Below are 109,316 nucleotides of genomic sequence, written 5' to 3'. Positions count from 1 at the left end.
AGCCCAGGGTGTGCCGCCCGGAGGTGACCGTCTTCAGCAGCCGGTAGAACGCCGTGCGCGACGGCAGCGGCACGACTCCGGGTCCGTGTTCGGCCTCCAGGAGGCGTTCCATCCGGCGCCGCAGTACCTGTGCGGAGACCGTGGACCGGCTCGTCTGCTCGTCCACGACCCTGCGCAGGGCCTCGACCACCCGCCGGTCGGCGCGGCCCGTACCGTCCGAGACAGCCCGCAGCCGCGGGTCGACCAGACCCAGAACTCCTTCGTCCTCGAAACGGCGCCGCATCCTCTGGATCAGCGCCAGCGATGTCGTGTGCCCGGTCGCGGCCAGTTCGGCGGTCTTGGCCAGCTCCCGCTGCCGCAACGACCTCACAGCAGGGTCGTACTCGGCCCGCACCGGGACCTGCGGATCATCCAGCGGACGGCCCGTGAGCATCTCCACCAGGTGCCGTTGCCACCACTCGGCTCGCTCGACTGCCTTGACCGGAAGCCCCTCCAGCACCCCGGCCGCCGGGACCACCGCCCGCACCGAGGCCGGGGTGACCACCTCGAAGTCGGCGGAGGACAACAGATGGGCTAGCATCACCACGCTCGCTGACTGGGTCTCGTCGACCAGCCGGACCGCGGTCCCCTCCAGCGCGGCCACCGTGTGCAGTCGCCCGTCGAACCGGACCCCATCACCCGCTCGCAGCAACCGCGGACGCGATGGCATCCCCGCTCCCTTCCTGCACCGTGCTGAGCCGGACCCGCGAGCCCGCTGACAACAGCCCGGCCTCCAGATCCACGGCTAGGACCCGGCGCCAGAGCAGGTGGAACAGCACGGGCAGCACCGCGATCTGATCCCCCACCCGCAGGGCCCCGGCCAGCAACCCGCCGCCGTCGGCGAACACCTCCACCAAGCGGGCAGCGACCTCCTGGTGGTGCACTCGCGGATGCCGGTAGCCGGCCAGCCACCGCACGTTCGCCATCAACACTCCATCCGGCGTCCCCACCCGCACGAAGTCCCAGCCCACCGACCGGCAGGCCGCCGCTGTCACAGCGAACTTCGCCGCGTCATCCGGCTCGATCCGCTCGTCCGGACGCACGTCCACCACCAAGCCCGTGCCGTCGGCGCGGCGGACGAAGAAATCCGGCGTATGCCGCACCCGCTTCCCGTCCGCCCTGGCCCACGACAGCCGGAACGGCTGCGAAGCCATGCCCGTCACCAGCGGATCGAAGTCGAGCAACATCAGATGGTCGCGCTCCAGCCACGACTCATAGCCCACATGCCCGCCGCAGGTCGCCGACCAGTACCAGCCGCACCAGTTCCCCTGACCACGAAACGCCGGGAACCGGCGCTCAGGCCGCACCGACTCGAACCGCACCGCCCACAGACGCCCCAAAGATCCCCGCTCACGGATACCGGCCGTGCTGACGTACTCCAGCTCAACGTCCTCCGCTGACACCTCGCGCACATCCATCCGGGCCTCCGGTACGACGATGACCAGCCGCTTTGACCGTAGAAGCGCCGTGACCGCCGTACCTACACAAGACCGGAACACTCCGGAACTTGCCCACACATGACCGGGACCCAGCCGCACATGCCTACAGAAGAGCGGGACTGCCTACACATCGCAGAGACAGGACACCTGCCGCGGGCCGGTCCATGCCCCGGACCGCGCGGCACACTTTTGCAAGCGGGTGCTTGCAAAAGTTAGCGTGGGTGGGGCAAGGTGGAGGCATGGCAACACTGAACGTCGGCAATCTCGGTGAGTACCTGCGCGAGCAGCGGCGGAACGCCCAGCTGTCGCTGCGGCAGCTCGCCGATGCCGCCGGGGTGTCCAATCCCTACCTGAGCCAGATCGAGCGCGGGCTGCGCAAGCCCAGCGCGGAGGTGCTCCAGCAGGTCGCCAAGGCTCTGCGCATCTCCGCCGAGACGCTGTATGTCCGCGCCGGGATCCTCGACGCCGAGCGGGACCGGGACGAGGTGGAGACGCGCGCCGTCATCCTCGCCGATCCCTCGCTGAACGAGCGGCAGAAGCAGGTGCTGCTCCAGATCTACGAGTCCTTCCGGAAAGAGAACGGATTCGGGGTCGGCGAGCCCGCCGCGGACGGGGAGGCCGGGGACCCGGCCCAGGGTTTGGACGCGGACTCCGGCGCGGCCGGCGGACACGCCGCCGACGCGGACCCGCGGCGTACGGCCGGATAACCGGACCAGGGCGCCGGCCGTACCACCGCGGACCACACCACCTCAGCCGAACGCGAATCCGGGAGGACCTGATCACCATGGCCATCACCGACGACCTGCGCAAGACCCTCAGCGACCCGACTCCGCTCTACTTCGCCGCCGGCACCGCCGACCTCGCCCTCCAGCAGGCCAAGAAGGTGCCCGCCCTGGTCGAGCAGCTGCGCGCCGAGGCGCCGGCCCGCATCGATGCCGTGCGCAACACCGACCCGAAGGCCGTGCAGGAGAAGGCCACCGCCCGGGCCAAGGAGGCGCAGGAGAGCTTCCAGAGCAAGATCAACGAGTTTCTCGGCACCCTCGACGTCGACCTGAAGAAGCTCGGCGAGCAGGCCCAGGACCTCGCGCTGCGCGGTGTCGGCGCAGCGGCCGAGTACGCCGTCAAGGCCAGGGAGACCTACGAGAAGGTCGCCGAGCACGGCGAGCAGGCCGTGAAGCACTGGCGCGGTGAGGCCGCCGAGGAGATCGAGGACATCGCGATCGCCGTCGAGGGCAAGCCCGAGCCGGCCGAGGCCGCCGGGGAGCCCGGGCCGGCCGAGGCCGACGCCGCCGGGAAGAAGCCGGCGGCGAAGAAGGCTCCGGCCGTGCGCAAGACCACCACCGCGAAGAAGACCACGCCGCCGGCCAAGTGACCGGGCGCCGTACGCCCCGATGAAGCGGGCCGGGCACCTTGGGGGTGTCCGGCCCGTTGTACGGGTACGGTGGCTCTACGGACGACTCGACTCGGGTGGTGGGCATTGTGCTGATGACGGCGGTCGGCGGAGTGATGTGGCTGATCTTCACCGCCATGCTGGCGCTCGCCATCGTGGCGTTCGTGATGGCGGCCATCTTCCGCGAGGACGCGTACCGTGCCGCGGACAAGCAGAACAAGGGCTTCTGGCTGATCATCCTGGGCATCGCGGTCGCCGTGAACCTCTTCGTCCCGATGCTGTTCCTGCAGCTCGCGGGCCTGGTCGCCACGATCGTCTTCTTCGTGGACGTCCGCCCGGCGCTCCAGCAGGTGTCCGGCGGCAAGGGGTTCCGCCGCCGGGGCCGGGGCAGCAGCAGTGACGGTCCCTACGGGCCGTACAACGGCGGCCGCTGAGGCCGCTCGTCGATCGCCGTGTGCGGCCACGGACTGCGCACCCGGCGTAGGCGACGGATCCCCGGAAATCCGGTCTACGGCGTCCTGTCCAGCAGCACCACGGCGACATCGTCGGTCAGTTCCCCGCCGTTGAGGTCCCGCACCTCGCTCACCGCGGCCCGCAGCAGCTCCTCCCCGCGCAGCCCCTCGGCCAGCTGCCGGCGGATCATCGATACCATCCCGTCCTGACCCAGCCGCTCCCCTCCCTCGCCGACCCGGCCCTCGATCAGGCCGTCGGTGTAGAGCATCAGGCTCCACTCGGAACCCAGCTCCACCTGCATCCGCGGCCAGCGTGCGCCGGACAGCAGGCCGAGGGCGGGGCCGTTGTTGTCGTACGGCAGCAGGCGGGCCTGCCGTCCGGGGCGGGCGAGCAGGGGGGCCGGATGCCCGGCCAGGCACAGGCCCGCGCGGCGCCCGTCGGGCGCGATGTCCACCGTGCACAGGGTCGCGAAGATCTCCTCGTCGGCCCGCTCGTGCTCCAGCACCTGCTGCAGGGTGCCGAGCAGTTCGTCGCCGCACAGGCCCGCCAGGGTCAGCGCCCGCCAGGCGATGCGCAGCTCCACGCCGAGCGCGGCCTCGTCGGGGCCGTGGCCGCAGACGTCGCCGATCATGGCGTGCACGGTGCCGTCGGGGGTGCGTACGGCGTCGTAGAAGTCGCCGCCGAGCAGCGCCCGCGAGCGGCCGGGGCGGTAGCGGGCGGCGAAGCGCAGCGAGGAGCCCTCCAGGAGGGGCGTGGGCAGCAGCCCGCGCTCCAGCCGGCGGTTCTCCTGCGCGCGCAGCCGGCCCTCCGCCAGCCGCCGCTCGGCCGTGTCGGAACGTTTCCGCTCCACCGCGTACCGGATGGCGCGGCTGAGCAGCCGGCCGTCCAGCTCGTCCCGGAAGAGGTAGTCCTGCGCGCCGACGCGTACGGCCTCGGTGCCGCGCTCGGCGTCGCCGGAGGCGGTCAGGGCGAGCACCGCATGGCGGGGCGCGAGCCGGAGCACGTGCTTGAGCACGGCCAGCTCGTCGTCGCTGTCGCTGCGGCCCGGCGCCGGGAGCGCCAGGTCGAGCAGGATGCAGTGGACGTCGTCGGTCAGCAGGCGCTCGGCCTCGGTGAGGTTGCGGGCGGTGCGCACGCGGATCGGCTTCCCGGCCGAGTCCAGCAGGTCGGGAACGATCGGGGAGCCGGCCGGATCGTCCTCGATCAGCAGCAGGGTGAGAGTGGCGCCGCTGCCACTCGTGGGCGCGGCGTCGCGGTGGGCCTCTTCCTTGAGGGGGCCGCCGACTGCGGAGGCGGCCTCAGCCTGACCACTCTCCACGGCCGGGATCGCTCTCTGCCGCGGTACGGGTACGGGCATCGTCTTGGGTTCCTTCCCTCCCCCCGAGGGCACGGTGGCGCCGAGGGTCTCGATGCCACCGACGGGGACCATAGCGGGTGGTCGCGCCCCGATGGAATGGTGTGAGCCGCGTCGCTCCCGCGCAGGCCGTTGTCATATGCCGCGTTCTATAACGCAGTTGGACAGGCCGCCGGACGAGCGGGAATGACGAAGCTCACGTCCGGCCGAGGTTTGGGCTGGGGTTGGGCGTGCGGTGCGTCACATGAGCTGGGTCACGGGGATTCCCGGGGGCCCCGGAATGCGCGAGCGACCCTGCCTCACCGTCACTCGCCGGCCTCCATGGCCGACGGCCCCGCGCACCCGCCGCAGGCCTACGCGTCCGGCCGTACGACCCCCAGGATCGGCATCGAGCCGGCGCCCGCGATCGTCACGTCGCGCCCCGGGCGCGGGGCCTGGATGATCGCGCCGTCGCCGATGTAGATGGCGACATGGCTGGCGTCGTCGAAGTAGAGGACCAGGTCTCCGGGGCGCATGTCCTTGATGCCGACGTGCTTGAGCTGCTTCCACTGCTCCTGCGAGGTGCGCGGGATGGGATGGCCGGCCGCCGCCCAGGCCTGGGAGGTCAGGCCGGAGCAGTCGTAGGATTTCGGGCCCTCGGCGCCCCAGACGTACGGTTTGCCGAGCTGGGCGGTGGCGAACGCGACGGCCTTCTCGCCCTGCGCGGACGCCTTGCCGTGGATCCGCTTGAGGATGCCGGTGTCCAGCCACTGCGTCTGCGCCTTCAGTGCCGCCTGGTCCTCCAGTTGGGCGAGCCGCTCCCGGTCCTTCTTCTCGAGCTGGGACTCGAGCTTCTCGGCGGCGGAGATCTGCCGCTGGATCCGCTTCTTCGCGGTGGCCTCGGCCCGGCGCTCGGCGTCGAGTTGCTCCCACTGCTCAGCGGCGTCGGCGGCGTACGAACGCAACTGCTTCTGCGTGCCGGCCAGTTCGCTCATCAGCGCCTTCGTCGCCCGCTGGCCCTGCAGGACCAGTCCGGCGCCGTCCAGGACCTGCCCGGGGTCGTCGCTGAGCAGGAACTGGGCGGTGGGCGGGATGCCCCCCGTGCGGTACTGCTCGCGTGCGGCGGCGCCCGCCTGGTCCGTGAGGCCGGCGAGCCGCCGCCGGCCCGCGTCGATCTTCCTGGCCAGCGCGACGATGCGGGCGGACTGCTGCTTGGCCTTCTCCTCGGCCGCGTTGTAGGCGTCGGTGGCGACGGCCGCGTCGTGGTAGAGCCGGTCGAGCTCCTCGCGGACCTTCTCCAGGTCCTTGCCAGGCGGGGGAGTCGGTGAGGTGCTGGGGCGAGGTGCCGGTCCGGCGAAGGCCGTGCCGGGCGCCGCCAGCACGGTCACGGCGCAGACCACCGTCACGGCGGCCGAGAGGATGCTGCGCTTGCCCCAGCCCATCACACGTGCCCCCAAAGCTGATTTACCGTCAGTAACTTACGACTCCGGGGGGATGGTGTCACGTTGCGCCACAAAACGACAGTGTTCAGAGGTGCTCGTTCCCCCGGGTGGCCGCCCCGACGCGACGATCTCCCCGCCGATGTGACGAACGGCGCGACAGGTTCGTTCCGTACCGCCTCCCCGAACGGGTGATTCAGCCCCGGGGTGCCAAGGCCGTCCAGGCCACGGTCACTTCGCCCTGCCGCCAGCGGGCGGGGGCGTCCGTCACCGGCCAGTCGGCCGTCAGGTCCCGTACCGCGCGCAGCCAGCGCTGGCGGGCGCCGTAGGCGGCGAAGGGCGCGGCGGCGGCCCAGGCGCGGTCGAAGTCGCGCAGGAAGGCGTGCACCGGCTCGCCGGGGACGTTGCGGTGGATCAGTGCCTTCGGCAGCCGCTCGGCGAGGTCCGAGGGCCGGTCCAGGGAACCCAGCCGGGTGGCGAACGTGACGGTCCGCGGGCCCTCCGGGCCGAGCGCCACCCACACGTGCCGCCGCCCGATCTCGTCGCACGTGCCCTCGACCAGCAGCCCGCCGCGCGAGCCGGCGCCGGCCGGGGCGAGCCGGGCGCACAGCCGCGCCCACACGGCGGCGACCTCGGTCTCGTCGTACTGGCGCAGCACGTTGGCCGCCCGGATGAGCACCGGCCGTCCCGGCACCGGCACCTCGAAGCCGCCGTGCCGGAAGGTCAGCCCCTCCCGTTCGTACGGCTTCGCCGCCGCGACCCGCGCCGGTTCGATCTCGATGCCGGTCACACACGTACGGGGCGCGGCCGTCCGCAGCCGGCCGAGCAGTTCCACGGCGGTCCAGGGGGCGGCGCCGTAGCCGAGGTCGACGGCCACGGGGGCCGCGGCGCGGCGCAGCTCCGCGCCGTGGGTCGCCGCTATCCAGCGGTCCATGCGGCGGAGCCGGTTGGGGTTGGTCGTCCCGCGCGTCACCGTTCCCACGACCGGTGTCCCCCCGCTCGAGCGAGGCCGGGAGCGGGGGAGGGACGCTGGGCGGGCTGTCATGCGTACGAGAGTAGGCGGCGCGACATGTCGAACGGTTGCTCGAGCGATGGTAATGATTGGGCAAAGCGCCGTGATCGGGAAATGGCGAGGCCCCCCGGCACTGTTGGACCTGTGCGGAGGGCGAGCTCGGTCCTCCGTCCGGCATGCTCGCAGCAAGGAGAGGACCGCCACGTGAGCCAGTACGTGAGCAGGCTCGGGCGACGCTCCCCGTCGGCCGCGTCACGGCTACGACTGCACCGCAGGCCCCGCAGGGTGGCCATGCTCTCCGTGCACACCTCCCCGCTCCACCAGCCCGGTACCGGCGACGCCGGCGGCATGAACGTCTACATCGTGGAGCTGGCCCAGCGGCTGGCCGCCCACGGCATCGAGGTGGAGATCTTCACCCGCTCCACGGCCGGCGGACTGCCCGCAGCCGTCGACCTGGCCCCCGGGGTCCTGGTCCGGCACGTCGACGCCGGCCCCTACGAGGGCCTCGCCAAGGAGGACCTCCCGGCCCAGCTGTGCGCCTTCACCCATGGCGTGATGCAGGCCTGGGCCGGCCACCGCCCCGGCTACTACGATCTCGTCCACTCCCACTACTGGCTCTCCGGACACGTCGGCTGGCTCGCCGCCCAGCGCTGGGGCGTGCCTCTGGTGCACGCCATGCACACCATGGCCAAGGTCAAGAACGCCAACCTGGCCGACGGCGACACCCCCGAGCCCCCCGCCCGGGTCATCGGCGAGACCCAGATCGTGGCCGCCGCCGACCGGCTCGTCGCCAACACGACGGAGGAGGCCGGCGAACTGGTACGGCACTACTCCGCCGACCCCGCGAAGGTCGCCGTCGTCCATCCGGGCGTCAATCTCGACCGTTTCCGGCCCGCCGACGGCCGTGCCGCCGCCCGCGCCCGTCTCGGCCTCCCGCAGGACGCCCTGATCCCGCTCTTCGCCGGCCGCATCCAGCCGCTGAAGGCCCCGGACGTGCTGCTGCGCGCGGTCGCCGTCCTCCTCGACGAGTGCCCGGAGCTTCGCTCGCGCATCCTCGTCCCGGTCGTCGGCGGCCCGAGCGGCAGCGGGCTGGCCAAGCCGGAGGGGCTGCAGAAGCTCGCCGCCCGGCTCGGCATCGCGGACGTCGTGCGGTTCTGCCCGCCGGTCGGCCAGGAGCGGCTCGCGGACTGGTTCCGGGCCGCTTCCGTGCTGGTCATGCCGTCCTACAGCGAGTCCTTCGGGCTGGTGGCGATAGAGGCGCAGGCGGCCGGCACGCCGGTGCTCGCGGCCTCGGTCGGCGGCCTGCCGGTGGCCGTGCGCGACGGCGACACCGGATTCCTGGTCCAGGGTCACGACCCCGCCGACTACGCCCGCGTACTGCGCCGTTTCGCCGACGAGCCGGACCTGGCCGCCCGGACGGGCCGCGCCGCCGCCCGGCACGCGCAGTCCTTCGGTTGGGACCGGGCGGCCGCCGAGACCGCGGACGTCTACACGGCCGCGACCCTGGCGCACCGCCGTCGCGTACCCTCCCACCATGGGTGATGTCGAGAAGGCCGGACAGGTCCTGGAAGGCGTCCTGAAGGACGCCGAGCTGGAGTGGGAGAGCCCCGAGCCCGGGAATTACGTGGTCAGGCTCCCGGGCACACGCAAGCTGTCCACGACGGTCTCCTTCCTCGTCGGCCGTCACTCGCTGTCGCTGAACGCCTTCGTCATCCGGCACCCCGACGAGAACGAGGCCGGTGTCCACCGCTGGCTCCTGGAACGCAACCTCAAGCTGTACGGCGTCAGTTACGCCGTCGACCGCCTCGGCGACATCTACGTCGCCGCGCGCCTGCCGCTCGCCTCCGTCACCCCCGACGAGATCGACCGCCTCCTCGGCCAGGTCCTCGAAGCGGCCGACGGCGCCTTCAACACCCTTCTGGAGTTGGGCTTCGCCTCCTCCATCCGCAAGGAGTACGCCTGGCGGGTGTCCCGGGGCGAGTCCACCCGGAATCTGGACGCGTTCAGGCATCTGATCGAAAACCCGACGGACTGACGTACCGCACCGCCCCTTCCCCCCCACCCGAGCCACAGCGGCATGCTCACGCCTGACGCATGGCCGCGGCCACGTACTCCGGCTCCCGCAGCAGGGACTGCGAGCTGCCCGACGGTCCGCGACGATCTGATCGGTCCCGCCGTCCGCCCGCGAGGAGTTCGTCGTCGTACAGCGGGTGCGGGAAGTCGGCCGGCACGTACGCGCCCGTGTGGTCGTAGTGCCACACCAGATGGGACTGCTGTGCCGTGGACTCGAACATCTCCAGCAACTGCTCGTAGCCAGCCCAGTTCGTCCACCGGCACCACGGACGCCGTACGCCCGCGCAATCCGTACGAGGCTCAGCGTGAACTGACGCGGTAGCGCCCCGGCGTCACCCCGACCAGCTTCCTGAAGTGCCGGGTGAGATGGGCCTGGTCGTAGAACCCGCTGGCCGGGGCCACCTCGCCCGGCGCCAGCCCGTCCAGCAGCAGGCGCCGGGCGCGCCCGATCCTGCGGGACATCAGGTACTGGTGCGGGGCGATGCCGTAGGCGCCGCTGAACGCCCGCACCAGGTGGGCGGGGTGGGCGTGCAGCAGACGCGCCGCCTCCTGGAGCGACACGCCCTCGACGACCCGGGCGTCGAGCAGCTCCCGCAGCCGCCGGCCGAGAACCGTGTCCCGGCGGTCCCGCGGCGGGTCCGTGCGGCGCCGCAGACGGTCCCGCAGCCGCTCCCCGACGAGGGTCAGCCGGCTCTCCGCCTCCAGCTCGTCACCGGGCCGGGCCAGGGCCGCGTGCAGCTGCCCGACGCGGAGCCGCAGCGCCGGATCCCGCAGATCCGGCGTGTCGACGGCGGGACCGATCAGATCGTCGCCGAGCCGGCTGCCGTCCAGATACACCACCCGCTTGCGGAAGCCCTCCGGGGTGGCCGGGGAGCCGTTGTGCGGCACGTGCGGCGGCAGCAGCGTGACGGTGTCGTGCGGAGTGCCGTGCTCGTGCCGGTCGAGGTCGTACCGTACGGCCCCGTCGTCCACGATCAGCAGCGTCCAGGCGTCGTGGACGTGCATCGGGTAGGCGTACTCCGTGAAGTGGGCGTGGAAGACCTCGGTGACGCCCGGGACACGGGGGCGCCACGCGCTGACTTCCTGCCGGGCGGCCACGCAAAGAACGTACAAGACCACGCCGTACGACGCCCGGCAGTCTCGTTCCATGAGCGCTGAACCCATCCGTTTCGACACGAAGATCGCCGTGCTGCTGCGCGAGGACCTGGAACCCTGGCAGCGGCTCAACGTCACCGCGTTCCTGGTCAGCGGCCTCGGCAGCCAGGTCCCCGAGGTGATCGGCGAGCCCTACGAGGACGCGGACGGCGTCGGCTACCTGCCCATGTTCCGCCAGCCGGTGCTGGTCCTCGAGGGCTCCAAGGAGACCCTGAAGGCCGCCCACGAGCGCGTGCTGCGCCGCGCCCTGCCCCGGGCGGTGTTCACGGCCGACCTGTTCGCCACGGGCCACGACGGCGACAACCGCGCGGCGGTGCGAGCCGTACCGACCGCGGAGCTGGACCTGGTGGGTCTCGCGGTGTACGGCCCGCGGGGCGGGGTGGACAAGGCCCTGAAGGGGGCGCGGATGCACCCATGACGCCGGCGGCCCGGCTCTTCCGGGTCAGTCGAACATGCCGGGCCGGTAGTCGCCGGCGGGCTGCTGGACGATGACGTTGACGCGGTTGTACGTGTTGATCAGGGCGATCAGCCCGACCAGCGCGGCGAGCTGCTCCTCGTCGTAGTGCTTGGCGGCGTTCGCCCAGACCTCGTCCGGGACGCCGCCGGCCGCGTCGGCGATCCGGGTGCCCTGCTCCGTCAGCTCCAGCGCGGCCCGCTCGGCGTCGCTGAACACCGTGGCCTCCCGCCAGGCGGCGACCAGGTGCAGCCGCTGGGCCGTCTCGCCGGCGGCCGCCGCGTCCTTGGTGTGCATGTCGGTGCAGAACCCGCAGCCGTTGATCTGGCTGGCCCGGATCTTCACCAGTTCCTGCGTCGCGGCCGGCAGGGTGGAGTCCGAGACGACCTTGCCCGCCGAGTTGATGTACTTGAGGAACTTGCCGGCGACAGGGGTGCCGTAGAGGTTCAGCCGAGCGTCCATGGTGTGCTCCCTGCGTGCTTTCCGATGGCTACACCTCCCTGACGGATCGGTCCGGGCGGATGTGACAGGCGTGGGTGTGGCCTGCGTCACTGGGATGTCGGCGGCGGGCGGGAGGCTCTGCGTGTCGGGCGCCGCCGGAGCGCGGACCCCCCTTCCGGTGGCCTTCTCCGGTGCCCTTCGGTCCTGTCGGATCCCCCTGTGAACCGAATCTGCACAGCGCGTACGCAACCCCGGCGCGTACGGGGCCGGTTGGTGGGGAGTTGTCCGGGTCGACGCGGCGGGAGGCAAGAGCTGTGGGACGCCTGTGCGCCGCCGCGTGTGGAGGATCTGGCCCCAACGCGTGACCGTACGTGCACGGATGCGTCGTCCCGGGCCCCAACCGGGCCCGTGGCAGCGGTGGTCGGCTGGATGCCCGGCACGCTCCGTGGTTTGATCGCTCGCACCGCCGGGATCGCGCCAGGTGTCCTGAAAGGACGGCGCACGCCCGCGGTCGCGGCCCATCGTCTGTCCCCCAGCGGGCCGCTTCCCCTCGGACCATGTGGACCATCCATGCGAAGGGCAGTTTCCTCATGAACGCCGCTCACCAGATCCAGACCGCCGAGATCACCGACGCCGAGCTCGACACCGTCTCCGGCGGCCTGGCCCCCCAGGCCAGCCTCACCGCCGACTCCACGACCCTGAGCACCGCCGACGCCCTGTCGCAGCTCGGTGCCGTCCAGGGCGAGGTCATGGGCGCCCTCGGCCAGCCCCACCAGATCGGTATCGACCTCGCGTTCTGATCCCGGCACTGCTGCCCCCCGCCGGGTGGACCGGTGGGGGGCGGTCGTGTGTGCGGTGTGTCCCGGGTGGCCCGGTGGGTGGCTGCTCAGGTGTCCTGGCCGGCGAGGTGGCGAGAGACCCACACGGTCCGCAGCCCCTTACGCCCGAGCCGTCCCCGCCACGCCACGGCCGCCACGCGCCGCGACGGGACCCGCCCCGGCCTCCCGGACGGGGCCGGCTCTTGAAGGGTCAGGTCGCGCGAGCCCTCAGGCGTTCCCCTCCTTCCGCCCCCGGCCCTCGCAGTGCTTCCCGCGCCCGGGCCCTCACGCACCCGAGCGCGCACCCCGGCCCTTCACGCACCCGAGCCACACGCCCCGACGCCGGCCGCACCCGAGCCCCGCACCCCGGCCCTCAGGTGCCGGCGATCCTTCACGCCGCGCTGACCTCGGCCTCGGAGTCCGTTCGCGGGGGCGCCACGGCCGGGCCCGCCTTCGGCAGTCCGCGCATGAGCAGCCCGTACCCCAGCCCGGCGACCGTCCCGATGACCGCGCACGTGCCCCACAGCCACTGCGCGCCCCAGTTGTCGATGACCGCGCCGGACATCAGCGGGGCGACCAGCGCGGCGACGGACCAGGACAGCGTGTACACGCCCTGGTAGCGGCCGCGCCCGTGGACCGGGGAGAGCCGGACCACGAGGCCGGTCTGGGTCGGGGCGTTGACGATCTCGGCGAGGGTCCACACGCACACGGTGACCATGAAGACGCCGACCGAGCCGGCGAACGCGGTGAGCCCGAAGCCGTACCCGGCGAGCAGCGAGGAGGCGACCAGCAGGGTGCGCGGGTCGCGGTGCTCGATGAACCGGGTGACCGGGATCTGCAGGGCGACGATCAGGATGCCGTTGACGGCGACGGCGAGGCCGTAGTCGGCGGGCGAGAACCCGGCCCGGCCCATGGCCACCGGAAGTCCCACGGACCCCTGCTGGAAGACCAGCGCGACCAGGAAGGACAGCCCGACGACGGCCATGTACCGCCCGTCGCGCAGCACGGTACCGAGCCCGATCCCGGCCTCCGCCTGCCTGGCCGTGGCCGTGGGCCGGGACTCGGGCAGCCTGAGGAAGACGACGAGGGCGCAGACGGCGGTCATCCCGGCCTCGATCAGGAACCCGGCGAGATAGCTGAACTCGGCGATGAACCCGGCGGCCGTGGAGGAGACGGCGAAGCCGAGGTTGATGGCCCAGTAGTTGAGGGAGAAGGCGCGGACGCGGTCCTCGGGCCGGACCATGTCGGCCATCATCGCCTGTACGGCGGGCCGGGAGGCGTTGGAGGCCATGCCGACGAGGAAGGCGACGGCGGCGATGGCGACGGGATCGGTCATGAACCCGAGCAGCGCGACGGACGCGGCGGTGGCCGACTGGGCGACGAGCAGCGTCGGCCGCCGTCCCAGCCGGTCGGCCATCACCCCGCCGGCGAGGGAGGAGACGACCCCGCCGAGGCCGTGCAGCGAGGCGACGAGACCGGCGTACGACGCCGAATACCCACGGTCGAGGGTGAGGTAGAGGGCCATGAAGGTGGCCACGAAGGCGCCGAGCCGGTTGATCAGGGTGCTGGTCCACAACCACCAGAACTCGCGGGGGAGGCCGGAGACGGTCTCCCGTGCGGCACGTCTGAGACTGGCGGCGGACATGGCAGGACCCCCCATGGATCGGCGGACGCCCGGTCGGGCGGCGTGAGCAGATCGGTCAGTAAGCGGCTCAAGCGGTATGCACAACTTACATACCGGGTCCGTCGGTGGCCACTCGATTAACAGACGACGCCGACGGTCCACCCATCGGTCGGCCGGGGCGACGCCCCGAACGGGTGGATTACGCTCTGACCCATGGCCGACGCACCGTACAAGCTGATCCTCCTCCGCCACGGCGAGAGCGAGTGGAACGCGAAGAACCTGTTCACCGGCTGGGTGGACGTCAACCTGAACGAGAAGGGCGAGAAGGAGGCAGTCCGCGGTGGCGAGCTCCTGAAGGACGCCGACCTTCTCCCGGACGTGGTCCACACGTCTCTCCAGAAGCGCGCGATCCGCACGGCCCAGCTGGCCCTCGAGGCCGCGGACCGCCACTGGATCCCGGTCCACCGCAGCTGGCGCCTGAACGAGCGCCACTACGGCGCCCTCCAGGGCAAGGACAAGGCGGCCACGCTGGCCGAGTTCGGCGAGGAGCAGTTCATGCTCTGGCGCCGCTCCTACGACACCCCGCCGCCGCCGCTCGCGGACGACTCGGAGTTCTCCCAGTTCGACGACCCGCGCTACGCGACGCTCCCGCCGGAGCTGCGCCCGAGGACGGAGTGCCTGAAGGACGTCGTCCACCGGATGCTTCCGTACTGGTTCGACGCCATCGTCCCCGACCTCCTGACCGGCCGCACGGTCCTGGTCGCGGCCCACGGCAACTCGCTGCGCGCCCTGGTCAAGCACCTGGACGGCATCTCCGACGCCGACATCGCGGGCCTGAACATCCCGACCGGCATCCCGCTCTGCTACGAGCTCGACGCCGGCTTCAAGCCGGTCACCCCCGGCGGCAGGTACCTCGACCCCGAGGCGGCCGCGGCGGCGATCGAGGCGGTCAAGAACCAGGGCAAGAAGAAGTAACCCAGACCGAAGAAGCCCCCTACCTGCGGTTTTGCTGTCAGGAGGGGGCTCTTCTGCGTGCTGGGGCCGTGTCTGGGCCGTTGGGCTCAGAAGCGATGCTCACGCGGACCGCGACGAGGAACGCCGCCAAGGCGACGACGGCTACGTCAGCGCCGGACCGGACCCAAGATCTTGGTCCGGGGCCTTTGGCATCCACTTCTGACGTCAACGTGGGTGGTCACTGACACCCAGGCCGCTTCCGCAACAGCCGATCCATGTGACTCATGGCCTCGCGCTGCGTGTCCTGAACGACGTGGGTGCACACGTCATCGTGATGTTGATCCGGGAGTGGCCCAGGATCTCCTGCTTGCCGCCGCGGTCGCGGCTTTGTTCGCGTCAGGCCGTGGCGCCGCCCGACTTGCGGCGACGCACGACGAACATCGCGCCGGCGCCGACTACGACGGCCGCACCGCCGATACCGGCGATCAGCGGGGTCGCGGAGGAGGCACCGGTGTGGGCCAGCGAGCCGTTGCTCGCCGCGGTCGTGTCGGAGACCGGGACGACGTGGGAGTCACCGTTCTTGGCCGGGGCCTTGGACGGCAGCGGGGCCTCGCCGCCGGTCTGCGGGAGCGGGGTGGAGCCGGTGGTCTTCGTACCCGGCTTGACGATGTCGATCTTGTAGGCGGCGGAACCCGTGGCCTCACAGTTGTTCGTCGTGTCCGGGTAGACGCCAAGTCCGATGGTGAGGGCCTTGCCCACCGGAGCGTTGTTCGTGACGTTCAGCCGGAAGCTGAGGTCGACCGAGGTCTTGCCGGGCAGGTCTCCGGGGCCCAGGGAGCCGAGGGCGTACTTGCCGTCGTCCGTGACGTCGAACCACTGCTTGGCATCCGGGTCGTACGCCTGGAGTGCGACCTGCTTGAGGGTGAACGGGTTGTCGCTGTTCAGCGGACCGACGCCTGCGGCGAGCGTGATGTCCTTGATGGCGTCCTTGGACGGGTTGGTCACCGCCATCTTGAACGGGTGCCAGCCGCTGCCCTTCGCTATCTTGCCGGGCAGGCCGCTCAGCGCTATCCGGAGGGTGGCCTTGTAGTTCGGGTTCTGGTCCTCGCAGAACGCGAGGTCGGTGGGCTCCACGGTCGGCGTGCCGGTCGGCACGGCCGAGGCGGAGTCAACCGGAACCGGGGACCCGGCGGAAGCGGACCCGCTCGCCGTGACGGAGGCCGCCGCGCTCGCGGTCGCGGAGGCCGTGGCACCGGTGGAGGAGGTGTCCGTGGCCCCCTCGGACGAGGAGGCGGTGGGGGCGTCGGCCGAGGCGCTGGCGCTCGCGGTGGGAGCGGCCGAGGTCGAGCCGTCATCGGCGTAGGCTGCGGTTGCCATGGTCAACGCAGCGGGGGCGACGGCAGCGGTCGTCGCGACCGCCACAAGGGCACGGCGAAGCTTCATGAGACCTCTTCTACGCAAGGAAAGAGAACAGAGAGGCCGTAGCGGTGGTGGGGGCACGCGGTTCGGCAGGCGTTGATCCTACGACCGCTGGATGACAATGAACGGGCGCTCTGCCAGCGGCTGGATCCGGCCACGACCAGACCGACGGCCGCGGATCAGGACGAAAGGTGCAGTTGCTCTCGGTGCGCCGAATTTCTCCGTGAAGAACATCACGCATCTGGTGCAACTTTTGCATGACGCAAAAAGGGATCCCCCGTACTTCGCTCACGTCTGCGGTCGGGTTCCGGCTGTGACTGACGGACCGGTCACCTCGACCGGGAGCGGCTGTGGGAGTCCAGTCGTACGAAGGGAATGACCCTGCCCGCGTCCCGGAACCCGGCTTCACTGCCGCCCGTTGGCAAACCCATGAAACCGCACAAGCGGCAAGCCGTCCGAGCGTGCCGGCGGGCGTAGCGCCCCATGATCTCGACGCCGTCGTCCGGGGTGAGGAAGTGTGCCGTGACGGCGTGGTGGCGGTTGCGCACCTGGACGACGGTCTTCGGTTGTGCCCGCAAGTTGCGGTACCAGGCCGTCCCGGCGCCGAAGCCGGAGGCGACCGTCCAACTGCCGGCATCCGGCTCATGCTCCACCACTTCCAGCACCACCCACCGGTCCAGTCCGGTTACACGGCCTGTGTGCTGCAGCAGCAAGAGGTGCCGACCGAAGATCCATCCCAGTCCCGCGCGGAACGCGACGATCGGCAGCCGCGCCACGAAGTGCTGCCAGCCCACGGAAAGTCGAGGCCGGGCGGGTGCGGTCTGTCTGCGGGACATCCTTCGCCTTCTGGAGTTTCGGGCATGTCGGCTCCTGGCCTCTCCTGGGTATGGGGGCCGAGGCGGGAACCGCTGACCGGGAGAACCATTGCATAGTCTAAAGGTGGCGGTGCCTCTGTGACAGAGGTGGTCGGGCGGCTCTTGATCGCTGTGGGGGCACTCCCCGACGACGATCACGGCACGCCAGTCCATCTTGACGGTCCGGTAACGACTGGTATCCGTTGTGGTCGCTGATGGCGAGCTGGGCAAGTTCGGCGACGAACTTCAACGGGCGGTCGTCGTGGCCGTCTCGGTGCCCGTAGCGGCGTACTTGGCGATGTACGCCGCTACGGCCCGCTCGGTCAGCTCCTGGCCGTCGTCGAAGTCGGCCGTGCGGATGGTGCGGACGTCGAGCCGGCGGCCGAAGGCGAAGGTTGGGCTCGGCCGTCGATGACCGGGCCGTCGACGTGGCGTGCGTTCACCGGAGCAGAAGAACGAACTCGACCGACCGGCCGCTGGTTCGGCTGTGCGTCCGAAGTGCTCGGCCCTCCGCATCTGCACAAGTCGAGGATCTCGCATCGTCTGACGATCATGCGTCAGGCCGGGCTTTCACACCCCAGGCCGAGGGCCGCAACCGCTAGGTACAGCTGCGCCTCGACGACTGGACAGGACGATCTTGATGTCGTACAGCGTCCGAAACAACATCACCCAGGTGGACATCGGCCGCATGGCCCACGCCCAAGTCTTCGGGGTCAAGGCCCATCCGAACCCAGGCCCGCCAGGGCTCGGACCGATGGACGCTCACGCCTCCCCGACAGCGGACTCGAATTCTCCCGGCGAAAGTTGTCCGCTCAGGCGCCTGTCCCCACCGCACAAGGATAGGCAAACGGATAGATCCCGGTGAGAAAGGCCGCTTGAACTACGACGGGGCGCAGCTCTATCCACGGCCCTGACCTGTACGTTCACCGGAACTGAACTGCACGGACGACCGAGAGACATGTCATATGCACCTACCGGGCGCCGAGGTGACCTGCTAACGTCCGCACGCCGCCCCCTCGGTTGGCCGAAATGTGGCCAAAAACAGGATGGGACGATCTTTTGAATCGCAAGCAGCGAAAACACCGCCGGCCCGGGGTGCGGGTGGGGCTGGCGGCCGGGGGCGTGCTCGCGCTGGTCGCGGTGGGAATCTCGGCCGTGGCGCAGGCGAGCCAGTCGGGTGGCTCGCGGCCGACCGCGGTTGCTCCCACTGCCCTGCAGCATGAGTTCGCCTCTGCAGCACGGGAGTTCCACGTGCCGCAGAGCGTGCTGATGGCGGTGGCCTACCAAGAGAGTCGCTGGGACACCCACGCCGGCCGGCCGAGTATGACCGGCAACTACAACGTGATGGGGCTCACGCAGGTGACCTCGGCGATGGTGCACAAGCCGTCGGTGAGTGAGCGCAGGCGGGAGTTGGACCTGCGGGGTGAGGACCGCCCGGGATCCTTCCATCCGTCGAAGCACGTGCTTGCTGACGTGGGCAGCGTGCAGACCGGCGCACCCGCACTGCACACGCTGGACCGGGCGGCGAAGCTCGTGGGCGCACCGGCTGCGTCGCTGCGGAGCGACATGAGACAGAGCGTGCGCGGAGGCGCGGCGCTGCTGGCCGAGTACGAGCGCGCCGCGACCGGCGGACTACCGGCCGACGAGTCGCGGTGGTACGCGGCGGTGGAACGTTACAGCCAGTCGCCGGACAGCCGTGGCGCGGCGCAGTTCGCGCAACGGGTCTACGCCCACATACGTTCGGGGATCAGCCGTGTGACGGCCGACGGCCAGCAGGTGACGCTCGATGCGCGGCCAGGGCTGAAGCCGCAGACGAGCACGGCTGCCTACTCGACCACCGACAGCACGCACACCGGCTACGCCACCGCCGCGGAGGCAAGCTACACCAGCACCACGGCAACCACGGCGACCAGCACCCCGGCCCCGGAGTGCCCGTCCGGTCTGGCGTGCGACTTCGTGCCCGCGGCGTACCAGCAGACCAGTTCCACGGACACGACGCAGTACGGCAACTACGACGTCGCGAACCGACCCTCGGACGGTGACGCGATCAAGTACATCGTCATCCACGACACCGAGAGCGATTACTCCTCGGCGGTCGGCCAGTTCCAGGATCCGACCGCCGGCGCCAGCGCCCACTACGTGATCCGCTCCTCCGACGGGCTGGTCACGCAGATGGTGCCCAACGCGGACGTCGCCTGGCATGCGGGCAACTGGTACATGAACCAGCACGCCGTAGGCATCGAACACGAGGGTTACGCGCTCCAGGGCGCGAGCTGGTACACGGAGTCGGAGTACGAGTCGTCCGCCGCGCTGGTGAAGTACCTCGCGGGCAGGTACGGTATCCCACTCGACCGCGAGCACATCATCGGCCACGACGACGTCACCGGCCCGCTCGACGCGTACGTCTCCGGCATGCACTGGGACCCGGGCACGTACTGGGACTGGAACCACTACATGTCCCTCCTCGGTGCGCCGGCGAACAGCAACCCGGCCGGCTCGCCCCTCGTCGTCGGTGAAGTGGTGCGGATCGCACCGCCGTTCAGCACGTCGTACGAACCGCCCGTCAACGGCCAGTCGGCGCAGCCCGCCAACTTCGTCTACCTGCGTACCTCGCCGTCGAGCAGTGCATCACTGATCACGGATCCGTACTTCTCCTCCGGCTCGACCGACGCCTCCGACTGGAGCGACAAGGCGGTCACCGGCGAGGACTTCGTGGTTGCCGCACAGCAGGGCGACTGGACCGCGATCTGGTACGCCGGCATGGAGGCGTGGTTCTACAACCCGCACGGCTCGTACACGGTTCCGGTCTCCGACACCTCCGCGTTCACGGTGGTCACCGCCCGCGACGGTGTCAGCTCCATCCCGGTCTACGGTCGCGCCTACCCCGAGGCGAGCGCGTACCCGAGCGACCTCACCCCGCAGCCGGTGACGCCGCTCACCAAGTACTCGATCCCCTCCGGGCAGTCGTACGTCTCCATCACGAAGGAGACGTCGGACTACTACCGTTCGACGACGTACGACGGCAGTGCCCCGCACGACCGGACAGTGATCGCCGGCACCACCACCTACTACCCGATCCGCTACAACCACCGGTTGGCATACCTGAGTTCGGCAGATGTGAAGGCGGTCTCGGCCGTGCCTGGTCCGGCCGCCTCACCGCGACAGGACGTCATCGCCCGCGACACCTCGGGCGACCTGTGGCAGTACCAGGGCACGGGCGTGGCGTCGGCGCCGTTCCTGTCGCGGTACAAGATCGGCTACGGATGGGGCGGCTACAACGCCATGACGGCGATGTCGGCCTTCCACGCCGACGGCACGGGCGACATGGTCGCCCGCGACGGCTCGGGCAACCTCTGGTATTACCAGGGCAGCGCCAACCCGTCGGCCCCCTTCAAAGCGCGGGTGAAGGCCGGCTACGGCTGGGGCGGCTACACCATGGTCGGCATGGGAGACCTGACCGGTGACGGCAAGCCGGACCTGCTGGCCCGCGACTCCTCCGGGAACCTGTACGTCTACCCCGGAACCGGCAGCACGACTTCGCCCTTCGGGTCGCGCATCAAGGCCGGCTACGGCTGGGGCGGCTACACCATGGTCAACTGCGGCGACCTCACGGGTGACGGCAAGCCGGACCTGCTGGCCCGCGACTCCTCCGGGAACCTGTACGTCTACCCCGGAACCGGCAGCACGACTTCGCCCTTCGGGTCGCGCATCAAGGTCGGCTACGGCTGGGGCGGCTACACCATGGTCGGCCCCGGTGACCTGACCGGTGACGGCAAGCCGGACCTGCTGGCCCGCGACTCCTCCGGGAACGTGTACGTCTACCCCGGCACCGGCAGCCCGACGGCGCCGTACGGCTCCCGGAACAAGATCGACACCGGCTGGAACATCTACAACACCGTCGTCTGATCGGAAACACCTCGTCATCCAAGGCCGAACCCGGCCCTGTCCAGGGGCTTCACGCCGCCACCGGCGTCCCTGGCAGGGACGGGGAGACCGATCCGATGCGTACCGTCCGGCCAACCGGCCCCATCCGATCCGTGCGGCGTACCCCCGGAGCGGGCCGGCCCAGCAGTGCGGTGTCGACGAGCGAGCCCGCCGAAGCGGCGAGGGTGGTCATGTACAGCGGCGCGGCCGCCCTGGCGATGGTCAGGAATGCGCTGCGGTCGCCCACACGTCCTCATCCTGCCCCAACGTCACTGCTGTGCCCAGCAGTTGAAGGACTCCGGGCGCGGGAACCGCATCTCGCCCCGGGCCCCGCGCACGGGTGCGACCAGCACGCCCTCCGTCACGGGAGCGGCGACACCGTCACCCACGCTGCCACCGGCCCATCGCCGTCAAGAGCGGGAAACACTGCGAGAGGCCGCACAGGCCGGAGAAGCCGCGCAGGCCGGGGAGGCCGCAGCACCACCGACGGCGGAAGAGACGCCCCTGCCCGCGTGGCATCTCCGTCGGGGAGCCGGTTTTTTCCGTGGCGGTGACCCCCCTCCATCCCGCTACGCTCCCTCCGGAGGTCGCCCGTGGGAATGTCGTGGTTGTACGAAGTTCTGGAACCGATGCCCGATGCGGCGACCGGTCTGCGGCGTGCCCGGGAGCTGTTGCGGGAGCTTGCCGACTGGGCGGAGGAGCCGGAGCCGCCCGAGGTCGGGCCGGTGGTCACGGCGGAGCAGTTCGCTCACGCGTGCCGGTTCTTCCGCAAGGGGCGGTTCACGACACGGACGGGGCGGCGGTTCCCGGAGACGGGTCTGGAGGACTTCTGGACGCGGCTGACGGCGCTGGGGGTGCCGAGGGGCGTCTCTCCCTACGAGGTCGAGGTGGAGCTGACGCCCGACCTCGAGGTGCTTTGGCCGCTTCCGCAGGAGGTGTGGCTGGAACTGTGGTGGGAACAGCGACCGCCGTTCGCGCATTCCGATCCCGAGTCGTGCACGGAAGCCGAAGTCGACGCCATGGTCGCGGACCTCGGCCCGCTGTCCCTCGACGTCCACTGGTACGCCTCGTTGCGTGGGCTGCCGTCCAGCAAGCTGTGCGGTGTCCAGTTGTGCCTCAACGGCGTCTGGACCTCGCAGTGCTCCGAACCGGCGCAGGGCACGCACGGCGTCTATCTCTCCATCGGGACCAGGAACCGGGACGTGCAGGACGAGTGGCTCGCGGCCACGGGCCTGCCGCTGGGCGAACCGATGACCGGCTGGTAGACCGCGTTCGGTTCCGGGCTTCACCCGCTTCCGGCCCGACGCGCTCAACAGCAGGAACCAGGCGGCCGTCCACCACGACCGTCGCTCTGGGCATGGCAGCGCGACGGTACGGACGACGACATGGTGCAGCAGCTGCCCGACGGCCTTGAAGTCGGTCGGGCCTGGTACACCACCGACGACGGCACGACCTGGCACGGCGCCACGGCCAAGCTGCCCGGCGGCAAGTGGACCACGGCCGTCCACAACCCGGCCCCCGGCCGCGTCGGCCTGCGCTCCACGGTCACGGACACCCACGGCGACAGTGCGACGACCACGGTGTGCGACGCCTACGCCGTGAGCCGACGCCGTACACGCGAAGAGCCGGTGCGAAGCCGCTTCACACCGGCTCTGCGGTGGCAATCGGCGGGGGCGGCTGGGTCCTCAGCCGCACTGGCAGGGGCCGCCCGACTGGCATCCGCATCCGCAGCCCGAGCCGCAGCCGCACGCGGCGATCAGCGGAAGGCTTCTGGTCTCGGCGGGCTGGTCGGTCTCGCGCTCACGCGTGGGGTCGGGCGTGGTGCTGGGGGATTCGGCCATGGGACCCTCCTGGACGCTGGGGCGGGGATGCCCTCGCCCATTGGATGCCCGTTTCCCTGGGCGCATCAACGGCGCACGGAGGCGCTCGCACGCCCCCGTGCTCCGCACCCGCCGGGTTATGCGCCCTCGACGCCCGTCACCGGCTGGATGTCCGCCTGGAGCTCGTCCGCGTGCTCGCCCGTGACCAGGTAGACGACCCGCTTGGCGACGGCCACGGCGTGGTCGGCGTACCGCTCGTAGTAGCGGCCGAGCAGGGTGACGTCGACGGCCGTCTCGATGCCGTGCTTCCAGCGATCGTCGATCAGGTGCTGGAACAGCGTGCGGTGCAGCAGGTCCATCTCGTCGTCGTCCTGTTCCAGCTGCAGCGCGAGGTCGACGTCCTTGGTGATGATCACCTCGGCGGCCTTGGCCATCAGGCGCTGCGCGAGCTGGCCCATCTCCAGGATCGTGGCGTGCAGGTCCTGCGGCACGGCGCGCTCGGGGAAGCGCAGCCGGGCCAGCTTCGCCACGTGCTGGGCGAGGTCGCCGGACCGCTCCAGGTCGGCGGACATGCGCAGCGAGGTGACGACGATCCGCAGGTCGGTCGCCACCGGCTGCTGCCGGGCGAGCAGGGCTATGGCCCGCGCCTCCAGATCGTGCTGGAGTTCGTCGACCTTCTGGTCCGCCTCGATCACGCTCTCGGCCAGCTTCAGGTCGGCGTCCAGGATGGCGGTCGTGGCGCGCCCGATCGCCGACCCGACCAGCCGGGCCATCTCCACCAGACCGTCGCCGATCGAGTCCAGTTCCTCGTGGTACGCGTCCCGCATCAGGGTTCCCTCTCATAGGTGTGCTTGGTCCCCACGCTCCCACGTTCTGCCCCGCACGCGTCCGTTTCCGCCACCCCAAATGAACCATTACTGGCCCCAAGGTGAACTCTGGGCGACGAGTGTCCGAGGTCCCACCCTCGAGGCTGGGGGGATGTCGTACGCCCTGCTTAACCTGGAGGCATGGACGTGAACGCGGCGGTCGCCGCAGCGGCAGCGATCGCCGGGGTGCTCACCGGTGTCATCGCCATGCTGGCGTTCCGTTGGAGCGAACGCGACCAGAAGCGACCGACCAGGACTTCCTTGCACATCGATCCCGTACTCCCGCCGGGCGTGGACACCGTGCTGTCCGTGCTCCGTTCCTCGGCCGTCGTCCTCGACGAGGCCGACACCGTCGTCAAGGCCAGCTCCGCCGCCTACGCCCTCGGGCTGGTTCGCGGCGGCAAGCTCGCCGTGGAGCCCATGCTCCAGATGGCCAGGGACACCAGACGCGACGGCGAGATACGGCAGGTCGAACTGGACCTGCCCCGGCGCGGCACCGGGCGGGGAGAGGCCCTCGCCGTCTCCGCGCGCGTGGCTCCGCTCGGCTCCCGCCTGGTCCTGCTGCTCGTCGAGGACCTGACCGAGGCGCGCAGGATCGAGGCCGTACGACGGGACTTCGTGGCCAATGTCAGCCACGAGCTGAAGACTCCCGTCGGTGCGCTCTCCCTGCTGTCCGAGGCGGTCATGGACGCCTCCGACGACCCCGAGGCCGTGCAGCGGTTCGCGGGTCGCATGCAGATCGAGGCGACCCGCCTGACCAACCTGGTCCAGGAGCTGATCGACCTCTCCCGGGTGCAGAACGACGACCCGCTGGAGGACGCCGAGCCCGTCCGCGTGGACGAGCTGGTCGCCGAGGCCATCGACCGCTGCCGCCACCAGGCGGGCACCAAGCAGATCACCATCGCCACGAACGTGTCCGCGCCGGAAGGCCCCGATCCGGGTGCTGGGCGACGGGCGGGCGGCGCGGTCGACCTGCACGTCTGGGGCAACCGCGGGCAGCTGGCCGCCGCCCTCGGCAACCTCGTCGAGAACGCCGTGAACTACTCCCCGGCCCGCACCCGCGTCGGCATAGCCGCCCGCCGGGTCGGCGCACCCGGCGGCGACATGATCGAACTCGCCGTGACGGACCAGGGCATCGGCATCTCCGACAAGGACAAGGAGCGCATCTTCGAGCGCTTCTACCGCGTCGACCCGGCCCGCTCACGGGCGACCGGCGGCACCGGTCTGGGTCTCGCGATCGTCAAGCACGTGGTCGCCTCGCACGGCGGGGAGGTCACGGTATGGAGCGCCGAAGGCCAGGGCTCCACGTTCACCCTGAGGCTGCCGGAGGCGGGTGCGGCCCGCGACCGGGCAATGCAGCACCCCGACCCCGACCTCGACGACGAGGCCGGCACCACCGAGTCATCCCCGTACGAACCGCTTCCCGCCCCGGAGGTCCTTCCGTGACCCGAGTGCTCGTCGTCGAGGACGAGGAGTCCTTCTCCGACGCCCTGTCGTACATGCTCCGCAAGGAGGGCTTCGAGGTCGCCGTCGCGGCCACGGGCCCCGACGGACTCGACGAGTTCGAGCGCAACGGCGCCGACCTCGTCCTCCTCGACCTGATGCTGCCGGGTCTGCCCGGCACGGAGGTGTGCCGCCAGCTGCGCGGCCGCTCCAGCGTCCCCGTGATCATGGTGACGGCCAAGGACAGCGAGATCGACAAGGTCGTCGGCCTCGAGATAGGGGCCGACGACTACGTCACCAAGCCTTTCTCCTCCCGTGAGCTGGTCGCCCGCATCCGTGCCGTGCTGCGCCGCCGCGGCGAGCCGGAGGAGGTCGCCCCGGCCGCGCTCGAGGCGGGCCCGGTCCGCATGGACGTCGACCGCCACGTGGTCACGGTCGCCGGCTCCAAGGTCGACCTCCCGCTGAAGGAGTTCGACCTGCTGGAGATGCTCCTGCGCAACGCGGGCCGCGTCCTGACCCGCATGCAGCTGATCGACCGCGTCTGGGGCGCCGACTACGTGGGCGACACCAAGACCCTCGACGTGCACGTCAAGCGCCTCCGCGCCAAGATCGAGCCCGACCCGGGCGCGCCGCGTTACCTGGTGACGGTGCGCGGGCTGGGGTACAAGTTCGAGCCGTAGGCCGTATCCGCAGGCCGCACCGGCTGGACGGCGAAGGGCGGCACCCCCGTGGTGGGGGTGCCGCCCTCGTGCGTACGACGGGTACGGCGGCTCAGTGGCCCGTACCGCCGCTCACTGGCCGGTGGCCGACTGGGACGCGGAGTCGCTCGGGGTCGCGCCGGTGCCCGTCGTCGCGGTGGTGCTCGCGATCGCCGACGGGGTGGCCCTGCCCTTGCCGTGCTTCGCCGGCTTGGTGCTGCCGGAGGCGGTGGCGCCCGGGGCCGGGGAGACCGTCGCCGGGGTGGACGGGATCTGGCTCGGACCCCACTTGTCGAAGTAACTGGTGGCCGGCACCACGAAGGCACGCAGGCTCACCGCACCGGTCTTGCTGAAGGTGAAGGTGATCTGCTGGGCGTTGCCGTCCTGGACCGACTCACGGCCGCTGGGCAGTTCGGCGGAGGCGTTGCCCTTGCCGCCGAGGATCAGCGAGCCGTGCGCCGGGACGGTCAGGCTGCCGCCCTTGGCCGGGGTCAGCTTGACGGTGTCGCTGCTGCCGGCGACGGAGACGGACTGCAGGGTCTCGTTCGTGCTGCCCTGGTTGAAGAGGGTCGCGGAGATCACCGCCGGACCCGTCGCCTTCAGGTCGGGCTGGGTGATGACCAGGGCGTTCTGGATCTTGATGTTGCCGACCGTGGTCGCGGCGTTGTCCGGCTTGATCTCCAGGGTCTGCGAGTTGTTGCCGGCGCCGCAGGCGGCGAGCGAGGCGATCGAGAAGACGATGGCGGAGGCGGCGAGGGCGCCGCGTCGAAGGCTGCTGCTCACGGCGGCGGCAACTCCTTGAACGCGCGGGCGGCTCCCCTTATAAAGCCGCCCTAAGGATCTGTCAGCGGCCTTAGGTTACCGAGCCGTTCCAGGGCCGCCGCACCCGACCCTCCCCAAGCGCCCCGCATGCCTCCGGCTGGGGTAGCGCGGACCTGTGGTCACAGCTGTCCCATGTGGCTCTCCCGTCACTTTGCCGAGCGCTCGTCCGGCATTCACATAACCGCGCGCAAAATTTCCGTGAAGGAATGCGCGATCGCTCGCCGAGCACCCCCGGAATTGATCACGCGCGACCCTCGGGACAGCCGTTGATCAATTCCGGAAACGGCCCGGATCCGCCTCCCGGCACCGAACGGAGTAGCGGAAGTCGTACGCTTGGAAGCGGACAAAACGGGGCGTTCGTCCACTTGGAGACGGCTCCGGGAGTGTGTAACCTACGCGTTTCACCTCGCCCGGAGAGCCCCTCCGACCTGCGAATTCCCGGTTCGCGAGGCCCCTCGCAGCACGTTCCTGTCGCAGTTGTCAAGCCCCGAGATATGCCCTGACCTGCGAAAACGCCATTCAGAAGACGGCGTATCCGTGTTACCCTGGATAGCCACGGAAGGGGTACCTGTCACATGACGTTCAAGGTTGGCGACACCGTGGTCTATCCCCATCACGGGGCCGCGCTGATCGAGGCCATCGAAACTCGCCAGATCAAAGGCGTGGACAAGACCTACTTGGTGCTGAAGGTCGCCCAGGGTGACCTGACGGTACGTGTGCCAGCGGACAATGCTGAGTTCGTGGGCGTGCGTGATGTGGTCGGTCAGGACGGGCTGGACCGGGTCTTCGAGGTGCTGCGCGCGCCGTACGCCGAGGAGCCCACGAACTGGTCCCGTCGCTACAAGGCAAACCTGGAGAAGCTCGCCTCCGGCGATGTCATCAAGGTCGCGGAGGTCGTGCGCGACCTGTGGCGCCGCGAGCGCGAGCGAGGGCTCTCCGCCGGTGAGAAGCGCATGCTCGCCAAGGCCCGCCAGATCCTGGTGAGCGAGCTCGCCCTCGCGGAGAACACCAACGAGGACAAGGCCGAGGCCCTGCTCGACGAGGTGCTCGCCTCCTGACGCGTCACGGTGGCGAATCCTCGCCTCCGTCCGGCTCAGTACGTACAGCACAGTGAGATGCCGCGGTGCCCGCTGACACTGACCGTGTCGCCGGGCGCTGCGGCATCTCCATGTCCGCGCGCGGTGTTCCTCGTGAAACCAGTGGACCAGCCCCCCGATACTTGAGGTGCCGGGCCCGGGCGGATGGCTCGACCAGGGTCACGGAAAGGGTCCGGTCAAGGCGTCGCGCCCGGCACTCCTCCAGGCCATACCCACCTAGGTCGAGCACACAAACCTGACAGGAACCGATGTCTGACGAATCGCGCCCTTCGCCCGCGCAGACCCCCGTCGCCGCCGTGATTCCCGCCGCCGGCCGGGGCGTTCGCCTCGGTCCGGGCGCCCCCAAGGCGCTGCGCACGCTGAACGGCACCCCCATGCTCATCCACGCGGCCCGCGCGCTCGCCGCGTCCCGGCACGTCTCCCTGGTGATCGTCGTGGCCCCGCCGGACGGCGCGGCCGAGGTCAAGTCCCTGCTCGACGCGCACGCCCTGCCCGGCAGCGCCCCCAGTGGCAGCCTGGGCAGGACCGACTTCCTGGTCGTGGCCGGCGGGGACAGCCGCCAGGAGTCGGTCCGGCTCGGCCTGGACGTCCTGCCGCCCGAGTACGGCATCGTCCTCGTCCATGACGCGGCCCGCCCGCTGGTCCCGGTCGACACGGTCGACGCGGTCATCGAGGCCGTACGCGACGGCGCCCCCGCGGTGGTCCCGGCGCTGCCCCTCGCCGACACCGTCAAGGAAGTGGAGCCGGCCACCGGGGCGGGCGCCCCCGAACCGGTCGTCGCCACCCCGGAACGCGCCCGCCTGCGCGCCGTCCAGACACCGCAGGGCTTCGACCGGGCGACCCTCGTCCGCGCCCACGAGACGGTCACCGACGACGTCACGGACGACGCGAGCATGGTCGAGCAGTTGGGGCTGACCGTCGTGGCCGTACCCGGACACGAGGAGGCCTTCAAGGTCACCCGCCCCCTCGACCTGGTCCTCGCCGAGGCGGTCCTGGCCCGCAGGAGGCTGAACGATGGCTTCTGAGCACCTGTTGCCGCAGGTGGGCATCGGCACCGACATCCACGCCTTCGAGGAGGGCCGCGAGCTGTGGTGCGCCGGCCTGAAGTGGGAGGGCGAGGGGCCCGGCCTGTCCGGGCACTCCGACGCGGACGTCGTCGCCCACGCCGCCTGCAACGCCCTCTTCTCCGCCGCCGGGCTCGGTGACCTCGGGCAGCACTTCGGCACCGGCCGCCCCGAGTGGTCCGGCGCCTCCGGGGTGACCCTGCTGACCGAGGCCGCGCGGATCGTCCGCGAGGCCGGCTTCACCGTGGGCAACATCGCCGTCCAGGTCGTCGGCCCCCGCCCGAAGATCGGCAAGCGCCGGGAGGAGGCCCAGAAGATCCTCTCCGAGGCCGCCGGCGCACCCGTCTCCGTCTCCGGCGCCACGACGGACGGCCTCGGCTTCCCGGGCCGCGAGGAGGGGCTGATGGCGGTCGCGACGGCGCTGGTGGTCCGTACGGGCTGACGGACGGCCGCCGCGGTGCGGGTGAGCCCAGCGCGTGCGAGGGTACCCACACGACCACCAGTGAACCCAGGACTCCGGAGGGTGCCCATGTCCGCCATGTCCGCCGTACTGTCCGACCAGCTGAAGGCCGTGCTCGACGGCAAGGTGTTCATCGTCGTCGGCACCGTCCAGCCGGACGGCAGCCCGCAGCTGTCCCCGGTCTGGGTGAAGCGCGACGGCGACGACCTCCTGTTCTCCACGACGGTCGACCGCCGCAAGTACCTCAACCTGGACCGCGACCCCCGCGTCACCGTCGCCGTCCTCAACCCCGACCAGCCCTACGAGTACGCGGAGATCCGCGGCACCGCCGAGCTGACGACCGACGGCGGCCCGCAGCTCATCGACGAACTGAGCGAGAAGTACACCGGCAAGAAGTACGCGGAGTTCAACCCCGAGGCGGCCAAGGACGCCCGGCGGGTGGTCGTCCGCGTCAGGCCGCGGAAGGTCGTCGGGCGGCTCTGAGCCCGACATTGCGGGGAAGGGGCGTGAGGCACCCTGTCGCGCCCACTACCCTGGAGTGGTGACCATTCGCCTGTACGACACCAGCGCCCGGCAGATCCGTGACTTCACCCCGCTCAAGCCGGGCTGTGTCTCGATCTACCTGTGTGGTGCCACCGTGCAGGCGGCACCGCACATCGGGCACATCCGGTCGGGGCTCAACTTCGACATCATGCGCCGGTGGTTCGAGTACCGCGGCTTCACGGTGACGTTCGTCAGGAACGTCACCGACATCGACGACAAGATCATCGCCAAGGCCCACGAGCAGGGCCGCCCGTGGTGGTCGATCGGGTACGAGAACGAACGCGCCTTCAACGAGGGCTACACCGCCCTGGGCTGCCTGCCGCCGACCTACGAGCCGCGTGCCACCGGCCACATCACCGAGATGGTCGAGATGATGCAGCGCCTCATCGACCGCGGGCACGCCTATGCGGCCGACGGCAACGTCTACTTCGACGTCCGCTCCTTCCCGCAGTACCTCGGGCTGTCCCGGCAGGAGCTGGACAACCTGCTCCAGCCCTCCGGAGAGGGCGAGACCGGCAAGCGCGACCAGCGCGACTTCGCGATGTGGAAGGCGGCCAAGCCCGGCGAGCCGACCTGGCCGACCCCGTGGGGGGAAGGCCGGCCCGGCTGGCACCTGGAGTGCTCGGCGATGGCGCACAAGTACCTGGGCAGCGCCTTCGACATCCACGGCGGCGGCCTGGACCTGATCTTCCCGCACCACGAGAACGAGATCGCCCAGGCCAAGGCCTACGGCGACGAGTTCGCCCGGTACTGGGTGCACAACGCCTGGGTCACCATGGCCGGCGACAAGATGTCCAAGTCGCTCGGCAACAGCGTGCTGGTGAGCGAGATGGTCAAGCAGTGGCGCCCCGTCGTGCTGCGCTACTACCTGGGCACCCCGCACTACCGCTCGATGATCGAGTACAGCGAGGAGTCGCTGCGCGAGGCCGAGTCGGCGTTCGCCCGCATCGAGGGATTCGTACAGCGCGTCACCGAACTGGCCGGCAAGAGCGTCGAGCCGGCCGCCGAGGTGCCGCCCGCCTTCGCCGAGGCGATGGACGACGACCTGGGCGTCCCGCAGGCCCTCGCCGTCGTGCACACCACCGTCCGGCAGGGCAACAGCGCGCTGGCCGCCGACGACAAGGAGAGCGCCGTGGCCCGCCTGGCCGAGGTACGGGCCATGCTCGGCGTCCTCGGCCTCGACCCGCTCGACGAGCACTGGGCGGGGGAGTCCGCCCAGGGCGAGGACCTGCACGGCGTGGTCGACAGCCTGGTCCGGCTCGTCCTCGACCAGCGCGAGTCCGCCCGCGCCCGCAAGGACTGGGCCACCGCCGACGCCATCCGCGACCAGTTGGGCCAGGCAGGCCTGGTCGTCGAGGACAGCCCGCAGGGCCCGCGCTGGACCCTGGGGTCCCGGTAGCGCCATCCTTGATCGATTGTGCCGCCCGGCCCCCCGGGCGGCACACTGCATAGACGTACGCACACTCATTCCGTAGAGAACAGGTAGGTCATGGCCGCGAACAACCGCCGCATGTCCGGCAAGAAGGGCGCGCAGGTCGGCAGCGGCGGCAAGCGGCGCCGGGGCCTCGAGGGCAAGGGCCCGACCCCGCCCGCCGAGATGCGCAAGGGCCACGCCAAGCAGCGTGCCGCCGCGGCCCAGGCGCGCCGCGCCCAGGGCCGCGCGCCGCAGCGCCGCGGCGGTGGCAGGTCGACGTCCGAGCTGGTCGTCGGCCGCAACCCGGTCGTCGAGGCGCTGCGCGAGGGCGTCCCCGCCTCCACGCTCTACGTCCAGCAGTTCATCGACAACGACGAGCGGGTGCGCGAGGCTCTCCAGCTCGCGGCCGAGCGCGGCGGCATCAACCTCATGGAGGCTCCCCGCCCCGAGCTGGACCGCATGACCAACGGCCTCAACCACCAGGGCCTGGTCCTGCAGGTCCCGCCGTACGAGTACGCGCACCCCGAGGACCTGCTCGACGCGGCGGCCGACGAGGGCGAGGACCCGTTGATCGTCGCCCTCGACGGCGTCACCGACCCGCGGAACCTCGGCGCGGTCGTACGCTCCGTCTCCGCCTTCGGCGGTCACGGCGTCGTCGTGCCCGAGCGCCGCGCGGCCGGTATGACTGCCGGCGCCTGGAAGACCTCCGCCGGCACGGCCGCCCGTACCCCGGTCGCCCGCGCCACCAATCTGACCCGCGCCCTGGAGTCGTACCAGAAGGCCGGGCTCACGGTCGTCGGTCTCGCCGCCGACGGCGAGGTCGAACTCGGCGACCTGGAAGCCCTCGACGGCCCGGTCGTCGTCGTGGTCGGCAGCGAGGGCAAGGGCCTGTCCCGCCTGGTCGGCGAGACCTGCGACTTCCGTGTGCGCATTCCGATGCCGGGCGGCGCCGAGTCCCTCAACGCCGGTGTCGCGGCGGGCATCGTGCTCTACGAAGCGGCACGCCGCCGGAGCTGAACACCTGTCCGACACCTCACCCGTGCGGGGTAATTCAGGCGCCCATATGGCGCTGCGGCCGACTTTGACGGGGTCCGGACACATCCGCCCGGTCAGAACAGTGTCCTAACTCCACGTCACTCGGTTAGATGAGTGTGGACACCAGAACACCCCGCACACCTACGGGGGAACGCTCGTCGGGATTCCAGTCCGGACTCGACGACGCTCCCGCGCTGAGCATGGTGAAGGTGCCGAGCGATCCGGCGCAGGTGATCGTCAATCACGCCAGCTTCCGCGTGCAGCTGGGCGCGTCGGCCACGCGCACCCGATCCCCGCGGATCGCCCGGTATCCGAGCGCCGTCCAGGACTCCGGCCGGATGCCCGCCGTGGGCCGGGCGGGCCGGGCGGGCGCTGCCGTCGGCCGCCGCCGCCCCGTCGTGTGGAGCGGCAAGTCCGCCCCCGACGACACCGGCGCCCACCGGCTCCTCCAGGCCGTGCGGGGCAGCAGCGTCCGCCACACAGAGGAGCCCGTGGCCGGCGCCACCCGAGTCGTCCCGCGCGTCGAGACCGGCTACGCCGACACCTACGACCGCACCTACGACGACCTGGAACAGACCGTCGAGTCCCCGGTCGTCGGCCACCAGCGCACCGCTCCCGACGACACCGACGGCACCCGGCTCCTGCCTTCCATGCGCCCGGCCGGCGGTGCCTACGACGAACCCCTTTACAGGGACACCGGCTTCGACTCCTACGACGGAGACGGCGGTTACGACCCGTACGCGGACTTCCCCGGCCCCGACACCCCGCGCCGCAGCCGCCGCCACGGAGACGATCCGGGCCGGCACGCCTACTACCCGGGCCGCCGGATGAACCTCGGCGTCGTCCTCCTCCCGCTGCGCATTCTCCTCGGCTTCATCTCCGTCTACGCCGGCATGGGCAAACTCTGCGACCCCGTCTACTTCGACGGCGGCAAGCGCGGCTCCATGGTCAAGTGGCTCGACACCCTGCACCCCTGGGACGCCGCCGAGCCGCTGCGCCAGTTCGCCCTGCACCACCCGGTCGGCTCCGGCCTCGTCATCGCCTTCCTCCAGGTGGCCGTCGGCGTGCTGACCGTCCTCGGCTGCTGGCAGCGTGTGGCCGCGGTCGTGGGCGCGCTCCTCTCCGCGGCCCTGATCGTCACCGTCAGCTGGAAGACGGTCCCCGCCTACGACGCCCCCGACATCATCTACCTGGCCGCCTGGTCCCCGTTGGTCATCGCGGGTGCCCCCGTCTACTCCGTGGACGGCCGCCTCGCCGCCGGCGCCTGGCGCCGCCTCGGCCCCCGCGCCGCCATCTGGGACCTGCGCCGCTACGTCCTCCGCCGCGGCGCGCTCATCACCGCCGTCACCGTCGGCGTCACCCTGCTCGTCGGTTCGCTGCTCGGCGGCGCCGTACGCGACTCCAGTCGGGTCGTGGTCCCCGGCCCCGGGGAGGCCCCCCGGAACAACCTGCCGGGCTCCCCGCTTCCGCAGGAACCCGGCAAGCGGCACAAGAGGACCCCGGCGGCCTCCACCTCGCCCTCGGGCGGCGCCACCGCCGGCCCCTCCGGCGCGGCGACGACCCCGGGCGCCATGCACAGTGCCGGCGGTACGACCACGACGCCCAGCCAGACCCAGGGCACCACCGGCCAGGTTCCGCCCCGCCAATCCTCCCCGACGGGCGGCGCCCCCAGCACGACGGCCGGTCCGACCAGCACCGGAGGCACATCCGGCGGCGGCTCGTCCTCGGGTGGCGCGAGCGGCTCCGGCGGCTCCTCGTCCTCGGGCCAGCCCGGCCTGGTCGGCGGCCTGCTCGGCTAGCCCCCCGCGACCGGTCAGGAGGCCCCTTACCTGAGGCTTGGGTTCTAGGAGCCGTTGCAACACCCCGGTTCAAGGGGTGCGATGGACTTCAAGATCCGGGAGGACCGGGGCAAGGCTCAGGGCCGCACCCTGGTCCGTGAGCGGGAGCAATACTTCCGGCTCATGGACCAGGGCCTGAGCAGCGCCGAACCCACCCAGGGGCAAGTGACCCGCACGCGCTCGTGACCGAGTACCCCTAGGGCGTGTTTCGAAAGTCCCGTCTGGTCCGCGGCGCCTGGCACGGCACCTCGCCGCGTTGTCGGGGTCGTCCACGTACGCCCGGTACGAGGACGACCCTCCGCCTTGCGATGCACCGCACCAGACGCCGCGGACCCCGCCCTCCGGGCGGACGACGCCACTTTCGAAACACGCCCTAGCGCCCCAGCGCGGCGAGTTCCTTGGCCGCCTCCGTCAGATCCTTCGCGGTGTCGATGGCGCGCCAATACGCGCCCTGCGGAATCGGGAACCCGAACAGCCTCCGCTCCCGGGCCAGTCCGGGAAACGTGGTCCGCTCGTGGTCCCCCCGCTCCGGCAGCAGCGAGGCGAACGCGGGAGCGAAGACGTACACGCCCGCGTTGATCTCGAACGTGGACGGCGGCGCCTCGATGAAGTCGGTGATGTGCCCGAACCCGTCGGTCTTCACCGCACCCCAGGGGATGCGCGGCCGGGCGAGCGCCAGGGTCGCCGTGGCATCCCGCTCGGTGTGGAAGTCGGCCATGTCCCGCAGGGAGAAGCGGGTCCAGATGTCGCCGTTGGTGGCGTACCACGGCCGGTCGGGGCGGGGGAGATGCGCGGCGGCGTACTTGAGGCCGCCGCCACGGCCGAGGGGCTCGGTCTCCACGACGGTGGTGACGGAGACGGGCAGGTCGGCGGAGTCCAGCCACTTCTGCAGGACCTCGGCGAGGTGGCCGCAGGAGACCACCACGTCGGTCACGCCTTCCTCGGCGAGCCAGGCCAGCTGGTGGCCGATGATCGGGGTGCCCGTGCCGGGGATCTCGACCATCGGCTTGGGCCGGTCGTCGGTGTAGGGACGCAACCGGGAGCCCTGGCCACCGGCCAGGATCACGGCCTGGGTGGGGCGCGACGCGGCGTTGGGATGGGTCATGCCCGCACTGTACGCGGCACCCCACCGGGCCCGGCCGACAACGGCGCGCTCCTTGGGCAGCCGTTATCCGAGGGAGCGCCGTCGACGGCCGTCAGCTGTGCGCCGCGAGCACACCGGAGGCGAACGCCGTGTCGCACACCGGGCGGGCGTACGACTGGGCACGGGAGGCGCCGTAGATGCGCACCGCGGCCTGGCCCAGGGCTCGGGCGATGGCGGAGCAGTGCCGGGCCAGCGAGGGGTGTCCGTCGACCGCCTGCTGGAGGTGGGTGAGGACGACGCCCGGGTTCTGGTTCTGCAGCTCGGTCATCAGCCGGTCCCGGAGCACGTCCTGCGGGGCCTGGGAGACCGTCCGGGTGGAGACCTCCGCCGAGGAGACGTCGGAGGCGGCCAGCACCGAGCCGGAGGGGCTGCCGGTCCAGTTGACCCGGGTGACCGCGAGGGTCCCGGAGAGCACCAGGACGACGGGCAGGACGAGGGCGAGAGTGCGGCCGATCCGGCGGGCAGGGCCGCCCCGGTGGCCGCGGCGCGTCTGAGGGGTGGTGGAGTGCTTCACGCGTGTGAGGGTAGCGCGGGGTAATGATTTGGCGACATTGCGTCACCCCTTCGGGGGATGAAGGGGCGCCGATTTCTGAGTATGGGGTTGACGCGCCTGCCCGAAACGATCGCTGTGCCGGGGTATTTCCACACGTGCGTACGACGTGAAAGGGGGCCCCGCGGCACCGCGGGACCCCCTTTCGTCAACCTCGCCGCGAATCCGCAGCTCAGTCGCGTGAACGCGCTCAGTCGGACAGACGCTCGCCCGTGGACGTCGAGAACACGTGGGTCTCGCCCGGCCGCGGCACCACGTGCAGCGTGGAGCCCTTCTCCGGCACGGACCGGCTGCTCACGCGGACCACGAGGTCCTTCTTCTCGCCGCCGACCTCGACGGTGCCGTACACGTAGCCGTCGGCGCCGGTCTCCTCGACCACGTTCACCGAGACGGCGAGACCTGCCGGGGCGTCCGCGCTGTCCTTCGTCAGGGACGCCGCGGTGTCGCCGTTGTGCTCGACGACGGCGAAGTGCTCGGGACGCACGCCCACGGTCACCGTCTTGTCACCCTTGTCGGCGGCGGCCTTCAGGGCCTCCCGGTTGACCGGGACGACGCTGTTGCCGAACTTCACGCCGCCGTCGGTGATCGGAACCTCGATCAGGTTCATCGCCGGGGAGCCGATGAAGCCGGCGACGAACAGGTTCGCGGGCTTGTCGTACATGTTCCGCGGCGAGTCGACCTGCTGGAGGACGCCGTCCTTGAGCACGGCCACCCGGTCGCCCATCGTCATGGCCTCGACCTGGTCGTGGGTGACGTAGACGGTGGTGATGCCGAGACGGCGCTGGAGCGAGGCGATCTGCGTACGGGTGGACACGCGGAGCTTGGCGTCCAGGTTGGACAGCGGCTCGTCCATGAGGAACACCTGCGGCTCACGCACGATGGCGCGGCCCATGGCGACGCGCTGGCGCTGACCGCCGGACAGGGCCTTCGGCTTGCGGTCCAGGTACTCGGTGAGGTCGAGGATCTTCGCGGCCTCCTCGACCTTCTGCCGGATCTCCGCCTTGTTGACGCCGGCGATCTTGAGCGCGAAGCCCATGTTGTCGGCGACCGTCATGTGCGGGTAGAGGGCGTAGTTCTGGAACACCATGGCGATGTCCCGGTCCTTGGGCGGCAGGTGCGTGACGTCGCGGTCACCGATGCGGATGGCGCCGCCGTTGACGTCCTCCAGGCCCGCGAGCATCCGCAGCGAGGTGGACTTTCCGCAACCCGACGGGCCGACCAGGACGAGGAACTCGCCGTCCTCGATCGCGATGTCGAGCGAGTCGACGGCGGGCTTGGTGGAACCCGGGTAGATCCGGGTCGCCTTGTCGAACGTGACTGTGGCCATGGTGAATGGGCCCCCTTCTACCGGCAGGAACGTGCCGGACGATCCGTTGTAGGAAGGTGGTTGGTGTAGTCCACACGAGTGAACTGGGTCAGGACGGTACCTGGCGTTCACGCGATCTGTCAGTACCTGGGCCACTGTGAACTTCGCGGAAATTTTCGACGGGACCCGCCGCGGACCTGGGTACACTGCACGAGCACCTCGGTGCACGCCTCCTTAGCTCAGCTGGTCAGAGCACCGCTCTTGTAAAGCGAAGGTCGTCGGTTCGAATCCGACAGGGGGCTCACTTCCGAGCAGCGCGAACGCCCCGGCCGGTGATCGGTCCGGGGCGTTCGGCATCCATGGGTGACATCGACCGGGGAGGTCGCTCCCGGTGGACACGGCGCCCGAGCAGGCGGTCCGTGTGGCTGGTGGCCTCCCGCTGTGTGTCCGAGGTCACGTGCGCGCAGGCGTCCGTCGTGATGCCGATCCGGCGGTGATCCAGGATCTCCGTCACGAACGCGGGGCGCGACACCGGCCGTGGTGAGGAGCGTGGCGCAGCCGTGCCGGGCCTCGCGCAGACGGATGCGCCGAAACCCGGCGGCGGTGATGCGGAAGAACGACCGGTTGACGTTCCGCGGGTGTGCCGGCGCCCACCGGCCATCAGGCGGCCTTCTCGGTCCGGCCGGGGACGAAGTCCTGAACGGCCTCGTCGCGTCGAGTGGGGGTTCCTACCCGACGAGGCCTTCGGCCACGAGCTGCTTCGCGGCGGCCAGCATGCAGTCGCGCGGCACGGTGACGGCCAGCTCGTCGGTACCGATGGAAGCACCGAGCCGGCGCAGTTCCTCGGCGTCCGGCGCCTGGTCCGCCATGACGGCCTTGCCGATGACGAAGAAGTTGCCGTCCTCCATCTCGAAGACGTCGGGGCAGTTGTTCGCTCCGACCGACCCGCGCTCGGCGGGCGTGGATCCGATGCGGCGCATGAGGCTCCTTGCGGTGACAGGATCGGTGTTATGAACACCAATACGGACTGGGCGTACCGGGTGTTCGAGCCGCACGGCTCCGAGGGCTGGCGGCCCTACGGCAGCCACCCCGATCGGTGGCAGGGCGCGATCACGGCCCCCGACTCGGCCGAGGGAGCCAAGCACGTCATCGGCCGCATCGTCGCCGACCTGATGGCCGAGTGGGAGAGGACCGGCCTCCACCACGCGATGCACGTGCGGGTCTTCCTCTGGCACGACGAGGAGGGCGACATCAAGGATGCGGATTTCGTCGTGGAGGTTCGGCCCCGGTCCGACTTCGACGCGGTGTGACGGTTCGGGCGGTTCGGCGGCTCGAGTCCCCGGCGGGGGCGTCACCCGCCGGTGGGCACCCGGGACCCGCGCCCGCGCACGGCGGGGGCGCGGGCCGCCGCGCCTGCCTCCCGTCTCCGGCTCGGTCGGCCGCGCCCGGCGTGCTGCGTGCATGCGGTTGTGAAGATCGGACTGGACGAGTGGGACCGGTTCGAGTGGTGCAGGGGTGCCCGAGGGCACTCGGCAGCGACCGACAGTGACAGACCAGCCACAGCCGCGCCGAGGGAACACGTCCGGTGGAAGTGGGTCGACCGGTCAGGCGAGTCCTTGCAGGCCTGCCGGGTGCCAGGGTGCCAGGGTGCCGACGCCGTCCGGGGTCGTCGGCCCCGGGCGGCGCGTCCGGGGCCGTATCCGTGAGCGGCCGTCTCGCCGTGCCTCGTGTGGTGATCACTCCCGCATGGTGGGACACCGGAAGGGGGGCCACCGCTCCAGGGACGGGAGAGCGCTTGTGACCACGCTGCCGATCGACTACCGCGCGCTGTTCGCCGCCACGCCCAGCCCCTACCTGGTCCTGGGTCCCGACCTCGTCATCCTCGACGTGAACGCGGCCTACTGCCGGGCGACCGGCTGCACGATCGAGGACCTGATCGGGCGCTATCTCTTCGAGGCGTTCCCGGACAATCCGGCCGATCCGCATGCCGACGGGGTACAGAACCTCGGTGCCTCGCTGCACCGGGTGCTGCGCTCGAAGGAGCCGGACACCATGGCGGTGCAGAAGTACGACATTCCCGTGCCCGGCCGCCCCGGGGACTTCGAGGAGCACTGGTGGTCCCCGATCAACACCCCCGTGCTCGGGCCCGACGGCGAGGTGGCCTGGATCATCCACCGGGTCGAGGACGTCACCGACTTCGTGCTGTCCCACGCCGCCCACGCGCGCCGGGGACAGGCGCTCAGCGAGCGCGAGGCCATGGAGGCCGAGCTGTACGCGCGGGCCCGGGAACTGCAGATCGTGAACGAGCAGCTGCGGCAGGCCCACGCCCGGGAACGGAAGGTGGCCGTCACCCTCCAGGAGGCGATGATGCAGTCGCCGGACCTGGCCCAGCACCCGAACATCGCGGTGCGCTACCTGCCCGCGGCCAAGGGGCTCAACGTCTGCGGCGACTGGTACGACGTGGTGAACCTGCCCGACGAGGCCTACGGGGTCGCGGTGGGCGACGTGGTCGGCCACGGCTTGGAGGCAGCCGCGGTGATGGGCATGCTGCGCAGTGCCCTGTCCTCCGCCGTCCGGGCCCTGCACGAGCCGGCCAGGGCCATGGAGGTGCTGGGCCTGTACGCCCGCTCGGTCGAAGGAGCCCTGGCCACCACCGCCGTCAAGGCGGTCGTCTCCCTGCGCGGCCGGCACATCACCTACAGCAGCGCCGGCCACCTGCCGCCCGTCCTGGCGCGCCCCGACGGCACCTTCGTCCTGCTCGACCAGGCCACCGACCCGCCGCTGGGAGCCCGTCCGCACCACGTCCCGCGCCCCCAGGCCGCCATCGCCTACGCGCCCGGCGACACCCTCGTCCTCTACACCGACGGGCTCGTCGAACGCCGTGACGAGGACATCGACGCCGGCCTGAACCGGCTCACCGGCACCCTCTCCGACATCTCGCGGCTCAGCCCCGACCACCTGGCCGACGTGCTGCTCTCCCGTCTCGGCGTCAGTGGCGGCGGGCACGACGACATCGCCCTGGTCGTCGTCCGCCTGTAGCGTCCGCGTACGGGCGCCGAGGGTTGTGAGAACGCCGCTGACCCGGGCGTCTGCCCGGGCCAGCGAGGTGCTTCAGGGTGGGCAGGTCAGGGTACGTACGACCGGGTGTTGCTCGCCCACAGGGCGCCGCCCCTGCCAGGGCCGCCGGAGGACGTGTAGACGACGAAGTTGCCGTCACTCTGGAGCAGGGCGTACGCGCCGGTGTGGCCGTAGGTGTGGGTGGACCACAGGGCGGTGCCGCCGCTCGTGTAGACCACCAGGTTGCCGTCGGACTGCATGAACGCGTAGGCGCCGGAGTGGCCCGAGGTGCCGGTCGACCAGATGGCCTTGCCGTCGCGCTTGCGGTACATCACGAGGTTGCCGTCGGGCTGCATCGCCAGGCGGGTGTACTGGGTCTGCGCCCACCAGCCGCCCTTGAGCTTCTGGCCGGAGCCGATGGTCGCCGAGTGCGCGTTGGTGCCGTCCGCCCACAGCGCGCCGCCGGTGCCCGGGCCGCCACCGGCGCCGTAGACCACCAGGTTGCCGTCGTCCTGCACCAGGAAGTACGCGCCGGTGTGGCCGTTGGTGTGGGTGGACCACAGGGCGGTGCCGCCGCTGGTGTAGACGACGAGGTTGCCGTCGGTCTGCATCACCGCGTACGCGCCCGAGTGACCGGACGTGTGGCTGGACCAGATCGCCGGGCCGCTGCCGCTCGTGCCGTTGGTCTTGAGGTAGGCGACCAGATTGCCGTCGCTGCCCATGGTCAGGGTGATGTTCGCGCTGCTCAGCCGGTGGCCGGAGGTCAGCTTCTGGCCGGGCTGGAGCGAGTTGACGGTGTTCGCGCCGGCGGTGAAGGCGGCGGTGCCGTTCGGGGTGCCGAGTCCGGTGGGGCCGTCGTAGCCGGTGCCCGCGGTGCACAGGTAGCCCGGGGAGCAGGTGCCGTCGCTGCCCGCGGTGACGTCGTTCAGCGCCGACCTGTGGCCGTAGGGGTAGGACGATGGGTAGCTGTTGGCGGCCGGGGCGCCCGCGAGGGCGTAGGTGGCCGCGACGATCGGCGAGGAGGCGCTGGTGCCGCCGTAGACGTCCCAGCCGGAGGCGCCGTAGGTGTCGTAGACGGCGACGCCGGTGTTCGGGTCGGCGACGGCGGAGACGTCCGCGACGGTACGGCGGGAGCAGCCGGAGTCGGTCTGCCAGGTGGGCTTGGCCTCGTCGGCGGAGCAGCCGGATCCCGTGCCTTCGGTCGAGCCGTCGGACCACACCGACTCGCTCCAGCCGCGCGTGTTGCTCGCGCGGCTGAGGGAGGTGCCGCCGACCGCGGTGACGTACGGGGAGGAGGCCGGGTACTGCACGCCGTACCCGTTGTCGCCCGCGCTGACCGTGATGGCGACGCCGGGGTGGTTGAAGTACTGGACGTCGGCCGTGGTCTCGGACGGGTCCTCGGGGCCGCCGAAGGAGTTGGAGACGTACTTCGCCCCGAGCCGGACGGCCTCGTTCTCGGCGGTGCCCAGGTCGGCCATGCTCGTGGAGGAGGCCTCGACGAGCGTGATGCGGCACTGCGGGCAGACGGCGCTGACCATGTCGAGGTCGAGGGAGATCTCCCCGGCCCAGCCCGGGTCGGCGCTCGGGTAGGTGGTGCCGCCGGTCTGGTTCACCTTGTGGAAGCACCCGTTGGCGGTGGTGCAGGCGGGCAGGCCGTACTGGGACCGGTAGGCGGCGAGGTCGGACTCGGCGTTGGGATCGTCCATGGCGTCGACGACGGCGACGGTCCGGCCCGAACCGGCGCTGGCGGACGGCAGGTTGTAGGCGCTCTGCAGGTCCGAGGGGCCGTAGCCGGCCGGGGTGGTGTCCGGGGCGACGGTCAGGTGCTGGACGACGTCGGTGCGGGCCTCCGCGAGGCACGCCATCCGGCCCGGGGTGGTGGGGTGGGCGCACAGGTGCTTGATGTGGGCGGCCGTGTGGGCCGGCGGTGCGGCGTAGGCGCTCGCGGTGAGCCATCCGGTGGACAGGCCGGTGGATATGAGTGCCGTGGTGGACAGCAGGGCGGCGGTGGACGCCGCCCGATGTCTCCCTGGGAGCAAGGAATTGTCCTTCTGGTGTGTGGTGTTGGCGACCTGATGGGTCTGCGACCCGAGAGGTCTGCCATGACAGTCGAATGCTGCCGACGCGCGCCGACCAGGGACAATGAGAAGTGGGTAAGGGATTGATCAGAATCCGGTGCGGAGCCGGTGGGCCGGCTCCAGACGGCGTTCCTTGATCGTCGCCCGTCCGTCACGTCCCACAGGGCGTTCTGCAGCAGCCGGCCCAAGCGTCCAGGCCGGCGCCCGGTCCCGGTCGAGGACGTCCCGCCGGCCGCAGTTCGAAGCCGGGGTCGCCCGCGAGCGGCTCGGGGGCGACGGCCGGCCAGTCGGCGCGGTCGGCGGCCAGTGCGTTCTCGAAGTGCAGGTCCCAGTGGAGCAGTCGGTCGCCGGGCTCGCCGGCGACCTCGCGCATCGCGGCCGCGCAGTCGGCGACCGTGCGGCGGGCCGCCGGGTCGGGAATGCGCTCCAGCGCCCACGGAGTCCGCTCCGGCACGGCCCCGGCGAGGTCACCGAGCCGGCGCCTTCCCAGCGGCGCCGGGAAGGACGTCAGGTGGGCCGGCAGTCGTGCGACGACCGCCACCGCCCCGCGGGTGTCGTCCACGGTGGACCACATCCGCGACGCGTCCAGACGCTCCAGCAGCATGGTGCCGGTCGCCGGATCGTGGTCGAGGAGCCGTACCGCGCCGTCGCCGTCCCGGACCCGCAGCGCGACCGGCTCGCCCTCGCTCTCCTCGTCCGGGAGTTGCAGCTTGAGGACGGCGGGTGCGCCGTCGGCGCGGACGACCGGCAGGACCAGCGCGCTCACGCCGTTCACCGACGGCCCGTCGAGCCGCAGCCGCCGACGGTCCAGGAAGGCGGCCGCCAGGCCGGGCAGACCCGCGATGAACGCTCGTCCCGCCGCTCTCTTGTACGTCTCCCGGGCTTCGGCCAGATCGCCGGGGATGTCAATCACGGAGCGGACCATACTGGCGTGCGTGAATCGGCTCATGCGAATCAACCGGGACATCGGCGGCGCATGGGCATACATCCGCAGTGCCCCGGGCACCTATGTGTGGCTTTTGGTGCTGTTCGTCACGACCGTCGCGCTGCACCAGATGTCACCGGAGTTCGAGCAGCACTTCCTGCGGCAGCGGTCCACCAACATCCACGAGTTGTCCCGCAACCCCGTGCGGGTGCTGGTCGCCAGCGCGATGTGGATCGACAGTGGGCGCTGGCTTCCCTACGTCCTGCTCTACTCGGTGTTCCATGCGCCCGCCGAACGCTGGCTGGGCACCGCCCGCTGGCTCGGCGTGTGCGCCAGCGCGCACGTCCTCGCCACGCTGATCAGCGAGGGCGCCCTGCTGAAGGCGATCCGGGACGGCATGGCCCCGCACTCGGCGGTCAACACCCTCGACATCGGGGTCAGTTACGCCCTGGCGGGTGTCGTCGGCGTCCTCACCTACCGGATCGCACCGCCTTGGCGCTACGGGTATCTGCTGGTGATCCTCGTCGTCTTCGGGCTGCCGCTGGCCGAGGGCCGTACCTTCACCGAACTCGGCCATTTCGTGTCGGTACTGATCGGCCTCGCCTGCTATCCACTGACCAGAGGCCGCGGAAAAGCATGGAATCCGAAGGAGACACTGGACGCTCTGAGGGGTTAACGTCCCGGCCATGAGCAGCTCGGCAAGCACTGCTGTCAACGGCGGGATCTCCTTCTGGTACGCGGACGACGGCCTTCCGGCGGTGCGGGAGCCGCTGAACGGGGACGCGACCGCCGACGTCGTGATCGTCGGCGGCGGCTACACCGGTCTGTGGACGGCCTACTACCTGAAGAAGGCCGCCCCGTTCCTCCGCATCGTCGTCCTGGAGCAGAAGTTCTGCGGCTACGGCGCCTCCGGCCGCAACGGCGGCTGGCTCTACAACGGCATCGCGGGTCGTGACCGCTACGCCCGTCTGCACGGCCACGAGGCCGCCGTACGGCTCCAGAGGGCCATGAACGACACCGTCGCCGAGGTCGTCGCGGTCACCGAGGCCGAGGGCATCGACGCCGACGTGCACAAGGGGGGCGTCCTCGAAGTGGCCACCTCCCCGGCCCAGCTGGCCCGGCTGAAGGCGTTCCACGAGCACGAGTCGTCGTACGGCGAGAAGGACCGGGAGCTGTACGGCGCCCGGGAGACCGCCGAGCGGATCCGGATCGCGGACGCGGTCGGCTCCACCTGGACCCCGCACGGCGCCCGCCTCCACCCGGTCAAGCTGGTCAAGGGTCTGGCGGCGGCCGTGGAGGCGCTCGGCGTCACCGTCCACGAGTCGACCCCGGTGACCGAGATCCGCCCCAAGCACGCCGTCACGCCCTACGGCACCGTCCGCGCCCCGTACGTCCTGCGCTGCACCGAGGGCTTCACCGCCTCCCTGAAGGGCCAGAAGCGGACCTGGCTCCCGATGAACTCCTCCGTGATCGCCACCGAGCCGCTGACCGGGGAGCAGTGGGCGTCCATCGGCTGGGACGGCCGCGAGACCCTCGGCGACATGGCGCACGCCTACATGTACGCCCAGCGCACCGCCGACGGCCGGATCGCGCTCGGCGGCCGGGGCGTGCCGTACCGCTTCGGATCCCGCACCGACAACGACGGCCGCACCCAGCGGGCGACGATCGAAGCCCTGCACGAGATCCTGACCCGTTTCTTCCCCTCGCTGGCCGGGGTCCGGGTGGCGCACGCCTGGTCGGGCGTGCTGGGTGTGCCGCGGGACTGGTGCGCCACGGTGACCCTCGACAGCTCCACCGGGCTCGGCTGGGCCGGCGGCTACGTCGGCTCCGGCGTCGCCACCGCCAACCTGGCCGCCCGTACCCTGCGCGACCTGGTCCAGCGGGACTCCGGTCAGGGCGGCTCTACCGAGCTGACCGACCTGCCCTGGGTGAACCACAAGGTGCGCAAGTGGGAGCCGGAACCCTTCCGCTGGCTGGGCGTGCACGGCCTTTACGCCACCTATCGCGCGGCCGACCAGCGGGAACGGCTCCGGCCGGGGACGGAGTCGTCCCGGCTGGCGAAGGTGGCCGACCGGGTGGCGGGACGGCACTGACGGGCCGCGACGGGCCGGGTTAGCCTCGCCGCATGATTCGTGCCGCGACCGTCGACGACGTCCCCGCCATCCATGCCATGATCCGTGAGCTGGCCGAGTACGAGAAGGCCCCCGGGGAGGCGAAGGCGAGCGAGGGGCAGCTCGCCGAGGCGCTGTTCGGTCGGCGGTCGGCGGCGTTCGCGCACATGGCGGTGGACGACGCGAGCGGTGAGCCGGTCGGGTTCGCGCTGTGGTTCCTGAACTTCTCGACCTGGCGGGGCGTGCACGGCATCCACCTGGAGGATCTGTACGTCCGCCCGGCCGCGCGCGGTGGCGGGCACGGGCGGGCGCTGCTGACCGAGCTGGCGCGGATCTGCGTGGAGCGCGGGTACGGGCGGCTGGAGTGGTCGGTGCTGGACTGGAACCGGCCCGCGATCGGGTTCTACGAGGCGCTGGGCGCCCGTCCGCAGGACGAGTGGACGGTGTACCGCCTGACGGACGAGGCGCTCACCGCGCTGGGCTCAGCCCACTGACTCCACGACCGGCGTCCTCGCGGCCGTCCCGTGCTTCGGCGCCCTGGCCGTCACCATGAACCCGGCGACCAGGCCGGCCACCAGCATCACGGCGGCCGCCCAGCCGATCGCGACCGTGTAGCCGTGCACCACGCCCGCCGGGATCACCGTGGCCTTCCGGGCGGCGCTGTGCAGATGGGCGGTGATGTAGGCGGTGCTGCTGGTGGTGGCGATGGTGTTGAGCAGCGCCGTACCGATGGAACCGCCCACCTGCTGCGAGGTGTTGACGGTCGCGGAGGTGACGCCGGAGTCGCGCGCGGCGACGCCCGCCGTGGCGGTGGCGAACACCGGCATGAAGGTCAGGCCCATGCCGAGGCCCATCAGGACGAGGGCGGGCAGGATCTCGGTGGGGTAGGAGGAGTGGACCGTCATGCGGGTGAGGAGCAGCATGCCGCCCGCGGCGAGGACCATGCCGGGCGCCATGAGCATGCGCGGAGCCACGTGGTGCAGCAGCCGGGCGGAGATCTGCGTGGAGCCGGTGATGATCGCGGCGGTCAGCGGCAGGTAGGCGAGACCGGTCCTGACCGGGGAGTAGCCGAGGATGACCTGCAGGTAGTAGGTCATGAACAGGAACAGGCCGAACATGCCGATCGTCGCGAGCATCATGGTCAGGAAACAGCCTGCGCGGTTGCGGTCGCTGAGGATGTGAAGCGGCAGCAGGGGGCTCGGGGTGCGGTTCTGCCACCACACGAAGGCGGTCAGCAGGGCGACGCCGGCCGCGAAGAGCGCGAGCACCAGGGGGTCGCTCCAGCCGCGCGGTTCGGCCTCGCTGAAGCCGTAGACGATGGCCACCAGACCGCCGCAGCCGAGCACCACGCCGGGGACGTCGAGCCGGGCCTCGTGGTGGCCGGGGCGGTCGTGGAGCAGGGCGAAGGCGCCGACGACGGCGAGGACTGCGATGGGCACGTTGACGTAGAGGCACCAGCGCCAGTTCAGGTATTCGGTGAGCAGTCCGCCGACGATGAAGCCGATCGCCGAGCCGCTGCCGGCGAGGGCACCGTAGATGCCGAAGGCCTTGCCGCGTTCGCGCGGGTCGGTGAAGGTCGTGGTCAGCAGGGAGAGCGCGGAGGGCGCGAGGACGGCGGCGAAGACGCCCTGGAGGGCGCGGGCGCCGAAGAGCATGGCGGAGCCGGTGGCGGCGCCTCCGACGGCGGAGGCGGCGGCGAAGCCGACGAGCCCGAGGACGAAGGTGCGTTTGCGGCCGACGAGGTCGGCGATGCGGCCGCCGAGCAGCAGCAGGCCGCCGAAGGCGAGGGTGTAGGCGGTGATCACCCACTGCCGGTTGCCGTCGGACATGTGCAGGGCGTGCTGGGCGGAGGGGAGCGCGATGTTCACGATGGTCGCGTCGAGGACGACCATCAGCTGGGCGAGGGCGATGACGACCAGGGCCCACCAGCGGTGCTGATCCGTTCCCTCGGGGGTGTGTCCGGCGGTGTTTCCGGGGACGCCGGCCTCACCCGTTCGGCCGGTACTCATCTGGCCAGAAGACCACGAATCAGGGCGTATTGCATCCTGATTGGTGAGATTGTCACGTTTATCTGGAACCGATTGTCCCCAGTTGTCGGTCATCGGCTTGGTCGTCATGGTTCCAACACCACCTTTCCGATCGTGCCGCGGTTCTCGAGCGCGCGGTGCGCGGCGGCCGCCTCCGCGAGCGGGAAACGGGTCACGGCCGGGCGCAGCCGGCCGTGGGCGGCCTCGGCGAGCGCGCGCAGTTCCAGCGCGCGCAGACCGCCGGCCCTGCGGAGCATCTCCGGGCCGAGCGGCGGTGGCGGACGACGGCTCATCGCGCCCACCCTCCGGCCTCAAGCACGCTTGTGGTCAAGCGCGGGCCGGCGGCGCGGTACGTGCCTTCGGCGGCGGTTGGTCCGGCTGAGCCGCGGGCGTCGGCGGTGCTGCGGTGCATGGGGCGGGCTCCCCCCTCGGGTGGTTCACCTTGTCCGTGCATACGACGTTTCGCCCGGCCGGAATGTGACATGGTCCGGGTCTGCGCAGGTCAGCCGGATTGTCAGTGGCGGGGTGCAGCATGGGGGCATGGCGAGGAGAGCGACGGAGGGCCGGGCGGCGGGCCGGGCAGGAGTGAAGGGCGCGCGACGGCCGGAGCTGCGGCTGCCGCCGCTGGAGCCCTGGCCGGACGGCGAGTTGACGCCGGACGGGGACTACGACGGGCTGGAGTTCCGGGACGCCGACCTGACGGGGCAGGACGGCGTGGGCGCCCGGTTCATGGACTGCGCGCTGACGGGCTGTGCGGTGGACGGGACGGCGCTGGGCCGGGCGAGAGTGCTGGACTCGGTGCTGAGCGGGCTGCGCGGGGTGGGCACACATCTCGCCGAGTCCACGTTCCGGGACGTCGAGCTGATCGACGCCCGTCTCGGCGGCACCCAGCTGCACGGCGCGGTCCTGGAGCGGGTCCTGGTCCGCGGCGGCAAGATCGACTACCTGAACCTGCGCGAGGCCCGCCTCAAGGACGTCGTCTTCGAGTCATGCGTGCTGGTCGAGCCGGACTTCGCGGGCGCGGTCCTGGAGCGGGTGGAGTTCGTCGACTGCGCGCTGAGAGAGGCCGACTTCGGCAGCGCGACACTGAAGGACGTGGACCTGCGCGGTGCCGCACCGCTGGAGATCGTGCGGGGCCTGGACCGGCTGTCGGGGGCGGTGATCAGCACCGGGCAACTGCTGGACCTGGCACCGGTGCTGGCGGCGGAGATGGGGATCCGGGTGGAGTAGCGGGGCGGCCGGGACTCAGGGCATCCGGGGAAAGCGGGCCTGCAGGGTCCAGATCGCCGGGTTCTCCGCCAGGTCCTCGTGGAGGTCGGTCAGGTCGGCGACCAGGTCATGCAGGAAGTCGCGGCCCTCGCGGCGCAGTTCGGCGTGGGAGACGGAGAGCGGGGACTCCTCCGCCGGCACCCAGTCGGCGCTGATGTCCACCCAGCCGAAGCGGCGCTCGAACAGCATCCGGTCGGTGGACTCGGTGAAGTCCAGCTCCGCCCTTTGCGGCCGGGCGGCGCGGGAGCCCATCGGATCCCGGTCCAGCCGCTCCACGATGTCGCACAGCGCCCACGCGAAGTCCAGCACCGGCACCCATCCCCAGGCTGTGGACAGCTCCCTGTCCGTCTCGGTGTCCGCGAGGTAGACGTCACCGCAGAACAGGTCGTGCCGCAGCGCGTGGACGTCCGCGCGGCGGTAGTCGGTCTGCGGGGGATCCGGGAACCGGTTGGAGAGGGCGTAGCCGATGTCGAGCACGGGAGAGATGGTGTCACGCGCGAGCGGCGGCCCCGGACCCGAGGCCCGACGGACCAGCCGCACTTAAGATCACTGACATGTCCAGATCCGTACGTCTTTTCCTGGCCGTCGCGGCGCTCCTCTCCCTCACCGCCACCGCGTGCGACGGCGGCGTGCACGGCACCCCGGGCGGATCCGGCGTACGCGACCCCTACTTCCCGAAGGCCGGCAACGGCGGCTACGACGTCGGGCACTACGACCTCACCCTGGACTACACCCCCGCCGGCCGCCGGCTCACCGGCACTGCCGTCATCATCGCCCGCGCCACCCAGGACCTGTCCGCCTTCGACCTGGACCTCAGCGGGCTGCACGTCGACTCGGTCACCGTGGAGGGCAAGAAGGCCCGCTTCGACCGGGCAGGCCAGGAACTCACCGTCCGCCCGCACGACGACCTCAGCAAGGGCGAGACCTTCCGCACGGCCGTCCGCTATGCGGGCATCCCGCACACCCTGACCGACCCCGACGGCTCCGAGGAGGGCTGGCTGCCCACCGCCGACGGCGCCCTCGGCCTCGGTGAACCCGTCGGCTCCATGACGTGGTTCCCGAGTGACGACCACCCCTCCGACAAGGCGTCCTACGACATCACGGTCACCGTCCCCGCGGGCCTCCAGGCCGTCTCCAACGGCGAGCTGGCCGACCAGTCCACCAAGGGTGGACGTACGACGTTCCACTGGCACGTCGCCGAGCCCATGGCGACCTACCTCGCCACCGTCGCCGTCGGCCACTTCGACCTCACCCGCGGTACCGGCCCGCACGGGCTGCCGATTCTCACCGCCGTCGACCCCACCCAGGCGAAGGCGAGCGAGAAGGTGCTCGCGCAGCTCCCCGCGATCATCAAGTGGGAGGAGATCAACTTCGGCCCGTACCCCTTCTCCTCCACCGGCGCGATCGTCGACCGCCCCGGCGACGCCGGCTACGCCCTGGAGACCCAGAACCGGCCCGTCTTCCCCGGCGCCCCGGACACCGGCGCCCTCGTGCACGAACTCGCCCACCAGTGGTACGGCGACTCGGTCACCCCGAAGTCCTGGCGGGACATGTGGCTCAACGAGGGCTTCGCCACCTACGCGGAGTGGCTGTGGCGGGAGGACCACGGCGGCGAGAGCTGCCGGCAGACCTTCATGGACTACTACGACGGGAACGACAAGGCCATCTGGGCCTTCCCGCCCGCGAAGCCGTCGAGCGCCGCGCACATCTCCGACAGCCCCGTCTACCAGCGTGGCGCGATGGTCCTGCAGAAGATCCGGCAGAAGGTCGGCGACGACACCTTCTACGCCATCATCGAGGGCTGGGCCGCCGCCCACCGCCACGGCAGCGCGAGCACCGCGGACTTCACCGCGTACGTGGAGAAGAAGGCCCCGCACCAGGACTTCACCGAGATCTGGAAGGACTGGCTGTACGGAGACGGCAAGCCCGGCCGTCCGTGACGGACGCGGTGCCTGGACGTCCCGCCACCACGGCGGTCCGGGCGCCCCTCCTCGGCGTGCGCGGCGCGTCGCCCAGCACCTTGCGCAGCACGGCACAGGGTCGGCCGAGGGCGCGGTCGGGGCGGTGGCCGATGACCTCGTAGCCGAGGGCGGTCCAGAAGGCGAGGGCCTTGGGGTTGTTCTCGAGCACGGCGAGCCGTACGGCACTGCGGCGGCACCGGGCGCGGAAGCGGTCCTCGACGAGTTGCGCGACGGTCCGGCCGTGGCCCTTGCCGTGCTCGGCCGCGTGCACCATCAGCAGTCCGATCCACGGATCCGGGTCGGCGGGGTCGGGGTGGTGGGCGAGCGTGCCGGCGAGACCGACGAGGCGTCCCTCCTCCGTGCGGGCGAGCAGCACCTCGGCACCCGGCACGGCCAAGTCCTCGGCCAGCGTGGCCGCGACCTGCTCGGGGCGTATGTCGTCCGGGTCGGGAAAATCGCCGCTGAGCCGGTGGAACTCGCGGTTGGACGCGTAGAGCGCGGTGAGCTCCGCCAGGAGCGGGGGCGGCACGTCCCGGTCGGGAGGCAGGGGTTCCAGGATCACGCGGGCACGCTATCTCCGAGCGCCTCCGGCCACCCCCGGTTTTCTGCCGCCGCGGTCCACGAAAGCCCCGGCCTGACCGCGGGTTCATGCAGGGGCCGCCCGGAGCCTCCGGTCGCGCCGACGGCAACCGGAGGCCGCCGCTCTCCACGACCGGAGGCGCCACGGCACAGGCGCCCACCGCAGGCGCCGCGACGGAGGCCCCCCGGACGACCCGCGCGATTCCGGCGCGGCGTCCGTCAGACGTTGACGCCGAAGTCCTGGGCGATGCCCACCAGGCCCGAGACGTAACCCTGGCCCACCGCGCGGAACTTCCACTCCGCGCCGTTGCGGTACAGCTCGCCGAAGACCATGGCCGTCTCGGTGGCGGCGTCCTCGGAGAGGTCGTAGCGGGCGATCTCGGCACCGCCGGCCTGGTTGACGATACGGATGTAGGCGTTGCGGACCTGGCCGAAGTTCTGGCCGCGGTTCTCGGCGTCGTAGATGGAGACCGGGAAGACGACCTTGTCGATGTCGGCGGGGAGCGCGGCCAGGTTGACGTTGATCGCCTCGTCGTCGCCCGCGCCCTCGCCCGTGCGGTTGTCACCGGTGTGGACGATGGAGTTGTCCGGGGTCTGCTTGTTGTTGAAGAAGACGAAGTGCGCGTCCGAGTAGACCTTGCCCTGGCCGTTGACCGCGATGGCGGAGGCGTCCAGGTCGAAGTCCGTGCCGGTGGTGGTGCGGACGTCCCAGCCGAGGCCCACGGTGACGGCGGTCAGGCCCGGAGCCTCCTTGGTGAGCGAGACGTTGCCGCCCTTGGACAGGCTTACAGCCATGTTGGGAGTCCCTTCCCTTGGATACGTGTGGTGCAGTGCCGTTGAAGCTACCGTCACCCGGAAGAACGTCGAGGGGGTCCTGGCGGTTCCGGATCCCTTTACCTTTTTTACCGAGCGCCTTTCTCGCCGGGCGGCAGGACGGGGCCCGGAAATGCAGGTGACGCGGACCGGACGGGACCGGGAACATGTGACGCATGTCCGGTCCTTACGTCGTCCGCGGTTCCGTCTCGCTCCCCGAGGCCGAGCTGATGTGGCGTTTCTCCAGGTCGTCCGGGCCCGGTGGACAGCACGTCAACACCAGTGACTCGGCCGTGGAGCTGCGCTTCGACCTCGCCCGCACCGAGGCGCTGCCTCCGGTGTGGAAGGAGCGGGCGCTGCGGCGGCTCGCGGGCCGGCTCGTCGACGGCGTGGTGTCCGTACGGGCCTCCGAGCACCGCTCGCAGTGGCGCAACCGCGAGGCCGCCGCCGTGCGCCTCGCGGCCCTTCTCGCGGAGGCCAGCGCGCCCCCGCCCAAGCCGCGCCGGGCGACCCGGATCCCGCGCGGCATCAACGAACGCCGGCTGCGGGAGAAGAAGCAGCGCTCGCAGACGAAGCGGGGCCGCTCCGGCCGGGACTGGGGGTGAACCCTGCGACGGTGCGTCCGTCGCACCCGAAGGCACCTCCGGCGTCACATCCGCGCCCCGCGGTTCGTCAGTGAGGTGGTAGACCCACGACGGCGGACGAAAGAGGCCGGGCAGCGCGATGACTGACAACGAGCAGCAGCACCGTGACGACGCGTTTCTCGCCGAGCGGTTCGAGGCGTACCGGGGGCATCTGCGGGGTGTCGCCTACCGGATGCTGGGCTCGGCCGCGGAGGCCGAGGACGCGGTGCAGGAGGCGTGGTTCCGGCTGAGCCGGACCGACACGCGCGATGTCGGCAACCTCGGGGGCTGGCTGACGACCGTCGTGGGACGGGTCTGCCTCGACATGCTCCGCTCCCGCCGCTCACGGGGCGAGCAGCCCCTGGACACCTGGCGTCCGGGCGCCTCCGCCGAGCCGGACCCGGCGCAGGACGCCCTGCTCGCGGACTCGGTCGGGCTGGCGCTCCTGGTCGTCCTCGACACGCTCTCGCCGGCCGAGCGGCTGGCGTTCGTGCTGCACGATCTGTTCGGGGTGCCGTTCGAGGAGATCGGCGGCGTGCTCGGGCGCAGCCCGGCCGCGACGCGGCAGCTGGCCAGCCGGGCGCGGCGGCGGGTGCGGGGCGCGGACGCGCCGGAGACCGATCTGGTACGGCAGCGGGAGGTGGTCGACGCCTTCCTGGCGGCCGCGCGCGAGGGCGACTTCGACGGGTTGCTGGCGGTGCTCGACCCGGACGTGGTGGCGCGCGGCGACACCGGGGTGACCGTCGGTGCGGTGCAGGTCGCCTCCGGTGCGAAGCGCTACGCGCACGTGACGCGGGTGGCGCAGCCGGCCCTGATCGACGGGGTGACAGGACTCGTGGTGTACGCGGAGGGCCGCCTGGAGCGGGTGCTGACGTTCACCTTCGTCGCCGACCGCATCGCGTCCATCGAGGCCGTGACGGAGCCGGAGGAGCTCTCGGCGCTGACCGTCGAGCCGGTGTAGCGGCCGGCCGGGTGCGGTGCTCAGCCCAACTGCCGGTAGCGGCCCCGGAAATACAGCAGCGGGCCGCCCTCCGCGCTCGGTACCCGCGCCGTCAGCACGCGGCCGATGACCAGGGTGTGGTCGCCGGCCGCCACCCGCTGCTCGGTGCGGCACTCCAGCGTGGCCAGCGCCCCGCCCACCAGCGGGGCGCCGGTGGCCTCGCCGCGGACGTAGGGGATGTCCTCGAAGAGCAGACGGTCGCTGATGCGGCCCTTCATGGCGAAGCGGCCCGCGACGTGCCGCTGGCTCTCGGCGAGGACCGACACCGCCCACAGGGGCTGTTCGTCGAGCAGGTCGTCCATGCGGGCGCCCGTGCGCAGGCTCACCAGGACGAGCGGCGGGTCGAGGGAGACGGACACGAAGGCGGTGGCGGTCATGCCGACGTCCTCCATGCCCGGCGCGTCCGGGTCGTCCGGGTCCAGCGGCGGCTCCTGGGCGGTCACCAGGACCACCCCGGCGGCCAGTCGGGACATCGCGGCCCGGAACTCGTCGTTGCTCACCCCCTCAGCATGCCCGGAAGCGGCGAGAGCGGTGGGGGAGGGAGTCTTCAGCACACCGGAAACGCTAGTCTCCGCCCCACGCGGGCCGCATCGGGCCTCCGCCCGAGCCCGGTCCTAGGACCAGCGGACGACGAGTGTGTGCATGATGTGTGCGCACGCACAAAGCATGCGTTCAGGAAACGCACGGGTAAAACGCGGAAACTCCACTCAATTGTTCACGTTCATCTGTGACTTGAGTCACAAGGGGCGGGAATTGTTGACCCTGTGTACCGAGTGGGCAGCGCGCTGTGATTCAGTGGCGGGGAACTGAAACGCACCGTAAGAGGCACCCTTAAGAAGCGCCGAAGACAACCCTTGATTCGCTGCGAGGTCTCGGGGGGAGGGCGAGCATGGAGACCGAGTCGGAGCCGTATGTCCGTCTTGCGTCCCTGCGGCAGCTGCACCAGGTCATGGCCGACATGAACACGGCACGCAGCCTGGCGGACACACTGCAGACCGTCGCCGACGGCGCCGTGCACGCCCTCGGGTACGAGATGGCCTGCGTGAACCTGGTGCGGCCCGACGGCGACCTCGTCGTCGCCGCGTTCGCGGGGAACTCCGCCGCCGAGGCCCTGATCACCGGCCGGGTCGGCTCCCGCGAGTCCTGGGACCGGCGGCTGGCCATGGGCGAGCGCTGGGGTGACCTGGTCTTCATACCGCACACCGAGGGCTGGGTGCTGGACGACGACGACGTACCGCAGTGGTTCACGGACGGACCCGCGCCGCGTTTCGAGGACGAGTGGCACCCCTCCGACCGCCTCTTCGCGCCCATGTACACGCCGGGCGTGCAGGGCGGCTCCTCCGGTGAGCTGCTGGGCGTCATATCCGTCGACCGGCCGCGCAACGGCCGCCGGCCCGGGGCCTGGGGCCGTGAGGCCCTGCAGATGTACGCCTTCCAGGCCGCCATCGCGATCAGCAACGCGCGTCTGCGCGCCAACATGCAGCGCGCCCTCGTCCGCCTGGAGCGCGAGCAGCAGGCCCTGCGGGCGAGCGAGGAGAGCTTCAGGCAGGCCTTCGAGTACGCCCCCTCCGGCATGGCGATCGCCGAGATGGGCGGCGACCAGCACGGCCGCATCCTGCGCACCAACGACGCCCTGTGCCGCCTGCTGGGGCGCCCCGCCTCCGCGATGCGCCGCTACTCCTTCTCCGACCTGGTCCACCCCGAGGACATCGGCACGCTGCTGCGCACCTCGGCGGAGGGTGGCCGCGCGGAACTGCGCCTGGGCCGCCGGGACGGCACGTACGTCTGGGTGTCGCTGCGCAACTCCGTCGTCGCGGACGCCGCCGACGGCCCCCGCTTCCTGCTGACCCACGTCGAGGACATAGAGGAGCGCAAGCGCCGCGAGCTGCAGCTCGCCCACCGCGCCTCGCACGACTCCCTCACCGGTCTGCCGAACTCCGCCGAGCTGCGCTCTCGCCTCGCGGCCCGGCTGTGCCGGCGCCCGGCCCACGCCGAGCTGGAGTCCCTGGACGCGGCCTACGGTCATCCCGCCTTCGACCCGCCCACGGGCCACGGCTTCGACTTCCGGCCGGGCACGGACGGCTACGACGCGTACGACCACCATGTGCACACGGTCGCCCCCGAGGACGGCAGCGACGACGGCACCAAGGGGCTCGCGGTGCTCTTCTGCGACCTCGACGGCTTCAAGTCGATCAACGACCGGTTCGGGCACAACGCGGGCGACGCGGTCCTCATCGAGGTCGCGCGCAGGCTGTCGCGCGGGGTCCGGGACGGCGACACGGTCGCCCGGCTCGGCGGCGACGAGTTCGTGATCCTCGCCGACGGTCTCGGCCGGGCCGACGCCCAGGACCTCGCCGTACGGCTGCGCAACGAGATCATCCAGCCGATCCGGGCCGAGGGCCGGGCCGTCCGGGTGGGCGCCAGCTTCGGCATCGGATGGGCACACTGCGGCATGACGGCGGACGAAGTGTTGAAGTCCGCCGACGAGCGGATGTACGTAGAGAAACGATCTCGTCCCAAACAGCACCGACGCGCCGGATGATCCCCAGGTCAGGCGACTGATGCGGTGGGAGTCACCCGTTTGGGCCAGCCGGAGCGGGTAGGCTCGCACTTCCAGACCTGTACCGCATCCGCCGCACCTGCTGAGGAGACCAAGGGATGACGCCCGGCGAAAACAGCCCGAGCACGCCCGAGGACGACGACCCGTTCGGCTATCTGTACGCCGACGGTCAGGCCAGAGGGGCTCAGCCGCCGTCCGGCGGTTACGGCTACCCGAACTCGGTCAGCAGGGTGCGTACGGTCGGCGAGCGCCAGTACGGCCAGCAGCAGGCGCCGTACGGCCAGCCGACGATGCCGCAGCAGCAGGCCGGCTACGGCCAGCCGAACGCCCACTACCAGGCCCCCGAGACCCTCCCCGGCGGCGCCCCGCCGAGCAGCCCCCGCTCCGCACCGCACGCGCCGGGCCGCCGCGGCCCGAACACCAAGGGTCTGCTGATCGGCGCGATCGCGGTGGTCGCCGCGGTGGTCATCGGTATCAGCGTCGCCATGCTCAACGGCAACCCGGACGACAAGAAGACCGACAACCAGGCGGGCAGCACGCCCACCCAGTCCCAGAGCCAGAACCCGAGCCCGTCCGGCAGCAGCTCGGCGGCGTCGGGGGACATGCCGAAGACCGACGCGAAGGACCTCCAGCTGAGCGGTGGCGCGACCACTGCCTCGGACGTCAAGGGCGCGAAGGCGAACGGCGGGGTCTATGTGACGGGGTTCAACGCTGTCGGCGCGTCGGTCACCTGGACCGTCAACGACGTCCAGAAAGCCGGCTCGTACCGCCTGTACGTGCGGTACGCCATTCCCGGTGAGGACGCCAACGCGACGCTGTCGGTCAACGGCAAGGCCAACCCGCAGCCGCTGGGCATGAAGAACTTCATCGGCTCGCCGAAGGGCGACTTCGAGAAGGGCTGGCAGTCCACCTGGGCTCCGGTGACGTTGACCAAGGGCACCAACACGTTCACGATCACCTGCGGTCAGGGGAACCAGTGCAACGCCCTGATCGACCAACTGTGGGTGCAGTAGGCCCCGGACGGCGCAACGGTCCGCCGGCAGGCCCGGCGGACCGTCATGAAGCCGGGCCACGGACCTTCGCGGCACCGACATGCCGTGCCGCGAACCGCTTTCACGCCGCCGTCACCGACACGCGTCTCAGGAGTTTCTCGTAGGCCGCGCGGTCGAAGTCGCCCGCTGTCGCGGACCGTACGGTGGCCGCGGACAGGGCGACCGCGCGGGTGAGGCGGTCGGGCCAGGGGAGTCGGTCCAGCAGCCCGGAGAGGAGGCCGGCGACGGCCGAGTCGCCGGCGCCGGTGGGGTTGCCGTGCTCGGGGGCGGGCGGAACCGCGCGCCAGCGGCCCTCCGGGGTGAGCGCCAGCAGCCCCTGCGCGCCCAGGGAGGCGACGACGGCACGGGCGCCGCGCCGCCGGGCGTCCTGGGTGGCGCGTGACGGCTCGTGGGAGCCGGTGAGTTCGGCCAGTTCGTCGGCGTTGGGCTTGACCAGGTCGGGGCGGGCGGCAACCCCACGACGCAGGGGCTCGCCGCTGGTGTCGAGCAGGACGGGAAGGCCGGCCGCCTTCGCCGCGCGGACCAGATGCGCGTACGCCCCCACCGGCACCCCCGGCGGCAGGCTGCCGCACAGGGCCACCGCCGAGGCCGACGGCAGGAGTTCGTCGTATCGGTCGAGGAAGGCGCCCCACTCGGTGGGCGCTACCTGCGGGCCGGGCTCGTTCAACTGGGTGGTGTCACCGGAGAGTTCGTCGACGATCGCGATCGTGCGCCGGGTCGGCCCGGAGACGGGGACGAGGGCGTCCGTCAGGCCGGGGATGCCGGCCAGCCGGTCGCGCATCTCCCGTCCGGTCCCGCCGCCCGCGAACCCCGTGACCGTCACCTCGTGCCCGAGCGCCGCGAGCACCCGGGCCACGTTCACTCCCTTGCCGCCGGGCCGCTCCACGACCTCCGACACCCGGTGCGAGGCGTGCGGCCGCAGCGACCGCACGCGATAGGTGAGGTCGAGAGCGGTGTTCAGCGTGACCGTGAGGATCACCCGGGCCGACCTCCCTCGAAGTCCTGCGGCACGTCAACGCGCCTGCCATCGGTTTCCGGCGCCACGATCATGCCAAAGAGACGGCGGCCCGCCCAGTCACGAGTCGGCCGCCGGCCCGGGGAAGACGGGCGGATCAGACCGGTTGGGGCGGGGCCACCACCCACTCGCCCCGCCGCATCACGCCTTTCAGGTCGAAGTCCGCGTCCACAAGGAGCAGGTCGGCGTCCTTGCCGGGCTCCAGGGAGCCGATGCGGTCGAAGAGGCCCAGCAGGCGGGCCGGGTTGACGGACAGGGCCTTGACGGCGTCCTCCACCGGCAGCCCGTCGACGGTCACGGCCCGCTTGAACGCGCGGTCCAGGGTGAGCGTGGAACCCGCGATCGAACCGCCCTCCACCAGCCGGGCCACCCCCGCGCTGACCTCGACCTGGAGCGGGCCGAGCATGTAGCGGCCGTCGCCGGTGCCGGCCGCGTCCATGGCGTCCGTGATGAACGCCACCCGGTCCGCGCCCGCGTGATGGAACGCCAGCTCCAGCGCGGCCGGGTGCAGGTGCGTGCCGTCGTTGATCAGCTCGACCGTGACCCGCTCGTCCTCCAGCAGTGCCGCTACGGGGCCGGGAGCGCGGTGGCCCAGCGCGGGCATCGCGTTGAACAGGTGGGTGGCGACCGTGGCGCCCGCGTCGACCGCCTCGACCGTCTGCTCGTACGTGGCGTCCGTGTGCCCGACCGCCGCGATGACACCGTGCTCGGCGAGCAGCCGTACGGAGTCGATGCCGCCCGGCAGCTCGGTCGCCAGGGTGACCATCCTCGCCCTGCCGCGCGCCGCCTCGATCAGCTTGCGGACCTCGGCCGGATCCGGGTCCCGCAGCAGCGCCTCGGAGTGCGCGCCCTTGCGGCACGGCGAGATGAACGGGCCCTCGAAGTGGATGCCGGCGATCTCGCCCTGCTCGGCCAGTTCGCTCAGCAGTCCCGCCTGCCGGACCAGCAGGTCCATCTCGTCGGTGACGGTGGAGGCGACCAGGGTGGTGGTGCCGTGCGCGCGGTGCGTCCGGACGGCCGTCAGGACGTCGTCGGCGGTGCCGGAGAAGGAGGCTCCGCCGCCGCCGTGGTTGTGGATGTCCACGAAGCCGGGGATCAGCCAGTGGCCGGTCACGTCGATCACCGGGGCGCTTTCGGCGGCCCGGTCCACGATCCGCGCGCCCTCGACGGACACGCGTCCGTCGTCCACCACTCCGCTGGGCAGCACCACCCGAGCACCTGCGAGAACCAAGCTGGGAGCCATCAGGCGGTTACCTCCGAGGGGTCGGTGGGTTCGAGGAGATCGCGGGCCAGCAGACCCGCGCCGAGGCAGCCGGCCGTGTCGCCCAGTGCGGCGGGGACGACGGCCGGGAGTTTCTGGAAGGTGACCCGCCGCCGGACGGCGTCCCGCAGGGGCCCGAACAGCACGTCCCCCGCCTCGGCGAGCCCGCCGCCGATGATCAGGACGCGCGGGTCCAGCAGGGTGAGCGCGGTGACCAGGCCGTCGGCGAGCGCGTCGACCGCCTCCTGCCAGACCCGGACGGCGTTCGGGTCACCGGACGCGACGGCCTTGGCGCAGTCGGCGGCGTCCGCGTCCGGGTCCCCGCAGGCCGCCGCCCAGGCCTCGCTCAGGGCGGACGCGGAGGCGTACCGCTCCAGGCATCCGTGCTGCCCGCAGGGGCAGGGGGCCCCGCCGGGCCGTACGACGACATGGCCGATCTCGCCCGCGAAGCCGTGCGCGCCCGCCTCCACTCGCCCGTCGATGCCGATGGCGCCGGCGATCCCGGTGCCGAGCGGCACGAAAAGGAACCGGTCGGCACCCTTGCCCGCGCCGATCCGGCCCTCGGCGAGCCCGCCGGCGCGCACGTCGTGGCCGAGGGCGACCGGGATGCCGAGCCGTGCGTCGAGCAGCGTGCGCAGTGGTACGTCCCGCCAGCCGAGGTTGGCGGCGTAGGAGGCGATGCCCCGCTCCTCGTCCACGATGCCGGGGACCGCGATGCCGGCAGCGGCGGCGGCCTCGCCGTGGTGCCGAAGGCCGTACGCGTGCAGCTCGGCGGCGAAGTCGAGGATCGCCGCGACCACCGCGTCCGGCCCGCGCTCGCGTCCGGTGGCGCGGCGGGCGCGGTGGAGCAGCTCGCCGTCGTCGCCGACGAGAGCGGCCTTCATCCCGGTACCGCCCACGTCCAGGGCGATGACATGTCTCACCACGGTCCCTAGTGTGGCCCTCCCACCCAGGAGAGGTCTAGTCCACTCACGTGGTGTAGACCTTACGTGTCCATATGTTGAACGGTCAGACAGCAGGGTTGGGGCTTTGAGGGTGCGTCGGCGTACGGCAGGAACGATCGCGGTGGTGTCCGCGCTGGGCATGACGGCGGTCCTCGGCGGCTGCGGGAGTACGGGCTCCTCCGACGTCACCCTCAGACTCGTCGCCGCCGACTACGGCGATTCCCCGGCGAACAGCTCCCAGAAGTACTGGGACGCCCTGGCGAAGGAGTACGAGTCCAAGCACCCCGGGGTGAAGATCGACGTCAGCGTCTACTCCTGGAACGACGTCGACGCGAAGGTCAAGGCCATGGTCGCCGCCGGCCATCCCCCCGACCTGGCCCAAATAGGCGCCTACGCCGACTACGCGGCCGCCGGCAAGCTCTACCCGGCCTCCGACCTCCTCTCCATCAGGACCCAGGCCGACTTCCTCTCCCAGCTCTCCGAGGCCGGGCAGTGGAACCACACGCAGTACGGCATCCCGTTCGCGGCCTCCACGCGCGTGCTCTTCTACAACAAGACCCTGTTCGCCGAGGCCGGCATCACCCCGCCCGCCACCTGGGACGAGCTGGCCGCCGACGCCAGGGCGCTCAAGGCCAAGGGCGTGAAGTACCCCTTCGCGCTCCCCCTCGGCCCCGAGGAGGCCCAGGCGGAGACGATGCAGTGGCTGCTCAGCGGCGCGAGCGGCCAGAACGATGCCAACGGCTACACCGACGACGTCGGCACCTACACCATCGACTCCGCGCAGAACGTCCAGACCTTCACCTGGCTCAAGGACGACCTGGTCGACAAGGGCCTGACCGGGCCGGTCGCACCCGGCCGACTGAACCGCGCGGACGCCTTCGCCGCGTTCGCCGACGGACAGGTCGGCATGCTCAACGGGCACCCCACGCTGATCCAGCAGGCCGAGAAGAAGGGCGTGAAGTTCGGCATGGTGCCGACGCCGGGACGCACCGGCCCTGCCAGGGCCTCGATGGGCGTGACCGACTGGATGACGGCCTTCAGGCAGAACGGCCACGGCGACCGGATAGGCGACTTCCTCGACTTCGTCTACAGCGAGAAGAACGTCCTGGCCTTCTCCCGCGAGTACGGGCTGCTGCCGGTCACCGGCTCCGCCTCGACGGTGATGAGCGAGTCGGACGCCGCCTCCGACAAGGCCCTGCACCCCTTCCTCGACCAGCTGCCCACCTCCGAGCTGTACCCCGTCGGCAAGACCTCCTGGGCGACGGTCAGCGCGGCCGTGAAGCAGAACGTCGGCCAGGCCGTCGCCCCCGGCGGCGACCCCGCCGGCGTCCTGAGCCGCCTCCAGGCGACGGCGACGGCGGCGGACAGCGGCGCCAGGAACTGAACGCCGCTGTCAGTGCCCGTCGCTACGGTGACTGCCATGGAACTCGGCTCCCGCGAACTCGCCGTCCTCGCCCTGGAGCGCCGCGGCTTCCCCGGCCCCGGCGCGAAGGAGCGCGCGATACGCGAGGAACTGGGCCTGTCGCCGGTGCGCTACTACCAGCTGCTGAACGCCCTTCTGGACGACGAGAGGGCCCTCGCGGCGGACCCGGTGACGGTGAACCGTCTGCGCCGGGTGAGGGAGTCCCGCCGCGCCGAACGCTGAGCTGCACAGCGGGGCAGGGGCGTCCGGCAGGGCGACTTCTCGGCCGACCGCGTCCGGTGGTGGCCGGGCGCGGCGGGTCCCAGGGGGTGGAGCCCCGGGCATGACGGCGGCCCGCGCTGGATACTGTCGCGGTATGGACCCTCTGCCGACCCCGCAGACCCAGCCCGGCCGGGCCGGGCTCGCCGCACTCCTCGCCAAGCCGGGCGCAGCGCTCGTCGGCCTGGACTTCGACGGCACGCTGGCCCCCATCGTCGCCGACCCCGAGCAGGCCCGCGCCCACCCGGACGCCGTACCCGCACTCGCCGCCCTCGCCCCGAAGGTGGCCTCCGTCGCGGTGATCACCGGCCGCCCGGCCGGCGTCGCCGTCCGCTACGGCGGCTTCGCCGGCGTCCCCGGCCTGGAGCACCTGACCGTCCTCGGCCACTACGGCGCCGAACGCTGGGACGCGGTCACCGGTACCGTCACCGCCCCGGCCCCGCACCCCGGGGTCGCGGCGGCCCGCGCCGAACTCCCGGGCGTCCTGGACCATGCCGGCGCCTGGCCCGGCACCTGGATCGAGGAGAAGGGCCGGGCGGTCGCCGTGCACACCCGCCGCGCCACCGACCCACAGGCCGCGTTCGAGGCCCTGCGCGGCCCCCTCACCGACCTCGCCGGCCGGCACGGGCTGATCGTCGAACCCGGCCGCATGGTCCTGGAACTGCGCCCACCGGGCATGGACAAGGGCGTGGCGCTCGCCGACCACGTCCGCAGGACCGGCGCCGAGTGCGTCGTCTACGCCGGCGACGACCTCGGCGACCTGCCCGCCTTCGCCGCCGTCGACAAGCTCCGCTCCGAGGGCGTCCCCGGCCTCCTGGTCTGCAGCGGCAGCGCGGAGGTCACGGAGCTGGCGGAACGGGCCGACGTCGTCGTCGACGGTCCGGTCGGCGTCGTGCACCTGCTGCGGTCGCTCGCGGCTCAGCTGGACTGAGGCTCCTCGAGCGCCCGCAGCTGGTCCAGGAACCACCGGGCGGGCGGCAGCGCGGTGGCCGCGTCGGCCAGCCGTTTCGACCGCTCCGCCCGCTCGGCGTCCGGCATGCCCAGCGCCTCGTGCAGCGCCCGCGCGGTCTCCAGCACGTCGTAGGGGTTGACCGCGAACGCGTGCGGGCCCAGCTCCTCGTACGCCCCCGCCTCCCGGGACAGCACCAGCGCGCAGCCCTCGTCGGAGACGACCGGCACCTCCTTGGCGACCAGGTTCATGCCGTCCCGGATGGGGTTGACGAGGGCCACGTCGGCGAGCCGGTACGCGGCCAGCGAACGCGCGAAGTCGTCCTTGACGTGCAGCACCACCGGGGTCCAGCCGGGCGTGCCGTAGGCCGCGTTGATCTCGTCGGCCACCCGCTGCACCGCCGCCGTGTAGTCCCGGTAGACGGCGAGGTCCTGCCGGGACGGATACGCGAACGCGACATGCACCACCCGCTCCCGCCACTCGGGGTGGTCCTCCAGCAGCTGTCGGTAGGCAAGCAGGCCGCGCACGATGTTCTTGGACAGCTCGGTGCGGTCGACCCGGACGAGGGTCCTTCGGCCCTCGCCGATCTCCTGGCGCAGCGCGGCCATCCGCTCCTCGACGTCCGGCTCGTGCGCCCGCTTGCGCAGGAAGTCCCCGTCCGCCCCCAGACCGTGCACGCCGATCCGCGTGTCCGCGGGCATCCCGGACTCGATGACCGCCTGCGCGCAGTTCCGGAACGCGTCCGCCCAGCGGTGTGTCAGGAACGCCACCCGGTCGGCCCCGAGCATGCCCGCCAGCAGCTGCTCGCGGATGTCCCCCGGGAGCAGCCCGAAGTACTCGGGCGGCGCCCACGGCGTGTGCGAGAAGTGGCCGATCCGCAGGTCCGGGCGCAGCTCGCGCAGCATCCCCGGCACCAGGCACAGGTGGTAGTCCTGGACGAGAACGGCCGCGCCCTCGGCCGCCTCCTCGGCCAGCGCCTCGGCGAACGCGCGGTTGTAGGTCTCGTACGACGCCCACTGCCGGCGGAACTCCGTGTCGAAGACCGGCTCCAGCGGGGTCTGGTACAGCATGTGGTGCACGAACCACAGGACCGAGTTGGCGATCCCGTTGTAGGCGTCGGCGTGCACGCGCGCGTCGATGTCCAGCATCCGCACCCGCTGCCCACCGCTGTCCTCGGCCGGCAGCAGGCCGCCGCCCGCCCGTCGTACGGCCTCGCGGTCGCCGTCGCCCAGCGCCGCGCACACCCACAGCGAGTCCGCGTCCGGGCCGATGGCCGACAGCCCCGAGACCAGCCCGCCGCCGCCCCGCTTGGCGCGCAGCGCACCGCTGTCGTCCACCGTGTACGAAACCGGGCCGCGGTTGGACGCGACCAGCACCTGAGCTCTCTTGGCAGCACCATCCGTGGAAGCCATGGTCCTCAACCTAGCCCCGCCCGGAAACGCTCAAACGTACGGCCGCGCCCGGCGCGCCGCCGTATACGAACGGTTCACGCCACCTTCCGTTCGGCGTACTCCGCGATCTCCACCATCGGCGGCCGCTCCTCGGTGTCCACCGAGTAGGTGCGCGGCTCGAAGCCGTCCTCGCCCCGCTCGAACTGGGTGAGACAGGGCCGGACCAGATGGCCGCGGGCCAGCCGGAGCTGGGCCGTGCGGTAGATCGCGGCGGCCATCCGGCCGAGGGCCTGGCCGTCCTGGTGGCGGTGCTTGCGCACGCCCACGTCCACCTGGGCCAGCGCGTCGAGGCCGACGAGGTGCAGGGCGTCCACCAGCATGCCGAGTTCCACGCCGTACCCGACGGGGAACGGCAACTGCTCCAGCAGGCTGCGCCGGGCCGCGTACTCGCCGCCCAGCGGCTGCACGAATCCTGCGAGCTGCGGCCAGTGCATGTTCAGCAGCGGGCGGGCCATCAGCTCGGTGACCCGACCGCCCTGCCCCCCGGTCCCGGCGAGCGGGCGGTCGTACATGCCCTTGACCAGGTCCACGCCGGGGTCGGTGAGCAGCGGGCCGACGGTCCCGGAGACGAAGTCGGCGGAGAAGTCCCTGAGGTCCGCGTCGATGAAGCAGATGATGTCGCCGCTGGTGACCAGCAGAGAGCGCCACAGCACCTCGCCCTTGCCGGGGACGGCGGGGATGCGCGGCAGGATCGCGTCCCGGTGCACGACCCGCGCGCCCGCGGCGGCGGCGACCTGGGAGGTGCGGTCGGTGGAGCCGGAGTCGACGACGACGATCTCGTCCACGAGCGGGACCTGTTCCACGAGGTCGCGGCGGATGACCGTGACGATGTCGCCCACCGTCTCCTCCTCGTTGAGCGCGGGCAGCACGACGCTGATCGTCTGCCCCGTGCGCTGCTTGGCGCACAGGATCCGGTGGAGCGGGCGATCGGCCACGGACCAGGAGCGGGTGGCCAGCCAGCGCTCGACTTCTTCCAGCACGGTCTGCGGCTCCTCACTGTTCGTGATCGCACGGGCTGCACCGTGTGATCCATCTCGCGGTTCGGACGACTATCTCAACTGTCCTGGCCTTCGGTTACAGTCTTGAACAACGCCGATGACCATCGCATGTCGGGGGTCAGCGTGCGTCGACAACCGCATACCGCTCATCCAGAGGGGCAGAGGGACACGGCCCGATGAAGCCCCGGCAACCCTCCAGTCGGTTCTCGTTCTCCAGCGAGGCTCCCGGCTAGGGAAGGTGCCAAATCCGTCTCACGGCGAGATGCGTCGTGAGGAAGATGAGGAGAAAGGGCCTCGCCTCACATGGCTGTGCAGACAGTTGCAAGCTCCAGCAGTTCCACCGTCGATCTCGGCCCTGCCGCGGCCCTGAGCTGTCGCGAGTGCGGTCACCGCGTCCCGCTCGGCCCGCTCTTCGCCTGCGAGGAGTGTTTCGGCCCGCTGGAGATCGCCTACGACTTCTCCGCCTACGACACCGAAGAGCTGCGCCGCCGCATCGAGTCCGGCCCCGCGAACATCTGGCGCTACGCCCCGCTGCTGCCCGTCCCGGCGGACGTGGCCGGCAAGCCGAACCTGAACCCGGGCTGGACCAAGCTCGTCAAGGCCGACAACCTCGCCCGCGAACTCGGCGTCACCGGCGGCCTGTTCGTCAAGGACGACTCCGGCAACCCGACCCACTCCTTCAAGGACCGCGTCGTCGCCCAGGCGCTGGAGGCCGCCCGCGCCTTCGGCTTCACCACCCTGTCCTGCTCCTCCACCGGCAACCTCGCCGGCGCCGTCGGCGCCGCCGCCGCCCGGGCCGGCTTCCGCTCCTGCGTGTTCATCCCGCACGACCTGGAGCAGGGCAAGGTCGTCATGGCCGCGATCTACGGCGGCGACCTCGTCGGCATCGAGGGCAACTACGACGACGTGAACCGCTTCTGCTCCGAGCTGATCGGCGACCCGGCCGGCGAGGGCTGGGGCTTCGTCAACGTCAACCTGCGGCCGTACTACGCGGAGGGCTCCAAGACCCTCGCGTACGAGATCTGCGAGCAGCTCGGCTGGCGGCTGCCCGACCAGATCGTCGTCCCGATCGCCTCCGGCTCCCAGCTCACCAAGATCGACAAGGGGCTGCAGGAGCTGATCAAGCTGGGTCTGGTCGAGGACAAGCCGTACAGGATCTTCGGTGCCCAGGCCGAGGGCTGCTCGCCGGTGTCCACCGCCTTCAAGGCGGGCCACGACGTGGTGCGGCCGCAGAAGCCGAACACCATCGCCAAGTCCCTCGCCATCGGCAACCCGGCCGACGGTCCCTACGTCCTCGACATCGCCCGGCGCACCGGCGGGGCCGTGGAGGACGTCACGGACGAGGAGGTCGTGGACGCCATCAAGCTGCTGGCCCGCACCGAGGGTATCTTCGCGGAGACGGCGGGCGGCGTGACCGTCGGCGTGACCCGCAAGCTGCTCGAGGACGGCGTCCTGGACCCGACGAAGACCACGGTGGTCCTCAACACCGGTGACGGCCTGAAGACGCTGGACGCGGTGGCCGGGACCGGCCTCACCGCCACCATCCGCCCGAACCTGGACTCCTTCCGAGAGGCTGGCCTCGCATGAGCGTGACCGTTCGCATCCCCACCATCCTGCGCACCTACACCGGCGGCCACGCCGAGGTGACCGCCGAGGGTGCCACCCTCGCCGAGGTCATCGAGGACCTGGAGAAGAACCACACCGGCATCGCCGCGCGCGTCCTGGACGACCAGGGCAAGCTGCGCCGGTTCGTCAACGTCTACGTCAACGACGACGACGTCCGCTTCGAGCAGGGCCTTGAGACGGCGACCCCCGACGGCGCCGGTGTCTCCATCATTCCGGCGGTCGCCGGCGGCTGATCATTACCTTGGGTAACCGTGGTTACTCATTGTTCATTGAATTGCCCCCTCCGTGAGAGAAGCGGAGGGGGCAATTCTGTGTGATTGAGCGCGGTAGAGTTGGGGAACGCGCTCCCGGGTCGACGGGTCGGGAGCCCTGCATTCATGCCGCGGCCCGACAAGAAGTAGCCAAAGTGCGCGGGTTTTATGCGGCTTTTGTGGCGCTTTGCGGGGCCCGACTTGCCCTGAAGTCGGGCGAATTCTCACCACATTCCGGACCGTTCCCGTCCAGAATTCTCGTCCGATTGACCTGTTGCAGACGGCAGTTGGACAGATACATTCAGCCGCGGTCGACGCGTTCCGGCGCACGCCCCCGACCGTTGGGGGGTGAGGTCTGACCCGGGTCCGCGAAGTGTGGATCTGTGCAAGGGCCAGTAATAGGGGAGTTAGGCATGGCTCAGGGCACCGTCAAGTGGTTCAACGCGGAGAAGGGGTACGGCTTCATCGCGGTCGACGGTGGTGCGGACGTCTTCGTCCACTACAGCGCGATTCAGATGGACGGCTACCGCACCCTGGAAGAGGGCCAGCGGGTCGAGTTCGAGATCTCGCAGGGCCAGAAGGGCCCGCAGGCCGACATGGTTCGCGTCACCGCCTGAATGTTTCTTTCCGAAGGGCCCGCACCTCGCACAGGGTGCGGGCCCTTCGCCGCGCCCGGACCGGGCCGCGCCGGGCGGCCGGGGTGCTCGCCGCCCGTGTTCGCGGACGGCTGACGGGGTGGCCGTACCCCCGTAGGCGCTTGCGCCCGTCCGTCACCCGGCCGCCACTCCTCGACGAGCCCGCTGCGCGGGCGCACCTTGCACTCGGGCATGCCGAGTGCTAATCATTGGCGTTAGCACTCTGAAGGTGAGAGTGACAGTGAAGGACCGGGTCGGTGAGGCCCGCAGGCCGGGTGGGGCAAGGAACCACAAGGTCGGCGAGCCGTCCGTCGCGGGCGCGGGCGCGGTCCGAAGGAATCACCCCCAGTCCTGGAGGGACCACTTCACATGGCCAAGATCATCGCGTTCGACGAGGAGGCGCGGCGCGGCCTCGAGCGCGGCATGAACCAGCTCGCGGACGCCGTGAAGGTGACGCTCGGCCCCAAGGGCCGCAACGTCGTCCTCGAGAAGAAGTGGGGCGCCCCCACGATCACCAACGACGGTGTCTCCATCGCCAAGGAGATCGAGCTCGAGGACCCGTACGAGAAGATCGGCGCCGAGCTGGTCAAGGAAGTCGCCAAGAAGACGGACGACGTCGCCGGTGACGGTACGACCACCGCGACCGTGCTCGCCCAGGCCCTGGTCAAGGAGGGTCTGCGCAACGTCGCCGCCGGTGCCAACCCGATGGCTCTGAAGCGCGGTATCGAGAAGGCCGTCGAGGCCGTCTCCGCCGCCCTGCTGGAGCAGGCGAAGGACGTCGAGACCAAGGAGCAGATCGCCTCCACCGCGTCCATCTCCGCCGCCGACACCCAGATCGGCGAGCTGATCGCCGAGGCGATGGACAAGGTCGGCAAGGAAGGCGTCATCACCGTCGAGGAGAGCAACACCTTCGGTCTGGAGCTGGAGCTCACCGAGGGCATGCGCTTCGACAAGGGTTACATCTCCGCCTACTTCGCGACCGACATGGAGCGCATGGAGGCGGTGCTCGAGGACCCGTACATCCTCATCGCCAACTCCAAGATCTCCTCGGTCAAGGACCTGCTCCCGCTGCTGGAGAAGGTCATGCAGTCGGGCAAGCCGCTGCTGATCATCGCCGAGGACGTCGAGGGCGAGGCCCTGTCGACCCTGGTCGTCAACAAGATCCGCGGCACCTTCAAGTCCGTCGCCGTCAAGGCCCCGGGCTTCGGCGACCGCCGCAAGGCCATGCTCGGCGACATCGCCATCCTCACCGGTGGCGAGGTCATCTCCGAGGAGGTCGGCCTCAAGCTGGAGAACGCGACCCTGGACCTCCTGGGCCGCGCCCGCAAGGTCGTCATCACCAAGGACGAGACCACCATCGTCGACGGTGCCGGCTCCTCCGAGCAGGTCAACGGCCGCGTCAACCAGATCCGCGCCGAGATCGAGAACAGCGACTCCGACTACGACCGCGAGAAGCTGCAGGAGCGCCTGGCGAAGCTCGCCGGCGGTGTCGCGGTCATCAAGGCCGGTGCCGCCACCGAGGTGGAGCTCAAGGAGCGCAAGCACCGCATCGAGGACGCCGTCCGCAACGCCAAGGCGGCCGTCGAGGAGGGCATCGTCGCCGGTGGTGGCGTGGCCCTGCTCCAGGCCTCCCAGGTCTTCGAGAAGCTGGAGCTGGAGGGTGACGAGGCGACCGGCGCCAACGCCGTCCGCGTCGCGCTCGAGGCCCCGCTGAAGCAGATCGCCGTCAACGCCGGCCTCGAGGGCGGCGTCGTGGTGGAGAAGGTCCGCAACCTGACCCCGGGCCACGGCCTGAACGCTGCGACCGGCGAGTACGTCGACCTGGTCGCCGAGGGCATCATCGACCCGGCGAAGGTGACCCGTTCCGCGCTGCAGAACGCCGCCTCCATCGCCGCGCTGTTCCTCACCACCGAGGCCGTCATCGCCGACAAGCCGGAGAAGGCCGCCGCGCCGGCCGGCGGCGGCATGCCGGGCGGTGACATGGACTTCTGATCGGCCTGAGGGTTGATCGCCTGTCCTTCGGACCGAGGGCGGCACGTCCGGCTTCCGGCCGGCGTGCCGCCCTCGGGCGTTTTCGGGGTGCGGGCTCAGTCGGCGTGGTCGTCGGTCAAGCCCCCGCAGGTGTTCCCGCACCTGACGGGGGCTGTTCGTTATACGGGCACGCTGGAGTCTCGTGACTGTGCGTGGCAGGTCGAACGCGTGACGTCAACTCGAAGCGTGGGAGGGGGGTGAGCCCTCCGCCCGTTCCTTGAAAAGAGGGCTCGAAGCTCAGGGCTTGAGTCCCGAGACGAACGCCGACCAGGCCTCGGCCGAGAGCACCAGCTTCGGGCCGTCGGGGTTCTTGGAGTCGCGGACGGGGACGAGGGCGGGGTGGCCGGGGGCGACTTCCAGGCAGTTGTCGCCTCCACCGCCGCTGTAGCTCGACTTGCGCCATTCGGCCGTGCTCACGTCAGGGGTGTTCCTCATGGGTGTAATCCTGCGCCAGCGCCTCGATCAGGGCCAGGGACTTCTCCTGTGAGAGCGCGACGGCCACGAGGAGGTCGAACGTGAACCGCTGTTGGGTGACCGTGGCTGGGTCGTCCTCCAGCCGTCCGTGGCGTACTCCCTCGAAGTAGGCCAGCGGAGGGGCGTCCTCGAACTCCATGAGCTTCAGAGCGCCTTGCATCGCCGAGTGCGCTCCCGCGCCGAACGGCAGCACCTGCACAATGGCTCGACTCCTTCGGGCCAGACCCGCGATGTGGTGCAGAGCCTCCGCCATCACCGTTCGACCGCCGGTCTCCCGGCGCAATGCGGCCTCGTCCAGGACTGCCCACAACACCGGCTTTGTTGGATGGTCGAGGATGCGGGTCCGCTCCATCCTGCCCGCGACCCATTGCTCGACGGTCTCCTCCTGCACCGTGGGGTCGTACGCACGGTTCACGGCTCGTGCGTAAGCGGGAGTCTGGAGCAACCCGGGGATCAGGAGCGGCGTGTACTCCCTGATCGTGGTGGCTTGAGCCTCGGTCTCCGTCACCTCTGTGAAGTGCGCCGGATACTGATACCTCGACTTGGCCGCCGCCCCGCAGTTCCGCTGGAAGAAGCCGTCCGTCTCCAGCACCTCGTCCAGCATCCGCGCGTACTCCGGCTGCATTCGCCGGGTGCCTGCCTCCAACTGGCCGATGAACGACCCGCTGACGAACAGCCGCTGCCCCAACTGCTCCTGGCTCAGCCCCTTGCGTTCACGGGCGTGCCGTAACTCCGCGCCCAGCAGGGCGCGCGGTGATGACGACGGGTCGAGGTTCTTCGGTCCTGCCATGACTGCTCCTGGTCCGACAGCAGAGCCTGTTGGGGCGCCGTGTCTGGCCAGGTTAGGCCGCGGGTGGCCACGCTGTGTGGCGAAAGGGAGCACTCAGCGTGGAGGGAATGGCGCAATGGAAGTGAAGGAAACCAACGCCGACGACAGGTCCGCCCGGACGGCCGGGGAAGCCGTCGAGCGGCTGCGCGCGGCCCTGTGCCGGGTCGGCGTCGTCCTGCCCTCCCTCCGGGTCGACCCGCTGAGCGTCTCGGGCGAGGATCCGTACGCCCTGGTCGATCTGGGTCGCTGCAACGTCGGTGTGGCCTCCCGGCTGGCGGCCGCCTTGAACCGCGCGCGCGAGTACGCCGTCGACGCGCGCAGCGGGCGGCTCGGTGAGGTGATGGGACGCGTGGGCGGCCGGGTGCAGCTGCGTCCCGTCGGCGGTGGGCGGGAGTGGGGAGTCGGTGGAGCCGGCGCCGCCGGAGGTGGTGCTGCGGGAGCGGGTGCGGCAGTTGAACCGGGCCAGTGTGAGTGGCGTCACATGACGGCTCCGGCAGGGCCGGAATGTGGTCCGGCGCATAGGCGGTTACTTCAGAAGCTGCAACAATGCGTGCTCACATACCGTCCGGTCAGCAGAGTCATTCACCAGGAGCCCCCACGTGACCGTCACGACACCCGCTTCCCGCGCGGCCCAGATCCTGTCCCGCCCGATCGCGCTGAACGGCCTCACCGTGCCGAACCGCATCGTGATGGCGCCTATGACCCGCATGTTCTCCCCTGGCGGCGTCCCCGGCGAGGACGTGCGCTCGTACTACGCACGCCGCGCCGCCGCCGGCGTCGGCCTGATCGTCACCGAGGGCACGTACGTGGGCCACGCGTCGGCCGGCCAGAGCGACCGGGTGCCGCGGTTCCACGGCGAGGAGCAGCTGGCGGGCTGGGCGAAGGTCGCCGAGGACGTGCACAGGGCGGGCGGCACGATCGTCCCGCAGCTGTGGCACATCGGCATGGTCCGCAAGGACGGCGACGCCCCCTTCCCGGACGCCCCCGCGATGGGCCCCTCCGGCCTGGTCACCGCGGGCGCCGAGCCCACCGGCAAGGCCATGGCCAAGAAGGACCTGGACGACGTCGTCGCCGCGTTCGCCCACGCCGCCGCGGACGCCGAGCGCATCGGCTTCGACGGCGTGGAGATCCACGGCGCCCACGGCTACCTCGTCGACCAGTTCCTGTGGGAGGGCACCAACCGCCGCAGCGACGCCTACGGCGGCGATCCGGTGGCCCGCACCAGGTTCGCCGCGGAGATCGTCGCGGCGGTGCGCGAGCGGGTCTCCGCGGAGTTCCCGGTCATCTTCCGCTACTCGCAGTGGAAGCAGCAGGACTACACCGCCCGGCTCGCCGAGACCCCCCAGGAACTGGAGGCGATCCTCAGCCCGCTCGCCGCGGCCGGCGTCGACGTCTTCCACGCCTCCACCCGCCGCTACTGGCTGCCCGAGTTCGACGGCTCGGACCTGAACCTGGCCGGCTGGACGAAGAAGCTCACCGGCAAGCAGACCATCACGGTCGGCTCGGTCGGCCTCGACGGCGACTTCATCAACGCCTTCCAGGGCGAGGGTTCGCCGGTCAAGGGCATCGACAACCTCCTCGACCGTCTGGAGGCCGAGGAGTTCGACATGGTCGCTGTGGGCCGCGCGCTGCTCCAGGACCCCGAGTGGGCGGCCAAGGTGCTCGCCGACCGCTTCGACGAGCTGAAGCCGTACGACGCGGCTTCCGTGAAGACGCTCAGCTGAAACTCCTTCTTCCGGGTGCTTTCCCACGGGCACTCGTGATCGCCGCCGGGCGTTCTTCTGATGACCAGTGAGGATCGAGGAGCGAGCATGACGACGAGCGAGTCCCCGGCCCCGGAAAGCGGCGCCCCCGCAGGCGGCGCCCCGGACACCGACGGCCCTGTGGTGCGCACCGCCTCCGGCGCGGTGCGCGGCCTGCGCGAGCGGGGCCTGTCGGTGTTCCGGGGCATCCCGTTCGCCGCACCTCCGGTCGGCGCGGCCCGCTTCCAGGCGCCGAGCCCGCCCCGCCCCTGGGAAGGCGTCGTCGAGGCGTACGTGTTCGGCCCGCCGCCCCCGCAGGAGACCGGCTTCCTGGGGCGTGCGGCCCGGCTCCCCGCCCCCCAGGCGGACGACTGGCTCACGGTCAACGTCTGGACGCCCGACCCCGACCCGTCCGCCGCCCGTCCGGTGATGGTGTGGATCCACGGCGGCGCCTTCAAACTGGGCCACGGCGGCCAGCCCGGCTACGACCCGCAGCACCTCGTCCGTGAGGGCGATCTGGTGGTCGTCACCTTCAACTACCGCGTCGGGATGGAGGGTTTCGCCCACTGGGGCGGCGCCCCGGCCAACCGTGGCCTGCTGGACCAGGTGGCGGCCCTGGAGTGGGTCCAGGAGAACATCGCGGCCTTCGGCGGCGACCCGTCCCGGGTCACGGTCTTCGGCGAGTCGGCGGGCGCGGGCTCCATCGCCTCCCTGATGGCGATGCCGAGAGCGCGCGGCCTGTTCCGGCGCGCGGTGGCCCAGAGCGTGCCCGGCACGTTCTTCTCCGCGGAGCTGGCCCGCGACCTGGCCGCGGCGCTGGCGGCCGAGGCGGGCCGCGGTCCCACGGTCGCCGATCTGGCGACGGTGGACCCCCGTCGCCTCACCGAGGCGGGCGCGGCGCTGGGCGCCAAGATGGCCCAGTACACCGACCGCTGGGGCCAGGTCGCCCCGACCACCGTTCCCTTCGCCCCGGTCGTCGACGGCGAGATCCTCCCCACCACCCCCTGGGAGGCGCTGGCAGCGGGCGCGGGGCGCGAGGTGGACCTCCTCGTCGGCCACAACCGCGACGAGTACCGCCTGTTCCACGTCATGTCGGGCCGCTACGGCAGGATCACGGACGACCTGGCGGCGGCGACCCTGCGGCTGTACGCGCCGGGCGGCGAGGCCGGCGAGACGGCCTACCGCGCGGCCTACCCCGACGCCTCCGCCGAACAGCTCTTCGAACGCGTCCAGACCGACTGGCTGTTCGCGATGCCGAGCCTGCGCCTGGCGGAGGCCCAGCACACCGGCGGCGGCCGGGCCCACGTCTACGAACTCACCTGGCAGGCCCCCGAAAGCGGCGGTCTGATGGGCGCCTGCCACGCCCTGGACATCCCGCTTCTCTTCGGCACGTACGGCGCGGACCTGGGCGGCCTGCTCTTCCCCGGCGGCAGACCCACACCGGAGGCGGAGCGACTGTCGGCGTTCATGCGCAGTTCCTGGACGGCCTTCGCGCGGACGGGCACCCCCGGCTGGCCGGCCCACGACCCGCACACCCGCCTGGTGCAGATCCTGGACGCGGAACCGTCCGTGGCGCCGTACCCGGAGGAGCGGAGCAGACGCATATGGGAGGGACACCACTTCCCGCCGCTTCCGCGGCCGGCCTGACGCGGCCTACAGGTTGCCCATGGGTTCGATGTCGACGTGCACGGGCGTGCCCCACACCCGCAGCACCTCGTAGTCGGTGAACTCGTGCACGAGCCGGTACGCCATGGCGGGCCGCGACGAACGCCGCTGGGCGGCGAGATAGGCCTCGGCCTCCCGCCGGTCCCTCCTCGGCGTCCCGCACAGCTGCCACTCGCGTCCGTTCCACGCCTCGGGCAGCCACCGCTGCTGCGGCTGCGGCCGGTCGCCACGCACCCCGTACCGCGAGGGTGCGGTGGCGACGGGCTCGGCGGCACCCTGTCGCCCCTGGAACTCCGAGCGCCGGGCGGCCCGCCGCCGCGTCTCGCACAGCAGACACAGATCGGGCGCGCTCTCGTCGACGGGCCCTTGCGGATGTTCGGGGCACCGGGTGGCGGGCGCGCCGGCGGCGACACTCTCGTCCAGCAGATCGAGCGCCCGGCGCAGATCCGCGTTGATCTCGTGCAGCCGGGCGTCCGGGGTGTCGGCGGTCAGGGCCTCCCCGTGCTCCCCGAGCAACCGAAGGGCCCTTCCCAGGGCGGCGAGCTGGGCGTGGTTCATGTCGTCTGCGTAGTCCTCGGAGTTCCTCGGCGTCCAGCGCGAGCCCGACGGCGAGCCCGGCTCCACTGCGGACCCCAAGGTTACGAGACCGACCACGACACGGCCGGGCCGACGGGTCTCGCAGGCGTCGTGAGGGCTCAGTGGTGGCCCTGGCGGAGCAGGCTGTTCCCTCGGCAGGCGGGGAAGGAGTTGCCCAGGGGCAGCGGGGACGCGGACTTGACCAAGGGCATGACGAGCAGGTTGTCGGCGCAGGCGGCGGTACCGGTGGCGGTCCAGTGGCCCTGAGCGGCGGCGTGCGCCGGAACAGTGAGGGCGTCGGCGTGCGCGGGGGCGGCGAGGGAGGCGGCGGAACCGGCCGTGAGCGCGGCGGTCGCCAGGAGCTTCTTCGTCTTCGTCATGCCGGGGGAACGACCGCTCGCCGCCGCACGTCACGCCGATGCGGCCACCCTGGACGGCACCGCACCAGCGTCACGCCGGGACGGCTCCTGAGGCGCCGCCACCTCCACCGCGGCCCCCGCCGCTCCGTCGTCACCTGCCCGACTCCCGCCTCAGCGTCGCGCCTCTCCCAGCGCCGCGCGCAGATGCCCCCCGGACTCCTCCAGGAGGCGGGCGGCTGTGGGGCCGTCGACGCCGGTGAGGAGGGAGAGGATCGCGTTCTTGACCTCGCCGCCCGACTCGGTGAGGGCCTTCTCGATCTCGTCGTCCGTCGCGCCCGTGGCGAGGGACACGATCCGTCGGGAGCGGGCCCGGAGTTTGTCGTTCGAGGCGCGGACGTCGACCATCAGGTTCCCGTAGGTCTTGCCCAGCCGGATCATCGTGATCGTCGAGAGCATGTTGAGGACCAGTTTCTGTGCCGTGCCCGCCTTCAGCCGGGTGGAGCCGGTGATCAGCTCGGGGCCGACCACCACCTCGATGCCGTGCTCGGCGGCGGCCGCGAGCGCGCTGTGCTCGTTGCAGGCCAGGCCGATGGTCAGCGCGCCCACCGCGCGGGCGTGTTCGACGGCGCCGATCGCGTAGGGGGTGCGGCCGGAGGCGGAGATGCCGACGACGGTGTCGGCCGGGGTGAGCTTCAGCGCGTCCAGGTCCTGCCGGGCCAGGTCCCCGGAGTCCTCGGCGCCCTCCACCGAGGTGACCAACGCCTCGGGCCCGCCCGCGATCAGGCCGACGACCTGCACGGGATCGGTGTTGAAGGTGGGCGGGCACTCGGAGGCGTCCAGCACACCGAGCCGGCCCGCGGTGCCCGCGCCGGCGTAGATCAGCCGCCCGCCGCGCGTCATGCGTTCGGCCACGGCGTCGACGGCGGCGGCGATCCGGGGCAGCTGGCCGGCGACGGCCGCGGGCACTTCGGCGTCCTCGCCGTTCATCAGGCGGGCGATGTCGAGGGTGGGCAGGCGGTCGATGTCGGCGAGGTCGGGACGGAAGGCCTCGGTGGTCAGGGAGGCCAGTTGCCTGCGCAGGTCGGGCGAGTTCATGAGGGAGGCGGCTTTCTCCGGCGGCTGTCTGGTTCGGGGCGGGTGGTCTCCCTGGGGCGCCCGGGGCAGCCACCCGGCCGCACACGACCCGCAGACGCCCTCGGGCAGTCGGCCCTACGGTCTATCGCGAAGAACTACGGTGACGATGGGCCAGCGCTTCGTACGACGCGGCCAAAGCCGGCGCGGCCGTCTCGTACGTGCGCTGCGCCACTCCCACGAACAGGCAGTCCACCACGAGAAGTTGACTGGTCCGCGAGGACATCGCGGCCGGTCGCAGCTCGCTCTCCCGTGAGGTGGACGTGGTCAGCACGTGGTCGGCGTACTGGGTGACCGGAGAGTCCGGCCGGCCGGTGATGGCCACGGTGGTGGCCCCGTGCTCGAAGGCGACCCGCAGCGGCTCGATGACGTCCCCCGTCGAGCCGGAGTGGGTGATGGCGATCGCCACGTCACCCGAACGGAGCTGTACCGCGTTGGTCACGGCGAGGTGCGGATCGCTGTGGGCGTGCGCTATGAGGCCTATGCGGAGCAGTTTCTGCGTGAGGTCCTGGGCGACGAGCCCGGAGGCTCCTATGCCGTACACGTCGGTGCGTCGGGCGGCGGCCAACGCGCCGACGGCCGCGCCGAGCTGGACGGTGTCCAGTCCGGCGGCCGTGTCGGCGAGGGTCTGCTGCTCCTCGTAGGCGAGCTTGGTGACGACGTCGGCGATGGGGTCGTCCACCGCGATGTCGGTCGTGATCGCCGGCGCCCGGCCGGACTGCTGCTGTGCGGCGAGGCCCGCGAGTGCCAGGCGCAGGTCGCGGTAGCCGGGGTAGCCGAGCAGCCGGGCGGTGCGGACGACCGTGGCCTCGCTGGTGCCGGTGAGCTCGGCGAGGCCGGTGACCGTGAGGGCGGCGCAGCCGGCGGGGTCGCTCGCCACCGCCTCGGCGACGCGGTGCATGGACCGGGTCATGGAGGGGGCCAGGGTGCGCACCTTGGCGGCGAGCGAGCCGCCCGGACTGCCGAAAATTTCCTTCACGTCCTGGGTCACGAATGAAAGATATTTTCGGTTCGGCGTCCCGGTCAAGAGTACGCACAATGGGTTGCATGGAGCCCATCAGTCCCCTGAGTCCTTCGGAACAGGCGTTGCACGCGGCCCGCGCCCTGGTGCTCGCGGACCTGGTCGCGCGCGAGGTGGCGAAGGCCGACGTGGTCTCCCTGGTGGAGGACTCCGTCGCCGAGCGCCGCTGGTGGCTCGAGCAGTGGCCGGACGGCACGCCCTATGTCGCCGGGCTGGTCGCCCAGGACGTACAGGACGCCCTGCTGGAGCGGTACGGCCGCTGGCCGCTGTGCCCTGTGTGCGTCTCCGGCGATCCGCACGCGCTGGACGTGGAGCCCGAACTGGGCCCCGACCCGCACTGGGTGTGCCACAAGGCCGGCGTGAAGGTCGCGGCCGTCGGCTCGCTGGGCTCCGCCACGGGCGGGACGCCCCCCTCGTGAGGCGATGAGGCGCCCGTGACGCTCTACATCGACCCGCCCGCCTGGCCGGGTCACGGCCGTATGTGGTCGCACCTGGTCAGCGACGTGTCGTACGACGAACTGCACGCGTTCGCCGAGACGCTGGGCGTGCCGAGGCGCGCCTTCGAACGCGACCACTACGACCTCCCGTCGCACCGGTACGCGGACGCCGTGGCGGCCGGCGCGATGGAGGTCAGCAGCCGTGAAGTGGTGCGGCTGCTGCGGGAGTCGGGACTGCGCAGACGCAAAGGGCTCGCTCAGCGGCGCAGTTCGTAGGCGAACTCCTCGCCCTCGTCGCTGACCCGAGCGAACCCTGCTCGGCCGACCACCGCCTGGGAGGCGGTGTTGTCCCGGTCGACGGTCGCGAACACGGAGCTGACGTCGTCGCGGGCCAGCGCCCAGTCCGCGAGCGCGCGCAGGGCCTCGGTGGCGTACCCCCGGCCGCGGGCGCCCTCGACCAGGTCGTAGCCGATCTCCACCCGGCCGTCCTCGTCGGGGACGCCGTGGAAGCCGATGCCGCCGATCGCGCGGCGGTCCTCGTGCCGGACGAGCACGAAGACCCCGAACTCCGGCCGGTGCACGCCGGTTTCGTACGCCTTCACCAGCATCCCTGCGGCCTCCCGCGTGCCCTCGTACGGCCCGCCGTCGAGCCAGCCGAAGCCGCCGTCGCCGCCGAGGCGCAGACCCTGCGCGGCGGCCGGGCGGAGGCCGGTCAGCGTGACACGCTCGGCCGGGATGACGAGGTTGTTGCTCCAGCGCCACTCGGTGACCGGGGCACGGCCGGGCAGCTCGCCGCGGCCGGTGGCCCACAGCAGGGTCGGCCAGGGGGCGGGACCGGGCTGGACGTGCGGGAAGAGGCAGGCCAGCAGGGACTCGACGAGGGCGGCCGGCGGCTCGTAGGGGAGGCCGAGGCCCTGGGCCATGTCGTGCGTGTGCAGCAGCACCTCGGCGATGCCCATCGCCGCGAAGCCCTCGGCGTCGGCGCTGCGGAAGGGGTAGGGGTGGAAGCCGCGGACGCCGGGCGGCGCGGCGCGGACGGCGGCGGCCAGCAGCGCGCCGGTCGTCTCGATGACGTGCAGCAGGTCCGTGTTGCCGGTGCCCTCGTCGAGGGTGAGCTCGAAGGGGAGGTAGGCGTCCTGCGCGCGTCCGGCCAGGTTGGCGGCGTAGGCGATGAGGTCGTCGGCGACATGGACCGCGGTGGTGCGGCAGTCCCACTCCAGCGCCCCGGCCGGTACGGCCTTCCAGTCACGGTCCTCCGCCGCTCGCAGTGCCGCCGTGGCGCCCGCCACGGCCTCGGTCACATCGTCCCCGTTTATCGGTCGCATAGGGCGAACCCTAGGGGGCGGCGGACGGCGGGTCGACAGCATTACCGACGCCGACCGGTTTCCCCCCTCGGCCGCGTTGTCCGAGCGTGTGACCATCCCGGCGGCCCGTGGCTCTCCGCTCCCTTCCGGTGGGCCGACGGCCGGCAGAGGGCTTCTCAGACCGACAGCATCTCCAGCTCCGAGACGAGGTTGTGGCGGGCGGTGGCCTCCCAGTGCTCCTGGCCGTACGGGGTGTGGAACAGGCTGGGCAGGCCGAGGAGTTGGCGCAGGACCGCCGAGCGTCCCTCGCGGAAGGCGTCGTTCGGCACGAAGTGGTACTCCGCACGCACCTCGGCGGTGTAGACGCCGTACGCCGACGGGGGCGCCGCCAGGATCGCGAGGTCGGCGTCGCACAGCACCTGGCCGTCGCGGTCGTCGGCGGCCGGGTCGTGGGTGACGGTGAGCCGGACCAGGCGGGCCACCTCGGCGGTCTTCGTGTCCGGCACGCCCGCCTCCGGCAGGGCGCGCTCGGCGAGCCGTGCCGACCGCTCCTCGTTCTCGGACCGTTCGGGCAGATGGACGGCGTCGTGGAACCAGGCCGCCAGGCGTACGACGTCCGGGTCGGCCGCGTACTTCTCCAGCGCGTCGATGTGGTCGAGGACCGCCGCCAGATGCCCGACGGTGTGGTACCGGCGCTGCGGCTCCTGCCAGCGGGCGAGCAGGTTGTCGGCGTACGGCGTGGGGTCCGGGCCGCCGCCGGGCGCGCGGGCTGCTTCCAGCGCGCGGGCGAAGCGGAGGCGCAGGGCGTCGAGGTCGGCCATGTGCCCATTCTTCCGTGACGCGTGCCGTCGGCGCCCCTAGCGTGGGCCCCATGACTGATGCACAGGAAGTACGGGACCCCGAGCTCCCCGGTCGGCTGCTCGCCGTCGAGCGGGACGCCCTGATACCGCTGCTGCGCTCGCGCCCGGACGCGGACTTCGCGATGCCGGCCACCGCGTGTCCCGGGTGGTCGGTGCGGGATGTGCTGGCGCACTGTTCGGCCGTGTTGACGCGGGTGGTGGAGAGCCGGTTCGAGAAGGGCGTGTTCTCGCCCGAGTCCAACGACCGGGACATCGCCGAGCGGGCCGAGTGGTCGAACGCGCAGGTCGTGGACGAGCTGGAGCGCGGGATGACCGAGGCCGGGCCGGTGATCGCCGCGGCGGGCGGAGTGCTCGACGTGATCGCGCTGGGGGAGTGGGTGCACGCCGGTGACGTGCGCGACGTCCTCGATGTGCCGGGGGCGTACGCGGGGGCCGGGCTGCCGGACGCGCTGACGTTGCTCGCCCGGATCACCCGGGAGAGGGAGCACCTGCCGCTGCACGCCGATCTGGACGACGTGGACGAGCCGCTGCGGTTCGGCGCGGTCGTGGCGGCGGCTCCGCCCGCGCGGTACATCGGCGACGCGGCCACCCTGGTACGGCTGTACGCCGGGCGCCGGGTGAACGGGGACGGGTACGAGCTGGCCGGCGCCCGGGAGGGGGACCTCAACATCTTCGGGTGAGGGACACCCCCGCCGGGCACAGGGGTAGTCTTGGAATTGGACTAGACCTGTAGAGCCGTCGGCGGTACGCGCCGCGGAGCCGAACGCCGACGAATGGGGTGCCATGAGCAAGCGTGCAGTCCTGGAGGTGATCGCCCTCGACATCGAGGACGCGGTCGCCGCCCAGGCCGGAGGCGCGGACCGCCTGGAACTCGTCACCGACATGGCGGCCGACGGGCTCACCCCGTCGGCGTCCGTCTTCGCCGGGATCCGGGCCGCCGTCGACATCGACCTGCGCGTGATGCTCCGCCTCACGGACGGATTCGCGGCCGGTGACGTCTCACGGCTCGTCGGCGTGGCGGGCGAGCTGCGCGAGGCCGGCGCCGACCAGTTCGTGCTCGGCTTCCTCGACGGGGACGGCGGGGTGGACCTCGCGGCGGTGGAGCGGCTGGCCGGCGTGCTGGAGGGCTGCGCGTGGACGTTCCACCGGGCGATCGACCGCGCCGCCGACCGCGAGGCCCTGCGCAAGCGGCTCGCCGGCCTCCCCGGCCTCGACAGCTACCTGACGGCCGGGTCCCCCGCCGGGGTGGACGAGGGGCTGCCGACGCTGGTCGCGGAGGCGGGGCGGCGCGGTGAGCCGGGATACGCCCAGGAACTCCTGGTCGGCGGCGGGCTGCGCCTGGAGCACGTCCCGCGGCTGAGGGCCGCGGGGATCGGCGCCTTCCACATCGGCGGCGCGGCACGCTCCGCGGGGTGGGACGGGGCGGTTTCCGAGGAGGCCGTGGCCGAGTGGCGGAGGGTGCTGGACGGAGAGTAGAAGAGCCCCGCCCAGTGTCGTCACGCGGTCGCGAGCGCGACGAGGACGAAGAGGAACACCAGACAGAAGCCGCTGAGCGGGACCAGCCCGATCATTCCGGCCGGACGCCGCAGGACCGGGCGGCCGGGGTCCAGGCCGGGGCCGAAGGCGGCCGTGGGCGCCGGAAGCTTCCGGATCCTGGACAGGGTGAAGAGGTTGATCAGCAGCGTGATGGGCGTGATGATCATCGACATCGGACCCCACCAGCCCTGTGCCATCGTGTCCGACTGCATCTTCCGGAAGACGGCGAGCGCGCAGGTCTGGCAGAAGGTGCCCTTCCGCCACAGATTCCGCATCACGATCAGCATGCCCTGGTGGCCGCGGATCGTCACTCGCGCGGCGGGCGCGGCTCCGCACACGTCGCACCCGGGACCGGGAGCGCCCGCGTACGCGCCGGGGGCCTGCGGGGACGGGGACTGGCCGTAGCCGCCCGGCGCCTGCTGGTGGGGAGCCTGCCCGTAGCCGCCCGGCGCCTGGTCGTACGGCCCTGTGGGCTGGGGGTGGCCCACCGGCGCCTGCGGGTGTCCCGACGGGGCCTGCTGGTAGGGCCCCGGTGCCTGGTACGGCCCCGGTGCCTGCTGGTAGCCCGCGGGGGTGTGCGGGTAGCCGCCCGGCGCCTGCGGGTACCCCGCCGGTGCCTGCTGGTAGGGACCCGGGGTCTGCTGGTACGCGGGGTGCGGAGGCGGTGGAGTGCTCAACGGAGGCCTTTCCATGGGGACATGCCAGGACGGCACGACACCCTAGCCGGGCGCGGTCAGGCCAACTGAGCCGGTACCGGTGCCGAATGGGTCACGATCAGACCCGACACCGCTCGCGTGAGCGCCACGTACAGCCGCCGCAGCCCCGTGCGCTCGTCCGGTTCGCCGTCCACCACCGCCCGGGGCTCGTCCAGGATCACGTAGTCGTACTCCAGGCCCTTGGCGAGGGAGGCCGGGACCAGGGTGAGCCGGGTGTCCCGGGTGGTCTCCTCGCCGGGGGCGAGACAGGTGATCCCCGCGGCCGTCAGGGCCTCGGCGAGCGCCGGGACGCGGGCGTCGGCCGCGATGAGGCCGGTCGAGCCCTCGTTGCGCAGCAACTCCTCGCAGGCGGCGATGACCTCGGACGTCCCGCCGGTCGTACGGATCTCGAAGAAGCCGGGGTTCTCACGGACGGAGGCGACCGGGGTGAGGCCCGGGGCGATGTGCGGCAGGAGGCGGGAGGCGTAGGCGATGACGTCCGTCGGGACACGGAAACCCGCTGTCAGCTCCTCGATGACCCCCTCCGGCTTGCCGAGGTGGGCCAGCGCTTCCTCCCAGCTGCGGGTCGCCCACGGGGTCGTGCCCTGCGCGAGGTCGCCGAGGACGGTCGCGCTGCCCGTGGTGCAGCGGCGGCCGACGGCCCGGTACTGCATGGGGGACAGGTCCTGCGCCTCGTCCAGGACGACATGGCCCAGCGAGTGCGTGCGCTGGATCAGGTCGGCCGCCTCGTCGACCAGCACCGCGTCCGCCGGCGACCACTGGGCCGACTTCACGCTGCGCACCGGCCTGGCCCACAGGACCGTCTTCTGCTCGTCCCCGTCCAGGATCCCGGCGGCGTGCTCGGCGAGGAAGTCCGCGTCCGTCAGCAGGCGGAGGACGAGTTTCGCCGGGTCCACCTGCGGCCAGATCGACTTCACCGCCGCCTTCACCGCGCTGTTGCGGGCCACCGCGTCCTGCACCCGGTCGTCCGGCGCCTCCCCGGACCGCTCCATCTGCACCAGCACCGCGTGCGCGATCCGCTGCGGCAGGGCCTCGCGGGCGGCGCCGTAACGCATGTCCCGCTCAAGCAACTCCCGGACGATGTCCTCGAGTTCGTACGCAGGGACCCGCCAGCGCCGCGAGCCGCGCACCACCACGACCGGCTCCGTCGGCAGGGTCACATGGGAGTACAGGGCCCGGCGCAGCACCTGCGCCATCCGGGCGTCGCCCTTGATCACGGCCGCCGCCGCGTCGTCCGTGCCGCGCACCTCGACGCGGGCGACCAGGTCGTCCACGGTGGCCTGCTGCACCGTCAGCTCGCCCAGGGCGGGCAGGACTTGCTCGATGTAGTGCAGGAAGGACCTGTTCGGCCCGATGACGAGGGTGCCGGTGCGGGCCAGCCGCTCCCGGTGGGCGTAGAGGAGGTACGCGACCCGGTGCAGGCCGACGGCGGTCTTTCCGGTGCCGGGGCCGCCCTGGACGCAGACCGTGCCGGACAGGCCGGCGCGGACGATCTCGTCCTGCTCGGGCTGGATGGTGGCGACGATGTCCCGCATGGGGCCGACGCGCGGCCGCTCGATCTCCTGCTGGAGCAGCTTGCTGGCGGTGGCCGCCTCGGTCGGGTCGGAGAGGTGCTCGTCCTCGTACGCGGTCAGCTCGCCGCCGGTGTAGCCGAAGCGGCGGCGCAGCGCGACGTCCATCGGGTCCTTCTTGGACGCCCGGTAGAACGGCTGCGAGACCGGGGCACGCCAGTCGATGACCATGGGGTCGCCGTCGGCGTCGTGAACGTGCCGCCGCCCGATGTAGAACCGCTCCCCGTACGCCCCTTCCGCCTGGTCGGCGCCGGGCGTGTGCAGGTAGTCCAGCCGGCCGAAGAACAGCGGGGTGTCGCTGAGGTCGGCCAGCGCCTTGATCCGCTCGTCGATCTGGCGGGACAGCACTTCGGCGTTGACCCAGTTCGCGGTGACGTCCCGGATGTCCAGCGCCTCGACGTCCTCGCGCATGGCGCGCAGCGCGGCACGGGAGGCCGCGAGGTGGGAACGTTCTCGGGCGAGGGGATCGTCGTCGGGCGTGGACGTGAGCACGGGGTGCCTCCGGTGGACCTGCTGGGTGGCTACGACGATGCCGCCCGGTTTCCGACCGGGCGACGGCACTCCGCGGAGGGGAGGCGGGCAAGAGCGGAGATTTTAGGGGAGCACGCGGGGGCGAGGCCAATGAATTTCTGGGCCGCCGGGTGCGCGTCACGGCTTGTGGCCGCCCGCTGGAGGGCCTGTCCGACCATTCCCGTCTGCCGCGCGACGCCCTGCACGCACCCCGCACCGAGTACGTCCGGTACGAGGGCCTGGGGCCGGCACGCCCAGAGCACGCACCTGACGCCGCGCGACCGACCTTCGGGCAACGACGCGAATGGTCGGACGGGCCCCACCTAGGGCGTGTTTCGAAAGTCCCGTCTGGTCCGCGACGCCTGGCACGGCACCTCGCCGCGTTGTCGGGATCGTCCACGTACGCCCGGTACGAGGACGACCTTCCGCCTTGCGATGCACCGCACCAGACGCCGCGGACCCCGCCCTCCGGGCGGACGACGCTACTTTCGAAACACGCCCTAGGGGATGCGCGGCCCCGGAGTAGGGGCCGGAGTCCACCCGGAGATCTACGCGGAGGCGTCCGGAATTGGCACCGCAGACCGATGCGGCTCTTATGTCCGGCGATCCACCATGGACACATGAGCGCAGCAACCATCTCTCCAGGCCCTTCCGGACCACCGGCCGGGGCCACGGCCGTGGACGGCCCGCACCACCACCGGCTCGGCAACGCCCTGCGCGCCCTCAAGGTGTTCGCGGAGGCCGCGTTCGGCGTGATCATCCTCGGTGAGTACGGCGAGGAAGCGGGCATACGCCGTAAGTGACCGCGCGGCCGTCCCGGCGGCTCAGCCCGTGCTGTCCTCCGCCAGGATCTCGTCGGCGTCCACGATCCGGTAGGCGTAGCCCTGTTCGGCCAGGAAGCGCTGCCGGTGGGCGGCGAAGTCCTGGTCGATGGTGTCGCGGGCGACGACCGAGTAGAAGTGCGCCTGGTGGCCGTCGGCCTTGGGGCGCAGGACCCGGCCGAGGCGCTGGGCCTCCTCCTGTCGGGAGCCGAAGGTGCCGGACACCTGGATGGCGACCGTCGCCTCGGGCAGGTCGATCGAGAAGTTGGCGACCTTCGACACCACCAGCACGCTGATCTCGCCCTCACGGAAGGCGTCGAAGAGCTTCTCGCGCTGGGCGTTGGACGTCTCGCCCTTGATCACCGGGGCGTTCAAGTGCTCGCCCAGTTCGTCGAGTTGGTCGATGTACTGGCCGATGACGAGAATCTGCTGCCCGGCGAACCGGCGCACGATCGCCTCCGTCACCTTCCGCTTGGTGTCCGTCGTCGCACAGAAGCGGTACTTCTCCTCGGTCTCGGCCGTGGCGTACGCCAGCCGCTCGGAGTCCGTCAGATTGACCCGGACCTCGACGCAGTCGGCGGGCGCGATGTAACCCTGCGCCTCGATCTCCTTCCAGGGCGCGTCGAACCGCTTCGGCCCGATGAGCGAGAACACGTCCGACTCCCGGCCGTCCTCACGCACCAGCGTCGCGGTGAGGCCAAGCCGGCGGCGTGCCTGCAGGTCGGCGGTGAACTTGAAGACAGGAGCGGGCAGCAGATGCACCTCGTCGTAGACGATCAGACCCCAGTCCCGGGAGTCGAAGAGTTCCAGGTGGGGATAGATCCCCTTCCGCTTCGTGGTCAGCACCTGGTAGGTGGCGATGGTGACCGGGCGGATCTCCTTCCGCGTGCCGCTGTACTCGCCGATCTCGTCCTCGGTCAGCGAGGTCCGCTTCACCAGCTCGTGCTTCCACTGCCGGGCGGAGACGGTGTTGGTGACCAGGATCAGGGTGGTGGACTTGGCCTGTGCCATCGACCCGGCCCCGACCAGCGTCTTGCCGGCGCCGCACGGCAGCACCACGACACCGCTGCCGCCGTGCCAGAAGTTCTCCACGGCCTGCTTCTGGTACGGCCGAAGCGCCCAGCCGTCCTCCAGCAGCTCGATCGGGTGCGCCTCACCGTCGACGTACCCGGCGAGGTCCTCGGCCGGCCAGCCCAGCTTCAGCAGCACCTGCTTGATCTGCCCGCGCTCGGAGGGGTGCACGACGACCGTGTCCGGGTCGATCCGCGCCCCGACCAGCGGACTGATCCGCTTGGACTTCAGCACCTCCTCCAGCACCGGCCGGTCGGTGGTGGTCAGCACGAGTCCGTGCGCCGGGTGCTTGGAGAGCGTGAGCCGCCCGTAGCGGTCCATCGTCTCGGCGACGTCCACGAGCAGCGCGTGCGGCACCGGGTACCGGCTGTACTGCACCAGCGCGTCCACGACCTGCTCGGCGTCGTGCCCGGCGGCACGCGCGTTCCACAGCCCGAGCGGGGTGACCCGGTAGGTGTGGATGTGCTCGGGGGCCCGCTCCAGTTCGGCGAACGGCGCGATGGCCCGACGGCAGTCGCCGGCCTGCTCGTGGTCGACTTCCAGGAGCAGGGTCTTGTCGGACTGGACGATGAGGGGACCGTTCACGCGGGCTGCCTTTCCGAACGGCTGGACGGGGCCAAACATCCAGTGTGCCGCACCCGCGGGCGATCACCCTCAGTCCTCCGCCAGCTCCGCCACTCCCGTGATCCGGTGCAGGGGGAAGGTGCGGACCTCGTCCGCGGTGTGGTCGTACGCCGTGACGAAGCCGCCCTCCACCTTGACCGGGGCGATGACACGCTGACTGGCGGCGCCCTCGGCGTTGACGTAGCCGATCCAGAGGGACGCGCCGGTCAGCACGGCGGCCTGCACGGTGGCCAGGGTCTCGGCGGAGGAGGTGCGGGGCGGTGCGCCGCCCGACAGCGGGTCCCCGACGGGCTTGCGCGGGGTGGTGGCGGCCAGGTCACCCGCCCGGATCGCGCGGATCGCCGCCGCGAGCAGTGCGGAGTCGGGCGGCGGCGGGCCCTCCGGGACCGGCTCGGGCGCGGTGCGCGGCGGGGTGCGGTGGGCGTGGGCGCGCGCGATCAGGACATCGCCCTCGGCCGACTCGGCGGCCGGTGCGTAGCCCATCGCGCGCAGGCCCTCCAGCAGGGTGGCCGGATCGGACTGGGCGGCCAGCACGGTCGGGGCGAGGCGGCGCAGGCGCAGGGCGGCGGCGCGCTTGTCGGCCATGATCTCGTTCAGCAGCGTGTCGTCGTCGCAGCGCACGTACGCCGAGGCAGCGCCGACCCGGAGGTGGCCGTGCCTGCGGGCCACGTCGTCGATCAGATAGGCGAGCGGCTGCGGCACGGGGGTGCGGGAGTGCCCGGCGAGGAAGGCCTGCAGGTCGGTGGCGGTGTGACCGGCGTCCAGCGCGCGCCGCACCGAGGCCGGGGTGAAGCGGTACACGGTCGCGCCGCCCTTGGACTCGACGTCCGCGAGCACGTCCAGTACATCGGCGAGGGGACGCTGGAGCGGCCCCGGCGCCACCGCCGTCAGGTCGGCCTGGAGCAGGACGTGGTCCAGCGGCTCGGGGAGCAGCGGCGCGAGCAGCCGGGCGGCGGCGGCCGTCGCCGCGGCCTGCTCGGCGGGGGACAGCGGGGTGAGGGCGGGGGCGGGCCGGTGGTGATGGTGGACGGGCAGCTTGTCACCGGGGCCGGGGGACTCGGTGGGCCCGGCGGCGGCCGGGGCGGTGCCGGAGCTGCCGGATGTGGTGCCGGAGCTGCCGGATGTGGTGCCGGTGGTGGCCGACGGAGTGCCGGTGGTGGCCCGGGACCTGTCCGGGCTGTTCGCTCCGGCACGCGGGCCCATGCCGGGCGCCGGGGCGCCGAGAAGGGCCCGCCCGTGCGTCGACAGGGCGCCCCGGCCGGTGACGCCCAGCAGTTCCGCCTCGGACAGGGTCCAGCGGGCGAGCCGGGAGCGCAGGTCCTCCTCGTCGTCCCGCTGCCTGGGGCCGCGCAGGGGGCGCTCCCAGCGCAGGCGGGCCAGCACCGCGTCGGTGCCGGGCGCCGTGGCCGCCGGCAGCCCGGACAGCAGCGTCAGCACCCGGTGCCGTACCTCGGGCGCGGCCGAGCGGTCCAGGCCCGGGCCGAGCGCGGCGAGCGTACGGTCCTTCGCGTCCCGACCGCCGACCAGCCCCGCCGTCCGGGTGGCCGCCAGCCAGGCCTCCGCGAGACGGGCCCAGCGCTCGGCGGCGGGGCGCTCCAGCCACTCGTCGTAGGCGGGCGTGGCCGCGTAGCGCTCGTCGGCCTCGCCGTCGGACGCGATCAGGCCGGCGGCGTAGGCAAGCTCCACCCAGAACGCGGTGACCGGCTCGGACGCGTCCAGGGCCACGGCGGTCCGCTTCAGGTCACGGACGCTCAGGCCGCCGGCCCGCAGGACCGCCGGGCCGCCCTCGTCCCAGTCCTTCAGCAGCTCCTCGACCGTGGCGAGCGCGGTGTACGCCTGCCCGGCCGCCGTCGCGTCCACCATCCGGGGGCTGTGCGTCGTGCCCGGTTCGACGGCGGGCGGCAGCGGCTCGGGCGCGCGGTGGGCGCGGCCCTGACGCAGATGCAGCGCCACCTCGCGCGGCAGCACGACCGTGCCGGGCGCGGTCGGCAGCAGCAGACCGCGGTCCAGCAGCCAGCGCAGATGCGCTGCCGGTTCCGGGGTGACCTGCCCGTACGGCGGCCCCCACACCAGCCGCGACAGCACGTCCTGGGCGGGTTCCGGGGCCCCGGCGAGCAGCTTCGCCATCTTCTTCCGGTCCGAGAACAGCGCGGTGAGCGCGGCCACGGCGGACACCGAGTCATGGGTCGAGGGCAGCCCGGCCGCCGTGACGATCTCCTGGATGCGGCCCGGCGACATACCCGAGGTGGCCTCCTGCACGGTGGGCCCGAGGCCGGTCGGGGAGGGGTGCTGCGGGGACGGCGCGAGGAGTTCGCGGGCCGTGCGGACCAGCCGCAGCCGCTCGTCGTCGCCCCACACCAGCGCCTGCTCGCGCAGGGTGGCGAGGGCGTGCGGCAGCGCGGCGGCGACCGTCTCGTCCCCGGCGTCCCCGGCCATCAGACCGAGCAGCGCGTCGTACGACGCCGGGTCCGGGGCCACGGCCAGCGCCTCCGCCGTCTGCAACGCGAACCGGTCGAGCCGCTCCAGCGCCCGCAGCACCGAGGCCCGGGTGCCGGCGCGGGTGGCCAGCTGGGTGAGGTCGGTCGGGACCGGCGTGATGAGGTCGGGGCGGCTGCGCAACAGCGCGGCCAGGGAGGCGTCGTCCCGCGCGCGGAGTGCCTCCGCCAGGGAACGGGGTGCTGGGCGGGCCGCTTGGCTCATCTGACCCACGGTAGCGGCTGCAACCCCCGAGGGGGGCGCCCCGGGACCCGGGACGGGCCCGGGGGACACGTCTCTGCGCTACCGTCCTCACGGGGTTTCATCGCCGTCGCCCCGGAGGGGTTCCGTTGGGGATCGAGAGCGACCAGGTCGTCTACGAATACCTGAGCCGTGTCGGGGACATCGCTCAGCAACGGCAGCTGCCGTCGGCCACGCGGATGCGGCTCGTGTCGGAGCTGCGGGGCGAGATCGAACGGCACCGGGCCGGGGCGACGGTCGACAGCCCCGCGGCGGTCCGCCGCATCCTGGACCGGCTGGGCACCCCGGACGAGGTGGTGGCGGCCGCGGGCGGCGGGTCGGGCACCGGCCGGGTTCCGCAGCCACCGCCCGCCGCCGTGCCCGTACAGCCGGTGCCGATGCGTCAGCCGAAGGCGGAGCCCGCGGACGGCGGCAGGGACGGGACCGGGGAGCGCCGCAAGGGGCTGCGCCGCGTCGTCCCGCGCCCGCGCTCCTCCGCGACCGGCCCGGAGCCCGCGCCCTCCGTCCCGCGCGACGCCCCCTCTCCACCGCACCTGGCCGCCGCGCACGAACTCGGGGACGGCGCGGCGGGGCCCGACTGGTGGCGCGTCGGCGGGAATCCGTTCGGCGTCTCGGCGGAGACGGACTCGGTGCCGGGGTTCGTGGGAGGGGTGGAGATCCCGGAGCTGCTCCAGCGCCCGCCGAAGGAGAAGGCGCCGGCAGAGAGCGCCGGGCCGAAGCAGGCCGCCACCGAGCCCGCGGCGGAGGCCGAGCCCGCCCGGCGCCGGCCCCTGGTGCCCCGCCCGGCCGCCGGCTGGACCAACCCCCTTCTGCTGCTGGCCGCCGCCGCGCTGGTGGCCGGCGCGGTGCTCGGCAACTGGTTCGCGCTGCTCCTCGGCTGGGTGATCGCCTACGGCTCCCGGCGGCTGACCGCCGTGGAGACCAAGGTGGCCGTGATGGTCCTGCCCGGCACCGCCGTCGCCGCCGGGCTGGTCTGGCTGTGGGGCAGGGCCAACGGCCGCTGGGGCGCCCCGATCGCGCAGGGCCACATGAACGACGCGATCGCCGGGACGTGGCCGTGGGTGGTGCGGGGTGCGGCAGTCGCCTCGGCGCTGTTCCTGGTGTGGCGCTCACAACGCACCAGGTGAGCGGTGGACCGGCTTGCGGCTGCGTCCCCCCGAAGACCCCCCTGACACAATGCCGCACATGACATTCACCGTCGGCTTCGACCTGGACATGACCCTGATCGACTCCCGGCCCGGTATCCACGCCTGCTACACGGCGCTGGCCGAGCGGACCGGGACGTTCATCGATGCCGACCTGGCGGTGACGCGGCTCGGGCCGCCGCTCGCCGAGGAGCTGATCAACTGGTTCGCCGAGGAGCGGGTGCCCGAGATGGCCGACCTGTACCGGGAGATGTACCCGCTGTTCGCCATCGCCGCGACCCCCGCCATGGCCGGCGCCCGCGAGGCGGTGGCCGCGGTGCGGGCGGCCGGGGGACGCACGATGGTGGTCACGGCGAAGTACGAGCCCAATGCCAAGCTGCACCTGAGCCACCTCGGCATCGAGCCGGACGTCGTCGTGGGCGGCCTGTGGGCCGAGCGGAAGGCGGAGGCGCTGCGCGAGTACGCCGCCGGTGTGTACGTCGGCGATCACGTCGGGGACGTGCGCGGGGCCCGTACGGCGGGAGCCCTGTCGGTCGGCGTGGCGACCGGCCCCTGCCCCGCCGAGGAACTCCGCGCCGCCGGGGCGGACGTCGTCCTCGACGATCTGTCCGCCTTCCCCGCGTGGCTGGCCGGTTACCGGGAGGCCGAGGCCTCCCGCGCCTGACGGCGGCTCGCGGCGATCGACCGCAGGACGCCCGCCCCGGCGACGAGGAAACCGACGGCCATGAGCATGCTCAGGCCGTACATGTAGGTCGGAAACGGCTTCGTGCCGAGGAACAGCGGCACCATCGTGACCAGAGTGGCCACCGCCCCGACGAAGAAGACGATCGCACCTGCACGGATCAGCCCGTCACCGGGCGCGGCGGAATTCGTTTGGGTTTTGTCACGCACCGGACCAGGGTAGTTCCCAGCGCGAGGGAACAACCGGGGGACGTCTTGTCACCCGCCCCGAGACCATTAGCCTTGGTGGCAGCGGGTCATGGACGACCCGCTCTAGTGCTATCAAGAGCACTTTCGAGCAGTTTCCCCAACTAGTACGAGGACGAGGACAGACGGTGCCGACCGGGCGTGTCAAATGGTTCAACAGCGAGAAGGGCTTCGGCTTTCTCTCCCGCGACGACGGCGGTGACGTCTTCGTCCATTCCTCTGTTCTCCCCGCCGGAGTCGACGCACTCAAGCCGGGACAGCGCGTGGAGTTCGGCGTCGTCGCCGGTCAGCGCGGTGACCAGGCGCTGTCGGTGACCGTCCTGGAGCCGACCCCGTCGGTGGCCGCCGCCACTCGCAGGAAGCCGGACGAGCTGGCCTCGATCGTGCAGGACCTGACGACCCTCCTCGAGAACATCACCCCGATGCTCGAGAAGGGCCGCTACCCGGACAAGGCCTCCGGCAAGAAGATCGCCGGCCTGCTCCGCGCGGTCGCCGACCAGCTGGACGTCTAGGCGGTCGTTTCGGGAGGAAACAGGCGGACGTACTACGGGAAAGCGAGCGCATCCGGGCCGAGGGGCGGCAGAAGTCCCTCGGCCGCCGCGCGTGTGAGCAGCCCGCGCACCGCCGCGTAGCCGTTCTCGCCGAGGTCGGCGGTGAACTCGTTCACGTACAGCCCGATGTGCTGGTCGGCCACGGCCGGATCCATCTCCTGGGCGTGCGCCATCACGTACGGCCGGGACGCCTCGGGGTCGTCCCAGGCGGCCCGTACGGAGGCGCGGACGGCGTCGGCGAGCCGGGTCAGCCGCTCCGCGCCCAGCGAGCGTTTGGCGATGATCGCGCCGAGCGGAATCGGCAGCCCGGTGGTTCGCTCCCAGTGCTCGCCCATGTCGGCGAGCTTGTGCAGCCCGTAGTCCCGGTAGGTGAACCGGGCCTCGTGGATGACGAGCCCGGCGTCCACCTTGCCGTCCCGCACGGCAGGCATGATCTCGTGGAAGGGCATGACGACGATCTCGCCGACGCCGCCCGCCCGTCGCTCTTCCCCCTCGGCCGAGGCCCCTGCGGACCCGGCCCTCTCGGTGCCGAGGGTGTCGGCCGCCCACAGGCGGAAGAGCAGATACGCGGTCGACTTCTCGCTCGGCACCGCGACCGTACGGCCCGTCAGATCGACGTCCGCCTCCCGCGTGAGCACCAGCGGACCGCAACCCCGGCCCAGCGCCCCGCCGCACGGCAGCAGCGCGTAGTCGTCGAGGACGTACGGCAGGACGGCGTACGACACCTTCAGCACGTCGAACTCGCCGCGCTCGGCCATGCCGTTGGTGATGTCGATGTCGGCGAAGGTCACGTCCAGCGCGGGGCCGCCGGCCACGCGGCCGTGGGCGAGGGCGTCGAAGACGAAGGTGTCGTTCGGGCAGGGGGAGTACGCGATCTGCAAGGGCTCAGCGGTCATACGGTTTCCAACTCTCCAGTGCGGGGGCGAGCTTCCCGAACGCCTCGGTGAGGGCGGTGAGGGCGTCGCCGATGCGCCAGGCGGCGCGGTCGCGCGGGCCGACCGGGTTGGACACCGCCCGGATCTCCAGCACGGGCACCCCGTGCGCGGCGGTGGCCTCGGCGACCCCGAAGCCCTCCATGCCCTCGGCGAGCGCGCCGGGATGCCTCGCGCGCAGGACGGCGGCGCGGGCGGCGGTGCCGGTGACGGTGGAGACGGTGAGGACCGTGCCGGTGCGGGCGCCGGTCGCCTCGGACACCAGGCGTACGGCCGGCTCCGGCGGCCGGTGGGTGACGGTGCCGAAGCCCAGCTCGGTGACCGGGAGGAAGCCTTCGGCGGTCTCGGCGCCCAGGTCGGCCACGGTGATGGCGTCGGCGACGACGAGCGAGCCGACGGGCGCCTCGGGCGGGAAGCCGCCGCCGATCCCGGCACAGACGACCAGGTCGTACGGGGCGCCCTCGAGGGCGGCGGCGGTCAGGGCGCCGGCGGTGGAGGCGGCGGCGAGCGCGGGGCCCACTCCGGCGGCGAGCAGATCCCAGCCGACGGCGGTACGGCACAGCAGCGCGCCGGGGAGCCGTGCCTCGGTCGGTTCCCCGGGGAACGCCCGTGCCACCGCGTCCCGCTCGGCGGGGACCGCGGTGGCCACGAGGATGCGTGCAGAGGCCGTGATCAGGCCTTCTTCAGCTTGAACGACCACATGCCCTGGTTGGACTTCTCGCCCATCCGGATGGTGACGGTGTTGGTGTCGCCCTGGGTGCCGTACTGCTGGTTGAAGAACGCGCTGCCCGGAAGGGTGCGGTAGGTCTTCTTGCTGACGTCGGTGAACTGCTGGCCGTTGACCAGCAGGACCCAGCCGGCATCCGCGATCTTCGGGTCGACGCCGACGCGGACCGTCGCGTCCTGGTCGACCTTGATCGACTTGGCGTTGCCGACGTTCTTGACGCACGTCGCCAGCGACCTGGCGTCCAGTGCGTTGCCGTCGTTGTAGCAGGTGGCCTCGGAATTGACCGAGCTGTCGCCGACGGTGACCGTCGCGACGGGCGTCGGCTTCTCGCAGGCAGACAGGGCGAGCAGTCCGGCGGATACGAGGCCGGCGGCGGCGACGGCGCGGCGGCGTCGCACAGCGGATTGCAGCGTGGTCATGGCCGAAGGCTATCGGGCGCCCCGATCCGTCCGCCCACGCGGGGTGCGACGTGCCCGGTTCGTTACGCCAGCCGTACCCATGATCGGCGAATCGTGGCCGGTTCGTGGTCCCGGGCAGGTCAGGCGACCCGGGAGTGCGGTCGGCCGCCGTGCCGGGCGCAGGCGAGCAGGCCCTTCAGGGTGGTCAGCCAGCCGACGGCGACGAACACCGCGCCCATCAGCAGGCCGACCGTGCCGTTCAGCGGCAGCACGATGCCGACGGCGCCGCCGAACACCCAGGCCATCTGCAGCAGCGTCTCCGAGCGGGCGAACGCCGAGGTGCGCACCAGTTCCGGCACGTCCCGCTGGATCAGCGCGTCCAGGGCCAGCTTGGCCAGCGCCTGGCCGAACCCGGCGACGGCCGCGAGACAGGCCACCAGGAACGCCCCGAAGAACACGGCGGCCACGATCGCCGTGCCGAGGACCACCGCGACGACGGTCACGATGATGATCTCCGGGGCGCGGGATCTGAGCCAGGACCCCACGGCCGTGCCCAGGGCGTTGCCCGCGCCGGCGGCGACCCCCACTATCCCGAGCGAGACCGCCGCGCTCTCCCCGGTCAGCGGGTGCTCGCGCAGCAGGAAGGCGAGGAAGAAGATCAGGAAACCGGACAGGCAGCGCAGGGCCGCGTTGGCGCCGAGCGCGTGCGTGACGGCGGGGCCGACCGTCCGCAGTCCCGGCCGCTTCACCTGCTCCTTCTCCCTCCTGCGCTGCGTCCCGTGCAGATGCTGCTCGTCGGCCGCGAGCAGCGCCACGTCCTCGCCCTTGGCCGAGTCCACCTTGGGCGGCAGGGAGAACGACAGGAACGTCCCCCCGACAAAGATCAAGAAGGCGCCGTACAGCGGCCAGGGATCGCCGACCCGGTGCAGCCCGGCCGCGATCGGCGCGGCCACACCGGTGGCCAGCAGCCCGGCCAGAGTGACCCGCGAGTTGGCCTTCACCAGCGAGAACCGGGGCGGCAGCAGTCGCGGTACGACCGCGCTGCGGACCACTCCGTACGCCTTCGACGCGACCAGCACACCGAGCGCGGCCGGATACAGCTCCAGGCTGCCGCTCGCCACGGCGCCCGAGATGACCAGCGCCAGCAGGGCGCGGGCGAGCATGGCCCCGGCCATGGCGGCGCGCCGGCCGTGCGGCAGCCGGTCGAGGAGCGGGCCGATGACCGGGGCGAGGACGGTGAAGGGCGCCATCGTGATGGCGAGATACAGGGCGACCCGGCCGCGTGCCTCGTCGGTCGGCACGGAGAAGAACACCGTGGAGGCGAGCGCCACGGTGATCATCACGTCGCCCGCGCCGTTGACGGCGTGCAGCTCGATCAGCTTGCCGAGGCCCGACTCACCCGCCCCGTGCGCGTGTGTGGCCCTGCGGATCCCGCGCGCCGCCCCGGTGACCGGGACGTGCAGGGCACGGCCGACGGAACGGACGGCGCCACCGGCCCGGCTCGCGCCGCCACCCCGAACACCACGCCTGTCCGCGGTCGCCACGTGCTTCATAGTGCCCTGAGAAGCGGTCGGATAGTGCGGTACCGCGCGGAAGAGCCCGATGGGCGGTCGGGAAGGAATCCCGCGTGGCGGCGAGGAATCTTGTTCGGTGTAGCGTGCGTATCTCAGCCATAACGCAGAATGGATGGCAGAGGTGCGCCCGAGCGCGCGGATGCATGACGTCGATGCGGTCCCCTGGTCCGCTCCGTCGGCAGGCCCGCCTTCAGGCAGCCGCCCTCGACGAGACGGCGTAGGAGAGAAGCGATACCTGTGAGCGCAGCGACAACGCGAAGCCGCACCCCCGACCGCCTGTGCGCCGAGGCGGTCGATCTCGCCCGCGCCGCCGCCGAGGAGGCCGCCGCTCCAGGTGTGGTCGGAGAGCACGTCGGCCTCGTCTCCGAAGGCGACCGCGTTGTCACGCACTTCTTCGAGTGCAAGGAGCTGGGCTACCGCGGCTGGCGCTGGGCGGCGACCGTGGCCCGCGCCTCCCGGGCCAAGATCGTCACGCTCGACGAGGTCGTCCTCCTCCCCGGCCCCGACGCCCTGCTCGCCCCCGAGTGGGTGCCGTGGAGCGAGCGGCTGCGCCCCGGCGACCTCGGCCCCGGCGACCTGCTCCCCACCGATCAGGACGACCTGCGCCTGGAGCCCGGTTACACGGGCGAGGAGGAGCCGCCGCCGAACTCGATCGTCTCCGAGGAGATGGCGGAGCTTGCGGAGGCGGAGGACGCGGACGTCACCCCCGGCGCCCCCGCCGTCCAGCCCACGGCCCCGTCCCGGGGCTCGATCGCCGCCGTCGCCGAGGAACTGGGCATGCGCCGGGCGCGGGTGCTGTCCCGCTACGGCCTGCACACCGCCGCCGATCGCTGGGAGGAGTCGTACGGTCCCAGGACCGCGATGGCCCAGGCGGCTCCCGCCGCCTGTATGACCTGCGGCTTCCTGACACCCATCGGCGGCTCCCTGGGCCAGGCCTTCGGCGTGTGCGCCAACGAGTTCTCGCCCGCCGACGGCCGTGTGGTCTCCCTGGCCTACGGCTGCGGCGGCCACTCCGAGGCGGCGGTCATGCCGAAGCCGCCCCGGCCGGCCCCACCGGTCATCGACGAGACCCGGGTCGACCCCTTCGCTCTCCGCCCCGCCCGCGACTCCGGTTCGGTCCCGGAGACGGGCGACGAGGAAACCGCGGAACTAGGCCACTCCTGACCCAGGCTCCGCGGCGAGAAGTCGGCGGCCCGAGCCGGGTGACGCGGTGGCCGCCGCCCTCCGGAGCAGTTCCGGCACCCGCCGACCGGTGGGGCGGTTCGGGCCTCGGCCTGTCGGCCGGCGGTTCCGGCGGCCTCCGCCGGTGGCCATGACCGGGTGGCGGCCGGGTGGGTCCACGCGGCTGGTCGTCGTGGGTGGGGCAGTACGGCGTCCGGTGGGGCGGTTCGGGCGTCGGTCTGTCGGCCGGCGGGTCCGGCGGCCTCCGCCGACAAGCGCGTGCGCAATGACCGGGTGACGGGCGGCGTGGTTCCGGTGTTCGCCCGCCGATCCGTGGGCTTGTGTCAGTGCCCGTCCGCCGAGCGGCGGAGCAGTCCGAGCCTCCGCGGCCGGCGGAGCTGCTCCAGCGCCCGTCCGCCGGCCGTGGATTTCCGCCCGCGCCGGAAAACTGGCCGCCCCCACCCGACCCGCCGCAAAAGCACCCCGGGCGCCGGTCGGTGTCGTGCGCCCGGCGACGGCAGCCCTTCCCGTGCGCGCTGTACCTTCGTCCTCACGCGTGATGAGGAGTGTGAACGTGAGCAGCAAGTACGTGCGGCCGGCGAGCGAGGGTGCCGATCCGTTCGGGACGGCCCGGCTGCGCCGTGGTGTCCTCGACGCCTGGGCCACCAGCCCCGCCCGGTTCCGTGAGGACGCCAACGCCGAGGAGGACCTGGTCCTCGGCGGCTACCGGGACCGGCTCGTCGTCGAGCTGGCCCAGAACGCCGCCGACGCCGCCGCCCGGGCGCGGGTGCCGGGGCGGCTGCGGCTCACCCTCCGGGACGGGGTCCTCGTCGCCGCCAACACCGGTGCCCCGCTGGACGCGGCCGGTGTCGAGTCGCTGTCCACCCTGCGCGCCTCCGCCAAGCGGGACACCGAGGTCACCCACGGTGCCGTCGGGCGGTTCGGCGTCGGATTCGCCGCCGTGCTCGCGGTGACCGACGAGCCCGCCGTCGTCGGCCGGCACGGCGGAGTCCGCTGGTCCCTCGCCGAGGCGCGGGAACTGGCCGCCGAGACCGCCCGGCACAGCCCGGGCCTCGGCGACGAGGTCCGGCGCCGGGACGGCCATGTGCCGCTGCTCCGGCTGCCGTTCGCGGCCGAGGGCACCGCCCCGGACCCGTACGACACCGCCGTCATCCTGCCGCTGCGGGACGCGGCCGCCGCCGATCTCGCCGAACGGCTGCTGAGCGCCGTCGACGACGCCCTGCTCCTCGCCCTGCCGGGCCTTGAGGAGGTCGTCATCGAGGTGGGTGGTGCCGAGCGGACGCTGCGCCGGCGCGGCGAGGGCGCCGTCGTCGTGGTGGAGGACTCGCGCGCGGGTACCACCCGGTGGCGCACCGCCTCCGCACACGGGCCGCTCACCGCCGACCTGCTCGCCGACCGGCCGGTGGAGGAGCGGCTGCGCCCCAACTGGTCGGTGACCTGGGCCGTACCCGAGGACGAGGACGGGCGGCCGGTGCGGCCGCGGACCACCCCCGTCGTGCACGCGCCGACCCCCAGCGACGAGCCCCTCGGCGTGCCCGCCCTGCTCATCGCCTCCTTCCCGCTCGACGCCACCCGCCGGCACACGGCCCCCGGCCCGCTCACCGACTTCCTGGTGCAGCGCGCCGCCGACGCCTACGCCGAACTGCTCGCCGACTGGCGGCCGGTGACCGACGGGATCATCGACCTGGTGCCGGGACCGCTCGGCAAGGGCGAGCTGGACGGGGCGCTGCGGCAGGCCGTGCTGGAACGGCTGCCGCGCACCGCTTTCCTCCCCCCGGCCGTCGTCGCCCAGGGGGAGGACCACGATCTGCCTCACGCCCTGCGGCCCCGGGACGCCGAGGTCGTGGAGGGCGCCGGGGCGGACACCGTGCGGGTGCTCGCCGAGGTACTGCCCACCCTGCTGCCCGCCGGACTGGAGCGGCGCGTCGAACTGCGCACGCTCGGGGTCGCCCGGCTGCGGCTCGCCGACGCCATCGACCGGCTCGCCGGCCTGGACAAGGACCCCGGCTGGTGGTGGCGGCTCTACGACAGCCTCGCCGGGGTCGACCCCGACCGGCTGTCCGGGCTTCCGGTGCCGCTCGCCGGGGGCACCTCCGAGACTTTCGGCACGGGGGGATGCCGGACCACCATCGGGCCCCGGCAGGTCCTGCTGCCCACCCCCGACGCCGCACGCATCGACGCGGACGTGCTCGGGCGGCTCGGCCTGAAGGTGGCCCATGAGGACGCCGCGCACCCGCTGCTGGAGAAGCTGGGCGCGCTGCCCGCCACCGCGCGTGCGGTGCTCACGACCCCGCAGGTGCGTTCAGCCGTCGCCGCCTCGCTGGACGAGGAGGGCGGGATCGGGGGATGGGAGGAGGACGCCCCGGACCCGGAGGAACTGGCCGACACCGTCCTCGCGTTGGTCCGGGATGCGGGTCTCGAGCCCGGCGACGAGCCCTGGCTGGGGGCGCTGGCACTGCCCGACGAGGACGGGGAACTGGCCCCGGCCGGTGAACTCGTCTTTCCCGGCAGCCCCTTCGCCCGCGTAATCCGCGAGGGCGAACTGGCCGCCGTGGACCACGAGCTGGCCGACAAGTGGGGTGAGCAGCCGCTGACCGCCTGCGGCGTGCTCGCGAACTTCGCCCTGGTCCGCGCCACCGACGTGGTCCTCGATCCGGACGAACTGGAGCCCCGGGAGGGCGACTTCGCCGAGCCCGACGACGCCGGGCTGCTGGACGCCGTCGACGTGTGGTGCGAGGACATCCTCGACCGCTTCCCGGACAGCCCGGTGCCGCCGGTCGCCACCGAGCTGGTCGCCGTGCGCGACCTGGACCTGGTGGACGACGACCGCTGGCCGGAGGCCCTCGCGCTGCTCGCGCAGCCCCCGCTGCGGGACGCGCTCACCCAGCCGGTCCGGATCCTGCTGCACGACGGCACCCACGAGACCGTACGGCCGTACACCGCCTGGTGGCTGCGCGGGCACCCGGTGCTCGACGGCCGTCGCCCGGCCGGGCTCCTCACCGCCGGTGGGGACCCGCTGCTGCGCGGGCTGTACGACGAGGCCGACGCCACCGGGTTCGAGGACGAGCAGGTGCTGCGGGCCCTGGGCGTGCGCACCTCGGTCGCGGCCCTGTTGGACGAGCCCGGCGGCGCCGCCGAGCTGCTGGACCGGCTGGCCGACCCCGTGCGCACGGTGACGCCCGCTCAGTTGCACGGCCTGTACGGGGCGCTGGCGGAGATGGACCCCGAGCAGGTGACCCTGCCGGAGGAGCTGCGGGCCGTGGTCGACGGGCGGGCGGCTGTCGTGGACGCGGCGGAGGCGGTCGTGGTCGACTCGCCCGATCTGCTGCCGTTCACCGGCGGGATCCCGCTGCTGCCGGTACGGCCGTCCCGCGCCGCCGAGCTGGCGGAGCTGTTCCAGGTGCGGCGGCTGAGCGAGTCCGTCACCGGCGAGGTGCACTCCGAGGGGACCGAGCACGAGGTTCCGGAGCCGGTGCGGGTGCTGCTCGGGTCGCGCACGCCCCACACGTACGTCGAGCACGACGAACTCGTGGTGGACGGCGTGGAGATCGACTGGCGGCTCACCGACGACGGCGTGCTGCACGCGGCCACCCTGGAGGGGGTCGCGGCCGGGCTGGCGTGGGCGGCGGGACAGTGGCCCCGGCGGTTCGAGGTGGCGGCCCTGCTGGAGGACCCGTCGCGGACGGAGGAGCTGGCCCGGGACCGCTGGTTCGACTGACGGACCACCGTCTTCGGAAATCTCTTACGAATTCCTGAACGCGCGTACAACCGTTCCCCTGCGTGCCGAGTCTGATCCACCGCAGTCACCGGACTCACTCGTCGCCACGCACGCAGGGGAACGCATGCGTATCAGCGCCACTGCCGCCGTCGTCGGCGGCACTCGCGCCGTCCCGGCCGCGCCGGCCGACGGCTTCCGCACGCCTCTCCTGCGCACGCACCTCGACCACCGCGGCGGTGACCGCCTCGGGTGACGTCGACGTGCGGTGGCCCGGTGAACTCGCCGGAAACCCACGGCTTCAGCCGTACAACCAGTCGATTCCTTCGCGGGTCTGATCCCGTGAGTCGACTGACTCCCTGATCACTTTTGGACCTCGGGTCCACTTTCTCCACACAGGGGAACGCATGCGTATACGCGCCACCGTGGCCGCCGTCTCCGGCGCCCTGGCCCTCTCCGCCCTCGTCGTCCCTGCCGCGCAGGCCGCCGGCGGTTCCGCGACGCCCTCCAAGGCCGACATCCTGAGGATCCGCGAGGCCGCCCAGGGCACCTCCTCCGGCAAGACCGCGTTCGCCGCCTCCTCCACCACCACCGGCGCGCCGTACGCGATGGACGTCACCTTCTCCAACTTCAAGATCGCCGGCGCGGTGAAGGTCGGCACGACCAACCACGTCGCCACCACGGTCACCTACACGATGACCCACGGCGCGGACGTCGACATCACCGCCGACGACTTCCTCACCGGCCCCTACATCTACAAGGGCTCGTACGACACGCCGACCAACATGCTGTTCGGCGACTACGCGGCCACCTGCACGGCCACCTCGTCGACCACCGCCAGCTGCAAGGGCAACATCGACATCTACCCGGCCGACAGCGAGCTGCTGAACTCCGACGCCGGTACCTGGCACGGCGCGGCCCTCGCCATCGCGTACAACGGCCAGGACCCGAGCAGCCCCGACTTCGACATCACCAAGGTCGGTTACGCCGACCAGGGCGGTCTGGGCACCACGCTGGTCCAGCGCTACTCCAGGCTGACGGTCAACGCCTCCCCCGAGCCGGTGAAGAAGGGCAGGACCATCACGGTCACCGGCAAGCTCTCCCGGGCCAACTGGGAGGACAACAAGTACCACGGCTACACCAACCAGTACGTGAAGCTGCAGTTCCGCAAGAAGGGCTCCAGCACCTACACCACGCTGAAGACCATCAAGTCGGACTCCTACGGCAACCTGAAGACCACGACCACCGCCTCGACCGACGGCTACTGGCGCTTCTCCTTCGCCGGCACCACGACCACCCCGGCGGTCAACGCCACGGGTGACTACGTCGACGTGCAGTAATGGATCAGTAAGCGCGGCACAAAATCGGGTCCGCGGGGGCAGCAGCCGTACAACCGACGGCGGTCCCCGCGGATCTGATCGCGTGAGTCGACCGACTCCACGATCACTTCTCCCTCCAAGGGAGCGCACATGCGCATACGCGCCATCGTGGCCGCCGCTTCCGGCGCCCTGGCCCTCACCGCCCTCGCAGTCCCGGCCGCACAGGCCGTCACCGACTCGGGCTCGCCCTACAGCTCGATGTGAGCTTCTCCAGCGTGTCCATCGCCAAGGCGATCAAGGTGGGCACCACCAACGAGGTCAGCGCCAAGTACACGTACACCCTGACGCACGGCTCGGACGTGGACATCCACGCGAGCGACTTCTACACCGACGCCTTCCTCTACCACGGCACCTACAGCGACACGGCCCCCGAGCTGTACGGCGACAACCCGGCCGGCTGCACGGATGTCACCTCGACCACGGCCACCTGCACGGGCTACGTCAACATCTACCCGACCGACGCCGACCCCAAGAGCGCGGACGCGGGCACCTGGCACGTGGCCGCCGAGGCAGTCGCCTTCAACGGCCAGGACCAGCAGAACCCCGACATGAGCAAGGTCGGCTACAAGGACGGGAGCGGCCTCGGCGCCACCCTGGTGCAGCGCTACTCCAAGCTGACGACCGCCGTGAGCTCGACGTCCGTCCACAAGGGCAGGACGTTCACCGTCTCCGGCAAGCTCTCCCGCGCGAACTGGGACGACAACCTGTGCCACGGCTACGCCAACCAGCCGGTCAAGCTCCAGTTCCGCAAGTCCGGGACCACCACGTACACCACGATCAAGACGGTGTACACCGACTCCTACGGCAACCTGAAGACCGGCGCCACCGCGAACTACAGCGGCTACTGGCGCTTCAGCTTCGCCGGCACCACGACCACCCCGGCGGTCAGCGCCACGGGTGTGTACGTCGGTGTGAAGTGAGCCTGACCCAGTGCCGCAACAGGCAGCGTTCGCCCCGTCGCGCAGACGTTTCCTGCCGGGTACTAGTCGGGAAAGCGGCGGTCGACCCACTTCCAGATCCATTCCAGGGCGGCCGCCGCCACCACCGCGATGCCGACCGCGGTCCACGGCAATGTGACCCCCACCAGCTTCAGCGCGAAGAAAGTCTGCAGGGCGGGTACGGCCAGCACCAGCAGGAACCCCACGCCCATCGCGGCCACCAGGGTCAGCCGCCACCACGTGTAGGGGCGGGCGATGATCGCCAGGATCCACAGCGAGACCAGGAAGAGGGTCAGCGTCGCCGCGCTGGTCTCCGCGCCCAGCCGGTCGCCTCCCGTGTAGAAGCCCCGGGCGATCAGATACACCCCGAAGGTCGCCGCTCCCGCCACCACACCGCCGGGCACCGAGTACCGCATGACTCTGTGCACGAAGTGCGGTTTGGCCCGCTCTTTGTTGGGCGCCAGGGCCAGGAAGAACGCCGGGACGCCGATGGTGAGGGTGGACAGCAGGGTCAGGTGCCGCGGCAGGAAGGGGTATTCGACCCGCGAGCAGACCACCAGGACCGCGAGGAGCACCGAGTAGACGGTCTTCACCAGGAACAGCGTCGCCACCCGGGTGATGTTGCCGATCACCCTGCGGCCCTCCGCGACCACCGACGGCAGGCTCGCGAAGCTGTTGTCCAGCAGCACGATCTGCGCCACCGCCCGTGTCGCCTCCGAGCCGGAGCCCATGGCGACCCCGATGTCGGCGTCCTTCAGCGCGAGCACGTCGTTCACCCCGTCGCCGGTCATCGCGACCGTGTGCCCACGTGACTGCAGTGCCCCGACCATGTCCCGCTTCTGCCGCGGGGTGACCCGCCCGAAAATCGTCCCCCGGTCCAGTGCCTCGGCCATGCCGTCCTTGTCGCCGGGCAGGTGCCTGGCGTCCAGGGCGGTCCCCGTCAGGCCGAGCTTGCCGGCGACCGCGCCGACCGACACCGCGTTGTCGCCGGAGATGACCTTGGCCTGGACCTTCTGCTCCGCGAAGTAGCGCAGGGTGTCGGCGGCGTCGGGCCGCAGCCGCTGCTCCAGGACGACGAGCGCGGTGGGGCGGCCGCCACGGGCCGGGTCGGGGGCGTCCAGGTCGCGGCTCGTGCGGGTCAGCAGCAGTACCCGCTGTCCCTGCTCGTTGAGGCGCTCCGTTTCGGCCAGGGCCGGGTCGCCGGGCGCGAGGAGGACATCGGGCGCGCCCAGCAGCCAGGTGCTGGTGTCGCCGTCGGCCTCGCTGAACGCGGCGCCGCTGTACTTGCGGGCCGAGGAGAACGGCAGCGACTCCACGCACCGCCAGTCCTCACTGTCCGGGTAGGCGTCGATGATCGCCTGGAGGGAGGCGTTGGGGCGCGGGTCGGACTCCCCGAGCGCGCCGAGCACCTTGCGCAGGTACGCCTCGTCGGCACCGTCCAGCGGCCGCAGCTCGGTGACGTCCATACCGCCCTCGGTGAGGGTGCCGGTCTTGTCCAGGCAGACGGTGTCGACACGGGCCAGTCCTTCGATCGCCGGCAGCTCCTGCACCAGGCACTGCTTCCGGCCGAGCCGGATGACGCCGATCGCGAAGGCCACGGAGGTGAGCAGCACCAGCCCCTCGGGGACCATGGGGACGATGCCGCCGACCGTGCGGGCCACCGCGTCCTTGAGGCCGTGGTTCTTGACGACGAGCTGGGTGATGACAAGCCCGATCGCGGCCGGGACCATCATCCAGGTGACGTACTTGAGGATCGTGGAGATGCCGGTGCGCAGTTCGGAGTGGACCAGGGTGAAGCGGGAGGCCTCCTCGGCGAGCCGGGCCGCGTAGGCCTCGCGGCCGACCCTGCTCGCCTGGAAGGCGCCGCCGCCCGCGACGACGAAGCTGCCGGACATGACCGGATCGCCGACTCGTTTGACCACCGGGTCCGCCTCACCGGTGAGCAGCGACTCGTCGATCTCCAGCCCGTCGGCCTCCGCGCAGACCCCGTCGACCACGATCTTGTCGCCCGGCCCGATCTCCATGAGGTCGTCGAGCACGATCTCGTGGACGGCCAACTGGAGGGCGGTGCCGTCACGGCGGACCGTCGGCCGGGCCTCGCCGATCACCGCGAGCGAGTCGAGGGTCTGCTTGGCCCGCCACTCCTGGAGGACGCCGATGCCGGTGTTGGCGAGGATCACGAAGCCGAAGAGGCTGTCCTGGATCGGCGCGACGAACAGCATGACCAGCCACAGCACGCCGATGATCGCGTTGAACCGGGTGAAGACGTTGGCCCGGACGATCTCGCCCAGCGACCGGCTGCTGCGCACCGGTACGTCGTTGACCTGCCCGCGTGCACGCCGCTCCGCCACTTCGGCGGCGGTCAGCCCGGTCGGCCGGCTCACGGGCAGGGCCATGGGATGCACGGGGTCGAGTTCGGCGCCCGCGTCTATATGGCTCATGTCATCGACGGTACGTGCCGATTTGCCCCCTTGCCTGCTTTCCGGCGGAAACAGGGCCGGGGCCGTCGCGGCCGGCGTGAAGCTATGCGGCCGTCGTCGACCGCGGCGCCGCCGCCCTCTTGATCGCGGCGTCCCGCCTTCTGACGTACCAGATCCCGATCAGCCCCAGCCCGCCGCCCGCCAGGCAGGTCCACAGCCACCACAGATGGCCGTGGTTCTCGAACCAGCCGTACAAGGGAAGCTGCACGAGGAACAGGACGAACCAGACGATCGTCCCGCCGGTGACGGTGGCGACCACCGGGCCCTCCAGGGGCTCCGGCGCCTCGTGCTTGGGGGTCCACTTGGCCATACCGCACAGCTTACGAGGCGATCAGGTCTACGCGCGGAGATAGCGATCTACGACTCATACGTTCATACTGAAACGGTTTTGTCTGTGTCCACTTCTGTTCGTATGAAACTCCAACGGGGCTCGGGGGAACCCCGTCGGTGATGAGGTAAAGCATGTCCACCTCGGCACCCGCCAAGGTCCCCACCCCCGAAATCCCGGGCGGTGCGCCCGGCCAGGGCGCCCTCGACCGCTACTTCAGGATCTCCGAGCGCGGCAGCTCCGTCGCCCGTGAGATCCGTGGCGGTTTCGCCACCTTCTTCGCGATGGCGTACATCATCGTGCTGAACCCGATCATCCTCGGCAGCGCGAAGGACATGTACGGGCACCATCTGGACAACGGCCAGCTGGTGACGGCGACCGCGCTGACGGCCGCGTTCACCACCCTCCTGATGGGTGTCATCGGCAACGTGCCGATCGCGCTCGCCGCGGGCCTCGGCGTGAACTCGGTCGTCGCGCTGCAGCTGGCGCCCCGGATGTCCTGGCCTGACGCGATGGGCATGGTCGTCCTCGCGGGCATCGTGGTCATGCTGCTGGTCGCCACCGGCCTGCGCGAGCGCGTGATGAACGCCGTGCCGTTCGGGCTGCGCAAGGCGATCTCGATCGGTATCGGCCTGTTCATCATGCTGATCGGCCTGGTCGACTCCGGCTTCATCACGCGCATGCCGGACGCCGCGCAGACCACGGTCCCGGTCCAGCTCGGCGTGGGCGGTCACCTGCACGGCTGGCCGGTGCTGGTCTTCATCCTCGGCGTGCTGCTCACCTTCGCGCTGCTCGTCCGCAGGGCGCCGGGCGCGATCCTGATCTCGATCGTCGGCATGACCGTCCTCGCGGTGATCCTCAACGCGGTCACGACGATCCCGTCCTGGGGCCTGACCGTCCCGAAGTGGCCCGGCAACCCGGTCGCCACCCCCGACTTCGGCCTGGTCGGCCACGTCAGCCTGTTCGGCGGCTTCTCCAAGGTCGGCGTGCTGACCGGCATCCTGTTCGTCTTCACGGTCCTGCTGTCGTGCTTCTTCGACGCGATGGGCACGATCATGGGCGTCGGCGACGAGGCGAAGCTGACCGACGCCGAGGGCTACATGCCGGGCATCAACAAGGTCCTGTTCATCGACGGCCTCGCGGTCGCGGCGGGCGGCGCCAGCTCCTCCTCGGCCACCACCGCGTTCGTGGAGTCCACGGCCGGTGTCGGCGAGGGCGCCCGCACGGGCCTGGCGAACGTCGTCACGGGCGGCCTCTTCGCCGTGGCGCTGTTCCTCACCCCGGTCGCCACGATGGTCCCGTCCCAGGCGGCGACCCCGGCGCTGATCGCGGTCGGCTTCCTGATCCTGTCGAACTCGGTCAAGGAGATCGACTGGGCCGACTACACGATCGCGATCCCGGCGTTCGTGACGATGCTGATGATGCCGTTCACCTACTCGATCACGAACGGCATCGGCATGGGCTTCATCACCTTCACCGTCCTGCGCCTGGCGGCAGGCCGGGCCCGCGAGATCCCGGTGCCCATGTACGCCGTGTCGGCGGTCTTCGCCTTCTACTACCTGATGCCGGCCCTGGGTCTCACCTGACCGGTGGGCGTCACGTGACGCCGTAGAACTTCTCCGTCTCCTCGACGGCGGCCTGGAACCGCTCGTCGAAGTCGTCCCGGATGAGCGTGCGGACCACATAGTCCTGCACGCTCATTCCTCTTTTCGCCGCGTGGTGCCGGAGCCTTTCGAGCAGCTCCCCGTCTATCCGCAGGCTGAGCACGGTGGTCCCCATGCGTACGAGGGTCCCCGTATCCGGCGCGCCGATGCGTCACTTTCCGGAACCGACTCACTCATACGGGTGATCGAAGGCCTCCGTGGCGGGTATCACTGGCATCAGGGCGTGTCGCGGTGGTACTTAGGTAGGGTAATGAGATACCCTAAAGAACATGCCGGACCTCACCCATGGCGACGACGCCGCCGCCGTGAACTCTCTCCGCTCCGCCGTGATGCGGTTGTCCCGTCGGCTGAAGCACCAGCGGGTCGACGAGTCGCTGAGCCCCACCGAGATGTCGGTGCTCGGCACCCTCGCCCGCTGCGGCTCGGCCACCCCGGGAGAGCTCGCCCGCAAGGAGCACGTCCAGCCTCCGTCGATGACCCGCATCGTCGCGCTGCTCGAGGCCAAGGGGCTGGTCCGGCTGGAGCCGCACCCCGAGGACCGGCGCCAGAAGGTCGTCACCCAGACCGAGCAGGCCGAGGCGATGCTCGAGGAGAGCCGCCGCAAGCGCAACGCTTTCCTGGCCGGCCTGGTCGAGAGCCTCGACGAGGACGAGTGGGCCGCACTGCGCGCCGCCGCCCCCGTGCTGGAGAAGCTCGCACACCTGTAAGCAAGCCGTCCGAGGAGTGAGCCGTCCGGCACCGGCCGAAAGCGCCCGGAGGCGAACGACCGGAAACAGAGGAGGCGAATCCTTTTGAGTACGGGATCCGGAACACCTTCCGCCCCCGCACCGACCGCCACTACCACCCCCACCGCCCGCAAGTCCTCGATGTTCAGCTCGCTGAAGATCCGGAACTACCGCCTCTTCTTCCTCGGCCAGGCTGTCTCCAACACCGGCACCTGGATGCAGCGCATCGCCCAGGACTGGCTCGTCCTCAGCCTCACCGGTTCCTCCGCGGCGGTGGGCATCACGACGGCACTGCAGTTCCTGCCGATGCTGCTCTTCGGCCTCTACGGCGGTGTCCTGGTCGACCGGCTCCCCAAGCGCCCCGCGCTGCTGGTCACGCAGTCCTCGATGGCCGTGACAGGCCTGGCGCTGGCCTTCCTCACGCTCTCCGGCCATGTCCAGGTCTGGCACGTCTACGTCGCCGCCTTCGCCGTGGGTCTCGCCACGGTGGTGGACAACCCGGCCCGGCAGTCCTTCGTCTCCGAGATGGTCGGGCCCGAGCAGTTGCAGAACGCGGTCAGCCTGAACTCCGCGAACTTCCAGTCCGCCCGCCTGGTCGGCCCGGCCGTCGCCGGCGTGATGATCACCGGGGTGGGCACCGGCTGGGCGTTCCTCGCCAACGGCCTGTCTTTCGTCGCGCCGATCGGCGGCCTGCTGCTCATGCGCGCCCGCGAACTGCACGTCGTCGAGCGCACCCCGCGCGGCAAGGGCCAGTTGCGCGAGGGCCTGCACTACGTGGCCGGGCGGCCCGAGCTGATCTGGCCGATCGTCCTCGTCGGCTTCATCGGCACCTTCGGCTTCAACTTCCCGG

Annotated in this window: 107 protein-coding genes, 1 tRNA gene, 6 pseudogenes and 1 riboswitch (2 of these 115 cut by a window edge); of the genes and pseudogenes, 58 read left to right on the top strand and 56 right to left on the bottom strand. The window is 71.6% G+C overall.

Annotated features, from left to right (window positions below; translation table 11 throughout):
- Positions 1-709: the start of a transposase gene (locus tag AC5WRT_RS02375; RefSeq protein WP_496099878.1), read on the bottom strand. It extends 1,382 nt beyond the left edge of the window; only the first 709 of its 2,091 coding nucleotides appear in the window; it begins with the start codon at positions 707-709; its stop codon lies beyond the left edge, outside the window.
- Positions 675-1,457, bottom strand: coding sequence for a TnsA-like heteromeric transposase endonuclease subunit (locus tag AC5WRT_RS02370; protein WP_496099877.1), 783 nt, complete (start codon positions 1,455-1,457; stop codon positions 675-677). The genes AC5WRT_RS02375 and AC5WRT_RS02370 overlap by 35 nt, the downstream gene beginning before the upstream one ends.
- A gap of 260 nt (positions 1,458-1,717) precedes the next feature.
- On the opposite strand from AC5WRT_RS02370, the gene AC5WRT_RS02365 reads away from it, so the two are divergent.
- The 3 genes from AC5WRT_RS02365 (at position 1,718) to AC5WRT_RS02355 (ending at position 3,302) form a co-directional block, all read left to right on the top strand.
- The gene (locus tag AC5WRT_RS02365) at positions 1,718-2,185 is read left to right on the top strand and encodes a helix-turn-helix domain-containing protein (RefSeq protein ID WP_496091947.1); all 468 of its coding nucleotides are present in this window, start codon (positions 1,718-1,720) and stop codon (positions 2,183-2,185) included.
- A gap of 77 nt (positions 2,186-2,262) precedes the next feature.
- Positions 2,263-2,850 (top strand): hypothetical protein, encoded by a 588-nt coding sequence (locus tag AC5WRT_RS02360; protein WP_496091946.1) that lies wholly within the window; start codon positions 2,263-2,265, stop codon positions 2,848-2,850.
- Between the two features lie 113 nt (positions 2,851-2,963).
- Positions 2,964-3,302, top strand: a complete 339-nt coding sequence (locus AC5WRT_RS02355) for a DUF2516 family protein (RefSeq protein WP_450673030.1) — start codon at positions 2,964-2,966, stop codon at positions 3,300-3,302.
- Between the two features lie 74 nt (positions 3,303-3,376).
- On the opposite strand, the gene AC5WRT_RS02350 is transcribed toward AC5WRT_RS02355, so the two are convergent.
- From AC5WRT_RS02350 to AC5WRT_RS02340, 3 genes are all read right to left on the bottom strand, one after another.
- Entirely contained in the window at positions 3,377-4,678 is a 1,302-nt protein-coding gene (locus AC5WRT_RS02350; protein ID WP_496091945.1) for a PP2C family protein-serine/threonine phosphatase, read from the bottom strand.
- Between the two features lie 350 nt (positions 4,679-5,028).
- A complete protein-coding gene (locus AC5WRT_RS02345; RefSeq protein ID WP_496092011.1) occupies positions 5,029-6,096 on the bottom strand; it encodes a C40 family peptidase in 1,068 nt (355 codons plus the stop codon).
- 193 nt (positions 6,097-6,289) lie between these two features.
- Positions 6,290-7,027 (bottom strand): class I SAM-dependent methyltransferase, encoded by a 738-nt coding sequence (locus tag AC5WRT_RS02340; RefSeq protein ID WP_496099890.1) that lies wholly within the window; start codon positions 7,025-7,027, stop codon positions 6,290-6,292.
- 282 nt (positions 7,028-7,309) lie between these two features.
- Between AC5WRT_RS02340 and mshA the strand changes: the two genes are divergently transcribed.
- Positions 7,310-8,647: a D-inositol-3-phosphate glycosyltransferase gene (gene mshA / locus AC5WRT_RS02335; protein ID WP_496091944.1), complete on the top strand. Its 1,338-nt coding sequence runs from the start codon at positions 7,310-7,312 to the stop codon at positions 8,645-8,647.
- Positions 8,640-9,140, top strand: coding sequence for a type III secretion system chaperone family protein (locus AC5WRT_RS02330; protein ID WP_496091943.1), 501 nt, complete (start codon positions 8,640-8,642; stop codon positions 9,138-9,140). The genes mshA and AC5WRT_RS02330 overlap by 8 nt, the downstream gene beginning before the upstream one ends.
- Before the next feature lie 58 nt (positions 9,141-9,198).
- On the opposite strand, the pseudogene AC5WRT_RS02325 reads toward AC5WRT_RS02330, so the two are convergent.
- Positions 9,199-9,445 (bottom strand): annotated as a pseudogene (locus tag AC5WRT_RS02325) (putative DNA-mimic protein); the annotation flags it as partial.
- 33 nt (positions 9,446-9,478) lie between these two features.
- Complete coding sequence (locus tag AC5WRT_RS02320; RefSeq protein ID WP_496091942.1) at positions 9,479-10,327, bottom strand: AraC family transcriptional regulator; 849 nt, start codon at positions 10,325-10,327, stop codon at positions 9,479-9,481.
- On the opposite strand from AC5WRT_RS02320, the gene AC5WRT_RS02315 reads away from it, so the two are divergent.
- Positions 10,326-10,751 (top strand): DUF2000 family protein, encoded by a 426-nt coding sequence (locus tag AC5WRT_RS02315; protein WP_496091941.1) that lies wholly within the window; start codon positions 10,326-10,328, stop codon positions 10,749-10,751. The genes AC5WRT_RS02320 and AC5WRT_RS02315 overlap by 2 nt on opposite strands.
- A gap of 24 nt (positions 10,752-10,775) precedes the next feature.
- Here the strand turns inward: AC5WRT_RS02315 and AC5WRT_RS02310 are convergent, their stop codons facing one another.
- Entirely contained in the window at positions 10,776-11,249 is a 474-nt protein-coding gene (locus AC5WRT_RS02310) for a carboxymuconolactone decarboxylase family protein (protein WP_496091940.1), read from the bottom strand.
- A gap of 536 nt (positions 11,250-11,785) precedes the next feature.
- Here AC5WRT_RS02310 and AC5WRT_RS02305 point away from each other — a divergent pair.
- Positions 11,786-12,028 (top strand): hypothetical protein, encoded by a 243-nt coding sequence (locus AC5WRT_RS02305; protein WP_496091939.1) that lies wholly within the window; start codon positions 11,786-11,788, stop codon positions 12,026-12,028.
- A 409-nt stretch (positions 12,029-12,437) separates the two neighbouring features.
- Here AC5WRT_RS02305 and AC5WRT_RS02300 read toward each other — a convergent pair whose 3' ends face one another.
- Positions 12,438-13,691 (bottom strand): MDR family MFS transporter, encoded by a 1,254-nt coding sequence (locus AC5WRT_RS02300; protein ID WP_496091938.1) that lies wholly within the window; start codon positions 13,689-13,691, stop codon positions 12,438-12,440.
- A gap of 192 nt (positions 13,692-13,883) precedes the next feature.
- Between AC5WRT_RS02300 and AC5WRT_RS02295 the strand changes: the two genes are divergently transcribed.
- Positions 13,884-14,645 (top strand): phosphoglyceromutase, encoded by a 762-nt coding sequence (locus tag AC5WRT_RS02295; RefSeq protein ID WP_496091937.1) that lies wholly within the window; start codon positions 13,884-13,886, stop codon positions 14,643-14,645.
- A gap of 217 nt (positions 14,646-14,862) precedes the next feature.
- Here the strand turns inward: AC5WRT_RS02295 and AC5WRT_RS02290 are convergent.
- Positions 14,863-14,987: pseudogene (locus AC5WRT_RS02290) on the bottom strand (site-specific integrase); the annotation flags it as partial.
- Between the two features lie 33 nt (positions 14,988-15,020).
- The gene (locus tag AC5WRT_RS02285) at positions 15,021-15,758 is read right to left on the bottom strand and encodes an LAETG motif-containing sortase-dependent surface protein (RefSeq protein WP_496099876.1); all 738 of its coding nucleotides are present in this window, start codon (positions 15,756-15,758) and stop codon (positions 15,021-15,023) included.
- Between AC5WRT_RS02285 and AC5WRT_RS02280 the strand changes: the two genes are divergently transcribed.
- Positions 15,748-15,987, top strand: coding sequence for a hypothetical protein (locus AC5WRT_RS02280; RefSeq protein ID WP_496099875.1), 240 nt, complete (start codon positions 15,748-15,750; stop codon positions 15,985-15,987). The two genes, AC5WRT_RS02285 and AC5WRT_RS02280, sit on opposite strands and share 11 nt — an antisense overlap.
- A gap of 385 nt (positions 15,988-16,372) precedes the next feature.
- Here the strand turns inward: AC5WRT_RS02280 and AC5WRT_RS02275 are convergent, their stop codons facing one another.
- Both AC5WRT_RS02275 and AC5WRT_RS02270 read right to left on the bottom strand, forming a co-directional pair.
- Positions 16,373-16,879 carry a nitroreductase family deazaflavin-dependent oxidoreductase gene (locus tag AC5WRT_RS02275; protein WP_496091934.1) on the bottom strand — a complete coding sequence of 169 codons (507 nt, stop codon included), beginning with the start codon at positions 16,877-16,879 and terminating at the stop codon, positions 16,373-16,375.
- A gap of 223 nt (positions 16,880-17,102) precedes the next feature.
- Positions 17,103-17,328: pseudogene (locus AC5WRT_RS02270) on the bottom strand (replication initiator); the annotation flags it as partial.
- A gap of 820 nt (positions 17,329-18,148) precedes the next feature.
- Here AC5WRT_RS02270 and AC5WRT_RS02265 point away from each other — a divergent pair.
- Positions 18,149-20,803 carry an N-acetylmuramoyl-L-alanine amidase gene (locus tag AC5WRT_RS02265; RefSeq protein ID WP_496091933.1) on the top strand — a complete coding sequence of 885 codons (2,655 nt, stop codon included), beginning with the start codon at positions 18,149-18,151 and terminating at the stop codon, positions 20,801-20,803.
- Positions 20,804-20,852: 49 nt separating this feature from the next.
- Here the strand turns inward: AC5WRT_RS02265 and AC5WRT_RS02260 are convergent, their stop codons facing one another.
- Positions 20,853-21,068 (bottom strand): hypothetical protein, encoded by a 216-nt coding sequence (locus tag AC5WRT_RS02260; protein ID WP_496099874.1) that lies wholly within the window; start codon positions 21,066-21,068, stop codon positions 20,853-20,855.
- Between the two features lie 382 nt (positions 21,069-21,450).
- Here AC5WRT_RS02260 and AC5WRT_RS02255 point away from each other — a divergent pair, with 382 nt between their 5' ends.
- Positions 21,451-22,086, top strand: coding sequence for a hypothetical protein (locus AC5WRT_RS02255; RefSeq protein ID WP_496091931.1), 636 nt, complete (start codon positions 21,451-21,453; stop codon positions 22,084-22,086).
- 420 nt (positions 22,087-22,506) lie between these two features.
- Here the strand turns inward: AC5WRT_RS02255 and AC5WRT_RS02250 are convergent, their stop codons facing one another.
- Together AC5WRT_RS02250 and phoU are read right to left on the bottom strand one after the other, a co-directional pair.
- Positions 22,507-22,662: a hypothetical protein gene (locus AC5WRT_RS02250; RefSeq protein ID WP_496091930.1), complete on the bottom strand. Its 156-nt coding sequence runs from the start codon at positions 22,660-22,662 to the stop codon at positions 22,507-22,509.
- A 116-nt stretch (positions 22,663-22,778) separates the two neighbouring features.
- Positions 22,779-23,468, bottom strand: coding sequence for a phosphate signaling complex protein PhoU (phoU, locus tag AC5WRT_RS02245; RefSeq protein WP_496091929.1), 690 nt, complete (start codon positions 23,466-23,468; stop codon positions 22,779-22,781).
- Between the two features lie 180 nt (positions 23,469-23,648).
- Between phoU and phoR the strand changes: the two genes are divergently transcribed.
- Positions 23,649-24,953 (top strand): two-component system sensor histidine kinase PhoR, encoded by a 1,305-nt coding sequence (phoR, locus tag AC5WRT_RS02240; protein ID WP_496091928.1) that lies wholly within the window; start codon positions 23,649-23,651, stop codon positions 24,951-24,953.
- Positions 24,954-24,958: 5 nt separating this feature from the next.
- Positions 24,959-25,630 (top strand): two-component system response regulator PhoP, encoded by a 672-nt coding sequence (phoP, locus tag AC5WRT_RS02235; RefSeq protein ID WP_496092009.1) that lies wholly within the window; start codon positions 24,959-24,961, stop codon positions 25,628-25,630.
- Positions 25,631-25,741: 111 nt separating this feature from the next.
- On the opposite strand, the gene AC5WRT_RS02230 is transcribed toward phoP, so the two are convergent.
- Positions 25,742-26,431, bottom strand: coding sequence for a copper chaperone PCu(A)C domain-containing protein (locus tag AC5WRT_RS02230; RefSeq protein WP_496099873.1), 690 nt, complete (start codon positions 26,429-26,431; stop codon positions 25,742-25,744).
- A 614-nt stretch (positions 26,432-27,045) separates the two neighbouring features.
- On the opposite strand from AC5WRT_RS02230, the gene AC5WRT_RS02225 reads away from it, so the two are divergent.
- From AC5WRT_RS02225 to AC5WRT_RS02190, 8 genes are all read left to right on the top strand, one after another.
- Positions 27,046-27,528, top strand: coding sequence for a CarD family transcriptional regulator (locus AC5WRT_RS02225; RefSeq protein ID WP_003953493.1), 483 nt, complete (start codon positions 27,046-27,048; stop codon positions 27,526-27,528).
- A gap of 287 nt (positions 27,529-27,815) precedes the next feature.
- The gene (gene ispD / locus AC5WRT_RS02220; protein WP_496091926.1) at positions 27,816-28,592 is read left to right on the top strand and encodes a 2-C-methyl-D-erythritol 4-phosphate cytidylyltransferase; all 777 of its coding nucleotides are present in this window, start codon (positions 27,816-27,818) and stop codon (positions 28,590-28,592) included.
- Positions 28,582-29,073 carry a 2-C-methyl-D-erythritol 2,4-cyclodiphosphate synthase gene (ispF, locus tag AC5WRT_RS02215; protein ID WP_496091925.1) on the top strand — a complete coding sequence of 164 codons (492 nt, stop codon included), beginning with the start codon at positions 28,582-28,584 and terminating at the stop codon, positions 29,071-29,073. The genes ispD and ispF overlap by 11 nt, the downstream gene beginning before the upstream one ends.
- A gap of 96 nt (positions 29,074-29,169) precedes the next feature.
- Positions 29,170-29,574: a PPOX class F420-dependent oxidoreductase gene (locus tag AC5WRT_RS02210; RefSeq protein ID WP_496092008.1), complete on the top strand. Its 405-nt coding sequence runs from the start codon at positions 29,170-29,172 to the stop codon at positions 29,572-29,574.
- 58 nt (positions 29,575-29,632) lie between these two features.
- Complete coding sequence (gene cysS / locus AC5WRT_RS02205) at positions 29,633-31,033, top strand: cysteine--tRNA ligase (protein ID WP_496091924.1); 1,401 nt, start codon at positions 29,633-29,635, stop codon at positions 31,031-31,033.
- Between the two features lie 90 nt (positions 31,034-31,123).
- On the top strand, positions 31,124-32,065 hold the full coding sequence (gene rlmB, locus AC5WRT_RS02200) for a 23S rRNA (guanosine(2251)-2'-O)-methyltransferase RlmB (RefSeq protein WP_496091923.1): 942 nt from the start codon (positions 31,124-31,126) through the stop codon (positions 32,063-32,065).
- A 128-nt stretch (positions 32,066-32,193) separates the two neighbouring features.
- Positions 32,194-33,882 (top strand): DoxX family protein, encoded by a 1,689-nt coding sequence (locus tag AC5WRT_RS02195; protein WP_496091922.1) that lies wholly within the window; start codon positions 32,194-32,196, stop codon positions 33,880-33,882.
- An 81-nt stretch (positions 33,883-33,963) separates the two neighbouring features.
- Positions 33,964-34,107: a hypothetical protein gene (locus AC5WRT_RS02190; RefSeq protein ID WP_496092012.1), complete on the top strand. Its 144-nt coding sequence runs from the start codon at positions 33,964-33,966 to the stop codon at positions 34,105-34,107.
- Positions 34,108-34,294: 187 nt separating this feature from the next.
- On the opposite strand, the gene AC5WRT_RS02185 is transcribed toward AC5WRT_RS02190, so the two are convergent.
- The 3 genes from AC5WRT_RS02185 to AC5WRT_RS02175 form a co-directional block, all read right to left on the bottom strand.
- On the bottom strand, positions 34,295-35,026 hold the full coding sequence (locus AC5WRT_RS02185) for a nucleotidyltransferase family protein (RefSeq protein WP_496091921.1): 732 nt from the start codon (positions 35,024-35,026) through the stop codon (positions 34,295-34,297).
- Positions 35,027-35,117: 91 nt separating this feature from the next.
- Positions 35,118-35,579 (bottom strand): hypothetical protein, encoded by a 462-nt coding sequence (locus AC5WRT_RS02180; RefSeq protein ID WP_496091920.1) that lies wholly within the window; start codon positions 35,577-35,579, stop codon positions 35,118-35,120.
- 226 nt (positions 35,580-35,805) lie between these two features.
- Entirely contained in the window at positions 35,806-36,942 is a 1,137-nt protein-coding gene (locus tag AC5WRT_RS02175; protein ID WP_496091919.1) for an ABC transporter ATP-binding protein, read from the bottom strand.
- A gap of 207 nt (positions 36,943-37,149) precedes the next feature.
- Between AC5WRT_RS02175 and AC5WRT_RS02170 the strand changes: the two genes are divergently transcribed.
- Positions 37,150-37,223: transfer RNA gene (locus AC5WRT_RS02170), tRNA-Thr, on the top strand.
- Here AC5WRT_RS02170 and AC5WRT_RS02165 read toward each other — a convergent pair.
- Both AC5WRT_RS02165 and AC5WRT_RS02160 read right to left on the bottom strand, forming a co-directional pair.
- Positions 37,223-37,568, bottom strand: a pseudogene (locus AC5WRT_RS02165) (hypothetical protein); the annotation flags it as partial. The gene AC5WRT_RS02170 and the pseudogene AC5WRT_RS02165 sit on opposite strands and share 1 nt — an antisense overlap.
- An 81-nt stretch (positions 37,569-37,649) precedes the next feature.
- Positions 37,650-37,901: a hypothetical protein gene (locus AC5WRT_RS02160; RefSeq protein WP_496091918.1), complete on the bottom strand. Its 252-nt coding sequence runs from the start codon at positions 37,899-37,901 to the stop codon at positions 37,650-37,652.
- 30 nt (positions 37,902-37,931) lie between these two features.
- Here AC5WRT_RS02160 and AC5WRT_RS02155 point away from each other — a divergent pair, with 30 nt between their 5' ends.
- Both AC5WRT_RS02155 and AC5WRT_RS02150 read left to right on the top strand, forming a co-directional pair.
- Positions 37,932-38,231, top strand: coding sequence for a hypothetical protein (locus AC5WRT_RS02155; protein WP_496091917.1), 300 nt, complete (start codon positions 37,932-37,934; stop codon positions 38,229-38,231).
- Positions 38,232-38,718: 487 nt separating this feature from the next.
- Positions 38,719-39,960 (top strand): SpoIIE family protein phosphatase, encoded by a 1,242-nt coding sequence (locus tag AC5WRT_RS02150; RefSeq protein WP_496091916.1) that lies wholly within the window; start codon positions 38,719-38,721, stop codon positions 39,958-39,960.
- An 86-nt stretch (positions 39,961-40,046) separates the two neighbouring features.
- Here the strand turns inward: AC5WRT_RS02150 and AC5WRT_RS02145 are convergent, their stop codons facing one another.
- Positions 40,047-42,017 carry a hypothetical protein gene (locus tag AC5WRT_RS02145; RefSeq protein ID WP_496099872.1) on the bottom strand — a complete coding sequence of 657 codons (1,971 nt, stop codon included), beginning with the start codon at positions 42,015-42,017 and terminating at the stop codon, positions 40,047-40,049.
- Positions 42,018-42,199: 182 nt separating this feature from the next.
- Positions 42,200-43,005: pseudogene (locus tag AC5WRT_RS02140) on the bottom strand (aminoglycoside phosphotransferase family protein); the annotation flags it as partial.
- Here AC5WRT_RS02140 and AC5WRT_RS02135 point away from each other — a divergent pair.
- The 3 genes from AC5WRT_RS02135 to AC5WRT_RS02125 are packed head-to-tail and all read left to right on the top strand — an operon-like array spanning position 43,004 to position 45,586.
- On the top strand, positions 43,004-43,657 hold the full coding sequence (locus AC5WRT_RS02135) for a rhomboid-like protein (protein WP_496091914.1): 654 nt from the start codon (positions 43,004-43,006) through the stop codon (positions 43,655-43,657). The pseudogene AC5WRT_RS02140 and the gene AC5WRT_RS02135 overlap by 2 nt on opposite strands.
- Positions 43,658-43,667: 10 nt before the next feature.
- Positions 43,668-45,074, top strand: coding sequence for an NAD(P)/FAD-dependent oxidoreductase (locus AC5WRT_RS02130; RefSeq protein ID WP_496099871.1), 1,407 nt, complete (start codon positions 43,668-43,670; stop codon positions 45,072-45,074).
- 32 nt (positions 45,075-45,106) lie between these two features.
- Positions 45,107-45,586, top strand: coding sequence for a GNAT family N-acetyltransferase (locus AC5WRT_RS02125; protein WP_496091912.1), 480 nt, complete (start codon positions 45,107-45,109; stop codon positions 45,584-45,586).
- Here the strand turns inward: AC5WRT_RS02125 and AC5WRT_RS02120 are convergent.
- Entirely contained in the window at positions 45,575-47,101 is a 1,527-nt protein-coding gene (locus tag AC5WRT_RS02120; RefSeq protein WP_496099870.1) for an MFS transporter, read from the bottom strand. The two genes, AC5WRT_RS02125 and AC5WRT_RS02120, sit on opposite strands and share 12 nt — an antisense overlap.
- Before the next feature lie 104 nt (positions 47,102-47,205).
- Positions 47,206-47,388 (bottom strand): annotated as a pseudogene (locus tag AC5WRT_RS02115) (zinc-binding dehydrogenase); the annotation flags it as partial.
- A gap of 271 nt (positions 47,389-47,659) precedes the next feature.
- Between AC5WRT_RS02115 and AC5WRT_RS02110 the strand changes: the two are divergent.
- Positions 47,660-48,349 carry a pentapeptide repeat-containing protein gene (locus AC5WRT_RS02110; RefSeq protein WP_496091910.1) on the top strand — a complete coding sequence of 230 codons (690 nt, stop codon included), beginning with the start codon at positions 47,660-47,662 and terminating at the stop codon, positions 48,347-48,349.
- A 15-nt stretch (positions 48,350-48,364) separates the two neighbouring features.
- On the opposite strand, the gene AC5WRT_RS02105 is transcribed toward AC5WRT_RS02110, so the two are convergent.
- Complete coding sequence (locus tag AC5WRT_RS02105) at positions 48,365-48,865, bottom strand: hypothetical protein (protein ID WP_496091909.1); 501 nt, start codon at positions 48,863-48,865, stop codon at positions 48,365-48,367.
- Positions 48,866-48,942: 77 nt separating this feature from the next.
- Here AC5WRT_RS02105 and AC5WRT_RS02100 point away from each other — a divergent pair, with 77 nt between their 5' ends.
- Positions 48,943-50,328: a M1 family metallopeptidase gene (locus tag AC5WRT_RS02100; protein WP_496099869.1), complete on the top strand. Its 1,386-nt coding sequence runs from the start codon at positions 48,943-48,945 to the stop codon at positions 50,326-50,328.
- Here AC5WRT_RS02100 and AC5WRT_RS02095 read toward each other — a convergent pair.
- Positions 50,273-50,911 carry a GNAT family N-acetyltransferase gene (locus AC5WRT_RS02095; protein WP_496091907.1) on the bottom strand — a complete coding sequence of 213 codons (639 nt, stop codon included), beginning with the start codon at positions 50,909-50,911 and terminating at the stop codon, positions 50,273-50,275. The genes AC5WRT_RS02100 and AC5WRT_RS02095 overlap by 56 nt on opposite strands.
- A 236-nt stretch (positions 50,912-51,147) precedes the next feature.
- Complete coding sequence (locus tag AC5WRT_RS02090; protein ID WP_496091906.1) at positions 51,148-51,723, bottom strand: TerD family protein; 576 nt, start codon at positions 51,721-51,723, stop codon at positions 51,148-51,150.
- A gap of 194 nt (positions 51,724-51,917) precedes the next feature.
- Here AC5WRT_RS02090 and arfB point away from each other — a divergent pair, with 194 nt between their 5' ends.
- Both arfB and AC5WRT_RS02080 read left to right on the top strand, forming a co-directional pair.
- Positions 51,918-52,346, top strand: a complete 429-nt coding sequence (arfB, locus tag AC5WRT_RS02085) for an alternative ribosome rescue aminoacyl-tRNA hydrolase ArfB (RefSeq protein ID WP_496091905.1) — start codon at positions 51,918-51,920, stop codon at positions 52,344-52,346.
- Positions 52,347-52,464: 118 nt separating this feature from the next.
- The gene (locus AC5WRT_RS02080) at positions 52,465-53,325 is read left to right on the top strand and encodes a sigma-70 family RNA polymerase sigma factor (RefSeq protein WP_496091904.1); all 861 of its coding nucleotides are present in this window, start codon (positions 52,465-52,467) and stop codon (positions 53,323-53,325) included.
- Between the two features lie 20 nt (positions 53,326-53,345).
- Here AC5WRT_RS02080 and AC5WRT_RS02075 read toward each other — a convergent pair whose 3' ends face one another.
- Positions 53,346-53,918: a flavin reductase family protein gene (locus tag AC5WRT_RS02075; protein WP_496091903.1), complete on the bottom strand. Its 573-nt coding sequence runs from the start codon at positions 53,916-53,918 to the stop codon at positions 53,346-53,348.
- A 335-nt stretch (positions 53,919-54,253) separates the two neighbouring features.
- On the opposite strand from AC5WRT_RS02075, the gene cdgB reads away from it, so the two are divergent.
- Together cdgB and AC5WRT_RS02065 are read left to right on the top strand one after the other, a co-directional pair.
- Positions 54,254-55,906: a diguanylate cyclase CdgB gene (gene cdgB, locus AC5WRT_RS02070; protein WP_496091902.1), complete on the top strand. Its 1,653-nt coding sequence runs from the start codon at positions 54,254-54,256 to the stop codon at positions 55,904-55,906.
- A gap of 116 nt (positions 55,907-56,022) precedes the next feature.
- Positions 56,023-56,937, top strand: a complete 915-nt coding sequence (locus tag AC5WRT_RS02065) for a CBM35 domain-containing protein (RefSeq protein WP_496091901.1) — start codon at positions 56,023-56,025, stop codon at positions 56,935-56,937.
- A gap of 100 nt (positions 56,938-57,037) precedes the next feature.
- Here AC5WRT_RS02065 and AC5WRT_RS02060 read toward each other — a convergent pair whose 3' ends face one another.
- From AC5WRT_RS02060 to AC5WRT_RS02050, 3 genes are all read right to left on the bottom strand, one after another.
- Complete coding sequence (locus tag AC5WRT_RS02060) at positions 57,038-57,955, bottom strand: 1-phosphofructokinase family hexose kinase (protein WP_496099868.1); 918 nt, start codon at positions 57,953-57,955, stop codon at positions 57,038-57,040.
- A 133-nt stretch (positions 57,956-58,088) separates the two neighbouring features.
- The gene (gene nagA, locus AC5WRT_RS02055) at positions 58,089-59,234 is read right to left on the bottom strand and encodes an N-acetylglucosamine-6-phosphate deacetylase (protein WP_496091899.1); all 1,146 of its coding nucleotides are present in this window, start codon (positions 59,232-59,234) and stop codon (positions 58,089-58,091) included.
- A complete protein-coding gene (locus AC5WRT_RS02050; protein ID WP_496092007.1) occupies positions 59,234-60,175 on the bottom strand; it encodes an ROK family protein in 942 nt (313 codons plus the stop codon). Before AC5WRT_RS02050 ends, nagA begins: the two co-directional genes overlap by 1 nt.
- Positions 60,176-60,287: 112 nt before the next feature.
- On the opposite strand from AC5WRT_RS02050, the gene AC5WRT_RS02045 reads away from it, so the two are divergent.
- The 3 genes from AC5WRT_RS02045 to otsB all read left to right on the top strand — a co-directional run bounded on the left by AC5WRT_RS02045 (position 60,288) and on the right by otsB (position 62,808).
- Positions 60,288-61,580, top strand: a complete 1,293-nt coding sequence (locus AC5WRT_RS02045; RefSeq protein WP_496092006.1) for an ABC transporter substrate-binding protein — start codon at positions 60,288-60,290, stop codon at positions 61,578-61,580.
- Positions 61,581-61,616: 36 nt separating this feature from the next.
- Positions 61,617-61,841, top strand: coding sequence for a DUF3263 domain-containing protein (locus AC5WRT_RS02040; RefSeq protein WP_496091898.1), 225 nt, complete (start codon positions 61,617-61,619; stop codon positions 61,839-61,841).
- A 133-nt stretch (positions 61,842-61,974) separates the two neighbouring features.
- On the top strand, positions 61,975-62,808 hold the full coding sequence (otsB, locus tag AC5WRT_RS02035) for a trehalose-phosphatase (RefSeq protein WP_496091897.1): 834 nt from the start codon (positions 61,975-61,977) through the stop codon (positions 62,806-62,808).
- Here otsB and AC5WRT_RS02030 read toward each other — a convergent pair.
- Positions 62,796-64,238 (bottom strand): alpha,alpha-trehalose-phosphate synthase (UDP-forming), encoded by a 1,443-nt coding sequence (locus tag AC5WRT_RS02030; RefSeq protein WP_496091896.1) that lies wholly within the window; start codon positions 64,236-64,238, stop codon positions 62,796-62,798. The genes otsB and AC5WRT_RS02030 overlap by 13 nt on opposite strands.
- A 74-nt stretch (positions 64,239-64,312) precedes the next feature.
- Positions 64,313-65,257, bottom strand: coding sequence for a glucosyl-3-phosphoglycerate synthase (locus AC5WRT_RS02025; RefSeq protein ID WP_496091895.1), 945 nt, complete (start codon positions 65,255-65,257; stop codon positions 64,313-64,315).
- Positions 65,258-65,418: 161 nt separating this feature from the next.
- A riboswitch (SAM riboswitch) is annotated at positions 65,419-65,560 on the top strand.
- 18 nt (positions 65,561-65,578) lie between these two features.
- On the opposite strand from AC5WRT_RS02025, the gene thrC reads away from it, so the two are divergent.
- From thrC to groL, 4 genes are all read left to right on the top strand, one after another.
- The gene (gene thrC / locus AC5WRT_RS02020) at positions 65,579-66,862 is read left to right on the top strand and encodes a threonine synthase (RefSeq protein ID WP_496091894.1); all 1,284 of its coding nucleotides are present in this window, start codon (positions 65,579-65,581) and stop codon (positions 66,860-66,862) included.
- Complete coding sequence (locus AC5WRT_RS02015; RefSeq protein WP_496091893.1) at positions 66,859-67,134, top strand: MoaD/ThiS family protein; 276 nt, start codon at positions 66,859-66,861, stop codon at positions 67,132-67,134. The genes thrC and AC5WRT_RS02015 overlap by 4 nt, the downstream gene beginning before the upstream one ends.
- 431 nt (positions 67,135-67,565) lie before the next feature.
- Positions 67,566-67,769: a cold-shock protein gene (locus tag AC5WRT_RS02010; protein WP_004986573.1), complete on the top strand. Its 204-nt coding sequence runs from the start codon at positions 67,566-67,568 to the stop codon at positions 67,767-67,769.
- Between the two features lie 387 nt (positions 67,770-68,156).
- The gene (gene groL / locus AC5WRT_RS02005; protein WP_365872458.1) at positions 68,157-69,779 is read left to right on the top strand and encodes a chaperonin GroEL; all 1,623 of its coding nucleotides are present in this window, start codon (positions 68,157-68,159) and stop codon (positions 69,777-69,779) included.
- 276 nt (positions 69,780-70,055) lie between these two features.
- Here groL and AC5WRT_RS02000 read toward each other — a convergent pair whose 3' ends face one another.
- From AC5WRT_RS02000 to AC5WRT_RS01990, 3 genes are read right to left on the bottom strand one after another with little or no spacing between them, the layout of a single operon-like run.
- Entirely contained in the window at positions 70,056-70,253 is a 198-nt protein-coding gene (locus AC5WRT_RS02000) for a DUF397 domain-containing protein (RefSeq protein WP_496091892.1), read from the bottom strand.
- Entirely contained in the window at positions 70,237-71,082 is an 846-nt protein-coding gene (locus tag AC5WRT_RS01995) for a helix-turn-helix domain-containing protein (RefSeq protein ID WP_496091891.1), read from the bottom strand. The genes AC5WRT_RS02000 and AC5WRT_RS01995 overlap by 17 nt, the downstream gene beginning before the upstream one ends.
- A 52-nt stretch (positions 71,083-71,134) precedes the next feature.
- Positions 71,135-71,602 carry a hypothetical protein gene (locus tag AC5WRT_RS01990; RefSeq protein WP_496091890.1) on the bottom strand — a complete coding sequence of 156 codons (468 nt, stop codon included), beginning with the start codon at positions 71,600-71,602 and terminating at the stop codon, positions 71,135-71,137.
- Between the two features lie 118 nt (positions 71,603-71,720).
- On the opposite strand from AC5WRT_RS01990, the gene AC5WRT_RS01985 reads away from it, so the two are divergent.
- Together AC5WRT_RS01985 and AC5WRT_RS01980 are read left to right on the top strand one after the other, a co-directional pair.
- Positions 71,721-72,845, top strand: coding sequence for an NADH:flavin oxidoreductase (locus AC5WRT_RS01985; RefSeq protein WP_496091889.1), 1,125 nt, complete (start codon positions 71,721-71,723; stop codon positions 72,843-72,845).
- A gap of 87 nt (positions 72,846-72,932) precedes the next feature.
- Positions 72,933-74,510, top strand: coding sequence for a carboxylesterase/lipase family protein (locus AC5WRT_RS01980; protein WP_496091888.1), 1,578 nt, complete (start codon positions 72,933-72,935; stop codon positions 74,508-74,510).
- Between the two features lie 6 nt (positions 74,511-74,516).
- Here the strand turns inward: AC5WRT_RS01980 and AC5WRT_RS01975 are convergent, their stop codons facing one another.
- The 4 genes from AC5WRT_RS01975 to AC5WRT_RS01960 form a co-directional block, all read right to left on the bottom strand.
- Entirely contained in the window at positions 74,517-75,086 is a 570-nt protein-coding gene (locus AC5WRT_RS01975; RefSeq protein WP_496091887.1) for a hypothetical protein, read from the bottom strand.
- A gap of 137 nt (positions 75,087-75,223) precedes the next feature.
- Positions 75,224-75,484 carry a hypothetical protein gene (locus AC5WRT_RS01970; protein ID WP_496091886.1) on the bottom strand — a complete coding sequence of 87 codons (261 nt, stop codon included), beginning with the start codon at positions 75,482-75,484 and terminating at the stop codon, positions 75,224-75,226.
- 150 nt (positions 75,485-75,634) lie between these two features.
- Positions 75,635-76,558 carry an N-acetylmuramic acid 6-phosphate etherase gene (gene murQ / locus AC5WRT_RS01965; RefSeq protein WP_496091885.1) on the bottom strand — a complete coding sequence of 308 codons (924 nt, stop codon included), beginning with the start codon at positions 76,556-76,558 and terminating at the stop codon, positions 75,635-75,637.
- Between the two features lie 121 nt (positions 76,559-76,679).
- Positions 76,680-77,585: a MurR/RpiR family transcriptional regulator gene (locus AC5WRT_RS01960; protein ID WP_496091884.1), complete on the bottom strand. Its 906-nt coding sequence runs from the start codon at positions 77,583-77,585 to the stop codon at positions 76,680-76,682.
- Between the two features lie 56 nt (positions 77,586-77,641).
- On the opposite strand from AC5WRT_RS01960, the gene AC5WRT_RS01955 reads away from it, so the two are divergent.
- Together AC5WRT_RS01955 and AC5WRT_RS01950 are read left to right on the top strand one after the other, a co-directional pair.
- Positions 77,642-78,034, top strand: a complete 393-nt coding sequence (locus tag AC5WRT_RS01955) for a DUF8819 family protein (RefSeq protein WP_496091883.1) — start codon at positions 77,642-77,644, stop codon at positions 78,032-78,034.
- 15 nt (positions 78,035-78,049) lie between these two features.
- The gene (locus tag AC5WRT_RS01950; RefSeq protein WP_496091882.1) at positions 78,050-78,328 is read left to right on the top strand and encodes a DUF4031 domain-containing protein; all 279 of its coding nucleotides are present in this window, start codon (positions 78,050-78,052) and stop codon (positions 78,326-78,328) included.
- Here the strand turns inward: AC5WRT_RS01950 and AC5WRT_RS01945 are convergent.
- Positions 78,310-79,377 carry a GNAT family N-acetyltransferase gene (locus AC5WRT_RS01945; protein ID WP_496091881.1) on the bottom strand — a complete coding sequence of 356 codons (1,068 nt, stop codon included), beginning with the start codon at positions 79,375-79,377 and terminating at the stop codon, positions 78,310-78,312. The genes AC5WRT_RS01950 and AC5WRT_RS01945 overlap by 19 nt on opposite strands.
- Before the next feature lie 155 nt (positions 79,378-79,532).
- Positions 79,533-80,177, bottom strand: a complete 645-nt coding sequence (locus AC5WRT_RS01940; protein ID WP_496091880.1) for an HD domain-containing protein — start codon at positions 80,175-80,177, stop codon at positions 79,533-79,535.
- A 50-nt stretch (positions 80,178-80,227) separates the two neighbouring features.
- Here AC5WRT_RS01940 and AC5WRT_RS01935 point away from each other — a divergent pair, with 50 nt between their 5' ends.
- Positions 80,228-80,896: a maleylpyruvate isomerase family mycothiol-dependent enzyme gene (locus AC5WRT_RS01935; protein ID WP_496099867.1), complete on the top strand. Its 669-nt coding sequence runs from the start codon at positions 80,228-80,230 to the stop codon at positions 80,894-80,896.
- Positions 80,897-80,999: 103 nt separating this feature from the next.
- On the top strand, positions 81,000-81,692 hold the full coding sequence (locus AC5WRT_RS01930) for a copper homeostasis protein CutC (protein WP_496091878.1): 693 nt from the start codon (positions 81,000-81,002) through the stop codon (positions 81,690-81,692).
- A 20-nt stretch (positions 81,693-81,712) separates the two neighbouring features.
- Here the strand turns inward: AC5WRT_RS01930 and AC5WRT_RS01925 are convergent, their stop codons facing one another.
- Entirely contained in the window at positions 81,713-82,429 is a 717-nt protein-coding gene (locus AC5WRT_RS01925; protein ID WP_496091877.1) for an LppU/SCO3897 family protein, read from the bottom strand.
- Positions 82,430-82,485: 56 nt separating this feature from the next.
- Positions 82,486-84,450, bottom strand: a complete 1,965-nt coding sequence (locus tag AC5WRT_RS01920; protein WP_496092005.1) for a HelD family protein — start codon at positions 84,448-84,450, stop codon at positions 82,486-82,488.
- Positions 84,451-85,169: 719 nt separating this feature from the next.
- On the opposite strand from AC5WRT_RS01920, the gene AC5WRT_RS01915 reads away from it, so the two are divergent.
- On the top strand, positions 85,170-85,352 hold the full coding sequence (locus tag AC5WRT_RS01915; protein WP_496091876.1) for a hypothetical protein: 183 nt from the start codon (positions 85,170-85,172) through the stop codon (positions 85,350-85,352).
- Positions 85,353-85,373: 21 nt separating this feature from the next.
- Here the strand turns inward: AC5WRT_RS01915 and AC5WRT_RS01910 are convergent, their stop codons facing one another.
- Positions 85,374-87,026 (bottom strand): DNA repair helicase XPB, encoded by a 1,653-nt coding sequence (locus AC5WRT_RS01910; RefSeq protein WP_496091875.1) that lies wholly within the window; start codon positions 87,024-87,026, stop codon positions 85,374-85,376.
- 69 nt (positions 87,027-87,095) lie between these two features.
- On the bottom strand, positions 87,096-89,765 hold the full coding sequence (locus AC5WRT_RS01905; RefSeq protein WP_496099866.1) for a helicase-associated domain-containing protein: 2,670 nt from the start codon (positions 89,763-89,765) through the stop codon (positions 87,096-87,098).
- Between the two features lie 125 nt (positions 89,766-89,890).
- On the opposite strand from AC5WRT_RS01905, the gene AC5WRT_RS01900 reads away from it, so the two are divergent.
- Both AC5WRT_RS01900 and AC5WRT_RS01895 read left to right on the top strand, forming a co-directional pair.
- Complete coding sequence (locus tag AC5WRT_RS01900) at positions 89,891-90,928, top strand: hypothetical protein (RefSeq protein WP_496091873.1); 1,038 nt, start codon at positions 89,891-89,893, stop codon at positions 90,926-90,928.
- Positions 90,929-90,986: 58 nt separating this feature from the next.
- Positions 90,987-91,610: an HAD family hydrolase gene (locus AC5WRT_RS01895; protein WP_496091872.1), complete on the top strand. Its 624-nt coding sequence runs from the start codon at positions 90,987-90,989 to the stop codon at positions 91,608-91,610.
- On the opposite strand, the gene AC5WRT_RS01890 is transcribed toward AC5WRT_RS01895, so the two are convergent.
- Positions 91,580-91,837: a hypothetical protein gene (locus AC5WRT_RS01890; protein ID WP_496091871.1), complete on the bottom strand. Its 258-nt coding sequence runs from the start codon at positions 91,835-91,837 to the stop codon at positions 91,580-91,582. The genes AC5WRT_RS01895 and AC5WRT_RS01890 overlap by 31 nt on opposite strands.
- Before the next feature lie 164 nt (positions 91,838-92,001).
- Here AC5WRT_RS01890 and AC5WRT_RS01885 point away from each other — a divergent pair, with 164 nt between their 5' ends.
- Positions 92,002-92,385 (top strand): cold-shock protein, encoded by a 384-nt coding sequence (locus tag AC5WRT_RS01885; protein ID WP_360160209.1) that lies wholly within the window; start codon positions 92,002-92,004, stop codon positions 92,383-92,385.
- A gap of 32 nt (positions 92,386-92,417) precedes the next feature.
- Here the strand turns inward: AC5WRT_RS01885 and AC5WRT_RS01880 are convergent, their stop codons facing one another.
- The 4 genes from AC5WRT_RS01880 to AC5WRT_RS01865 form a co-directional block, all read right to left on the bottom strand.
- The gene (locus AC5WRT_RS01880) at positions 92,418-93,320 is read right to left on the bottom strand and encodes a 1,4-dihydroxy-6-naphtoate synthase (RefSeq protein ID WP_496099865.1); all 903 of its coding nucleotides are present in this window, start codon (positions 93,318-93,320) and stop codon (positions 92,418-92,420) included.
- Positions 93,310-94,056 carry a futalosine hydrolase gene (locus AC5WRT_RS01875; RefSeq protein WP_496091869.1) on the bottom strand — a complete coding sequence of 249 codons (747 nt, stop codon included), beginning with the start codon at positions 94,054-94,056 and terminating at the stop codon, positions 93,310-93,312. The genes AC5WRT_RS01880 and AC5WRT_RS01875 overlap by 11 nt, the downstream gene beginning before the upstream one ends.
- Positions 94,029-94,502: a DUF2771 domain-containing protein gene (locus AC5WRT_RS01870; RefSeq protein WP_496099864.1), complete on the bottom strand. Its 474-nt coding sequence runs from the start codon at positions 94,500-94,502 to the stop codon at positions 94,029-94,031. The genes AC5WRT_RS01875 and AC5WRT_RS01870 overlap by 28 nt, the downstream gene beginning before the upstream one ends.
- A 119-nt stretch (positions 94,503-94,621) precedes the next feature.
- On the bottom strand, positions 94,622-96,034 hold the full coding sequence (locus AC5WRT_RS01865; RefSeq protein ID WP_496099863.1) for an MFS transporter: 1,413 nt from the start codon (positions 96,032-96,034) through the stop codon (positions 94,622-94,624).
- Between the two features lie 258 nt (positions 96,035-96,292).
- Here AC5WRT_RS01865 and AC5WRT_RS01860 point away from each other — a divergent pair, with 258 nt between their 5' ends.
- The 5 genes from AC5WRT_RS01860 to AC5WRT_RS01840 all read left to right on the top strand — a co-directional run bounded on the left by AC5WRT_RS01860 (position 96,293) and on the right by AC5WRT_RS01840 (position 103,251).
- The gene (locus tag AC5WRT_RS01860; RefSeq protein ID WP_496099862.1) at positions 96,293-97,219 is read left to right on the top strand and encodes a DUF3027 domain-containing protein; all 927 of its coding nucleotides are present in this window, start codon (positions 96,293-96,295) and stop codon (positions 97,217-97,219) included.
- A gap of 556 nt (positions 97,220-97,775) precedes the next feature.
- Positions 97,776-100,955, top strand: a complete 3,180-nt coding sequence (locus AC5WRT_RS01855) for a sacsin N-terminal ATP-binding-like domain-containing protein (protein ID WP_496099861.1) — start codon at positions 97,776-97,778, stop codon at positions 100,953-100,955.
- 124 nt (positions 100,956-101,079) lie between these two features.
- On the top strand, positions 101,080-101,208 hold the full coding sequence (locus AC5WRT_RS01850) for a hypothetical protein (protein ID WP_496091864.1): 129 nt from the start codon (positions 101,080-101,082) through the stop codon (positions 101,206-101,208).
- A gap of 151 nt (positions 101,209-101,359) precedes the next feature.
- Positions 101,360-102,292 carry a hypothetical protein gene (locus AC5WRT_RS01845; RefSeq protein WP_496091863.1) on the top strand — a complete coding sequence of 311 codons (933 nt, stop codon included), beginning with the start codon at positions 101,360-101,362 and terminating at the stop codon, positions 102,290-102,292.
- A gap of 254 nt (positions 102,293-102,546) precedes the next feature.
- Positions 102,547-103,251 carry a hypothetical protein gene (locus tag AC5WRT_RS01840; RefSeq protein WP_496099860.1) on the top strand — a complete coding sequence of 235 codons (705 nt, stop codon included), beginning with the start codon at positions 102,547-102,549 and terminating at the stop codon, positions 103,249-103,251.
- 62 nt (positions 103,252-103,313) lie between these two features.
- Here the strand turns inward: AC5WRT_RS01840 and AC5WRT_RS01835 are convergent, their stop codons facing one another.
- The gene (locus tag AC5WRT_RS01835) at positions 103,314-105,710 is read right to left on the bottom strand and encodes an HAD-IC family P-type ATPase (protein ID WP_496099859.1); all 2,397 of its coding nucleotides are present in this window, start codon (positions 105,708-105,710) and stop codon (positions 103,314-103,316) included.
- Positions 105,711-105,792: 82 nt separating this feature from the next.
- Complete coding sequence (locus AC5WRT_RS01830) at positions 105,793-106,059, bottom strand: DUF2530 domain-containing protein (protein WP_496091860.1); 267 nt, start codon at positions 106,057-106,059, stop codon at positions 105,793-105,795.
- 152 nt (positions 106,060-106,211) lie between these two features.
- On the opposite strand from AC5WRT_RS01830, the gene AC5WRT_RS01825 reads away from it, so the two are divergent.
- Positions 106,212-107,663 carry an NCS2 family permease gene (locus AC5WRT_RS01825; protein ID WP_496099858.1) on the top strand — a complete coding sequence of 484 codons (1,452 nt, stop codon included), beginning with the start codon at positions 106,212-106,214 and terminating at the stop codon, positions 107,661-107,663.
- Positions 107,664-107,673: 10 nt separating this feature from the next.
- On the opposite strand, the gene AC5WRT_RS01820 is transcribed toward AC5WRT_RS01825, so the two are convergent.
- Entirely contained in the window at positions 107,674-107,856 is a 183-nt protein-coding gene (locus AC5WRT_RS01820) for a ribbon-helix-helix protein, CopG family (protein WP_496091858.1), read from the bottom strand.
- A 154-nt stretch (positions 107,857-108,010) separates the two neighbouring features.
- Between AC5WRT_RS01820 and AC5WRT_RS01815 the strand changes: the two genes are divergently transcribed.
- Positions 108,011-108,448, top strand: coding sequence for a MarR family winged helix-turn-helix transcriptional regulator (locus AC5WRT_RS01815; protein ID WP_496091857.1), 438 nt, complete (start codon positions 108,011-108,013; stop codon positions 108,446-108,448).
- Positions 108,449-108,532: 84 nt separating this feature from the next.
- Positions 108,533-109,316, top strand: the 5' portion of a protein-coding gene (locus AC5WRT_RS01810; RefSeq protein WP_496091856.1) for an MFS transporter. The gene runs 563 nt beyond the window's last position; 784 of the gene's 1,347 nt are visible here — the first part of the coding sequence; its start codon is at positions 108,533-108,535; the stop codon falls past the right edge of the window.

It is taken from the genome of Streptomyces sp. NTD91 (genome assembly GCF_059510455.1).
The sequence above is the reverse complement of the archived record's forward strand: the minus strand, read 5'-3'. Positions and strand labels throughout refer to the sequence as shown.

What these genes read in the sequence shown, in the direction of transcription:
- AC5WRT_RS02340 (WP_496099890.1), bottom strand. Translation starts at nt 7,027, where the DNA reads ATGGACCGCTGGATAGCGGCGACCCACGGCGCGGAGCTGCGCCGCGCC.
- AC5WRT_RS02010 (WP_004986573.1), top strand. Translation starts at nt 67,566, where the DNA reads ATGGCTCAGGGCACCGTCAAGTGGTTCAACGCGGAGAAGGGGTACGGC.
- AC5WRT_RS02330 (WP_496091943.1), top strand. Translation starts at nt 8,640, where the DNA reads ATGGGTGATGTCGAGAAGGCCGGACAGGTCCTGGAAGGCGTCCTGAAG.
- AC5WRT_RS01880 (WP_496099865.1), bottom strand. Translation starts at nt 93,320, where the DNA reads ATGACCGCTGAGCCCTTGCAGATCGCGTACTCCCCCTGCCCGAACGAC.
- murQ (WP_496091885.1), bottom strand. Translation starts at nt 76,558, where the DNA reads ATGAACTCGCCCGACCTGCGCAGGCAACTGGCCTCCCTGACCACCGAG.
- AC5WRT_RS02295 (WP_496091937.1), top strand. Translation starts at nt 13,884, where the DNA reads ATGGCCGACGCACCGTACAAGCTGATCCTCCTCCGCCACGGCGAGAGC.
- AC5WRT_RS01835 (WP_496099859.1), bottom strand. Translation starts at nt 105,710, where the DNA reads ATGAGCCATATAGACGCGGGCGCCGAACTCGACCCCGTGCATCCCATG.
- AC5WRT_RS02310 (WP_496091940.1), bottom strand. Translation starts at nt 11,249, where the DNA reads ATGGACGCTCGGCTGAACCTCTACGGCACCCCTGTCGCCGGCAAGTTC.
- arfB (WP_496091905.1), top strand. Translation starts at nt 51,918, where the DNA reads ATGTCCGGTCCTTACGTCGTCCGCGGTTCCGTCTCGCTCCCCGAGGCC.
- AC5WRT_RS02175 (WP_496091919.1), bottom strand. Translation starts at nt 36,942, where the DNA reads ATGGCCACAGTCACGTTCGACAAGGCGACCCGGATCTACCCGGGTTCC.
- otsB (WP_496091897.1), top strand. Translation starts at nt 61,975, where the DNA reads ATGGACCCTCTGCCGACCCCGCAGACCCAGCCCGGCCGGGCCGGGCTC.
- thrC (WP_496091894.1), top strand. Translation starts at nt 65,579, where the DNA reads ATGGCTGTGCAGACAGTTGCAAGCTCCAGCAGTTCCACCGTCGATCTC.
- AC5WRT_RS02250 (WP_496091930.1), bottom strand. Translation starts at nt 22,662, where the DNA reads ATGGCCGAATCCCCCAGCACCACGCCCGACCCCACGCGTGAGCGCGAG.
- AC5WRT_RS01830 (WP_496091860.1), bottom strand. Translation starts at nt 106,059, where the DNA reads ATGGCCAAGTGGACCCCCAAGCACGAGGCGCCGGAGCCCCTGGAGGGC.
- AC5WRT_RS01865 (WP_496099863.1), bottom strand. Translation starts at nt 96,034, where the DNA reads ATGAAGCACGTGGCGACCGCGGACAGGCGTGGTGTTCGGGGTGGCGGC.
- AC5WRT_RS01815 (WP_496091857.1), top strand. Translation starts at nt 108,011, where the DNA reads ATGCCGGACCTCACCCATGGCGACGACGCCGCCGCCGTGAACTCTCTC.
- AC5WRT_RS02350 (WP_496091945.1), bottom strand. Translation starts at nt 4,678, where the DNA reads ATGCCCGTACCCGTACCGCGGCAGAGAGCGATCCCGGCCGTGGAGAGT.
- AC5WRT_RS02135 (WP_496091914.1), top strand. Translation starts at nt 43,004, where the DNA reads ATGCGAATCAACCGGGACATCGGCGGCGCATGGGCATACATCCGCAGT.
- AC5WRT_RS01975 (WP_496091887.1), bottom strand. Translation starts at nt 75,086, where the DNA reads ATGAACCACGCCCAGCTCGCCGCCCTGGGAAGGGCCCTTCGGTTGCTC.
- AC5WRT_RS02125 (WP_496091912.1), top strand. Translation starts at nt 45,107, where the DNA reads ATGATTCGTGCCGCGACCGTCGACGACGTCCCCGCCATCCATGCCATG.
- AC5WRT_RS02360 (WP_496091946.1), top strand. Translation starts at nt 2,263, where the DNA reads ATGGCCATCACCGACGACCTGCGCAAGACCCTCAGCGACCCGACTCCG.
- AC5WRT_RS01970 (WP_496091886.1), bottom strand. Translation starts at nt 75,484, where the DNA reads ATGACGAAGACGAAGAAGCTCCTGGCGACCGCCGCGCTCACGGCCGGT.
- AC5WRT_RS01855 (WP_496099861.1), top strand. Translation starts at nt 97,776, where the DNA reads ATGAGGAGTGTGAACGTGAGCAGCAAGTACGTGCGGCCGGCGAGCGAG.
- AC5WRT_RS02185 (WP_496091921.1), bottom strand. Translation starts at nt 35,026, where the DNA reads ATGACCCATCCCAACGCCGCGTCGCGCCCCACCCAGGCCGTGATCCTG.
- AC5WRT_RS01845 (WP_496091863.1), top strand. Translation starts at nt 101,360, where the DNA reads ATGCGTATACGCGCCACCGTGGCCGCCGTCTCCGGCGCCCTGGCCCTC.
- AC5WRT_RS01920 (WP_496092005.1), bottom strand. Translation starts at nt 84,450, where the DNA reads ATGCGCGAGGACGTCGAGGCGCTGGACATCCGGGACGTCACCGCGAAC.
- AC5WRT_RS02065 (WP_496091901.1), top strand. Translation starts at nt 56,023, where the DNA reads ATGACGCCCGGCGAAAACAGCCCGAGCACGCCCGAGGACGACGACCCG.
- AC5WRT_RS02190 (WP_496092012.1), top strand. Translation starts at nt 33,964, where the DNA reads ATGGACTTCAAGATCCGGGAGGACCGGGGCAAGGCTCAGGGCCGCACC.
- AC5WRT_RS01895 (WP_496091872.1), top strand. Translation starts at nt 90,987, where the DNA reads ATGACATTCACCGTCGGCTTCGACCTGGACATGACCCTGATCGACTCC.
- AC5WRT_RS02090 (WP_496091906.1), bottom strand. Translation starts at nt 51,723, where the DNA reads ATGGCTGTAAGCCTGTCCAAGGGCGGCAACGTCTCGCTCACCAAGGAG.
- AC5WRT_RS02255 (WP_496091931.1), top strand. Translation starts at nt 21,451, where the DNA reads ATGCCCGATGCGGCGACCGGTCTGCGGCGTGCCCGGGAGCTGTTGCGG.
- ispD (WP_496091926.1), top strand. Translation starts at nt 27,816, where the DNA reads ATGTCTGACGAATCGCGCCCTTCGCCCGCGCAGACCCCCGTCGCCGCC.
- AC5WRT_RS01955 (WP_496091883.1), top strand. Translation starts at nt 77,642, where the DNA reads ATGGAGCCCATCAGTCCCCTGAGTCCTTCGGAACAGGCGTTGCACGCG.
- AC5WRT_RS02345 (WP_496092011.1), bottom strand. Translation starts at nt 6,096, where the DNA reads ATGGGCTGGGGCAAGCGCAGCATCCTCTCGGCCGCCGTGACGGTGGTC.
- AC5WRT_RS02305 (WP_496091939.1), top strand. Translation starts at nt 11,786, where the DNA reads ATGTGGACCATCCATGCGAAGGGCAGTTTCCTCATGAACGCCGCTCAC.
- AC5WRT_RS02110 (WP_496091910.1), top strand. Translation starts at nt 47,660, where the DNA reads ATGGCGAGGAGAGCGACGGAGGGCCGGGCGGCGGGCCGGGCAGGAGTG.
- AC5WRT_RS02365 (WP_496091947.1), top strand. Translation starts at nt 1,718, where the DNA reads ATGGCAACACTGAACGTCGGCAATCTCGGTGAGTACCTGCGCGAGCAG.
- AC5WRT_RS02040 (WP_496091898.1), top strand. Translation starts at nt 61,617, where the DNA reads ATGGAACTCGGCTCCCGCGAACTCGCCGTCCTCGCCCTGGAGCGCCGC.
- phoR (WP_496091928.1), top strand. Translation starts at nt 23,649, where the DNA reads ATGGACGTGAACGCGGCGGTCGCCGCAGCGGCAGCGATCGCCGGGGTG.
- AC5WRT_RS02225 (WP_003953493.1), top strand. Translation starts at nt 27,046, where the DNA reads ATGACGTTCAAGGTTGGCGACACCGTGGTCTATCCCCATCACGGGGCC.
- AC5WRT_RS02030 (WP_496091896.1), bottom strand. Translation starts at nt 64,238, where the DNA reads ATGGCTTCCACGGATGGTGCTGCCAAGAGAGCTCAGGTGCTGGTCGCG.
- AC5WRT_RS01850 (WP_496091864.1), top strand. Translation starts at nt 101,080, where the DNA reads ATGCGTATCAGCGCCACTGCCGCCGTCGTCGGCGGCACTCGCGCCGTC.
- AC5WRT_RS02320 (WP_496091942.1), bottom strand. Translation starts at nt 10,327, where the DNA reads ATGGAACGAGACTGCCGGGCGTCGTACGGCGTGGTCTTGTACGTTCTT.
- phoU (WP_496091929.1), bottom strand. Translation starts at nt 23,468, where the DNA reads ATGCGGGACGCGTACCACGAGGAACTGGACTCGATCGGCGACGGTCTG.
- AC5WRT_RS01940 (WP_496091880.1), bottom strand. Translation starts at nt 80,177, where the DNA reads ATGGCCGACCTCGACGCCCTGCGCCTCCGCTTCGCCCGCGCGCTGGAA.
- AC5WRT_RS01945 (WP_496091881.1), bottom strand. Translation starts at nt 79,377, where the DNA reads ATGCGACCGATAAACGGGGACGATGTGACCGAGGCCGTGGCGGGCGCC.
- AC5WRT_RS01980 (WP_496091888.1), top strand. Translation starts at nt 72,933, where the DNA reads ATGACGACGAGCGAGTCCCCGGCCCCGGAAAGCGGCGCCCCCGCAGGC.
- AC5WRT_RS01930 (WP_496091878.1), top strand. Translation starts at nt 81,000, where the DNA reads ATGAGCAAGCGTGCAGTCCTGGAGGTGATCGCCCTCGACATCGAGGAC.
- AC5WRT_RS02100 (WP_496099869.1), top strand. Translation starts at nt 48,943, where the DNA reads ATGTCCAGATCCGTACGTCTTTTCCTGGCCGTCGCGGCGCTCCTCTCC.
- AC5WRT_RS01870 (WP_496099864.1), bottom strand. Translation starts at nt 94,502, where the DNA reads ATGACCACGCTGCAATCCGCTGTGCGACGCCGCCGCGCCGTCGCCGCC.
- AC5WRT_RS02315 (WP_496091941.1), top strand. Translation starts at nt 10,326, where the DNA reads ATGAGCGCTGAACCCATCCGTTTCGACACGAAGATCGCCGTGCTGCTG.
- AC5WRT_RS02130 (WP_496099871.1), top strand. Translation starts at nt 43,668, where the DNA reads ATGAGCAGCTCGGCAAGCACTGCTGTCAACGGCGGGATCTCCTTCTGG.
- AC5WRT_RS01935 (WP_496099867.1), top strand. Translation starts at nt 80,228, where the DNA reads ATGACTGATGCACAGGAAGTACGGGACCCCGAGCTCCCCGGTCGGCTG.
- AC5WRT_RS02155 (WP_496091917.1), top strand. Translation starts at nt 37,932, where the DNA reads ATGAACACCAATACGGACTGGGCGTACCGGGTGTTCGAGCCGCACGGC.
- AC5WRT_RS02000 (WP_496091892.1), bottom strand. Translation starts at nt 70,253, where the DNA reads ATGAGGAACACCCCTGACGTGAGCACGGCCGAATGGCGCAAGTCGAGC.
- AC5WRT_RS02120 (WP_496099870.1), bottom strand. Translation starts at nt 47,101, where the DNA reads ATGAGTACCGGCCGAACGGGTGAGGCCGGCGTCCCCGGAAACACCGCC.
- AC5WRT_RS02015 (WP_496091893.1), top strand. Translation starts at nt 66,859, where the DNA reads ATGAGCGTGACCGTTCGCATCCCCACCATCCTGCGCACCTACACCGGC.
- ispF (WP_496091925.1), top strand. Translation starts at nt 28,582, where the DNA reads ATGGCTTCTGAGCACCTGTTGCCGCAGGTGGGCATCGGCACCGACATC.
- AC5WRT_RS02160 (WP_496091918.1), bottom strand. Translation starts at nt 37,901, where the DNA reads ATGCGCCGCATCGGATCCACGCCCGCCGAGCGCGGGTCGGTCGGAGCG.
- rlmB (WP_496091923.1), top strand. Translation starts at nt 31,124, where the DNA reads ATGGCCGCGAACAACCGCCGCATGTCCGGCAAGAAGGGCGCGCAGGTC.
- AC5WRT_RS02195 (WP_496091922.1), top strand. Translation starts at nt 32,194, where the DNA reads ATGAGTGTGGACACCAGAACACCCCGCACACCTACGGGGGAACGCTCG.
- AC5WRT_RS01825 (WP_496099858.1), top strand. Translation starts at nt 106,212, where the DNA reads ATGTCCACCTCGGCACCCGCCAAGGTCCCCACCCCCGAAATCCCGGGC.
- AC5WRT_RS02210 (WP_496092008.1), top strand. Translation starts at nt 29,170, where the DNA reads ATGTCCGCCGTACTGTCCGACCAGCTGAAGGCCGTGCTCGACGGCAAG.
- AC5WRT_RS01915 (WP_496091876.1), top strand. Translation starts at nt 85,170, where the DNA reads ATGAGCGCAGCAACCATCTCTCCAGGCCCTTCCGGACCACCGGCCGGG.
- AC5WRT_RS01820 (WP_496091858.1), bottom strand. Translation starts at nt 107,856, where the DNA reads ATGGGGACCACCGTGCTCAGCCTGCGGATAGACGGGGAGCTGCTCGAA.
- AC5WRT_RS02355 (WP_450673030.1), top strand. Translation starts at nt 2,964, where the DNA reads ATGACGGCGGTCGGCGGAGTGATGTGGCTGATCTTCACCGCCATGCTG.
- groL (WP_365872458.1), top strand. Translation starts at nt 68,157, where the DNA reads ATGGCCAAGATCATCGCGTTCGACGAGGAGGCGCGGCGCGGCCTCGAG.
- AC5WRT_RS01905 (WP_496099866.1), bottom strand. Translation starts at nt 89,765, where the DNA reads ATGAGCCAAGCGGCCCGCCCAGCACCCCGTTCCCTGGCGGAGGCACTC.
- AC5WRT_RS01995 (WP_496091891.1), bottom strand. Translation starts at nt 71,082, where the DNA reads ATGGCAGGACCGAAGAACCTCGACCCGTCGTCATCACCGCGCGCCCTG.
- AC5WRT_RS02080 (WP_496091904.1), top strand. Translation starts at nt 52,465, where the DNA reads ATGACTGACAACGAGCAGCAGCACCGTGACGACGCGTTTCTCGCCGAG.
- AC5WRT_RS02275 (WP_496091934.1), bottom strand. Translation starts at nt 16,879, where the DNA reads ATGTCCCGCAGACAGACCGCACCCGCCCGGCCTCGACTTTCCGTGGGC.
- AC5WRT_RS02370 (WP_496099877.1), bottom strand. Translation starts at nt 1,457, where the DNA reads ATGGATGTGCGCGAGGTGTCAGCGGAGGACGTTGAGCTGGAGTACGTC.
- cdgB (WP_496091902.1), top strand. Translation starts at nt 54,254, where the DNA reads ATGGAGACCGAGTCGGAGCCGTATGTCCGTCTTGCGTCCCTGCGGCAG.
- AC5WRT_RS02300 (WP_496091938.1), bottom strand. Translation starts at nt 13,691, where the DNA reads ATGTCCGCCGCCAGTCTCAGACGTGCCGCACGGGAGACCGTCTCCGGC.
- nagA (WP_496091899.1), bottom strand. Translation starts at nt 59,234, where the DNA reads ATGGCTCCCAGCTTGGTTCTCGCAGGTGCTCGGGTGGTGCTGCCCAGC.